A 115,343-nucleotide genomic window follows, 5' to 3' on the forward strand; every position below is an offset into this window, starting at 1 on the left:
CACCTACGGGCTCAACGAGCAGGTCGGCATCGAGGCGATCGCGGCCGCGATCTCCGACGGCTACCGCCTGCTCGACACCGCGTACAACTACGGCAACGAAGACGTCGTGGGCGAGGCGATCCGCCGGTCCGGCGTCGACCGCAGCGACCTCTTCGTCGCCACCAAGCTGCCGGGCCGTCACCACGGCTTCGACGAGACGCTCGCGAGCTTCGAGGAGTCGCGCGCGCGACTCGACCTCGACTGGCTCGACCTGTACCTCATCCACTGGCCCAACCCGAGCGTCGACAAGTACGTCGACAGCTGGAAGGCCATGATCCGCCTGCGCGAGAAGGGGCTGGTGCGCTCGATCGGCGTCTCGAACTTCACGTCGCCGATGCTCGAGCGGCTCGAGCGCGAGACGGGCGTCGTGCCCGTGGTCAACCAGGTCGAGCTGCACCCGTACTTCTCGCAGCAGGAGCTGCGCGGCTACCACGCCGAGCACGGCATCCGCACCGAGAGCTGGAGTCCGCTCGGGCGCAAGAGCGACCTGCTGAACGAGCCCGTGCTCGCCGAGATCGCGGCCCGACTCGGCCGGTCGGTGCCGCAGGTCGTGCTGCGCTGGCACGTGCAGCTCGGGGCGGTGCCCATTCCCAAGTCGTCGCAGGCCGAACGCCGACGCGCCAACCTCGACGTCTTCTCGTTCGAGCTCGGCGACGACGACATGGCCGCGATCGGCACTCTCGAGCGCGGCCGCATCTGGGGCGCGGACCCCGACACGCACGAGGAGCTCTGACCGGCGAACCCGAGACGCGGCCCCGGCATCGGCCGCGTGGCCCTCGACGTCGGCGGCACGACGTAGGCTCGATCGGGTGAGGCGATCAACGGGCGACGGGGCTGCGAACGACGAGATCGAGTCGAGCGAGGCGGAGTCGGCCGAGTATTCGCTGGCTCCTGCGGCTGAGGCGTACACCTCCGCCGAGGCATCCGCCCACGAGTCGGCCGTGCACGGTGGTCACGAGGCATCCGCCCATCGTGAGACGGATGCCGCGGCGCAGGCCGAGACCGGCACCGACCGGCTGCCCGACGCGAAGGGGCCGCTGTCGGCGCCGTACACCTGGCTCTCGATCGGCATGTTCGCGACGATCTTCCTCGCTGCATTCGAGGCGATGGCCGTGACCACGATCATGCCGCTCGTGGTGCGCGACCTCGACGGCGAGTCGATGTTCGCCCTCGCCTTCGCCGTGCCGCTCGCCGCCGGCATCATCGGCATGGTGCTCGCCGGCAACTGGACCGACCGGTCCGGCCCGTTGCCCTCGCTCATCACCGCGGCTGCCCTGTTCGTGGTCGGGCTCGTGATCGCCGGCACGGCGACCGACATGACGGTCTTCATCATCGGGCGGTTCGTGCACGGGCTGAGCGGTGCGGCGGTCATCGTGCCGCTCTACGTGATCGTCGCCCGCGCGTACCCCGAGGCGCTGCGAGCGCGGGTGTTCGCGGGGTTCGCGGCCGCGTGGGTGATCCCGTCGATCGTCGGCCCAGCGCTCGCCGGCCTCGTCGCCGAGGCCTTCAGCTGGCACTGGGTGTTCCTCGGCGTGATCGTGATCGTCGTGCCCGCTGCCGTCATGATGGTGCCGCCCATCCTGCGCGTGCGCGACCTCGTGCAGGGCGACGCCTCGGTGCCGTGGAGCCTCGGGCGGGTCGGGTGGGCGATCCTCACGGCCGTCGCCGCGCTCGCGGTGTCGCTCGCGAAGGAGCTCGACGATCCGTGGCGGTGGATCGCCGCCGGACTCGGCATCGCGGTCGCCGCCTTCGCTGCGCGCCCGCTGCTGCCGCCCGGAACCCTGCGCGCCGCACGCGGCATGCCGGCCACCGTCGCCGTGAAGTTCGTCGTGGCCGGCGCCTTCTTCGGCAGCGAGGTGTACCTGCCGTACCTCTTCATCGAGAACTACGAGATGTCGCCGAGCCTCGCCGGCGTCGTGCTCACCGGCGCGGGGCTCACCTGGGCCGCCGCTTCGTGGCTGCAGGGCCGGCTGACGCACCGCATCAGCGACACCCGGGCCGTCGAGATCGGCGCCCTCACGCTCGTCGTCGCACTCGTCGTCGTGCTCGCCGTCGCGGCCTTCACGCTGCCGCCCGTGATCGCGTTCGTCGCCTGGGCGCTCGCCGGCGCATCGATGGGCTTCATGTACCCGCGGTTCTCGGTCTCGGTGCTGGCGCAGTCCAAGCGCGACGAGCAGGGCTTCAACAGCGCGGCGCTCACGATCTCGGAGTCGCTCGGCGCGTCGATCGCGCTCGCGGTCACCGCACTCGTGTCGTCGGCGATCGGAGCCGGGGCCTTCACGGCCGACTTCGCGGTCACCGTCGCGGTCGCGATCGTCGGCCTCGTGATCGCCGGCCGGGTGCGGCCCCCGGGCGTGCCCCGCGGCTGATCGCGCGGCACGAGGGGCTGATTGCGCGGCACGAGGGGCGGATCGCGCTGCACGAGGGGCGCATCGAGCAGCCGCGATCGAACTGCCGCGGAGAGCCGAACGGACGGCCGACTCAGAAGGCCGGGCGACCCGACGACGACCGCACGATGAGCTCGGGCACGATGACCTCGCGGTGCTCGGGCGCCGAGGGGTCGATGTTGCCGAGCAGCAGGCCGACGCAGCGGCGGCCGAGCTCGGCGAAGTCCTGCCGCACGGTCGTGAGCGGCGGCCAGAAGTGCGCCGCCTCGGGGATGTCGTCGAACCCGACGATCGACACGTCGCGCGGGATCTCGAGCCCGGCATCGCGGATGGCGTGCATGAGGCCGAGCGCCATCTGGTCGTTCGACGAGAAGATCGCGGTGAAGTCGCGCACGGTCAGCAGCTCGCGACCGGCGTGGTAGCCGAAGTCCGCGGTCCAGTCGCCGAGGATGGGCGCCGTCGTGGGCACGTCGCTCGCGCTCATCTCCTCGAGGAAGCCGCGCATGCGGGCCTCGGCCTCGATCCAGTCCTGCGGGCCGGTGAGGTGGTAGATGTTGCGGTGCCCGAGCTCGATGAGGTGGCGGGTCGCGAGCCGTGCGCCGGCGATCTGGTCGACCGAGAGCGTGTGGTCGGTGTCCTGCCCGGTCGACTGCAGGCTCACGTGCGGCACGTCGATCGATCGCTGCGCCAGGGTGTCGAACACGCGCGCCTGGGGGGCGATGACGACGAGGCCCTCGATGCCCTGGGCGAGCAGGTGCGCCAGGCCGTCGGCGATCGAGCGCTCGTCGGAGGAGTCGATGTTCGCCGTGCTGACCCAGTAGCCGGCCTCGCGGGCGGCGGCCTCGATGGCCGTGATGCTCGACGCGGGCCCGTACTGGGTGCTCTGCGACGAGAGGATGCCGATGGTGTGCGACCGGCTGGTGACGAGCGCCCGGGCGGCACGGTTCGGCTGGTACTGCACCTGCTCCATGACATCGAGCACGCGCTGCTTGGTCTCCGGGCGGATGCTCGGGTGGTGGTTGAGCACGCGCGAGACGGTCTGATGCGAGACGCCGGCCAGTCGGGCGACGTCTCGAATGCTGGGCGCGCGGCCCTTCGGCGTCTCGTCTGCCACGGTCACATCCTCGTTCGTGTTCACGGGCATGCGCACGGTCACATGCCTGGTTGCCCCTCATTATGCACGTCAGGCCGGGAATGTGACCGTCACACATGTGACGGTCACATGAAATCCGCCACCCTGCGGCGGTCGGTCCGGGCGTGAATGGAAGGGATCCGAACGGACACCAGGCACACGTGCGTCGCCCGGCATGCGCGTCATTGCTGGCATTCAGCCGGGTCACAGGCGGAATTCGGGGTGATCCCCGCCCGCGGCGGAGCGCGCATCGGCTGTTACCGATCCGTGACCGATGTCGAGTTGACAGTTCGAGCCAACGTGGGGGTAACATCGGTGACGCCATGTGAACGGTCACATCGATCGGGCACATCGACACCGATCCAGAGACCGGGGCTGAAGGTCCCGCACCATCGACGAAGGAGTCTGCACGTGAACCACGGCGACCACCACCTCCTCGGAGCATTCCGGGCGGTTGCCGCATGAGCTCCTACGGCCCCCAGCTCGAGGTCGCGATCGCGCGTGTGCGTACCGAGGTGGCGAAGTTGCACGCGGAGTTGACGCGGTACGGCCTGGTGGTGTGGACGGGTGGCAACGTGTCGGGTCGGGTGCCGGGTGCGGAGCTGTTCGTGATCAAGCCGTCGGGTGTGAGCTATGACGATCTGGCTCCGGAGAACATGATCCTGTGCGATCTGGACGGCAACGTGATCGAGGGCACGCCGGGTGCTGATCGTTCGCCGTCGAGCGATACGGCGGCGCACGCGTACGTGTATCGGAACATGCCCGAGGTCGGGGGTGTGGTGCACACGCATTCGACGTATGCGGTGGCGTGGGCGGCGCGGAACGAGGAGATCCCGTGCGTGATCACGGCGATGGCCGATGAGTTCGGGGGTCCGATCCCGGTGGGTCCGTTCGCGATCATCGGGGATGACTCGATCGGTCGGGGCATCGTGGAGACCCTGTCGGGGCATCGCAGCCGTGCGGTGCTGATGGCGAACCATGGGCCGTTCACGATCGGGGCGAACGCGAAGGACGCGGTCAAGGCTGCGGTCATGGTCGAGGATGTCGCCCGCACGGTGCACCTGGCTCGTGAAGCCGGGCCGCTCGTTCCGATCCCGCAGGAAGCGATCGACCGGTTGTACGACCGGTACCAGAACGTCTACGGACAGGCCGCCGATGCGAGGCGGCCGGCCACGAGGGCCTGACCCGCGAGGGCCGGAACCCGCGCCGAAGGCGCACCACGCGACATCCGCAGGACTCAACTCAACAACACAAGCTTGCGACATCCGGTCACCTCGACGGATGCCGCGGGGGAGCGGCGTTCATGGACACCGCCGCTCCGACTGTCACCAAGACGATGACGTCCATGAATGACACAGTGAAAGGAAACACCGTGAAGAACACGAAGAAGGTGCTTCTCGCTACGATGGCGGCCGCTTCCATGCTCGCACTCGCGGCGTGCTCGGGCGGTTCGGGCGACAGCGGCAGCGGGGGCGGCGACGGCGGCCTCATCGGCGTCGCGATGCCCACCAAGAGCTCGGAGCGCTGGATCCAGGACGGCGACGCCGTCAAGGAGCAGCTCGAGGAGCAGGGCTTCACCGTCGACCTGCAGTACGCAGAGGACGACATCCCCACGCAGGTCTCGCAGATCGAGAACATGATCACCAAGGGTGCTGAGGCCCTGATCATCGCGTCGATCGACGGCACCACGCTCTCGCAGGTGCTCCAGGACGCGGCCGACGCCGACATCCCGGTCATCGCCTACGACCGCCTCATCCGCGACTCCGAGAACGTCGACTACTACGCGTCGTTCGACAACTACGTCGTCGGCGTGCAGCAGGCCACCTCGCTGCTCAACGGCCTCGGCCTGACCGACCTCGAGGGCGCTGCGGCCTCCGACGCACCCAAGGGTCCGTTCAACATCGAGCTGTTCGCCGGTTCGCCCGACGACAACAACGCCACGTTCTTCTGGAACGGCGCGATCGACACGCTGCAGCCGTACATCGACGAGGGCACCCTCGTCGTCAAGTCGGGCCAGACCGACTTCGAGCAGGCCGCAACCCTCCGCTGGGACGGCGAGGTCGCTCAGGAGCGCATGGAGAACATCCTCACCTCGACGTACTCCGACGGCTCGACGGTCAACGCGGTGCTCTCGCCCTACGACGGCCTCTCGCGCGGCATCATCTCGGCTCTGACCGACGCCGGCTACAAGGTCGGCGAGGGCTGGCCGATCATCTCGGGCCAGGACGCCGAGCTCGACTCGGTCAAGGCCATCAACTCGGGTGAGCAGTACGCGACCATCTTCAAGGACACCCGCAACCTCGCCAAGGTGGCCGTCGACATGGCGTCGGCGATCCTCAACGGCGAAGAGCCCGAGGTCAACAACACGACCGACTACGACAACGGCGTGAAGGTCGTTCCGTCGTACCTCCTCGAGTCGCAGATCGTCGTCAAGGACAACATCACCGAGGTCCTGGTCGACAGCGGCTACTGGACCGAAGAAGAGATCAACGGCTGATCGACCCGACCGGGTCGACCCGCTGATGGGATGACGCGGCCGGTGCCTGGGGCGGGGAGTATCCTCGCCTCAGGTCCGGCCGCGGCATCCGCGTCCGACAGGGCACCGGCGATGAAGCAGGAGCAGATATGACCACCAACATCCTCGAGATGCGCGGCATCACGAAGACCTTCCCCGGCGTGAAGGCACTCTCCAACGTGACCATCGAGGTCGAGCGAGGCGAGGTCCACGCCATCTGCGGCGAGAACGGCGCCGGCAAGTCGACGCTGATGAAGGTGCTGTCGGGCGTCTACCCCCACGGCACCTACGACGGCGACATCGTCTTCGAGAACGAGACGGTCGAGTTCAAGGACCTGACGGACAGCGAAGCCAAGGGCGTCGTGATCATCCACCAGGAACTCGCGCTCAGCCCGTACCTGTCGATCGCCGAGAACATCTTCCTCAACAACGAGTTGAAGGGCCCCGGCGGGCTCATCGACTGGAACAAGACGAACTTCGAGGCGCAGAAGCTCCTCGCCCGCGTCGGCCTGCGCGAGAACCCCACGACGAAGATCATGGACATCGGCGTCGGCAAGCAGCAGCTCGTCGAGATCGCGAAGGCGCTCTCGAAGGAGGTCAAGCTGCTCATCCTCGACGAGCCGACCGCCGCGCTGAACGACGAGGACTCCGACCACCTGCTCGACCTGATCCTGCACCTCAAGGGGCAGGGCATCACGTCGATCATCATCAGCCACAAGCTGAACGAGATCAAGAAGGTCGCCGACTCCGTCACGGTCATCCGCGACGGCAAGACGATCGAGACGATCGCCAAGCAGGAGGTGACCGAGGACCGCATCATCAAGGACATGGTCGGCCGCGACCTCGAGCACCGCTACCCCGACCACACCCCCAACCTCGGCGACGAACTGCTCCGCGTCGAGGACTGGACCGCGCATCACCCGCAGGACTCATCGCGCGTCGTCGTCGACAAGGTCAACCTGAACGTGCGCGCGGGCGAGATCGTCGGCATCGCCGGCCTCATGGGCGCCGGTCGCACCGAGTTCGCCATGAGCCTGTTCGGCCAGAGCTACGGCTCGCGCATCTCGGGCAAGGTGTTCCTCCGCGGCAAGGAGATCAAGACCCGCACGGTGTCGGAGGCCATCTCGCACGGCATCGCCTACGCCACCGAAGACCGAAAGACCTTCGGCCTCAACCTCATCGAGGACATCAAGCGCAACATCTCGATGGCGTCGCTCAAGAAGCTCGAGAAGTTCGGCCTCGTGCACGACAACGAGGAGTACAAGGTCGCCACCGAGTTCAAGCAGTCGATGAACATCAAGGCGCCGAACGTCCTGGTGAAGACCGGCAAGCTCTCGGGTGGCAACCAGCAGAAGGTCGTGCTGTCGAAGTGGATCTACTCCGACCCCGACGTGCTCATCCTCGATGAGCCGACGCGAGGCATCGACGTCGGTGCCAAGTACGAGATCTACACGATCATCAACCGGCTCGCCGCACAGGGCAAGGGCATCATCGTCATCTCGTCCGAGCTGCCCGAACTGCTCGGAATCTGCGACCGCGTGTACGCCCTCTCCGAGGGTCGCATCACCGGCGAACTCCCCATCGCCGAGGCCACGCCCGAGTCGATGCTCAAGCTCATGACCATGGAAAAGCCGCGCTGACGCCCCGGCGCGCGCGAATCACAGGAGACCCCATGTCCAACCCAACTCCGGTTCCCACCACCGAGTCGATCCAGGCCGGCGGCAACGTCAACCCGCCGAGCAACAAGTTCACCGACCGCCTGAGCCACGTGCTCGCCGACCTCGGCAAGAACGGCATCTTCATCGCGCTCATCGCGGTGGTCGTGCTGTTCGCGATCCTCACCGACGGCATCCTGCTGCGCCCGCAGAACATCTCCAACCTGGTGGTGCAGAACGGGTACATCCTCGTGCTCGCCATCGGCATGGTGATGGTCATCATCGCGGGCCACATCGACCTGTCGGTCGGTTCGGTCGCCGCGTTCGTCGGCGCCTGCTCGGGCGTCTTCGCCGTGCAGTGGGGCCTGCCCTGGTGGCTGTCGGTCATCCTCTCGCTCGGCATCGGCGCGCTCGTCGGCGTCTGGCAGGGATTCTGGATCGCGTTCGTCGGCATCCCGGCGTTCATCGTGACGCTGGCCGGCATGCTCATCTTCCGCGGCCTCGCGCTCGTCGTGCTCGGCAACGCGAACATCGGCTCGTTCCCGGCCGAGTACCGCGCGCTCGGCAACGGCTTCCTCACCGACCTGTTCGGCGAGTTCGAGATCGATCCGCTCACGCTCGGCGTCGGCGCCCTCGCGATCGTCATCCTCGTCGTGCAGCAGGTGCGCACGCGTCGCGGCCGTCAGAAGTACGGCCAGGACGTCGAGCCCATGGCATGGTTCGTCGTGAAGCTGGTGCTCATCTCGGCCGCGATCGCGTTCTTCGCGTACTCGCTCGCGTCGTACAAGGGCATCCCGATCACGCTGATCATCCTCGCCGTGCTGATCCTCGTCTACGGCATCGTGATGAACCGCACGGTCTTCGGCCGCCACATCTACGCGATCGGCGGCAACCGCCACGCGGCCGAGCTCTCGGGCATCAAGACGCGTCGCGTCGACTTCTGGCTGTTCGTCAACATGGGCACCCTGGCAGCGCTCGCGGGCCTCATCTTCACGGCCCGCCTGAACCTCGCCGGCCCGAAGGCCGGTGACGGCTTCGAGCTCGAGGCGATCTCGGCGGCCTTCATCGGCGGCGCGGCGGTGCAGGGCGGCGTCGGCACCATCGGCGGCGCGATCATCGGTGGTCTGATCATCGGCGTGCTGAACAACGGCATGTCGATCATGGGCATCGGCATCGAGTGGCAGCAGGTCGTCAAGGGCCTCGTGCTGCTGCTCGCGGTCGCCTTCGACGTGTACAACCGTCGTCGCAGCGGCGGTCGTTGAGCCGTCGCCGCGAGGCGTGAATCGAACGAAGGGGCGGGTGCTGCGGCATCCGCCCCTTCGGCGTTCGCGGGCGTCGCCCGTCAGGCGGGCGGATGCCGCGGGCGGGCGTCGCCGGTCAGGCGGGCGGCGCGGGGCGCGGCGCGGTGTCGCTGCGCCCGTAGAGGAACAGCAGGATCTCGGCCGACGTGCCCTGCAGCACCGGCCCGTGACCGAAGCTCCACTCGGCGTCGGTCGCGGCGAGCGTGCGGCCGCGGGTCACGGCCTTGATCTCGGTCGGCGCCTCGAGCGCCCGGCGCAGCGCCACGGCTCCGCAGGCGCGTTCGGGCACCGGGATCGGCACGCCGAGCGACGCCGAGACGTCGAGCGCGGCGATGACGGCCTCGGCGAGCGAGCCGATACCGGTCTGCAGGGTTTCACCGTTCGAGGCCGGGCTCGGGGCGCCGTGCGCGGTGACGTCGCCCGCGCTCCCGGCACCCGCGCCCCCGGCAGCAGCGCCGCCGGCGGCCGATGCCGCCGAGGCGCGCAGGCGCGCCAGCCGCGCGAGGAGCGCGGCCGGCGTGCCGTCGACAGAGGCCGCGGCACGGCGTCCGATCGCGAGCTCGGTGGCGGCGCCGCTGAAGCCCTGCTCGGCGAGCGTGCGCGCACTCGTGCGCCAGCGTTCGCCGCGCGCGGTCGAGAGGCGCCACACGAGGTGGGCGACCACGTCGTGCACGGTCCACTCGGGCCGACGGCTCGTGGTCGCCCACGCGCGCTCGGGCAGCGGGCCGAGCGCCGCGACGAGGGCGCCGAGCACCTCGGCGAGCTCGACCGTCCACGTGCTCGTCACGGCGGACTCGTCGCGCTTCGGCCGGTTCGAGAGCGGCAGGTAGCGCGAGAGGTCGGACATGCATGCAGCCTACGCGCGCGGGCGCGCCGCGGCATCCGCCCCCGGCGCTCGCAGGTGCTCGGCGTGCTAACCCTGCGCGGCCTGCGCCCCCTGCGACCACTCGGGCAGCTGCTGCAGGGTCCAGGTGTTGCCGTCGGGGTCCTTCACCGTGACGAAGCGGCCCCATGCCTGCTCGTCGACGCCCTCGCATTCGACCCCCTTGGCGCGCAGGTCGGCGAGCACGGCGTCGGCGTCGGCGATGACGACCTGGATGACGTCGAGCGAACCCGGCGCGAGCGTGGCCCCGAGGCCCTCGCCGATCGCGATCGAGCAGGCCGACCCGGGTGGGGTCAGCTGCACGAAGCGCACGTCGTCGCTGACACGCTGGTCGTGGTCGGCGTTGAACCCGAGCTTCTCGACGTAGAACTCCTTCGCGCGGTCGACGTCGCTGACGGGCACGTGGATGAGTTCGATCTTCCAGTCCATGGTGTGACTCCTCGGTAGGGGTTCGGACGATCCGTTCCATCGAATCGTGCGAGCCCAGTCTCCGCCAGCATGCGGCCAGTTCCTGGCCGGAATGCGCGCGGGTGCATGACGTTTCCGACGCTCCGGATGCCGCGGGCGACCGTGGTGGGAGGATGGGCGCATGGCACTGCACATCACCGGAGACCCCGCCGCCGACGAACTGCTGAGCGACGACGCGTTCGCGCTGCTCACGGGCATGCTGCTCGACCAGCAGGTCACCATGGAGTCCGCGTTCGCCGGGCCGGTGAAGATCCGCGACCGCGTCGGCTCGATCGATCCGGCCGTGATCGCCGGCGTCGCGCCCGACGCGTTCGTCGAGGCGTTCAAGCAGACGCCCGCCGTGCATCGGTTCCCGGGTTCGATGGCCGAGCGCGTGCAGACGCTCGCGGCCGCGGTGCGCGACGACTGGGGCGGCGACGCCACGCAGATCTGGACCCGCGGCGAGCCCACCGGCGCCGAGGTGCTGAAGCGCCTCAAGGCGCTGCCCGGGTTCGGCGACCAGAAGGCCCGCATCTTCCTCGCCCTGCTCGGCAAGCAGTGCGGGCTCGAGGCGCCGGGCTGGCGCGAAGCCGCGGGCGCCTACGGCGAGGCAGACGCCTACCGGTCGGTCGCCGACATCGTCGATCCCGAGTCGCTCGCCAAGGTTCGCGCCACGAAGCAGGCGGCCAAGGCCGCGGCGAAGGCCGCCAAGGGCTGAGCCGCCGCGCGGCCTCCGGGGAGGCCCACCCCGCGGCCGGGCTCGCCCCCATACCCGTGGGGGATGCCGCAACCGCACCGTGGAGGGATGTGCGCGCCCGTGCGTGCGTGCCAGAGTGACGGCATGGTCACCGCATCACGACCGGGTCCGCCCGTTCCACCTCCTCCGCCGACGCCCGCCGCCGTCGCCGCCGCGCGACCCGGGAGCGCCGACGGCACGTCGCCGTCGCGATCGGGCGTCGCGCGCGCGTTCGGATCGCGTGCCCTCGGCATGCGCGGGCCCGGCCCGCACGCATCGGCGACGTCGGGATCGGGCACTCCCGTCGCGGGTGTCGAGCCGGTCACCCTGACATGGGTGCTCGTCGCATTCGTCGCGGTCGTGATGTACGCCGTGACGGTGCCGATCGACGCCGCGGTCTACCACGTGCACGTCGCAGCGGCCTTCGGCATCGCGCTCGTGCAGGTCGGATCGCTGCTGCTCGCCATGTGGAACGGGTGGGCGGCTGCCGCGGCGTTCCTCGCAGGCCAGGCCGCGTTCGGCCTGCTCGCGTCGGCCGACGCCGGAATGCCGTGGCCGGTCACCGTCACGCAGCTGATCCTGCTCTGCGCGTTGCTCCCGCTCCTCGTGCTGCGCGGCTCGACGAAGGCGGCTGGCGCGCTGTGGCTCGGCGCGATCGTGCTGCCCCTCGGCATCGCCTTCGTGCCCGACCATGGCGCGACGCCCGACGGCGTGGTGGCGAACCTCGTGACGAGCGGGGCGGTGAGCGCGCTCGTGCTCTCGGCGGCGCTCGGGGTGACGGCGTGGCGGGCTCGGCTGGGCGCGGCGCTCGACGACGAGCGGCGGGTGAGCGCGGCCGAGCACGAGCGTCGGCTGATCGCCGAGGAGCGCACGCGCATCGCACGGGAGATGCACGACGTCATCGCCCACGGCATGTCGATCATCCAGGTGCAGGCGTCGAGCGCGCCCTACCGGCTCACGGGGCTCGACGAGGCGGCGACGGCCGAGTTCGCCGAGATCGCGGCATCCGCCCGGTCTGCGATGGCCGAGATGCGCGCGCTGCTCGGGGTGCTGCGCGATCCGGCGGGCGAGCCGGAGACGGCACCGCAGCCGGGGCTCGCACAGCTGCCGGAGCTCGTCGCGAGCGTCGAGGGCGCCGGGGTGCCGGTCTCGCTCGAGGTCGCGCCCGGCCTGCTAGACGGCGGCCCGACCGCCCGTGCCGCGTACCGCATCGTGCAGGAGTCGCTGAGCAACGTGCTGCGCCATGCGCCGGGCGCGGCCACCCTCGTGCAGGTCGAGCGGGCGTCCGGCCCGCGGGCGGGTCTCGACCTCGTCATCCGCAACGCCCCGGTGACGGATGCCGCGGGCGGGCCGTCGGCCGCACGGCCCGAGCCAGGCGCGGGCCACGGCCTCGTCGGCATGCGCGAGCGCGTGCGGATGCTGGGTGGCAGGATCGAGAGCGGCGAAACCGTCGACGGCGGTTTCGAGGTGCGCGCGACGCTGCCGCTCGCGGCCGACGGCTTCTCGGAGGACGACTCGTGACGATCTCGGTGCTCATCGCCGACGACCAGGCGATGGTGCGCGCCGGGTTCGCCGCCGTGCTCGACGCCCACGAGGGCATCAGCGTCGTCGGGCAGGCCGCCGACGGCGCCGAGGCGGTGGCGCTCGCGCACGAACTGCGCCCCGACGTCGTCGTCATGGACGTGCGCATGCCCGGCATGAACGGCATCGAGGCGACGCGCGCACTCCAGACGCCGCCCCGTTCGAGCGATTACGTGCCGCGCGTGCTCATGCTCACGACGTTCGACATCGACGAGTACGTGTACTCAGCGCTGCGGGCCGGCGCGAGCGGATTCCTGCTGAAGGACGCCCTGCCCGCCGACGTCGTGCAGGCGGTGCGGGTCATCGCCGACGGCGAGGCCCTGCTCGCGCCGAGCGTCACGCGCCGCCTCATCGAGGAGGTCGCGCGCACGGCGCCGGCTCCGCGCGTCGACGACCACCTGCTGTCGTCGCTCACCGCGCGGGAGCGCGAGGTGCTCGAGCTCATCGCCAGGGGCCGCTCGAACCACGAGATCGCCGCCGAGCTGTTCATCGCCGAGCAGACCGTGAAGACGCACGTCGGCAAGATCCTCGCCAAGCTCGCGCTGCGCGATCGCGTGCACGCCGTGGTCTTCGCCTACGACGTCGGCCTGGTGCAGCCCGGCCGCTGACGCCGGCGAGCGGATGCCGCTGGCCGGCGCTCCCACGGCGGCCCGCGGCATCCGTTCGCCCGTGAGTCGGGCGTGCGCCCCTGCGGGGTCGTACGACGCCGGGTTCCCTCCGGTGCGTGAACGCAACTCAGGGTGAGGACTCATCCATCCCGGTCGTCGGCCACGTGCGCAACTCAGGATGGAGACGACGACACGCCGCGCGACAGCAGCTACCGGCGGCGCGGCGCGCACAGCGTCCTGAGTTGTGCACGCGTGGCGGGAACGCCGGCGAGCGGATGCCGCTGGCCGGCGCTCCCACGGCGGCCCGCGGCATCCGTCGCCCGTACCGGGGTAGGGTGCGGAACCGCACCGGCGGGTGATGCCCACGACCCCACCGCGTTCGTAGCCTGCCCGCACGGGCGGAGGTGCCGCCCCGGGAGGAGCGTCATCGTGACGCTGAACGCAGAGCGCATCACCGTGATCCGGCCCGAGCCGGCCCGACCGCGGCGGGACGCCGCGATCGACGCAGCACGGGCCGGCTGCCTGGTCGTGGTGTTCGCGCTGCACGCCATGATGGTCGGCGTCAGCGTGGGGGCCGGGGGACCGGTGCTCGAGAACGCCCTCGAGCACTGGGACGGCTTCGCGGCCGCCACCTGGTTCGTGCAGATCATGCCCCTCTTCTTCGTGATCGGCGGGTACTCGGCCTGGTCGCAGTGGCGGCGCATGCAGGAGAAGGGTGCGGATGCCGCGGCCTACGTGCGCGGACGGCTCGCTCGCCTCGTGCGACCCGCGATCGCGCTCGTCGCCGTCGTGGGCGTCGCGCTCGCCGCGCTCACGGCGAGCGGCATGCCGGCCGAGATCGTCGCGACCGCGGGATTCCGCATCGGACAGCCGCTCTGGTTCCTGGCCGTGTACCTCGCGTGCACCTCGCTCGTGCCGCTCATGGCGCACGTGCACTCGCGGCATCCGTTCGTCGCCGTCGGAGCGCTGCTCGCGGTCGTGGTCGCGATCGACGCCGTGCGCATCGCGACCGGCATCGAGGCCGTCGGGTTCGCCAACCTGCTCGCGGTATGGCTCCTCGTGCAGCAGGGCGGGTTCTTCCTCGCCGACGGCTCCGTCGATCGGATGCCGCGTGCCCGGCGCCTCGTCGTCGCGCTCGCCGCACTGGGCGTGCTCGCCGCGATCACCCTCGCCGGACCGTACTCGCCCGACCTGCTCATGAACCTCAACCCGCCGACCGTCTGCCTCGTGGTGCTCGGCGTCGTGCAGCTCGCGCTGTTCTCGCTCGTGCGCCCGGCGCTGCGACGCTGGGCGGAGCGCCCGCGGCCCGCCCGAGCGATTGCGGCCTTCGGTGAGTGGGGCATGACGCTCTACCTCTGGCACATGCCCGCGTTCGTGCTGCTCGCCGGCGTGCTGCTGTGGCTGCACGGGCTCGTCGGGCTCGCGCTGCCCGTTCCGCTGACGCCCGAGTGGTGGGCGACTCGGCCGATCTGGCTCGTCGCGGCGGCGTGCGTCACCGCGCTGCTCGTGCTTGCGTTCGCGCGGTGGGAGCGCGGCGGGCGCGCGAACAGGGGGAGCGGGGTGCGCGGGGTGCACGTAGTGCGCGGGGTGCGCGTGCCGATTCGGGTGCCCGTCGGGGTCGCGGTCGTCAGCGGCATCCTGGGCGTCGGACTGGTGCTCGTGCTGGGCTTCGGTGCGGGCGTCGCGCTGCCCGCACTGGCGCTGCTCGCCCTCGCCCTGCGGGGTTCGCGGAGCGGCTCGCGGAGCAGCTCGCGCGACACGCGCTCGGCGCCCGCGGCGATGTCGGTGGGTGGTGGCAGCATGGAGTCACAACACCATATGTAGGGGTCGCAGCATCCTGAACCCCCTAGGTGTCGGTTCGCGCGACACGCCCGGGGCTCAATCCACATACGTGGAATCGCGGCGTTTTCCACCTGTGGATAACCTCGACGGCCCCTGCGGGAATCCGCGGATCACCGGGGCATCCGATTGGGGATGGACTGTGGATGAAGCGGTGGAAAACTACAGGAATGTAATTACTGCATGTTGTGGCGGGTGAGTTCGCCAGACACTAGATGTAGTATTGAACTCGCGAAGAAACACCACGGGGGCGGGCTCCTCCGGAGCCTGAGAAGACAGGGGAGAACATGACGGTCACGGTCTACACCAAGCCATCCTGCGTGCAGTGCAACGCCACGTACCGGGCGCTCGACAGCAAGGGAATCGAGTACGAAGTGCTCGACGTCTCGACCGACGAGGGCGCGCTCGCGCACGTCAAGGAGCTGGGCTACCTGCAGGCCCCCGTCGTCATCACCGACGAAGACCACTGGTCGGGCTTCCGTCCCGACAAGATCGCCGAGCTCGCCTCGCGCCTCGCCTGACCGGTCGGTCTCGAGACGGCCGCAGGCGGCCAGTTCGACCACCGCAGCCAGGGAGGACGCATGACGAACCTCGTCTACTTCTCGAGCGTGTCGGGCAACACCGCACGGTTCATCGAGAAGCTCGGACGCCCGGCCGACCGCATCCCGCTGCATGCGAAAGACGCGCCGCTCGTGGCATCCGAACCGTATGTGCTCGTCCTCCCCACCTATGGCGGGGGAGACGGCAACGGCGCCGTGCCCAAGCAGGTCATCCGGTTCCTCAACGACGAGCGAAACCGGAGCCTGATCCGCGGGGTCATCGGCGCCGGCAACACGAATTTCGGCACGGGCTACTGCCTGGCCGCAGACATCATCGCGGCGAAGTGCCATGTGCCTCCGCTGTATCGCTTCGAAGTATTCGGAACACCTGACGACGTGAACGCCGTCAACGAGGGATTGGACGCATTTTGGTCAACGCAGCAGCTTCTGACAGCGGTGTAGCCGTGATCGACGCGCCGCGCGTGGGTATGGACTACCACTCGCTCAACGCGATGCTGAACCTCTACGGCGAAGACGGACAGATCCAGTTCGACAAAGACCGCGAGGCCGCGCGCGAGTACTTCCTGCAGCACGTCAACCAGAACACGGTCTTCTTCCACTCGCTGAAGGAGCGCCTCGACTACCTCGTCGAGAAGGAGTACTACGAGCAGGCCGTGCTCGACCAGTACTCGTTCGAGTTCATCACCAAGCTCAACGACCTGGCGTACTCGAAGAAGTTCCGCTTCGAGACGTTCCTCGGCGCGTTCAAGTACTACACGAGCTACACGCTCAAGACGTTCGACGGCAAGCGCTACCTCGAGCGCTTCGAAGATCGAGTGGTCATGACCGCGCTCGGCCTCGCGCAGGGCGACGAGCAGCTCGCCGTCAACCTGGTGGAAGAGATCATCGGCGGCCGCTTCCAGCCGGCCACCCCGACGTTCCTCAACACGGGCAAGGCGCAGCGCGGCGAGCTCGTCTCGTGCTTCCTGCTGCGCATCGAAGACAACATGGAGTCGATCTCGCGCGGCATCAACTCCGCCCTGCAGCTCTCCAAGCGCGGCGGCGGCGTGGCGCTCTCGCTCTCGAACATCCGCGAGGCCGGCGCCCCGATCAAGCAGATCGAGAACCAGTCGAGCGGCATCATCCCCGTGATGAAGCTCCTCGAAGACAGCTTCAGCTACGCCAACCAGCTCGGCGCTCGTCAGGGCGCGGGCGCGGTGTACCTCAGCGCGCACCACCCCGACATCATGAAGTTCCTCGACACCAAGCGCGAGAACGCCGACGAGAAGATCCGCATCAAGACGCTGTCGCTCGGCGTCGTCGTGCCCGACATCACGTTCGAGCTCGCGAAGAACGGTGAGGACATGTACCTCTTCTCGCCGTACGACGTCGAGAAGGTCTACGGCAAGCCGTTCGGCGACATCTCGGTCACCGAGAAGTACCGCGAGATGGTCGACAACCCCCGCATCAAGAAGACCAAGATCAACGCGCGCGAGTTCTTCCAGACCCTCGCCGAGATCCAGTTCGAGTCGGGCTACCCCTACATCGTCTTCGAAGACACGGTGAACAAGGCGAACCCGATCAAGGGCCGCATCAACATGTCGAACCTCTGCAGCGAGATCCTGCAGGTGAACACGCCGACCACGTACAACGAAGACCTCTCGTACAACGAGATCGGCAAGGACATCAGCTGCAACCTCGGTTCGCTGAACATCGCCCTCACCATGGACTCGCCCGACTTCGGCAAGACCATCGAGACGGCCATCCGCGGACTCACCGCGGTGTCGAACATGAGCCACATCACGTCGGTGCGCTCCATCGAAGACGGCAACGACAAGTCGCACGCCATCGGCCTCGGCCAGATGAACCTGCACGGCTACCTCGCCCGCGAGCGCGTCTTCTACGGCAGCGAAGAGGGCATCGACTTCACGAACATCTACTTCTACACGGTGCTGTTCCACGCCCTGCGCGCGTCGAACACCATCGCCAAGGAGCGGGGCGAGACCTTCGTCGGCTTCGAAGACAGCAAGTACGCGTCGGGCGAGTTCTTCGACAAGTACACCGACACCGCATGGGTGCCCGCGACCGCCAAGGTCACGCAGCTCTTCGCCGACTCGAACGTGCACATCCCGACGCAGGCCGACTGGCTCGAGCTGAAGGCCTCCATCCAGGAGCACGGCATCTACAACCAGAACCTGCAGGCGGTGCCGCCCACCGGCTCGATCTCGTACATCAACAACTCGACCTCGTCGATCCACCCGATCGCGGCGAAGATCGAGATCCGCAAGGAAGGCAAGCTCGGTCGCGTCTACTACCCGGCTGCGTTCATGACGAACGACAACCTCGAGTATTACCAGGACGCCTACGAGATCGGCTACGAGAAGGTCATCGACACCTACGCCGCGGCGACGCAGCACGTCGACCAGGGGCTGTCGCTCACGCTGTTCTTCAAGGACACTGCGACCACGCGCGACATCAACAAGGCCCAGATCTACGCATGGCGCAAGGGCATCAAGACGATCTACTACATCCGCCTGCGGCAGATGGCGCTCGAGGGCACGGACATGTCCGAGTGCGTCTCGTGCATGCTCTAATCGGCTCTGATCAGCAATTCAAGAACAGGACATAGTCGGATGACCCCTCCCGAGAAGCTCAAGCTCGTCGACCACGTGCAGGCGATCAACTGGAACAAGATCCAGGACGACAAGGACCTCGAGGTCTGGAACCGCCTGGTGAACAACTTCTGGCTGCCCGAGAAGGTGCCGCTGTCGAACGACATCCAGTCGTGGAACACGCTGACCTCCGAAGAGCAGACGCTCACCATGCGCGTCTTCACGGGCCTGACGCTGCTCGACACGATCCAGGGCACGGTGGGCGCCGTCTCGCTCATCCCCGACGCGATCACGCCGCACGAGGAGGCTGTCTACACGAACATCGCGTTCATGGAGTCGGTGCACGCGAAGAGCTACTCGTCGATCTTCTCGACGCTCTGCTCCACCAAGGAGATCGACGAGGCGTTCCGCTGGAGCGTCGAGAACGAGAACCTGCAGAAGAAGGCCTCCATCGTCATGGAGTACTACCAGGGCGACTCGCCGCTCAAGCGCAAGGTCGCCTCGACGCTGCTCGAGAGCTTCCTGTTCTACTCGGGCTTCTACCTGCCCATGTATTGGTCATCGCGGGCGAAGCTCACCAACACGGCAGACCTCATTCGCCTCATCATCCGCGACGAGGCCGTGCACGGGTACTACATCGGCTACAAGTTCCAGAAGGGCCTCGAGCGGGTCACCGAGGCCGAGCGCGAGGAGCTGAAGGACTACACGTTCTCGCTGCTCTACGAGCTCTACGACAACGAGGTGCAGTACACCCAAGACCTCTACGACGGCGTCGGCCTGACCGAAGACGTCAAGAAGTTCCTGCACTACAACGCCAACAAGGCCCTCATGAACCTCGGCTACGAGGCCATGTTCCCGAAGACCGTCACCGACGTGAACCCGGCGATCCTGTCTGCCCTCTCGCCGAACGCCGACGAGAACCACGACTTCTTCTCTGGCTCGGGCTCCTCGTACGTGATCGGCAAGGCCGTCTCGACCGAAGACGAGGACTGGGACTTCTAGGGTCGATCCAGACCGAGCGAGGAGTGGGGCGGATGCTGCGGCATCCGCCCCCTTCTGCGTCGTACCCGGCGAACCTGCCGCACCGGAGGTTGCCCGAAGCGGCTCAGCCGAGGAGGCCGGCCGAACCCATCACGTGACCCGGTTCGATGCGGATGACGACGCGGCGCGGATTCACGCGGGGCTGGCGGTAGCGCTGCGCGTACAGCGCGACCGCGTGGGCCACCGCATCGGGGTCGCGCTCGATGGTGGCCTCGCCCGCGATGCTGAGCCACTGCGGACCCGACACCTGCGCCACCGAGGCGCGCGCGTCGCGCTCGATGTTGCGCACCTTCTGAGTGCCGTCACTCGTGATGATGCGCACGACTCCCGCGTCGACCGTGTAGCCGACCGCGACGACGTGGAGGCCGCCGTCGGGCCCGATCGTCGAGAGCGTGGCGAGGTGCGAGTCGGCGACGAACCGTCGCCCGTCGTCGGTGAGGGTGTCGAGCGAGGCCATGGCTCCATCCTGCACTGCGTACGCAATACGTGAGGTGCCGCCGAAGACGTGTGGGAATCACGGATGCCGCGACCGGAGGCCCTCGTTAGCGTGGCCGGGTCCTCGATGTCGGGGATCGAACAGGAGCACTCGTGAGAACCTCGTCCACACCTCGTCAACGATCGCGATTCGCCGCCATCGCAGCACTGGCCGCCGGGGCCGCGCTCGTCGCGGGATCGCTCGCCGCTGCCGTTCCCGCGTCGGCGGCGCCCGCACCGCAGGCTCCCGTCGCGGCGGCTGCAGCCCAGCCCGCGCAGTGGCTCACGGGCTACTGGCACAACTTCGACAACGGATCCGTGACGATGCGCCTCGGCGAGGTGCCGCAGGCGTACAACCTGGTCGCGATCGCGTTCGCCGACAACCTGGCCGGTTCGCCCGGCGGCATCACCTTCAACCTGGCGAGCGCCGAGCTCGGCGGCTACACCACCGCGCAGTTCAAGGCGGATGTCGCGGCGATCCGCGCGCAGGGGCGCAAGGTCGTGCTCTCGGTCGGCGGTGAGCGCGGCAACGTCATCGTCTCGAACGCGACCGAGGCGAAGAACTTCGCCGACAGCGCCTACGCCGTGATGCAGGAGTACGGCTTCGACGGCATCGACATCGACCTCGAGCACGGCATCAACGCCACGTACATGAGCGACGCGCTGCACCAGTTGCGGGCCAAGGCCGGGTCGGGCTTCATCCTGACCATGGCACCGCAGACGATCGACTACCAGGCGACGACCATGCCCTACTACCAACTCACGTTGGCGGTGAAGGACATCCTCACCATCACGAACACCCAGTTCTACAACTCGGGTTCGATGATGGGCGCCGACCAGAAGGTCTACAGCCAGGGAACCGTCGACTTCCTCACCGCCCTCACGGCGATCGAGCTCGGCATGGGGCTGCGCCCCGACCAGGTCGGCATCGGCGTGCCGGCCGTGCCACGAGCTGCCGGCGGCGGGTACCAGCCCATGGCGAACGTCGTGAAGGCCGTCGACTGCCTCGAGGTCGGCACGGGCTGCGGCTCGTTCAAGCCGGCGTCGCCGTACGGACGCATCGGCGGCGTGATGACCTGGTCGATCAACTGGGACAAGACGAACGGGTACGACGTGGCGAAGGTCATCGGCGCCCGGCTCGCGAGCGGTCCGACGGACCCCACGGACCCGACCGACCCGACTGACCCTACGGATCCGACCGACCCCGGCACGTGCGCGGCCCCCGCCTGGGCGGCGTCGAGCGTCTATACGGGCGGTGCGAAGGTGAGCCATCAGGGCAAGGAGTACACCGCGAAGTGGTGGACCCAGGGCGAGACACCTGGCACTGCGGCGGTCTGGAACCTCGTCGGCGCGTGCGCCGACCCGACGGACCCGACGGACCCGACCGACCCCACGGACCCGACCGACCCCACCGACCCGACCGACCCGAGTGGCTGTGCGGCCGCGTGGAGCGTGGGCACCGCCTACGTGGGCGGCTCGGTCGTGAGCTTCGGTGGATCCGAGTTCCGCGCCAAGTGGTGGACCCAAGGGGAGCAGCCCGGCTCCCAGACCTGGGGCGCGTGGGAGAGGATCGGCGCCTGCAGCTGACTCGATGAGTCGACGATGACGGATGCCCCGGGGCGATGCCTCGGGGCATCCGCACGTCGAGCCAGGATCGGCGCGAGGGTGTTGCCCCATCGTTAAGAATTCGGGTTTCTTCACGCCTTCTGGCAGGAGGAATTGCGATTCAGCACGGGAACATTGCAGCATGACGCATGCTGTCCCGGTGACTCGAGGCCCCGATGGAGAGACCGCTCCGGCCGCACGCGTCGCGTACTTCGTGTCGGACAGCACCGGCATCACCGCCGAGACGCTCGGCAGCGCGCTGCTCGCGAACTTCCCGGGCATCACGTTCCGCCGAGTCACGATCCCATTCGTCGACACGGTCGCCGGAGCCGCCGACGTCGTGCGAGACATCCGTGCCGGCGTCGACGACGGCGTGGAGCCGATCGTGTTCACCACGATCAAGTCGCCCCAGATCATGCGGCAGATCGAGGCATCCGGTGCCTCCGTCATCGACCTGCTGAGCGGTCACCTCCGCGACCTCGAATCGGCGCTGGACAGCACCGCCTCGGAGCAGCTCGGGCAGTACCACGGAGTCGGCGACATCGAGAAGTACTTCGCCCGCATGCGGGCCGTCGAGTACGCGATCGAGCACGACGATGCGCAGAGCGTGCGGGCGCTCGACCTCGCCGACGTCATTTTGATCGCGCCCTCGCGATGCGGCAAGACGCCGACGACCATGTACCTGGCGCTCCACTACGGGCTCCTCGTGGCGAACTACCCGCTCACCGACGAGGACTTCCCGTCGGACGGGCTGCCCCGCGCGGTCGCGCGATACGCGGGTCGCTGCTTCGGCCTGACGACGACGCCGCTGCGCCTCAGCCAGGTGCGGCACGAACGCCGACCCGACTCGACGTACTCGAGCCTCGCGCAGTGCACCCTCGAGCTGCGCCGGGCCGAAGACCTCTACCGCCGCAACCGCGTGCCGTTCCTCAACTCCTCGACCAAGTCGGTCGAGGAGATGTCGGCGGTGATCATGCAGTCGATGCGGCTGCGCTCCTGACTTCCCCGCGGCACTCCTCGCACGCGCTCACCGGACTCTCCTCGCACCTGCTCACCACAGAACGGACACGACAATGACGAACATCCTCTGGTTCCGCGACCTCGGCATGGCCGACCTGGCCCGCGTCGGCGGCAAGAACGCCTCATTGGGCGAGATGGTCTCGCATCTCGCGGGAGCCGGGGTCAGCGTGCCCGGGGGATTCGCGACCACGGCCGACGCGTATCGCGAGTTCCTCGCGGGCAACGGCCTGTACGACCGCATCCGGTCGGCCGTCGAGTCGCTCGACGTCAGCGACGTCGCCGAGCTCGCCCGCGTCGGCGCCGAGGTGCGCGAGTGGATCGAGCACCAGCCTTTCCCGGCCGCGTTCGAGGCCGACATCCGTGCGGCCCACGCCGAGCTGGTGTCTGCCGAGGAGCACCCCGACCGGGTCTCGTGGGCCGTGCGGTCGAGTGCGACGGCGGAGGACCTGCCCGATGCGTCGTTCGCGGGCCAGCAGGAGACCTTCCTGAACATCGACGGCATCGAGAACATCCTCGCGGCCGTCAGGAGCGTGTTCGCGTCGCTCTACAACGACCGCGCGATCGCCTACCGCGTGCACCACGGCTTCGACCACCACGACGTCGCCCTCTCCGCGGGCATCCAGCGCATGGTGCGCTCCGACGTCGGCGCATCCGGGGTCATGTTCACCGTCGACACCGAATCGGGCTTCGACCGCGCGATCTTCATCACGAGTTCCTACGGGCTGGGCGAGGCCGTCGTGCAGGGCGCCGTGAACCCCGACGAGTTCTACGTGCACAAGCCGGCGCTCGGTGCGGGCCGCCCGGCGATCCTGAAACGCTCGGTCGGCGAGAAGGCCGTCAAGATGGTCTACGCCGACGACACGCAGGTCGGCGCGAGCACGGTCTTCACCGACGTTCCGCTCGAGGACCGGTCGCAATTCAGCCTGACGGATGCCGAGGTCGAGGAGCTCGGCCGACAGGCCCTCGTCATCGAAGCGCACTACGGATGCCCCATGGACATCGAGTGGGGCAAGGACGGCGTCGACGGGCGGCTCTACATCCTGCAGGCCAGGCCCGAGACGGTCGTCTCGCGCATCGACGGCAACGTGACGCGACGCTTCGTGCTCGAGGAGGAGGGCACGGTCATCACGTCGGGTCGCGCCGTCGGCCAGAAGATCGGCGCAGGCAAGGTGCGTGTCATGACCTCGCTCGAGCAGATGGGGGAGTTCCGTGCGGGAGACGTGCTCGTGGCCGACATGACCGACCCCGACTGGGAGCCGATCATGAAGCTGGCCTCGGCGATCGTCACCAATCGCGGCGGGCGCACCTGCCACGCCGCGATCATCGCCCGCGAACTCGGCATCCCGGCCGTCGTCGGCACCGGCGACGCCACCGCCGTGCTGCACGAGGGCCAGGAGGTCACGGTCTCGTGCGCCGACGGCGACGACGGCTTCGTCTACCGCGGCATCCTGCAGTTCGACGAGGTCGTCACGCGCCTCGACGACATGCCGGAGATCCCGACCAAGATCATGCTCAACGTCGGCACGCCCGACCAGGCGTTCGCGTTCTCGAAGCTGCCGAACCGCGGAGTCGGGCTGGCCCGGCTCGAGTTCGTCATCAACCGGCAGATCGGCATCCACCCTCGCGCCCTGCTCGACTTCGACACGCTCGAGCCCGGGCTGCAGCAGACGATCGCCGAACGGATCGCGGCGTACCCGTCGCCCCGCGAGTACTTCGTGCGACGCGTCGCCGAGGGCATCTCGATGCTGGCGGCCGCGTTCGCCCCCGAGAAGGTCATCGTGCGCCTCAGCGACTTCAAGTCGAACGAGTACGCCAACCTCATCGGCGGCGAGCTCTACGAACCGCACGAGGAGAACCCGATGATCGGGTACCGAGGTGCGTCGAGGTACATCTCGCCGGAATTCCGGGAGTGCTTCGACATGGAGTGCGAGGCGGTGAAGTTCGTCCGCGATGAGATGGGCCTGGCCAACGTCGAGATCATGGTGCCGTTCGTCCGGACCCTCGACGAGGCCCGCGCGGTCATCGACCTGCTCGCCGAGAACGGCCTGGTGCGCGGCGAGAACGGACTCCGCGTGATCATGATGTGCGAGCTCCCGTCGAACGCGGTGCTCGCCGACGAGTTCCTCGAGCACTTCGACGGCTTCTCGATCGGCTCGAACGACATGACCCAGCTGACGCTCGGCCTCGACCGGGACTCGGGCCTCGTCGCGGCGACGTTCGACGAACGCGATCCCGCGGTGCTCAAGATGCTCTCGCTGGCGATCGCGGCGTGCCGTCGGGCGGGCAAGTACGTCGGCATCTGCGGACAGGGTCCGAGCGACCACCCCGAGCTCGCCGAATGGCTCGTCGACCAGGGCATCGAGTCGGTCTCGCTCAACCCCGACACCGTCGTGGAGACATGGCTTCGGCTGGCCGTACGGCAGAGCGCCGCCGTCGCATCCGTCGCCTGAGCCGAGTCCTGTCGCTTGCCAGGCGCACCTCCGCGGATGCGCGGGCCACGGCCGGCGCCGCGCACGGGCAACGGTCAGACGCGAGGCGTTTGATGAAGGGTGCGCCGCCTCGCGTTCGGCGGCGCAGAGGGAGCGGAAGATGGAGCAGACGACGATGCGAGCACTCGTCCACGACGAGTTCGGAGATCCGGCCGAGGTGCTGACGGTGCGGGAGGTCCCGGTTCCGGAGCCCGGGCCGGGGCAGGTGCGCGTGCGGCTGGTGCTCTCGCCGATCCACAACCACGACCTCTGGACGGTGCGCGGCACGTACGGCTACAAGCCGACCCTGCCGGCGGTCGGCGGCACCGAGGCGCTCGGGGTGGTCGACGCGCTCGGCGAGGGCGTCGAGCACCTGTCGATCGGTCAGCGGGTGGTGACGGGCGGAACGCCCGGCGTCTGGTCGGAGTTCTTCGTCGCGTCGGCGGCCGGGCTCATCCCGCTGCCCGACGGCGTGCCCGACGAGGTGGCCGCGCAGGTCGTGGCGATGCCGTTCAGCGCGGTGAGCCTGCTCGACTCGCTCGGCCTCGAGCCACGCGACTGGCTGGTGCAGAACGCGGCGAACGGGGCCGTCGGCCGCTTGCTCGCCCAGCTCGCCCCGGCCCGCGGCATCAACGTCGTCGGGCTCGTGCGCCGGGGCGCGGGCGTCGACGAGCTCGCCGGGCAGGGCATCGGCAACGTGGTCGCGACCGACGAGGAGGGCTGGCGCGACCGCGTCGCCGAGATCACGGGCGGCGCCCCGATCATCGCCGGCGTCGACGCGGTCGGCGGCACGGCCAGCGGCGACGTGATGTCGGTCATCGCCGAGAACGGCACGCTCGTCGTCTTCGGCGCCATGGCGTCGCCGATCATGCAGATCCCGTCGGGCGACGTCATCTTCAAGCAGGCCGCGGTCAAGGGCTTCTGGGGCAGCCGCGTCAGCGCGACCATGGCGCCCGACGAGCGGGCGCGCCTCATGGGCGAGGTGTTCACCCGCCTGCGCGAGGGCGTCATCACGCTGCCCGTCGAGGCGACCTACTCGTTCGACGAGATCGCGGCGGCGAGTCGCGCGAACTTCGACGCCGGCCGCATCGGCAAGGTCGTGCTGCGGCCCTGAGACGCCTGCGCGCGGCATCCGGAACCGAGCGTCGCGGATGTCGCGCGCAGCCGTGCGTGCGCCGAGTCGCCCGTCGGTCGCGGCGGGCCACGCTCAGCGGTTGTCGTCGCCCGTGTCGCCGAGCCCGCTGCCGCCCGAGCCGCTCCAGCTCCAGCCGGTGACCTCGGGGTCGTCTTCGCCGTGCGCGCGGGTGTATGCGCGGGCGCGCAGCCGGGCATCCTGCATCTCCTGACGGAGCGGCCCTTCGCGCTCGGCGAGGCCGGGCACGCGGTCGATGACGTCGATCACGAGCTGGAACCGGTCGAGCTGGTTGAGCATGACCATGTCGAACGGCGTGGTGGTCGTTCCCTCCTCCTTATAGCCGCGCACGTGGAGCTGGCCGTGGCCGTGCCGCTTGTAGGTCAGGCGATGGATGAGCCACGGGTACCCGTGGTAGGCGAACACGATCGGCCGGTCGGCCGTGAAGATCGCGTCGAAGTCGCGGTCGTTCAGCCCGTGCGGGTGCTCGGTGTCGTTCTGCAGGCGCATGAGGTCGACGACGTTCACCACGCGCACGGCGAGCGAGGGCACGCGGTCGCGCAGGATGCTCGCGGCGGCGAGCACCTCGAGCGTCGGCACGTCGCCGGCCGCGGCGAGCACGACGTCGGGCTGCTCGCCCGGCTGCTCGGTGCCGGCCCAGTCGAGCAGGCCGATGCCGCGCGTGCAGTGCGCGATCGCCTCGTCCATGGTGAGCCAGTTCGGCGCGGGCTGCTTGCCGGCGACGACGACGTTCACGTAGTCGACCGTGCGCAGGCAGTGGTCGTAGGTCGACAGGAGGGTGTTCGCGTCGAACGGGAGGTACACCCGCACGACCTCGGCCTTCTTGTTCACGACGTGGTCGATGAAGCCGGGGTCCTGGTGCGAGAGGCCGTTGTGGTCCTGCCGCCAGACGTGCGAGCTCAGCAGATAGTTGAGGGAGCTGACGGGGCGGCGCCACGGGATCTTCTTCGAGGTGTTCAGCCACTTCGCGTGCTGGTTGAACATCGAGTCGACGATGTGGATGAAGGCCTCGTAGGAGTTCAGCAGGCCGTGACGGCCGGTCAGCAGGTAGCCCTCGAGCCAGCCCTCGCACTGGTGCTCGCTCAGCATCTCCATCACGCGGCCGGCCCGCGCGAGGTGGTTGTCGGCGGCGTCGATCGGCCAGAGCTCGGCGTTCCACTGCTTGTCGGTGACCTCGAACACGGCTTGGAGCCGGTTCGACGCGGTCTCGTCGGGGCCGAAGATGCGGAAGTTCGTCGGGTTGGCCTCGATCACGTCGCGGAGCCACCCGCCGAGCACCGCGGTCGCCTCGCTCACGGTCTCGCCCGGTGACGGCACGTCGACCGCGTACTCGCGGAAGTCGGGCAGCCGGAGGTCGGTGCGCAGCAGGCCGCCGTTGGCCACCGGGTTCGCGCTCATGCGGAGCTCGCCCTCGGGAGCCAGGGCCGTCGCGAGCGGCACCGGGGCGCCGGACTCGTCGAACAGCTCCTCGGGGCGATACGACTGCAGCCAGCCCTCGAGCAGGCGCAGGTGCTCCTCGGTGTCGCGGGCGTTCGCGAGCGGCACCTGGTGCGACCGCCAGTTGTCCTCCGCGGGATGCCCGTCGATCTCCTTCGGGCACGTCCAGCCCTTGGGGGTGCGGAGGATTATCATCGGCCAGGCCGGTCGGCCCTCGAGGGTGCCGGCCGCGGCATCCGCCTTGAACTGCGCGATCTGGTCGAGCACGGCGTCGAGGGTGTCGGCGAAGCGGCGGTGGACTTCGATCGGGTCTTCACCGTCGAACCCGCCCGAGACGACGTACGGCGTGTGGCCGTAGCCGCGCATGAGGTCGAGGAGCTCGGACTCGGGGATGCGCGCGAGCACCGTGGGGTTCGCGATCTTGTAGCCGTTCAGGTGCAGGATCGGCAGCACGACCCCGTCTTGCGCCGGGTCGAGGAACTTGTTGGAGTGCCACGCGGTCGCGAGCGGACCGGTCTCGGCCTCGCCGTCGCCGACCACGGCCGCGACCAGAAGGTCGGGGTTGTCGAACGCCGCCCCGTACGCGTGCGAGAGCGAGTACCCGAGTTCGCCGCCCTCATGGATCGACCCCGGCGTCTCTGGCGCCGCGTGGCTCGGGATGCCGCCGGGGAACGAGAACTGCCGGAACAGCGCCTTCAGCCCGTCGACCGACTGGTCGATGTCGCCGTAGAGCTCGCTGTAGGTGCCGTCGAGGTAGGTGTTCGCGACCATGCCCGGCCCGCCGTGGCCGGGGCCTGCGATGTAGATGGTGCTGAGGCTGCGCTCCTGGATCACGCGGTTCAGGTGCGCGTAGACGAAGTTCAGCCCCGGCGTCGTGCCCCAGTGGCCGAGCAGGCGCGGCTTGACGTCGTCGCGGGTGAGCGGGCGGCGCAGCAACGGATTGTCGAGCAGGTAGATCTGCCCGATCGAGAGGAAGTTCGCCGCCCGCCACCACGTGTCGAGCCGTTGCAGCGTCTCGTCGGTGAGCGGTTCGCCGCTGCCCTCGACCCAGTTCTTCGTCGTCGCGTTCGTTGCCATGAAGCCGCCCCCCGGATGCCTCGTCGACCTGCTCGTCGTCTGGTACCCGTCCAGCGTCGCAGGTCGACTCGGAGTGCACAACGGACGGTGACAGCCGACGTCCATCGTTCAACCGCGGACTCGCAGCGGGCTCGCATACACTCGGAAGCCGCCGACGCCCACGTCCGAGACTTCGCAGACGTCGGCGGAGCGCACCCGAGGAGAGAGCATGCCGACGACCAGACTCGAAGTGACCGCGACCTCGTGGGTCACCCCGGCGCTCCGCCGCATCAGCCTGCGTTCCGACGACCTGTCGGCGTTCCTCGGCAGCGAGTTCACCGACCGCTACGTCAAGCTCGTGTTCCCGAAGCCGGGGGTCGCCTACCCGGCAGAGCTCGACATCCGCGAGCTCCGCGGCACGATGGCCCCCGAAGACCTGCCCGTCGTGCGCACCTACACGGCGCTGCATCCGGATGTCGCGGCAGGCACGCTCGACATCGACTTCGTCGTGCACGGCGACGAGGGGGTCGCGGGGCCGTGGGCGGCGGCCGCGCAGCCCGGCGACGTGCTGCTCGCGAACGGGCCGGGCGGCGCCTACCGGCCCGACCCCGATGCCGACTGGCACCTGCTCGTCGGAGACGAGTCGGCGCTGCCCGCCCTCACCGCGGCGCTCGAGGTGCTGTCGGCCGATGCTGTGGCGCGAGTCGTCGTGCTCGTCGAGTCGGCCGAGTACGAGCCCGCGCTGCCGCTGCCGAGCGGGGCGACGGTCGAGTTCGTGCACCGCGATGGCGGCACGGGCGCCGGCCTGCTGACCGAGGCGGTGCGACGCCTCGACTGGCCGAGCGGGAGCGTGCACGCGTTCGTGCACGGCGAGGCCGAGGAGGTCATGCGCGGGGTGCGACCGTACCTGCGCACCGAGCGAGGGCTCGACCGGAGTCGGCTCTCGGTCTCGGGCTACTGGCGCCGGGGGCGCAGCGAAGACGGCTTCCGGCAGTGGAAGGCCGAGTTCGCGCGCACCGAGGGCGACTGACCGCAGGGTTCGGGCCGGAGGGCCCGCGGCCGCGACGTCGACGCACGCCGTCCACAGGATCGTGTCGGCGCAGGCCCTTCGGCATCGGCGTGGCCTAGGGTCTCCTTCATGGGTTCAACGGCGACCGCCTATCTCACAGGCTTCGGCTCGTACCTTCCGGGCGACCCGGTCGACAACGACGGCATCGTCGCGCGGCTCGGGGGCGCCGACCCGGTGACCGAGCGCATCCGCCGGCGCATCCTCGCCGACAACGGCATCCGCACGCGGCACTACGCGCTCGACGAGCACGGCGAGCCGACCGAGCTCAACGAGCAGCTCGCCGTCAAGGCGCTGCAGGCGGCGCTCGACGACCGCGGCATCCGGGCCGAAGACCTGCGCATGCTCGCGTGCGCGACCACCATGGGCGACGTGCTCGTGCCGGGCTTCGCGTCGATGGTGCACGGGCGCCTCGGCGGTGGGCCGATGCAGCTGCTCACCGCGTCGGGGGTCTGCGCGTCGAGCCTGTCGGCGCTCGATGCCGCCGTGAGCAAGATCCGCCTCGGCGACCACCCGCGCGCGGCCGTCGTCGGCTCCGAGCTCCCGAGCCGCAGCCTGCGCGAGCGCCGCTTCGACGGCATCCGCGCGGGCATGGACTCGCACTTCCTGCGTTGGATGCTCTCCGACGGCGCCGGGGCCGCGATCGTCGAGTTCCAGCCGCACCCGACCAAGCCGTCGCTGCGCGTCGACTGGGTGCGCCAGGTGTCGCTCGCGCACGAGCACGACGTCTGCATGCGCGCGGGCATGACCGGCACCGATCCGGTCGTCGGCGCCACCTGGCAGGACGTCGCGATCGCCGAGGCCGAGGCATCGGGCATGTTCCTGCTGCGCCAAGACGTGAGCGTGCTCGACGACCTCGCCGATGCCGGGCTGCGGCAGTTCGAGCAGCTCGTCGACATCGGCCTGGTCGACGTGCGCCACCTCGACCACGTCGTGTGCCATTACAGCACGAACATCTTCCGAGATCTCGCGTTCGAGGGCCTGCGGCGGCGCGTGCCGACGCTCGACACCGACCGCTGGTACTCGAACCTCGAGACGCGCGGCAACACCGGCTCGGCGAGCATCTTCATCGCCCTCGAAGAGGCATGGCGCACCGGCCGGTTCAAGCCGGGCGAAACGGTGCTGCTGGCCGTGCCCGAGTCCGCCCGCTTCTCGTTCGCGTTCGCCCACCTCACCGTGGTCGCCCCGCCGAGCGCGTCCCGACCCGACCAAGCTGCGACATCCGACCAGCCCGCGACATCCGACCAGCCCGCGACACCCGACCGGCAAGGAGCCCCAGCATGACGACCGACACGATCAGCACGACGGATGCCGCGGCATCCGTCGCCGACAGCCTCGCCGACCGACTGGCCGACGTCTGGGTCGAGCTCGAGGAGCGCCTCGACCGCGTGCCCGTGCTGCAGCGCCTCGCCGACGGCACGGTGACCCTGCACGACTACGAGCGGCTGCTCTTCAACCTGCGGCAGCAGGTCGTCGACGGCTCGCCGTGGATCTCGCGCGCCGCCTCGAACTTCGACATCGAGCACTTCGAGCTGCGGTCGGCGGCGATCCGCCACGCTGAAGAGGAGCACCGCGACTACCTCATGATCGAGCGCGACTACGTGGCGATCGGCGGCTCCCTCGACGACCTGCGCGCCGGTCGCAAGAACCTCGGCTCCGAGGCGCTGTCGGGGTACATGTTCACCTACGCCGACCGCCCGAACCCCGTCGGACTGCTCGGCGCGATGTTCATCATCGAGGGCCTCGGGGCCAAGCGCGCCGCCGGCTGGGCCGACCGTTTTCAAGAGGTGCTGGGCCTCGCCGACAACCAGGTGCACTTCATGCAGTACCACCAGGAGGCCGACAGCCAGCACACCGGCGCACTCGAGGCGATCCTCACCTCGGGCATCGTCGACGCGGCCGGCGCCGACGAGGTCGTGCGCTGCGCCCAGGTCGTCGCCCGCCTGTACGCGCTGCAACTGGAAGAGCTGGACAGCTGAGATGAGCGGGCCGGCGCGATCCGATCCGAGCATGTGGGCGGCGGTGGCCGTCGACCCCGCCGTGCCCATCGATCGCGCGGTCGTGCGCAAGATCGTCGACGACCAGCGGCGGATGTCGCGGCGCTGGCTCCAACCGCTCGCCCGGCCGTTCTCGCGGGTCGTCGTCGCGCTCATCTCGGCAGTGAAGCGCGTGCTGCCGTTCCGCTGGATGCCGCTGGCCACCATGGATCGCCTCTGCATCTGGTACCTGCGCCGGTTCGTCTCGCCCGACGCCGTCGAGCTGCTCATCAGGCACTTCGTGATCGAGACGAACCTCGTGAACTTCGTGCTGCGCAATACGGATGCCCCGATCCCGCCGGTGACGCTCCGACCCGTGAGCCTCGCCGAACTCGGCGACCACGCGGTCGTCGAGCACGACGTCAACGTCTACGACGTGCTCATCGCGCTCGACGGCGTGCCGCTCGCGCCCGTCGCAGCCTCGGAGCTCGATTTCGCGCAGCTCGACATCCCGCCCATCGATGCGGAACGGCGACGGGCGCGCCTGCTGCGCCTCGACATCCAGACCGCCCTCTGCTTCATGAACATCCCGTTCTCGATGGCGCTCACGATGGAGGAGTACCGCCGCGCGGTGCACTCGATGCGGTTCGACGACTCGTTCCTCGAGATCCTCGCGGTGCTCTGCGACGACGACACGTTCCGCTACTGGAAGACCGGCGAGCTGAGCCTCTGGATGGACTCCAACGTCGACGTTCCGCGCATGGTCTACCGGCACGCGCTCATCTGCGAGTACGCGCACGCGCACCTGGTGAAGCTCGCGGGGGCTGCGGCTGGGGCTGGGGGCGTAGCCGGGGCTGAGGCTGGGGCTGCGGCGGAGGGCGTAGCCGGGGCCGGCGCCGCGACGGCGGCGGATCCGGCCTAAGCCGAAGCCGTGGCCGCCTGCGCGGCCCAGCGCAGTCGCGGGTCGGGGTCATCGGCCCAGCGGGCGAGCACCGAGAGGGCCCGCGTGCGGGCCGGGCCCACGAGCGACCCGACCAGGGGTCGAACGACGTCGTCGATGAGCGGGCTCGCCAACGCCTCGACGGAGGCCTCGCGCAGGAACCCCTCGATGCGGGTCAGGTCGGCGTTGCCCAACCGACGCACGTGCGTCTGGAGCAGCACGATCGCCGCGAGGCGCCGTTCGAAGACGGGCGCCGACCAGAGTTCGGAGCTGAGTGCGGTGATCGCGTCGTGGTCGAGGTCGCGATACCGGTTGCCGACATCGCGGATCGTGCCGCGCACCGCGCCGACCGACGCACCGTAGGAGTCGAGACCGCCGCCGAGGCGCTCGCGCACGTCGTCGGCCCGGTACTCGTCGCCCTCGTACCGCAGGGCGGAGTCCACGAAGTCACCCGCTGCACTCACCTCTCCATTCTCCGGCCGCGCGGCCGGCAGGTCGGCACGGTGGCCGGTCGGGCACGGTGGCCGGTCGGTATGCGGGCGTGTCGGCACGGTGGCCTAGGGTCGGAGTTGGAGCGCGAACACGGGAGGCGGGGCGATGTCGGACACCGAAGAGGGAATCCAGGCCGAGGCCGCCGCGGTGGTTCCGGAGCCGAAGCCCCAGGGCCTCTACGCGAGCATCGCGATGACCCTGACCGTGCTCGCCGTCGGGTTCGCGGTCTTCGGGTTCGGCCCAGGGGCGCTGGTTTCACTGTACGCGGGCATGGTCGCGACGTACGTCGCGGTGCCGTACACCGTGCTGGCGATCATCGTGCGCGAGGTCGTCGCCCATCGCACGTGGCGTGGAGACGACGACGAGCCCCGCAACGCCGAGGCGATCCGCTTCGGGCTGTTCCGGCAGCGGGCCTCCTTCGTCACTGCGGTCACGATGCTCGCCGCGTTCGCAGTCCTGGTGGTCGTGGTGGTCGTGGTGATGGGCCCCGTCGACCGCCTCGGCGGGTTCAGCGGCCTGGCCGTGTTCGGATCGTTCGCCGTCGTCGCGGGCGGGTTCGCGATCGTGGTGAACGTGCCGTTGATCTACACCGGGTCGGTCGTGCGGTCGGAACGGTACGCGGTTCGCGAGCGCATCGGGGCCTGGCGGCTGATCCGCGCGACCACGATCCTCACCACGGCGTCATGGATCGCCTACTGCGCGTTCGGCGTGTTCTTCATCACGCAGTCGATGTGGTTCTGAGACTCCGAGCCCTTCCGGCTTGACGAGGGGCTATCGACCGCGCATTCGGAGCGCGCGCGGGGGCGTGGTGCGAGGATGGGCGCATGGCCGAGGACGCGCTCGCCGAGATCGCCGACGAGCTGTACGGGCTGCCGCCCGAGCAGTTCACCGCTGCCCGCAACGCCCGGGCGAAACGGGTGCGGGCCGACGACCGCGCCCTGGCCGACGCGGTCGCCGAGCTCCGCAAGCCCTCGGCGCCGGCCTGGCTCGTGAACCAGCTCGTGCGGCACCGTTCGCACGAGCTCGAGCAGCTGTTCGAGCTCGGTGCGCAGCTCAGGGCCGCCCAGGCGGAGATCGATGCATCCGCGATCACCGCGCTCGCGCGCGAGCGACGCAAGGTCGTCGGTGCGGTGGCGAGCGACGCCGGCGCGCTCGCCGAGGAGCTCGGGCATCCGGTGCGCGGCCCGGCGCTCGACGACGTCGCGTCGACGCTGCAGGCGGCGATGACGGATGCCACGGCCACCGACGCCGTGCGCAGCGGACGGCTCGTGCGCAGTCTCGAGGCGATCGGCACCGAGGTGGATCTCTCCGATGCGACGGCCGCGTGGACGCCGGGCGACACGGCACGTTCGGCGGCGCCCGCGCCTCGTGATGAGGTCGGCGACCGCCGCGCCATGAAGCAGCGCCAAGCCGACGAGGCGGCGGCACGCGCCGCCGAGGCCGCCGTCGAGGCCGCAGCCGAGGCCGAGGAGGAGGCCGCCGCGGCCGAGCGCGCCGTCGAGGCCGCGTCGGGCCCGCGCGAGGCAGCGCGCACCGCGCTCCGTGAGGCCGAGGCCGCCCGAGACGAACTCCTCGCCGCGCAGCGCGATCTCGAACGCCGGCTCGCGCGCGCCGAGCGCGAGTTCGCGGCCGCCGAACACCTCGTCGACGAGCGCGAGCGCGACTACGACCGCGCCTCCGAAGCAGCGGCCGCGGCCCGCGTGACGGCGGACGACCTGCGCGCTGCCCTCGACTGAGGCGCGAACGCCGCTCGACGTCGTGCGCAGGACCGCCCGACGGCCCACCTACTCGACGAGCTTGCCCGCCACCGAGACCTCCTCGCGCATGAGCGCCGCGATCTCGTCGGGGATCGGCGGGATCGACTCGCGCGTGATGCCGGACGACGGCGACCAGACGAGGTTCGCCTGCAGCGCGGCATCCGACTCGGGGAAGTCGCTGCGGTTGTGGCATCCGCGGGTCTCGCGCCGTTCGAGCGCGGCCTCGAGCGTGGCGCGGGCGGCCAGCGCGGCCGACTTGAGGTCGAAGGCGTGCGCGAGGTCCTGGTAGCCGGCGATGTCGGGGTGCACGCCGATGTCGGACATGCGCGCCTCGATCGCGTCGAGCTCGGCGAGACCGGCGAGGAGGCCCTGCTCGTCGCGCACCACGCCGGCGTGCTCGGTCATGGTGTTGCGGATGGCCCGCTGCAGGGCGCGCACGTTCTCGGTGCCGTCGGAGGCGAGCAGCGCGGCGATCTCGTCGCGGGCGGTCTGCACGGCGGCCGCCGAACGCCGCTGGGCCGGGAGCGAGCGCGAGTAGTCGATCGCGGCCTGCCCGACGATGCGGCCGAACACGAGCAGCTCGATGAGGGAGTTGCCGCCGAGCCGGTTGGCTCCGTGCAGTCCCGAGGACGCCTCGCCGATGGCATAGAGGCCCGGCACGTCGGTTCCATGGTCGTCGGGCCGCACCCAGACGCCGCCCATCGAGTAGTGCGCGGTGGGCGCGATCTCGATCGGCTCCTTCGTGATGTCGAGCATCTGGAGCTCGAGCATGGTCTGGTACACGCGCGGCAGGCGCTGCATGATCGTCTCGCGGGGCAGGTGCGAGACATCCAGCCAGACACCGCCGTTGGGGGTTCCGCGGCCCTCCTTGATCTCGGTGTAGCAGGCGAGTGCGACGCGGTCGCGCGTCGAGAGCTCGAGCCGCTCGGGGTCGTACCTGTGCATGAAGCGCTCGCCGAGGCCGTTGGTGAGGATGCCGCCCTCGCCGCGGGCCGCCTCGCTGATGAGGGTGCCGGCCGCGTTCTCGGGCTCGATGATGCCCGACGGGTGGAACTGCACGAGCTCGGGGTCGCGCACCCGACCGCCCGCCTCGACGGCCAAGCGCCACGAGTCGCCCGTGTTCTCGTCGCGCCGCGAGGAGGTGCGCCGCCAGATGCGGTTGTGCCCGCCGGCGGCGAGGATGACGGCGTCGGCGTGGATGAGGTATCGCGTGCCGTCTTCGACGTCGAACCCGTAGGCGCCGAAGACCGCGCCGTCGTCGTTCACCAGGATGCGGGTGACGTAGACCGTGTCGAGGATCGGCACGCGCAACTGCGCTGCCCGGTTGATGAGCGTGCGCTGGATCTCGAGCCCGGTGTAGTCGCCCGCGAAGGCCGTGCGGCGGTAGGTGTGGGCGCCGAAGAAGCGCTGCGAGATGCGCCCGTCGGCTTCGCGCGCGAACGGCATGCCGAAGCGCTCGAGGTCGTCGATGCCGCGGGCGGCGCCCTTCGTCACCGTCTCGACGGTGCGCGGGTCGGCGAGCAGGTAACTCTCCTTGAGCGTGTCGGCCGCGTGCTGCTGCCAGCTGTCGTCGGCGTCCATCGTGGCCAGCGCGGCGTTGATGCCGCCGGCCGCGAGCGACGTGTGGGCGTCGGACTTCGGGCGCTTGCCGAGCGCGAGCACGTCGACGCCCGCCTCGGCGAGCTCGATGGCCGCCCGCAGGCCCGATCCGCCGGTGCCGATCACGAGCACGGTTGTGGAGAGCTGCCGTTCGGCGGCGGGGGCGGGGGCGTCGGCGGGGCCGCCGGTGGTGGTGCTGGAGGTCGTGCCGGAGGTGGTCATGTGCTCCACGCTAGATTCGACGGTTCGATTACTCCAATGCATCTATCTCATGAGAATCATGCGCGTAGGCTATCGATATGAACCTCGAACAGCTGCGCAGCTTCGTCGAGGTGGCCCGGTTCGGCACCTTCACCCGCGCAGCTGAGGAGCTCTACCTCGCCCAGCCCTCGCTGAGCCGCCAGATCGCCTCCCTCGAGCACGAACTCGGCGCCGAGCTGTTCCACCGCGCTCGCGGCGGCAGCACCCTGACCGTCGCGGGCGAGTCGCTGCTGCCCTTGGCCCGTCGCATGCTCGCCGATGCCGAGTCGGTGCGCCGCGAACTCGCCGAGCTCGCCGGCCTCGAGCGCGGCCGGGTGCGCCTGGGCGCGACGCCGACGCTCTGCATCAGCCTGGTCGCCGAGGTGCTGAGCACGTTCCACGCCGAGCATCCGGCGATCGAGCTGCGCCTGTCGGAGCACGGGTCGCGTCGTCTGCTCGACGAGCTCGCCGGCGGCGAGCTCGACCTCGCACTGATCACGACCTCCGGTGCGTCGGCGGCCGAGCGCTTCACCGTGACGCCGTTGCTCATCGAAGAACTCGTCGTCATCTCGTCGACCGCAGCGCCACCGGTCGCTCCGGGCGACACCATCGGGCTCGATGCGGTCGCCGCGCTCCCGCAGATCCTGTTCAGTTCGAGCTACGACCTGCGCAGCACGACGGATGCCGCGTTCCGCGCGTCGGGGCTCACCCCGGAGGTCGTGCTCGAGGGCGCCGAGATGGACGCCGTGCTGCGATTCGTCGAGCGTGGTCTCGGCGTCGCGATCGTGCCCGCGATGGTGCTGATCGACCGCCCCGGACTGCGGTCGGTACGGCTTGAAGGGCCGAAGTCCGACGCCTCGGGCGACGGCGGAGCGCCGCTCACGCGCACCATCAGCGTCGCCAGACCTGCGGATGTCGCGCCGACCGCGGCGGTCGAGGTGATGGGCCGCGCGATCACCGCGGGCGCGACCTCGTTCGCGGCCAGGGCGGGCGCGACCATGCGGCTTGCCCGCCCTGCCGGCTGAGCGCGCTCGGAGTCGAAGCCGCCCGCCCGCGGCAGGCTCAGGCAGAAGCGGTGACGGCCTGCTCCCGCGGTGGGTTGAACATGAACTCGAAGCGGATGCCGTTGTCGTCTTCGACGAACGACGCGTAGTAGCGGTCGTTGAACCTCGGGAAGAGCTTCGGCTCGCGCACCGTGGTCCAGCCCGCCTCGACCGCGATCGCGTGCAGGCGATCGACCTCGTCGCGGGAGTCGACGGCGAAGGCGAGGTGCTGCCAACCGACGCGACCGTGCCGGTGCGGTCCGCTGCCGGGCTCGCGCGTCGGGAAGAGGATCAGCTCCTCCTCGCCGAGCGACCACGACACTCCGTTGTCGGCGTCGTTGCGGGTGCAGCCGAGCGCGGTCATCACGGGGTCGAACTGGGCGATCGAGCGGGGCAGGTCCTCGACCGAGAGGCCGAGGTGATCGAAGAGGGACATCCGGACATCCTATGAGGGGGGCGGCCGAATGGGGTCGACGGCGAACGGGCCGGATGCCGCGGCATCCGGCCCGTTCACGGGACTCGCGTTCAGCGCGCGGCGACGACCGCGAACTCGACGAGGAAGTCGGGCGTCGCCAGCTTCGCCTCGACCGTCGCGCGGGCGGGCGGGTTGGCGCCGTCGACCCAGGTGTCCCACACGGAGTTCATCTCGGCGAACGACGCGATGTCGGCGAGGTAGATCGTGACGTTCAGCAGCTTCGACCTGTCGCTGCCGACGCTCGCGAGCAGGGCGTCGACCTGCGCCAGCGCGGCGCGGCTCTGCTCGGCGACCGAGGCGCCCTCGGCGACCTGGCCGGCGAGGTACACGGTGTCGCCGTGCACGACGGCCTGGCTCATGCGGGCTCCGGGCTGGACGCGCTGAATGGTCACGGGATCTCCTCTGGGTTCGGGGGAGCCTTCAGGTTACCGACCCCGTCGGGCGCGTGACGCGGGCACGGGTCGCGCCGCGTCATCCGCAGGTCCGAGCGGCGTAGGCGACTGAAACGGCATCGGTGTCGGCAGGGTTCGCCCCGGCCGCGGTCACGGTCGCCTCACCCGCGGGCAGGGTCGCGAGGCGGCTCGAGAACGACGCGCTCGTCGAGGCGCCGGCGGCCAGGGAGGCGACCTGCTTCGTGCCGTACGGCGTCTCGATGTCGACCGCGACGGGCTCGTCGGAGTCGTTCGTCGCGGTGACCGCGAGCACGACCTTGCCTGCGACGCATCGGGTGGAGGCGGCCGCCGAGACCTCGACCTGCCCGGCGATCGGGTGCGGCGCGACGCTCGTGAGCGTCGGCTGCACCGTCTGGAACAGCCCGTCGGCACCGATCGTGAGCTTGTCGATCGTCGTCTCGCGGTGCGTGCCGTCGCCGTTCGGCATGGCGAAGCGGTGGTACGCGATGACCCAGTCGTCGGTGCCGGGCACGTTGATGATCGAGCTGTGACCCGTGCCCTTGATGCCGAGCGAGAGGTCCTTCTGCAGGATCACGCCGCGGTACGTCCACGGGCCGGTCGCACTCGTCGACGTGGCGTAGCCGACCCGGTAGTTCTCCGAGCCGGTGTCGTCGATCGCGTAGGTCAGGTGGTAGACGCCGTCGCGGTAGTTCATGAACGAACCCTCGCGGTACGACGTGAGTCCGCTCATCGCCGAGATCGTGCCCGGCTTCAGCGACGTCATGGTGTCGCTCAGCTCGGCCATGACCGGGCTGCCGTTGCCCCAGTAGAGGTAGTACTTGCCCGTCGCCGGGTCGTGGAAGGCGGCCGGGTCGATGGCCTGGCCCGACGTGACGGCCTCGTTGTTGAGGATCATCGCGGTCGGCTGCGCGGTGAACGGCCCCTCGGGGCTGTCGGCCACGGCGACGCCGATCGTCTTGCGGTTGAGCGCCGCGTTGTGACCGCTGAAGTAGAAGAAGTACCTGCCGTCGCACTCGATGATCGTGGGCGCCCACGCGTTGCCGGTCGCCCACGGCACGTTGCCGTTCGCGCCGTCGAGGGTGAGGAACGGCTGGGCGGAACGGGTCCAGTTCACGAGGTCGGCCGACTTCCACACGTAGAAGTCCTTGCCGCCCCAGCCCGGGGTGCCGTCGGTCGTGGCGTAGAGGTAGTAGGTGTCGCCGAAGACGGCGATGTTCGGGTCGGCGTACAGTCCCGGAAGCACCGGGCTGTTCACGGACTGCGCGGTCAGCGTCCACGTCGAGGTCGAGCCGCCGGGCGCGGTCAGCGTGTAGGTCACGGGGGAGCGGAGGTCGACGGTCGTGCCCGAGGCGGGCGAGACGGTGACGCCCGCGGCGGCGACGAACGTCGGGGCGAGCGCCGAGACATCCGTGCCCGGCTTCACCGGGAGGATCGCCGTGCGGGTCGTGCCGTTCACGATCGGCGAGAGCTTCAGCGCGGTCGTGTCGGCCAGCGAGACATCCGTCAACTGGTCGGTCGCGCCCGCGTTCGTCAGCACCTCGGATGCCGTGAGCGCCCGGTCGAAGACCTGCACGTCGTCGAACGAACCCTGGAAGAACCCGTCGGCGGCGTAGAGCGACTTGCCGAGGTAGCCGAAGAGGTTCGAGCCGAGGTCGGCGACCGTCGTGTTCAGCGCGGCGTTCTCGCCGAGCTTCGCGCCGTCGGCGTAGACGGTCATCTTCGCGCCGTCGAACACGAGGTCGTAGTGGTGCCAGGCGCCGCTCGTGACGGTGCCCGTGACGGCCGACTCGTTCTGCCACGACGTCTGGGTGATCGCATTGCGGATCTCGCCGCCGCGCACGCGGAAGAAGGAGTACGTGTTCGAGTCCGCGCCGAAGGCGAACGTGAAGAAGTTGCCGCTCGTCTTCTCGCTCTTGACGTCCATCGAGACGGTCATGCTCGTGCGGCCGTCGAAGAAGCCGCGCGGGAACGCGGCGAAGCCGTTCGTCGAGCCGTCGAGGCGCAGCACCTTGCCGCGTTCGGCGTCGGTCACGACGGCCGCGGTGCCCGAGCCCGTCAGATCGGCAGCGCCGACGGCGTCCTGCAGCGTGCCGTCGTCGAACGGGTACGACGCGATCGGCTGGGGCGGAGCCGGGTCGGCGGCCATCGCGGGCGGTCCGGCGAGCATGGTCGACGCCACGACGGCCCCTGCGACGACGGATGCCGCGGCGGCCCGTCGCAGGGTCGCGCCGCGTGGTCTCGGCGCGCCCCCCGGTGCGCGGCTGGGGTCTCGGAATACGGAAGAGAGCATCATCGGTCCTCGATTCGTTCGGTGGTGCGGGTGGTGCGGGTCTGGCGGGTGGTGCGGGTCTGGCGAGTCGTGCGGGCCGGTCGGGCCGGCCCCACCACGAGGGCGCCGCCGCCGGATCGGCGACGGCGCCCTCGTCGGTGCATGGGGTGCGGTTGCCTCAGCAGCCCGTCGCCGGGTACGTCGCCGTGGTGCTGAGCGAGCGGCCCGGTGCGGCAGGGTCTGCGGCCGCGATGGTCACGGTGCCCGCGGCGATCGCCTTCGCGCGGGTCGAGAACGACGCGCTCGCCGTCTCGTCGGCGTCGAGCGCGAACGACTTTGCGCCGAAGCCGCTCGTCGCGGTGACGTCGAGCGCGACCTCGTCGGCGTTGCGCACCGTGGTCACGACGACGGCCTTGCCCGCGACGCACCGCGTGGCAGCCGAGACCTCGACCGCTGCCGGAGCGACCGGGTCGGCCGCGACGGAGGCGACGCGATAGCGCTGGCAGTCGTTGTTCAGCACGCTGTACTGGTGCACCCGGGTGCCGTCGGCGGCCGCGCAGAACGACAGGTCGAGCGCCTTGAGGCTCGTGCCGTTGCGGAACTCCACAACACCGTCGTTGCCGACGAGCACGCGCCACGTGCTGCCGGCGATGCCGCAGGCACCCTGCGTGACGGTCGCGGAGTCCGCGGTCGACCCGCCCGTGACGGAGAGGCACTTCGCCGGCGCCGAGCCGAGGTGGATCTCCGACTCCCCATTGGCGGCGGCCGTGAAGGTCACGCCCTGGCACGCGGCGCCGGCGTACTCGCGCTGCTGCAGGATCGCGCCGTCGGCGGTCGTGCAGCCCGGCACCTCGAGGGCCTTGCCCGAGGCGATCGACGTCACGACGACCGAGCCGGCGGGGCGCAGCGCCCAGTCCTGGGCGGCCGACGCGTTCGCGGTCGACTGCACGACGGCGGACACAGCCGAACCCGCCGCAGCGCCGGCGGCGTCGAGCACCTTGCCGCTCGTGCGGTTCGCGAGCCTCGACCATCCGCCCGTCGTCTGGGCGACGGTCCACTGCTGGCAGCCGGTCGTGACGAACGGCGCCTGCTCGACCCAGGTGCCCTGCGCCGTGGCGCAGTCGTCGGGCCCGAGCGCGAGGCCGCTCGCGGCGTTCACCACGCGCAGGTACCCGTCACCGGTGGTGTCGAGCACGAAGCGCGAACGCGACGAGGCGCAGTCCCCCTGCACGAGCGCGGCGCCACTCTCTTGCGAGGGCACCGTGGCGCATAGCCCGGTGCTGCGGCTCACGAGGTTCCAGCGAGCGCCCTCGACCTGCGCGGTGATCGGCGCGTTCTCGCCGCTCGGCACCACGACCGCCGTCGAGGTCGCCTGCGGCACGCCGAAGTCCGGCTCACCGGCATCCGTCCACTCGACGAGCTGGGCCCGCGCCGAGCGCTCGCGCCCGCATCCGCCGTCGGCCCGCGCATTCGCGTGGTAGAGGTTCCAGGTCTCGGTGCCGTCGGGCGAGGTGAAGAAGTCGTTGTGGCCGCTGCCGTAGACCCCGTTCGCCTTCGAGAAGACCGGGCCGTCGCTCTTCTGCCACGACGCCTGGAGCACCGGGTCGCCGCCCGTGTACTCGAGCGTGCCGAGCTGGTAGTCCTCGGTGCCGCAGAAGCTCGCCGAGTAGACGACCCAGGTGCGGCCGTCCTGCTGCAGCGGGATCGGGCCCTCGTTCACCGGCTGGCCGATGACCTCCCAGCTCTCGGTCGGCTGCGACAGGATGTTGAGCGGCCCCGTCGCGGTCCACGGGTTCGTCATGCGCGCGATGTAGTTGCTCTGCAGCCCGTCGGGCGCGAACGCCGACCAGGTCACGAACAGCTCGCCGTTCAACTGCAGGTACGCGCCGTCGATGTTCCAGGCGTCGGTCGGGATCGGTCGCCCCTTGTAGGTGTAGGGGCCCATCGGGTCGTCGGCCGCGCTCTCGATCACCTGCAGGTGCTGGGTGCCGAAGTCGCCCGAGACGCCCATCGTGTACATCAGGTACCAGCGCCAGCCGTTCGGGCCCTCGAGGCGCTGGAGTTCGGGCGCCCACATGTTGCCGTTGCGGCCGGTGTTGGTGTCGGAGTACACGGTCACGGGCTTCGTGGTGCCGAGCCCCGCGAGGGTCGGCGCCTTGCGCATGACGACCCGGTTGTCCCATGTCGTCGACACCATGTAGTAGTTGCCGTCGTGGAACTCGATGGTCGGGTCGGCCGTGTCGGGCGCGAGCGGGTTGGTGAACGTGTCGTCGCCGATCGCCGAGGCGGCCGGGGCCTGCGCGGCGTCGAGCGCCGCGAGGCCCGTGAGACCGCCGATCGCGAGTGCGGCGACCAGCGCGGCGTGCATCAGGTTCCGGATGCCGCGGGGCGCGCGACTCAGCACGAGCGGCCCTCGTAGGCGCCGACCGCGGCCACGCCGTCGACCGTCGCGGTGACCTGCCCGGCGGGCACGGTCGCGAGGCGGCTCGAGAACGTGACGGACTGCGTCGCACCGGCCGCGAGCGAGACGGCGCGCTCGCCGTAGGTCGACGAGACGGCGACGTTCACGGCCTGCGATCCGCGGTTCACGGCCTTGGCGACGAGCGTCACCTTGCCTGCGACGCAGCGGGTCTCGGCGACCACCTCGACGCCCGGCGTGACGGTCACGGTGGCCGTGACCGGCATCCGGGAGTCGTCTTGCGCGACGCCCCGCACGGTGAAGGTGCCCGGTGCCGCGTAGTCGGAGGCGGGCACGTCGGCCCACACGACGTCGGCCTGCTTCGTCGTGCCGGCGGCGGTCGTGAGCGACGCCTTCGGCAGCACGGGTGCGACACCGGCTCGGGTGGTCACTTCGATCGCGTCGACCTCGGCCACGGCGACCGCGGGCGCGTAGGCCTCGAGCACCTGCTGGTACTCGGCGCGCGTCACCGGGATGACGGTGCCGTGCCGGGGCTTGCCGCCGTCGCTGTTCTGCGGCAGGTTCGCGCGCAGCGTCGTGCCGAGCGGCTGCCACGAGTTGCCGTCGGTGATGTCGCCGGAGCCGAAGGGGATGTAGTAGTTCGGGCCGCCGTGGTACGAGGGCTGGTCGATGAACAGGTACCAGTCGAAGCCGTTCACGTCGCCCGGGTTCGACGGGAAGATGCTCGGCCCTTCACCGCTCGAGTAGGTGCCGCCGGGCTCGCCGTTGGGCAGGCCGGTCGCGACCTTCTCCTTCACGAGGGTCCACTGGTCGGCCGCGCCCGTCGTGCCGGGCAGGGTGCCGGTGATGGTCGCGAGCAGGTTCGTCGACTTCTCCTCGCGGATGGTCATCGACGCCTCGTCCTTCGTGAAGCGGTAGAAGATGCCGTCCTGCTCGGCGACGGTCGAGTCGATCAGGCCGAGGCCCGTGCCGCGCTTGACGTCCGACCAGATCTGCGGCTCCGAGAAGGTGACGAAGTCGTCGGTCGTGGCGTACATCATGCGGTTGTACGTGACGGCCGTGCGCGATGCCGCGTTGGTGCCGGGGTAGAGGTTCGACGCCCAGAACACGACGTAGCGGCCGAGCTCGTCGTCCCAGTACGCCTCGGGCGCCCACGTGTTGCCCGCGTACGGCGTCGACACCTGGATGTGGCGCTGGTTCGACCAGTTCACGAGGTCGTTCGACTCCCACACCTCGATCGCGAGCGATCCCGACAGCTGGGCGGTGGTGAACCCGCCGGCGAGGCCCGCGACCTTCAGGTCGGTGGCGAGCATGTAGAACTTGTCGCCCTCGTGCGAGCGGATGATGAACGGGTCGCGGAGGCCGGTCGTGCCCTGCGTCGAGGTGAAGATCGGCTCGCCGCCGTTCAGCGTGTTCCAGCGCAGTGCGTCGTTGCCCTTCGAGGCGGCGAGGCTGACGCGCTCGGCGCCGGCGCCCTCGCCCGTGAAGAACGCCCAGACGTACGCCTCGGGGTCGTCTGCGGTCGCGGGCTTCGCGGGCACGGTCAGCGCGAAGGTGCGGGTTGCCGTGGCGGACCCGCTCGTCGCGGTCGCGGTCAGCGCGACCTGGGCGGCGTCGGCGGGGCGCGTGATCGCGATCGTCGTCGTGCCGGTCTTGACCCCGGAGCGTACGGCGGCGACCGCGCCGCCGTCGGTGACGGTCCATGCGATGGCGGAGCCGTTCGCGCCGACGGTCGGCACCGAGAAGCTCGTGCGCACGTCTTCGGCGTCGACCGGGAGCGCGATGGCCGCGACGTCGCCGTCGACCTTCGCCTGGTCGGAGAGCTGCGCGGGCACGGTCACGGCGAAGGTGCGGGTCGCGGTCTTGCCGCCCGCGGTGAACGTCGCCGTCAGGGTGACGGCGGCGTCGGCCGAGCCGCCCGCGGGTCGGGTCACGGTCGCGGATCCGCCGCTCACGGCGATCGCCGACGAGTCGGATGCCCACGAGACGGTCGCACCGTGGCTCGAGGTCGGCAGGGTGAAGTTCGAGGTCGCCGTCGGGGCGACGGTGACGGCTGCGGTCGCGCCGGCCAGCGCCTGGTCGGCGAAGAGCTGCTGCACCGTGGCCGTGTCGAGCGCGGAACCGTACACGGCGTAGTCGCCGACCGATCCGGCCCAGCCGTTGTCGGCGTAGGTCGAGCGGCCGAGGTACGACACGAGGCTCGAGCCGAACGACGACACGTTGCGCGCGATCGCGACCTGGCTGATCTGCGCGCCGTTGACGTAGGTGGTGAGCTTGCCGGCGACCCCGTCGATGACGCTCGTGTAGAGCGCCATGCCCGACGGCGTGAGCGCTCCGGTGGTCGCTGCGTTCGTCGCCCCTGCGCCGACCTCGGTGCCCCACGGCGCGGTGGCGCTCGCCGTGTTCGTGACGACCGACTTCACGTAGCCGCTCGGGTTGGTCGGGTTCAGCAGCCAGTAGGCGCTGGAGTACGAGGCGCCGGATGCCACGGGCGCACCGATGAAGGCGGCCGCGACGTTCGCCGGACCGGTGCGGTTCTCGAGCCAGGTCGAGACCGTGAGCTGGGTCTTGCCGACCAGGCCCGCAGACGGGATCTCGAGGTAGCCGGCACTCGCACGCGCGCCGCCGGGCAGCGACAGCGCACCGCCGGCGACCGTCGCACCGGTCTGCTTGATGACCCCGTCGTAGCCGTTGCCCGAGGCGTCGGCGACGACCCCCGATGCGGCTGCGTCGAACGTGTAGTGGATCAGGGGGGCCGGCGCCTCGGCGGCGTCGGCGGACTGCGGGGCGATGGCCCCGACGGCGGCGAAGGCGGCGGCGGCCGCCACGACGGCGGCCCCCGTCCGCAGCTTCCGCACGAAGGTGTCGCGCATGTCACTCCAATGTGTGTGGTGGTGCGGGTGCGGCGGTGCCGCCGGAGGGTGGTGGTGCTCGTCGGTGGGAGGGTTCCGGATGCCGCGACGCGCCGCCGCGGCATCCGGAACCGCCTGATGGGTCAGCCGCAGTTGGCTGCGGGCGTGGGGAATGCCCCCTCGAAGGTCGAGCCGTCGGCCGCGCTGCCCGTGAGGGTGAGCGTGCCGGCCGGGATCGACGCGGCGCGCGTGGCGAAGGCCGACGAGATCGAGGCGCCGGCGGCGAGGGCGACCGTCTTGTCGCCGTACGCCGTGCGGATCGTGACGTCGGCGCGCTGGTCGTCGGCGTTCTTCGCCGTGACGACGAGCGACACCTTGCCGGCGACGCAGCGGGTCGCCGCGGTCGCCTCGAGCTCGAGGTCGCCCGTCACCTCGACGGCCGCCGAGGTCGACGTCGCCACGAGGCCGTCGGTGTAGCCGTCGTACGTCGCGGTGACCGAGGCGACCCCGGCCGGCACGTCGACCGAGGCCGAGCCATCGTGGAGCGCCACGGTCTCGCTCCAGTCGCCGCCCGAGAAGGTGACCGTGCCCACGACGTCGCCGCCGTCGGCCGCGGTGACCTCGGCCGTGACCTCGCGTCCGTCCGCCGCCAGCTCGGTGGTCGACTCGACCGCGGTGATGCCGGTCCAGTCGTGCATGGCCGTGAGCACCGTCTGCGGCACGCTCACGAAGGCGCCGTGGCGCGGGCTCGACGGCAGGCCGCCGACCGGGCGCACGTTCCAGTTCGCGCGCTGCGAGAGGCGGTCGGCCTGCGAGCTCGAGGCGATCTCGCTGCCGGTCGTGACGAACGCGCGGTAGCCGCCGGCGCTGTAGTTGTCGACGAGGAACACGTAGCCGTCGCCGCCCGCATTGTTCGGGTCGCCCTCGTTGAGCTTCACGATCTCGGGCCCCTCGCCGGACTGGCCGGTCTCGAGGCTCGTCATGCGCGTGTCGGTGAGCTGCCAGGTCTGACTCGGGTCGGCCGTCCAGCTCGAGGCCGTCGTCGGCGCGGTGAGCACCTTCGAGCGCTCGAGGAAGATGTCCTTGCCGGCCTCGAGGGTGCCCGCGGCGCCGCTCTCCTCGTTCTTCGTGAAGCGGTAGTAGTAGTCGCCGATCTTCGTCACGGTCGAGTCGATGCGCGCGTAGCCGGTGTCCTGCCAGCTGGCCGGCGGCGACGTGAACGTCTTGAAGTCGCGCGTCAGCACCGAGAACATGCGCGCGTACAGCTTGTCGCTGTTCGTGTGCGAGGCGTCGGAGTAGAGGCGCGAGGCGAAGAACACCACGTAGGACTGCAGTTCGTCGTCCCAGTACGCCTCGGGCGCCCAGGTCATGCCCGCGGCGGGTTGGTTGACCGTGATGCCGCTGTCGATGCCGTTCGTGCGCGCCCAGTGCACGAGGTCGACCGACTCCCAGACCTCGATCTTGAGGCTGCCGGCCGACTGGGCCGGGCCCCAGCCCGTGCCGCAGCTGATGCACAGGTCGGTGGCGACCATGTAGTACTTGTCGCCGTCGTGCGAGCGGAGGATGTACGGGTCGCGGAGGCCCTTCGTGTCGGTCGTCGAGGTGATCACCGCGGCGCCGCCGTTCACGGGGGAGAAGGTGAAGAAGTCGTTGCCGGAGGTGGCCGCCTGGTAGATCTTCTCGTCGCCGTCGGACTTGAAGTACGCGGCCGCGTAGCCCGCGTCTGGGGCCGAGCGGCCGTGCTCGGCCACCTTCACGGTGAAGGTCTTCTCGACGGTCGCCGAGCCGAGCACGGCGTGCGCGGTGAGCGTGACCGTGCGGTCGCCCTCGCCGTAGGCCGGGCGCTCGACGAGGCCGCCGCCCGCGAAGGGGTCGGCCGAGCCGACCGCGGGTGCGACGTAGTCGGAGTCGGTCGGGGTGACGAGCTCGGGGTCGGACGAGGTCCAAGTGATGGCCGAGCCGTTGACCGCGCCCGTGGTGACGAGCGGCAGGTTCTCGGTCGTGCGGGCCGCGAGCGAGATCGCCTCGAGGTCGGCCGAGGGCGACGCGGCGAGCACCGTGAACGCGAAGGTGATGACCGTGCCGGAGGCCGTCGTCGCCGCGACCGTCACCGGGGTGTCGGCGGTGACGGTGCGCGAGACGACGCCCGTGTTCGAGATCACTGCAGCGTTCTGCGAGGCCCAGGTCAGGGCGACGCCGTTCGACGACGACGGGAAGCTCAGGTTGCGCGTGACCTGGTCGGCCGAGGGGTTCGCGCCGAGCACGGTCGGCAGCAGGTCGGCCCGCAGCAGCGCCTCGTTCGCGGCCGACTTGGCCGCGGCGGTCGGCATGCTCGCGGCGACCTCGGCCTGCGTGAGCGCGACATCCCAGAACTTGACGTCGGTGACGTCGGCCTGCACGAGCGCGTCGCCCGAGTAGAGCGACCGGCCGAGGTAGCCGAGGGTCGTGCCCGACGGGATGATCGAGCTCATGGCGTAGGTGTGCGTGTTCGTCGAGATCTGCACGCCGTCGCGGTAGAGCGTGAGCGCGTTGCCGCTGCCGACGAGGGTCAGGGTCGTGAAGCCGGCGTTCAGGCCGCCGCCGTTCGGCAGGCGCACCTCGCCGTTGGCGGTGCCCGTCTTCACGCGGATGCCCGAGAGCACCGCGTTGCTGTAGGCCGATTCGCCCGAGCGCGGGTTCACGAAGACGTGGTTGCCGAGCGTAGTGGTGTTCCACGCGCCGACGCCGTCGCCGATGACCCAGCCGAACTGGTTGGCCGCGGTCTGCGTGGCCACGGTGTACTCGACGGTGAAGGCGTTGTCGCTCGCGGTCACGAGGCCCTTCGGCAGGGCCGCGTAGCCGTCCTTCTTGAACCGGAGCACGGCGTCGCCGCCCGCGTCGGCGAACGACGCGTCGGTGAAGCCCGTGAGCGTGGCGTTGCGGCCGTTGCCCGAGATGTCGAGCAGCTGGTTGCCCGCGTGCGTCATGTCGTAGTGGGCGGTGACGGCCGGCGGTTCGGCGGCCGAGGCGGAGAGCGGCACGGCGAGGCAGAGGCCGCCGACCAGTGCGCCGGTGAGGGCCGCAGCGAGCGTTCGCCGTGGTCGAGAAGGTGGGAGGAGGGCGGACGGTCGCATGGTGCTCCTTGCAGTCGCCATTGACGGAAATGCCCACAGGGGGCGAGGATCGCTCGAATGTTACCGGACACATTACGAGATCGCCAAGGGTCCGAAGCGGAGGAAACCTGCCGAACGAAATCTCTGGCGCGGCTTCTCGGGTCTGTGCTACCGTCGGCGCGTTACCGGTAACAAGACCGTTCTCCCACCGGATCCAGCCCGCCAACGAAGCCGAAGGCCCAGGAGCTCTCAATGTCGAAGCACGCTGCCGTCACCCGCGCCATCAGAGCCCTCGGGCTCACGCTCGGCACCGCCGTCCTGGTCGCCGCGACCGCGGCCGCCCCGCTCGCAGGCGCGCTCGCGCCCGCCGCCCCGGCGGCTGCCGCGACCGCCTCCGCGCCGCGCACCGGCCTGCTGGCCGAGTACCTGTTCACGCAGACGGCGGGCAGCAGCGTGCCCAACACCGCCGGCGGTTCGTCGACGGTCGGCGCGGCATCCGTCGTCAACGGAACCGACGCCCTCTGGACCGGCTCGTCGCTGAAGTTCACCGGCGGCGCCAAGACCAGCACCACCGCCGACTGGGTGCGGCTGCCCGACGGCCTGCTCGCGGGCAAGCAGTCCGCGACGATCACCGTCGAGACCAAGTTCGACGCCTCCATGCTCACGACGTTCAACTTCCTCTGGAACGTCGGCAGCGACAGCACGACCTCGTACTTCTTCGCCTCGATGCGCGACAAGGCCCGCACTGCGATCACCACCGCGAGCAACGGCGGCGAGGCGAACGCGAGGGCCACCGCCTCGCTCGCCGCCGATCGCTGGTACAGCGTCACGACCGTGCTCGACGGTGCGGCCGACACGCTGGCGTTCTTTATCGACGGCGTCAAGGTCGGCCAGACCGCGACGACGCTCGAGCCCTCGTCGATCGCGACCCAGACGGTGAACGCGATCGGCCGGTCGCCGTGGCCCGACCCGTTCTACAAGGGCGAGGTCTCGACCTTCCGCGCGTACGACCGTGCGCTCACCGCCGCCGAGGTGGCCGCCGTGTCGGATGCCGACGCAGGCATGCACGCCTCGACGTTCGCCTCGAGCGCCCAGGCCGCGCTCGACGCGATCCAGCCCATCTCGATGACCGACTCGTCGATCACGCTGCCGACCACGGCCGCCGCCGGACTCAGCTGGTCGGCGCCCTCGGCGGGCCTCGCGCTCGGTGCGAGCGGCACCACGCTCCAGGCCGTGCAGCCGGCCCCCGGGTCGCCGGCGGCGAGCGGCACCGTGACCGCGACCGCGAACGTGCGCGGCGTGACCGCCTCGAAGCAGATCCCGGTGAGCGTCGCCCCGGCGGCCGAGCCGGGCGACGACTACGGCTACCTGATGGTGCACTTCATCGAGGACTCCGCCGGGTACGCCGAGAAGATCTACCTCGACGTCTCGCGCGGCGACGACCCCGAGCAGTGGGACCCCCTGAACGACGGCAAGCCGATCCTGGCGTCGCAGCTCGGCACGACCGGCATCCGCGACCCGTACCTGACCGTCAACCCCGAGACCGGCACCTACTACATCATCGCGACCGACCTGCGGGTGTTCGGCGGCGACGGCGGCTCTGGTTCGTGCACGAGCTGGTGCTACTGGACCAAGAGCGCGAGCACGAAGCTGCTCGTGTGGGAGTCGACCGACCTCGTGAGTTGGGGCGAGCCGCGCAGCATCGACGTCTCGCTCGACGCGACCGGCACCGAGGTCGTCGAGCTCGGCATGGCCTGGGCGCCCGAGGCGACCTGGGTCGACGACTACACCCCCGACGGGCGCGGCGCGTTCATCGTGTACTGGGCGTCGAACGTCTACCAGAACCCCGAGCACACCGGCACGAGCTACAACCGCGTGCTCTGGGGCGCCACGACCGACTTCACGCAGGGCACCTTCGCGTACGGCGGCCCGTTCGTCGACCCCGGCGCGAACGCGATCGACACCACGATGATCCAGGACGGCGGCACGACCTACCGCATCACGAAGGACAACGGCCTCGGCAAGGGCATCTACATGGAGTCGACCACGGCTGCCCGCTGGTGGGAGCCCGGCACCTCGTGGACCCAGCTGCAGACGAAGATCGGCGCGGCCTGGGCCGGCGGCAACGCGGGCGGCGTCGAGGGCCCCGCGGTCTTCAAGAGCCACAGCGAGGACCGCTGGTACCTCTACGTCGACGTCATCCCGTCGACCGGGTACCGCCCCATGACCACCACCGACCTCGACGCCGGCTGGACCCAGCTGACCGACCCCGGGTTCTTCATGGCCCCGAGCACCAAGCACGGCGGCGTCATCTCGCTCACCAAGGCGCAGTACGACGAGGTCAGGGCGGCGGATGCCTCGACGGCCGTCACGACCGACCTCGGGTCCGTCGAGGTCGCCGAGGGCAGCGACGCCGAGGCCCTCGCCGACGCCCTGCCCGCGACCGCGGAGGTGACGCTCGCCTACGACCGCGGAACGGCGCCGCGGGCCGTGACGTGGGACGCGGCATCCGTCGACCTCGACACCCCCGGAACGTACGAGGTCACCGGCGTCGTCGGCACCTACAGCGCGAACCTCGACACGTGGACGGGCGCCGGCGGGTCGACGGCCTGGAACGCGCCCGACCGGGTGCTGGCGAGCAGCCGGGCCGTCGCCGTGCACGCGAACGTCGTCGTGACGGCCGCGCAGGGCCCGTCGTTCGCCGTGCAGGCCGAGACGCGCTGCGTCGCGGGCAAGGCCGTGCTCGTGACGCAGGTGTCGAACACCGCGGATGCGGCCGCCGAGATCTCGGTCACCACCCCCTACGGCTCGAAGACCGTGCAGGTCGCCGCCGGCAAGACGGTGAGCCAGACCTTCAGCACGCGACTCGCCTCGGTTCCGGCCGGTGAGGTCGTCGCGACATCCCACTCCGGGTCGGAGACCGCGGCCTTCGCGGCCCGAGCCTGCAACTGACACCCGACCGCAGCTTCCTGATCACTCCGAAAGGACTCCCATGTCGAAACTGGCACGCACCGTCGCGTTCGCCGCGGTCGGCGCGCTCCTCGGCGGGCTCGTCACCGCATCGGCCGCACCCGCCGCGCTCGCCGCGACCGACGACCTCAGCATCGAGTCGTCGAAGGTGCTCGAGCTGAAGTTCGACGGCACCCTCGCCGACACCAGCGCGAACGCCGCGGCCGTGGGCCTGCAGCGAGGCACCGCCGCGTACGCGACCGGTCTCAGCGGTCAGGCGTTCTCGTTCGACGGCGCGACCGCGCTGAAGCTCGGCACGGCCGCGAACCTCCAGCCGCAGGACCTCACGGTCTCGTTCTGGGTCAACCCCAGCGGCGCGATGACCGCGGAGCAGGTGTTCGCCTGGAGCAAGACGGTCTACAACTCCGACGGCTGGTACCTCACGTCGGAGAGCGCCACGACGCCCCTCGCGCTCTCGATCGGCCCCTCCACCGGGCAGCCCTACAAGGTCGCGGTCGACGCCGACCGGGCCGCCTTCTTCCCCGCGGGGCAGTGGACCCACATCGTCGCGACGTACGACCACACCACGAAGGCCGTCGCGTTCTACCGCAACGGCGTGCAGCAGGCGACGACCGTGAAGACGCCGGTGAGTGCGACGGCCTCGGGCGTGCTCGGCTCCGAGGGCACGAGCACCAAGACCCTCGGCTACAACGGCCCGAACTACAACGGCTCGTACCTGAAGGGCCTCCTCGACGACTACGCGCTCTACGACGGCGTCGCGACCGTCGCCGACGTCGTGGCCCTGACGAAGCGCAACAACCCCGCGTTCGACCCGAAGACCGTCGCGCAGGCCGACCTCGACGCGATCTCGCTCCCGGCGACCACCACCGTCGACTTCGGGCTGCCGGCCACCGGCGCGAATGGGAGCGCCATCGCGTGGACCTCGTCCGACGACGCGGTCATCACGATCGAGGGCGGCTCGGCGCACGTCACGCGTCCGGAGGGCGCCGCGGCCGAGGTGCACCTCACCGCCACCGCGAGCTACGGCGGCAGCGACCCCGTCTCGCGCGAGTTCGAGGTCGTCGTGCAGCCGGCCGGTGAGGCCGTCTCGCAGTACCTCGAAGACGCCGGACTCGAGCACGTCACGATCACCGACGACTACCTGGTGAACGCGAACGAGAAGACCATCGACTACCTGCTGAGCCTCGACCCCGAGAAGTTCCTCTACTCCTGGTACGTGCAGGCCGGCCTCACCCCGACGACGACGAGCGGCTACGGCGGGTGGGAGCGCGCGAGCGGCACCCGGTTCCAGGGCCACATGTTCGGCCACTACGTCTCCGCGCTCTCGCAGGCCTACGCCACCACGACGGATGCCGCGGTCAAGGCGCAGCTGCTGGCCAAGCTCACGGCCGCGGTCGACGGGCTCAAGCGGTGCCAGGACGCGTGGGCCGCGGCGAACCCGTCGAGCGCCGGGTACGTCGCGCCGTTCGCCCTGAACGCGCTGCCGAGCGGCCGTGACGGACTCCTCGTGCCGTTCTACAACCTGCACAAGGTGCTCGCCGGACTGCTCGACGCCCACGCGTACGCCCCGAGCGCGGTGTCGGACAAGGCCCTGTCCGTGGCATCCGGATTCGGAACCTGGGTGCGGAACTACGCGGCGTCGCTGCCGAACCCGTCGACCATCCTGAACACCGAGTACGGCGGCATGAACGAGGCCCTGTACGAGCTCTACAGCATCACGAAGAACCCGACGCACAAGCGCGCGGCCGAGTACTTCGACGAGGTGACGCTGTTCCAGCAGCTCGCGAACGGGCAGGACGTGCTGAACGGCAAGCACGCCAACACCACGATCCCGAAGCTCGTCGGTGCACTCAAGCGCTACACGGTCTTCATGGACGACCCCGAGCTGTACGCCACGCTGACGCAGGCCGAGAAGGACGCGCTGCCGATGTACCGCACCGCGGCCGAGAGGTTCTGGCAGATCGTCGTCGACGACCACACGTACGCGAACGGTGCGAACAGCCAGTCCGAGCACTTCCACGGCGCCGACACGCTCTACCAGTTCGCCACCAACGGCGTCACCACCGGCTACGGCGAGAACTCCACCGCCGAGGGCTGCAACGAGTACAACATGCTGAAGCTCAGCCACGCGCTGTTCGCGGTGACCGAAGACGTGAAGTACGCCGACTTCTTCGAGTCGACGTTCATCAACACGATCCTCGCCTCGCAGAACCCCGAGACGGGCATGGTCACCTACTTCCAGCCCCAGACGGCCGGGTACGCCAAGGTCTTCGGCACCCCGCTCGACCAGTTCTGGTGCGACCACGGCACTGGCATCGAGAGCTTCACGAAGCTCGGCGACTCGATCTACTTCACCGACGCGACCACGGTGCACGTGAACCAGTTCCGCAGTTCGGAGCTGCGGAACGAGGCGCTGAACCTGCGGCTCGTGCAGACGGCCGACGTGCCCGCGAGCCCCGACTTGGCGTTCGAGGTGAGCGCGCTCGACGGCGGCGAGATCGCCGACGGCACGACGCTGAAGCTGCGCGTGCCGAGCTGGGTCGCCTCGACCCCGACGCTGATGGTCGACGGCGAGGCTCAGGATGTCGCGGCGCTCACGGTCGACGGCGTCATCGAGGTGCCGGTCGCTGCAGGCGACGAGATCTCGTACACCCTCCCGGCCGAGGTGACCGTCGACGACGACACCGAGAACCCGAATTGGGTGGCCTTCAAGTACGGCCCCGTGCTGCTGTCGACCGAGCTCAGCCGCACCAACGTGACCGCCAGCTACACGGCGGGCGTGCTCGTGCAGATGGGCGTCGCCGACAAGTCGCTGAGCTCGAACGTCATCGTGGCCGACGCCGACGCGTGGAAGGCCGCCGCGGCGACCAACATCGAGCGCATCGCCGACGGCGAGAACGCGAACGGCCTGACCACCATGCGGTTCAAGCTGCACGGCGTCGACCAGGCGACGGCCGCGCTCACGTTCGAGCCGTACTACAGCCTCTACGACGCCAGGTACGCCACCTACATGACCCTGGTCGAGCCCGACTCCGCCGAGGCGCAGGCCCTGATCCTCAAGGGCAAGCAGCAGCTGCGGGTCGCCGAGACGACGATCGACTCGCTCACCTCGTTCGACGACAACAACAGCGAGGCCGACAAGAACTACCGGTTCTCCAACTCGACCGTCGGCGTCTTCAACGGGCAGGCGTTCCGTCACGCGCCCGCCGCGGCCGGTGCGTACTTCCAGTACGACATGATCGTCGACCCCGGCCTGCCGAAGAACTACCTCGGCGTGCGCTACTACGGCGGCGACAACGGCCGCACGTTCGACGTCTACGTCAACGACGTGCTCCTGAAGCACGAGGCGATCACGAACGCCGGCGGTGCGACGAGCTGGTACATCCGGTACGACGAGATCCCGAAGGCGATCCTCGACGGCATCGCGGCGAAGGACAGCTACAAGCGCGACCAGAACGGCGGGTACGTGCTCGACGAGCACGGGGCGAAGATCCCGGTCGTGACCGTGCGCTTCCAGAGCAACGGCACGAGCTTCGTCGGCGGCGTCTTCGGCGTGTACACCTCGTCGTCGAACAGCTACGGCACGACGGCCGAGCTCAGCGGGCTCGACGTCGACGGCGGCACGCTCTCGCCGGCGCTCGCCGCGGGCACGCGCGACTACACGGTCACCGTGCCGCTCGGCGCCGCGAGCGTGAAGCTCGACTTCGACCCGGCCGTGCCGAGCGGCTTGGTGCACGTCGACGGCGTGCTCATCGACGACACCGAGCCGCGCACCGTGCCGGTCGTGGCCGGGGCCGAGCCGAAGGTGCTCACCGTGAAGGCGTTCGCCCAGGACCACACCACGAGCACGACGTACACGATCCGGATCGTGCGCGCCGAGCCCGAGCCCGAGCTCGCCGTGACCGCCGAGGCGTCAGCGCGCTGCGTGGCGGGCAAGGCCGTGATCGTCGTGAAGGCCGCGAACGGCGACGACGTGCCGGTGGAGCTGGCCGAGACCTCGGCGTACGGCACGGCGGGCGCCTCGCTCGCACCGGGCAAGACGGTCTCGAAGACCTTCTCGACCCGGGTCGCCACGATCGCCGCCGGATCGGTCGCCGTGACCGCGACCGCGTCGCTCGACGGCCGCACGGTCTCCACCGACCTCGAGGCCGCCTACCCCGCCCTCAGCTGCGGCTGACCAGACCCGGCGGCCGTCATCGTGCACTCGGTGGCGGTCGCCGAACCACCTCCCCATCGCGAGCACCACGAGGAGTGCGACGAACCATGAGACGAACCAGACTGCTCGGGGCGGCCGCCGCGGCCGTGCTCTGCGCCGGCATCCTGACCCCGGCGACGGCCGTCGCGGCCGGCGCCGACGACGCGCTGCTGGCCGACTTCACCTTCGAGTCCGGCACCACCTCGTTCGACGGGGGCGCAGCCCTCGCCACCACGCAGGGCACCGCGACGCTCGTCGACGGTCCGACCGGCAAGGCGGCCAGGATCGGCAGCGGCTTCTGGCTCAGCGTCGCGAAGCAGGGCGGCGCCCCGCTGCTGGCGGGGCTCGACGACGTGACCATCTCGTACGACAGCAAGCCCGACGCATCGGGCAAGGCCGGGTGGTCGGTGTTCGCCGGCCGCAGCACCGCGACGCAGACCTACCAGAACGAGCACTACCTCGGAGTGCTCGACAAGACCACGGGCATCACCGTCGAGCGCTACGACAACGCGGGCACGCGCATCACCACGGGCAACCTGGTCACCACGACGGCGAACACCGCCTGGAAGCACGTCGACCTCGTGATCTCGGGCGCCACCGCGCGACTGTTCGTGAACCAGAAGCTCGTCGCGACCAACACCTCGGGCAAGACCCTCTCGACGATCCTCGGCACGACGGGCGGCGCGCTGCAGCTCGGCAAGGCGAACTGGGGGAGCGGCGAGTACTTCTCCGGCCTGCTCGACAACCTGCGCGTGCACGGCCGCGCGCTCACGCCGGCCGAGCTCGGCGTGGCGAGCGTGCCGAGCGACCCGGCCGCGGCGCTCTCGATCCCCGCGCGCATCACGGGCGACCTGCCGACGAGCGTGTTGGGTCGCGCCGTCACGTGGGCGGCCTCCGGCGACGGGGCATCCCTCGTCGGTGCGGACGGCACGATCGCGCGCCCGGCCTCCGGCGCGGTCGGCGTGACGCTGACGGCGACCATCGAGGGGGTCGCGACGCCCGTCACGGGCACCGCGCAGATCCTCGATGCGGGAGGCGACGTGGCGACCTACGTGAAGAAGGTCACGACCGTGAACGGCGTGAAGGACGACCCGCTCGCCTACGACGACGACCGGCGGAGCGATGCCCTGTTCGTCTCGGCGCGCCCGGCCGGCGCCGCGGCATGGGAGCCGCTGAACCGTTCGCAGGCGATCCTCTCGGTCGCCTGGGACGGCACGCAGTCGGCGAAGCCCAACGCGCAGATCGGATCGCCATCGCTGCTGCGGTTCGCCGACGGCACGCTCGGTGCGGTCGCCTCGCAGAACAACGCCACCGACTCGGTGTACGTGTGGGACGCGGTCGACGGCGCGACCTTCCGCAACCAGCGCACGGTGAAGGTGTCGGCCGACGGATCGATCGTGACCGACCCGCGCATCGTCGCCGACGCCGCGACCGGCACGTACAAGGCCTACTGGACCGATTCGCTCACGGGCGAGGGCCGCGTCGCGCGCCTCGACGCCCTCACGGCGGCGGCCGTTCCGAGTGCCGCGACCAAGGCCGACGCCGTGTCGCTCGGCGTGGCCGGCGCCGGGCTCCCCGGGTTCGCGGCGCAGCCGCAGGCGAGCTCGTTCGCCATGTCGAAGGCCGAGTTCGAGACCTTCTTCGAGAACTACGTCGACCTGCGCAACACGGGCGTGCGGGCGATCGACGACGTCGCGGCCGAGTACGGCAGCACCGTCGACGCCGACGACCTGCCGGCGACGACCACCATGGAGTACACCGACGGATCGACGAAGGACCTCCCCGTCGTCTGGGACGCGGACCAGCTCGAGGCGCTCGACACGTCCGTGCCCGGAACGCACGAGATCACGGGCACGGTGCAGCAGACCGCCGAGGAGATGGTCAACGACGCCCGCGCCGACCCCGACCTCTTCTTCAACGACGACGACGGCTACTGGTACCTCACCGGCTCGCACTACTCGATCCCGTCGAACGCGCCGAACGCGCAGCTCATCGATGCGAACGCCTATCGCAAGATCGGCCTCAAGCGCGCGAAGACGATCGCCGGGCTGAAGGACGCACCCGAGCAGATCGTGATCGACCCCGACGCGGGCACCCCGGGGCGCCAGGCGGAGTACCCCAACACCTTCTACGGCTGGGGCGGCTACATCTGGGCCCAGGAGTTCCACAAGATCAACGGGCGGTGGTGGATCGTCGCCGGCATGAACCGCGGGTACGCGCCGACCGGCGGATGGTGCGACAACACCGTGCTGATCCCGTACACGGGAACCGAGGCCTCACTGCGCGCCGGCGGCCTCGTCGACCAGTCGAACTGGGGCGAGCCGACCGTGCTCGAGGGGGCCGCCTTCGACGTGTCGTACCTCGAACGCGACGAGAACGGCACGACGCAGGGCTACTGGGTCATGCCGAGCGGTGCGAAGCTCTTCGTCGCCAAGGCGAGGATGGGCGAGCAGGGCACCGTTCCGCTCATCGACGGCGCGCTGAGCCAGATCTCCGCGATCAGCCAGCCGTGGGAGTACGGCAAGCAGGCGCCGACGCCGTCGGACACGAACGAGGGCGCCGATCAGGGCATCGTCGAGGCGCCGTTCATGATCGAGTACGGCGACTACATCTACCTGACCTACTCGGGCGGCACGGTCGACAAGTACTACGACCTCGGACTCCTGCGCGCCGCGAAGGACGCCGACCTGAGGAACGCGGCGAGCTGGACCCAGGTGCCGTTCCCGGTGCTCGACACGAACGACACCGCGAGCGGTCGCATCGGCGGCGCCGGGCAGGGTGGTACCGGTCACAATTCTTTCGCCGTCGACGAGGCGGGCAACCTCGTGCTGGCCTACCACGCCCGCCCCTACCCCGAGCCGCACACCGGCTCCGCGGCCGGCGGCCTGTTCGACCCCGACCGGAACACCTGGTTCAAGGCCGTGAACGTGCGTGCGAACGGCATGCTCGACCTCTCCATGGGGAGCGAACAGGAGGTGGCGCCGGGCAACCGCACGGTCACCGTGCGGGTCGTCGTCGGCGACCCGCCGACGACGGTGCGAGCCTCGGCGACGACGAGGTGTACGGCGGGCAAGGCCGTGCTGGTCGTCTCGGTCGCCAACGACGGCCCTGCGCCGGTGACGGTGCGCGTGGCGACGCCGGTGGGGGAGCGGACGACCGAGGTCGGCGCGGCGACGGCCGTGTCGCTCGCGATCTCGACCCGCGCGAAGTCGCTCGCGGCCGGCACGGTCGCGGTGTCGGCGACGGGCGCCGCCGCGGGCTCGACGGAGGCCGCCGCGGCGGCCTCCGCGGCGACTTCCCCGACGCCGATCGAGGCCGCCTACGCAGCCGTCGACTGCGGGTGAGGCGGCACCGATGCGCGGATTCCGACCACGTCTTGACGACCCTCGGGTGCTTGCCTATCCTGTAAATGTTCCCGGGAACATTCCGGGAACGATCGCGGTCCCCCGAAGGACCGCCACCGGCAAGGGCGCCGACCTCGGTCGCCTCCCGAGCCACGCAAACGAACGTGTCAGCCCCTGTACTGCACGACGATTCGGCTCGGCGCACGCCGACCGAGAAACTGGAGGAATCATGATCAGCAAAGGTGCTGCAGCGCGTTGCGCGGCGGGAGTTCTCGGCGGGCTCATGCTCGTCGGCGTCGGGACCGCGGCATTCGCGGCCTACCCCGACCCCGAGGGCAGCTCGGGTGTCGACGTCAAGGTCGACATCGCCGCGGTCGAGAACGGCGCACTCAGCCTGACGGTCGAGAACACCGAGACGACCCTGACCGAGACCGGCTCGACCGCCCAGTACCGTCAGTTCACCGGTGCCCTGCCCGACGTGACCGTCACCGACACCCGCGACCAGGTGCCCGCCGGCGTCTTCTGGTATGTCACCGGCCAGGCCGGCGACTTCGTCGGCGAGACCGGACAGCCCGCCATCGGGGCCGAACACCTCGGCTGGACCCCGGCGATGGTGACCACCGGCAACGGCGAGGTCGCCGCAGGCGACCAGGTGGGCACCACGCTCGACACCGCCCCGAACAACGTGGGCCTCACCGGCGAGGAGCTGCTCGCGCTCTCGCTCGACTCGCAGGAGGCGACCGCCGCCTCCGGGCAGTGGACGGCGAACGCCGACCTCGTGCTGAAGACCCCGGTCGACGTCGCACCCGGCAGCTACTCGTCGCTCCTGACGCTGTCGCTCTTCGAAGACCAGTACTGACCCATCCGACCCGTGGTCGGGCCGGTGCGACACCGCCGGCCCGACCGCGAACACCTCGACCACGACCGCACCGACCAGGACGCACCATGATCCGAGACCTCCTCCGCCCCGCCGCCGTCGCCGTCGCGCTCGCCGCCGGCCTCGTCGCCGTGACAGCCGCTCCGGCCGCCGCGGAGGAGGGGACCCCGGTGTCCTGGTCGGTCACCCCGGCCGATGCGACCGGCCCCGACGGCCGCGTGTCCGTCGACCACGACATCGACCCCGGCGCCGAGACGCAGGATCACTTCGCGGTGCGCAACCTCGGCTCCGAAGAGGTCACCTTCCGCCTGTCGGCTGCCGACGGCTACTACAACGACAACGGGCGCTTCGACATGCTCCCGTCCGACCAGGAGTCCGTCGACGCGGGCACCTGGATCGACCTCCCCGAGAGCGTCACGGTGCCCCCGAGCGGCACGGTCGTCGTGCCGTTCACCGTCTCGGTGCCCGAGAACGCCGAACCGGGCGACCACGCCGCGGGCATCGCCGCCTCGGTGCTCTCGCTCAAGCAGGGCGACGGCGCCGGCGTCGGCGTCGAGAGTCGCGTGGGATTCCGGGTGATGACCCGGGTCACCGGCGAACTCGCGCCCGCCTACGCCGTCACCGGCGTCGAGACCGGGTACACCACCTCGTGGAACCCGCTCCGGCCGGGCAGCATCGACGTCTCGTTCGACGTCGTCAACGAGGGCAACACCCGCCTCGCCGTGGCCGGCGTGCTCGAGATCGCGGGCCGCAGCATCGCCTTCCCGGGGGCGAACGAGCGCCCTCAGGAGATCCTCCCGGGGGAGCGCAGGTCGTTCTCGCTGGCGGTCGACCAGGTCTGGCCGCTGCTCGCGTTCCCCGGCGAGATCGAGCTCGCGCCGACCGTGACGACGGCCGGCGGTGAGGCGACCGCGGTCGCCCCCTCGTCGACGGGCGTGTTCGTGTGGGCCGTGCCGTGGCCGCAACTGCTGGTCGTGGTCGGCGCCGCGCTGCTCGTGGCCGCCCTCGTGTGGCGGCGCGGCAGGTCGAAGCGCCGACTCGACGCCATGCTCGAGCAGGCGCGCGAAGAGGGCCGTCGCGAGCCGGTGCTCGAGGGTCGAGGGTGATCGCCCGATGGTCCGCGCACCTGGAAGGACTGCCCGACGTCGGCGCGAACGCGTCCGACGGCGTGCCGCTCGGCAGCCTGCTCCTCCGGGTCGACATCGCCCCGCTTCACTGCGATCGGCTCTGCGGCCCGGGCACGCTGCCCTCCACGGGCATCGCCGATGACGTGATCGCCTGGGCCGGCGCCCTGCTGGCCGGCGGAGCCGTGCTGGTCGCGGCTTCGCTCCTCACCCGGTATCCGATCGGACGCCCGCGCCGCTGAAGGAGGCGCACTGCTCCACCTCGCGGGATCGAACGCCCGCGCGGCTCCATCCGTCGTGCCCGGAATCGGGCGCGCGCATCGTTCAAGGAGGATCTGATGGTACGAGAAGGACTGCCGGGCGCTGGTCGCGCACGGCGATGGATCGCGGGCGCGACGAGCGCCCTCGTGGCTGCCGGAAGCCTGGCGCTGCTCGGGCCGGCCGGCGCGTGGGCCGCCGACCCGGCGTCGCTGCTGGTGTCGTACGACTTCTCGGAGGTCGGGGGCACGGTCGTGCACGACCAGTCGGGCGGAGGCCGCGACGGCACGGTCGTCGGCGGCGAGGCCTGGCGCGGCGGGTTCATGCAGTTCACCGGCTCGAACCACGTGAAGCTGCCCGACGGGCTGCTGGCCGGCCGCTCCGCGGCGACCGTCGTGATCGAGACGAGCCCGACGGCGCTCTCGGGCGCGAAGTTCCTCTGGAACATCGGCGGCTCGTCCACGTCGTCGTCCGGAACCGGGCAGTTCTTCATCCAGCCCGTCGCCCCGCGCGTGGCGATCACGAAGACCAACTGGTCGGGTGAGCAGTCGGTGACCTCGCCGACGACGCTCGCCCAGGGCAAGTGGCAGTCGGTCGCGGCGACGATCGCGAAGAACGCCGACGGCACGACCTCGACCCTGCGCCTCTTCATCGACGGCGTGCAGGTGGCCGAGAAGGCCAATTCGACGGTCAACCTGAGCGACCTGACGACGCACACCATGAACCTGATCGGCAAGAGCGCCTATGCGGCCGACACGCTCTACCAGGGCGGTGTCTCGGCGTTCCGGGTCTACTCCGAGGCGCTGACCGCGGCCGACCTGACGACGATCGCAGCGACGGATGCCGCGGCATCCGCGAGCGAGACGGTCGCCGCGCTCGACCTCGCGGCAGTCAACGAGCAGGACCTCTCGAAGGTCGAGACCGACCTCGTGCTGCCGACCGCCGGCGGGGTCACGTGGACGTCGTCGCCCGCCGGCATCGTGGGCGCCGACGGCACGGTCACCCAGCCGGCATCCGACACCGGGGTCGTGCTGACGGCGACCTCGACCGTGCGCGGCGAGACCGCGTCGAAGGACTTCGCGGTGACGGTGCTGCGCGCGCCCACCGCCGACGAGGCGGCGCAGCGCGACGTCGACGCGATCGTGCTCGCGCACGCCGACGACGTGCGCTCGGCCCTCGCGCTGCCGTCGACGGGTTCGCGCTTCGGGTCCGAGCTGACCTGGAGCTCCTCGGCCCCCGCCGTCGTCGACGTCGAGGGCACCGCCACGGTGGCACCCGGTGCCGTGACGCGACCCGCCGCCGGCGACGCCCGCGTCGTGCTCACCGTCACGGCGACGAAGAACGGCGTCACGGCGACCCGCGACATCCCGCTCACGGTGCGCAAGGCCGTCGAGCTCGCCGAGACGACCGACTACCTGTTCGCGCACTTCACCGGCACCGAGGGCGCCGCGAGCGACGAGCAGATCTACTTCGCCACGAGCCGGGACGCGGCCACCTTCACCGACACCCGTGCCGCGGGCAACCCGGTGCTCTCGCTCGCCAAGACGCAGGGCGACGGCGGCGTGCGCGACCCGTTCGTGGTGCGCTCGCCCGAGGGGGACCGCTTCTACCTGATCGCGACCGACCTCAGCATCTACTACCGCGGCGGCTGGGGCTCGGCCAACGCCACCGTCACCGGGTCGAAGGACCTCGTGATCTGGGAGTCGACCGACCTCGTGAACTGGACCGAGCCGCGCTTCGCCGATGTCGCGAGCGGCATCCCGAACGCCGGCATGGCCTGGGCTCCCGAAGCCGTCTGGGACGACGAGACGCAGCAGTACTACGTCTTCTGGGCGACGCGCGCCGACGGCAACACCGAGCTGGGCGACAGCGTCGACATGTACCTGTCGACCACGCGCGACTTCCGCACCTTCTCGACCCCGGTGAAGTGGATCGACCGTCAGGGCTCGATCATCGACACCACCGTCATCAAGGTCGGCGACTGGTTCTACCGGGCGTCGGGCGACGGGCAGATCACGATCGAGCGTTCGAAGAAGCTCGACGCGGTCACGACGTCGGCGACCGCCAAGACCACGGGCACCGACCAGGAGTGGGTGCTCGTCGGCACCCTGCAGTCGATCCTGAACGGCAGCGGCACCTGCGCGGGCGGCAGCAACTACACCGGTGCCTGCCTCGAGGGGCCCGAGTTCTTCGCCTACAACGACGACGACCGCGGCGCTGCGGCAGAGCTCTACGGCCTGCTCGCCGACCAGTACGGCACGGGCCGCGGATACCTCCCGTTCCGCACCACCGATCTCAACTCGACCTCGGCGTCGGTGTGGTCGAAGGCGACGAACGTGAACCTCGGCACGCTGAAGAAGCGCCACGGCGGCATTATGCCGATCACCGCGCAGGAGTACCAGCGCGTCATGTTCCACTACGCCGGCGTCGGCACGAACCCCGACCTCTCGGTCGAAGCCGCCGCCACGACGAAGTGCGTGGCCGGCAAGGTCGCGCTGGTCGCCTCGGTGAAGAACGCCGACACCAGGGCGGCGGATGTCACGGTGCAGACCGGGTACGGCACGAAGACGTTCACCGCGGTGCAGCCGGGAAAGACGGTCTCGCAGGCCTTCTCGACGCGACTCGCGTCGATCGACGCCGGATTCGTCGGCGTCTCGGCGGCCGGCACCGGGGCGACCTTCACCGGCAGCACCGAGTACGAGGCACGGGCATGCTGAGGCGGCGGGTGCGCGGGCGCACGCTCGCCGGCCTCCTGTGCGCCGCGGTGGTCGGCGGCCTCGCGGTCGCCGGGCCGACGGCGGCGTGGAGTGCGGAGCCCGCGTCGCTGCTGGCGTCGTACGACTTCTCGGAGGCCTCGGGCACGGTCGTGCACGACCTGTCGGGCGGCGGGCGCGACGGAAGCGTCGTCGGTGCGGCCGCCTGGCGCGGCGGATCCATGCAGTTCACCGGGTCGAACCACGTGAAGCTGCCCGACGGGCTGCTGGCGGGTCGGTCGGCGGCGACGATCGTGCTCGAGACGAGTCCGACGGCGCTCACGGGCGCGAAGTTCCTCTGGAACATCGGCGGTTCGGGGGACTCGTCGACGGGGCAGTTCTTCATCCAGCCCGTCGCACCCAGGCTCGCGATCTCGAAGACGAACTACTCGGCCGAGCAGACCGTGACCTCCGCGACCAAGCTCGTGCCGGGCAAGTGGCAGTCCGTCGCGGCGACGATCGCGAAGAACGCCGACGGAACGACGTCGACCATGCGACTCTTCATCGACGGCGTGCAGGTCGCCGAGAAGACGAACTCGACGACGAACCTCAGCGACCTCACGACCCACACGATGAACTTCATCGGCAAGAGCGCGTACAACGGCGACTCCCTCTACCAGGGCGGCGTCTCGTCGTTCCGGGTGTACTCCGAGGCGCTGACCGCGGCCGACCTCGCCGCCGTCGCCGCCACGGACGCCGGGGCCGTCGCCGCGGAGGTCGCGGCGGGCATCGACCTGGCGGCGGCCAACGTGCAGGACCTGTCGGCGGTCGAGTCCGACCTCGTGCTGCCGACGACCGGCGGCGTGACATGGACCTCGTCGCCCGCGGGCGTCGTCGGCGCCGACGGCAAGGTCACGCGACCCTCGTCCGACACCGCGGTCACGCTCACCGCGACCGCCGCCGTGCGCGGCAGCACCGCCGTGAAGGACTTCGCGGCCACCGTGCTCGCCGCGCCGACCGCGGCCGAGGCGGCGCAGCGCGCGGCCGACGCGCTGCTGCTGCCGTCGGTGCTCGAGCCGGGCTACGCGCTGCCGATGACCGCCCTCGGGCTGCCCGTGGCCTGGTCGCACGTCTCCGGCGCCGGATCCGTCGTCGGCGGCGCCATCGCCGACGCACCCGAGCACGGCCTCGAACCGGCGACGCTCGAAGCGGTCGTGGGCATCGGGGAGGATGCCGCGACGACCCGGTTCGACGTGCGCATCGCCGAGGCATCCGCCCACCGGATCGCCGCGTACACGACTTCGAAGAACACGCGCGGCGGCGACGACCCCGAGGTCACCCGCACCGCGCACCTCGCCCTGAGCGAGGACGGCACCGCGTGGACGGCGCTGAACTCGGGCACGGGCGTGGTGTTCCCGAAGGTCACCGGCATGACCGAGACGGCCAACGGCACCAAGCGCTACCTCGCGAACCCGTACGTGTTCCGCCTGCAGGGCGACGAGGGCTTCGGCCTCATCGCCCGGAGGACGGACGGGGCCGGCGCGGCCGAGGCATCCGGCGCGCTCGTCTTCACCTCGCCCGACCTCGTGGACTGGACCGAACTCGAGTACCTCGCCCTGCCCGGCCAGGCCGCGACAGGCGCGGTCTCGGCCGAGTGGGACTCGAGGATCGACGCGTACCGCGTGGCTTGGACCGGCCCGGCCGGTTCGACGCTCACGGGCAGCACCGCCGACTTCGCGGCCGTCGAGTACCTCGGCGCGGGCCAGCAGCCCACGGGTCGCAGCGGCGGCATCGGCGTGACCTCGTCGGAGACGGCGTCGATCATCCCGCTGACCGCAGCCGAGGCCCGGTCGGCGGAGCAACGGCTCGGCCGCGTGCACAACACCGGGCTGCAGTCGCCCGAGCCCGTGACGGTCGAGGCCGGCGCGCAGCCCGAGCTGCCCGCGAAGGTCACGGCCGAGTACTCCGACGGGGGAACCCACGAGTTCCGGGTCGACTGGAACACGACCGGCCTCGACACGTCGACCCCCGGCGAGTACCCGGTCACCGGAACCCTGCAGCGCACCGACGCGATCTTCCCGCTCATCGCCAGGCGAGCCGACCCGCACATGCTGCGGTACACGCTGCCGAACGGCGAGAAGACGTGGCTGTTCATCGCGACCGACGACAACGGACAGGACGAGTTCTTCATCCGCCAGGCCGACACGATCGCGGGCATCGCGACCGCGCCCGACAACAAGATCCTCGGGCTCGGCCTCTCGGGCACCGGGCAGGTCGGGTCCCAGCTCTGGGCGCCCGAGCTGCACGTCGTCGACGGCGAGCTGTACATCCTGTTCGCCGCCAACCCGAATAACGTCAACGGGTGGAACGGCGTGCAGTCCTACACGATGCACCTGAAGTCGGGCGGCGACCCGCTCGTGCGCGCCGACTGGGACGCGCCGCAACGCGTCGTCGATGCAGCGGGGCAACCGCTCACGACGTACGGCGCGGGCATCACGCTCGACATGACGCACTTCGAGGACGCCGGCACCGACTACGTCGTGTGGTCGGAGCGGGCCATCACGCCCGTGACCGGGCCCGCCGTGCTGAAGATCGCGAAGGTCGCCCCGTCGGCGACCGGCTCGTGGCAGCTGGTCGGCGAGCGCCGCACGATCGCGTTCCCCGATCGGGGCTGGTCCGACAACACCACCGAGGTGGTCGAGGGCCCGTTCGTCATCCAGCGCGACGGCAAGGTCATGATCACCTTCTCGGGATCGGGCGTTGACTGGACCTACGCGGTCGGCCTGGCGACCGCGGAGTCGGGGGACGACCTGCTCGATGCCGCGTCGTGGAACGTGCGCAACTCGCCGATCTGGACCTACGAGGGAGCGAACACGAACAACTGGGGCCCCGGTCACAACTCGTACACCTACGACGACGACGGCAACCTGCTGAACGTGTTCCACGCGAAGGCCACGCAGAACGGCACGCGCGACGCCGGCGTGCGCATGGTCTACTTCCGCCAGGACGGCACTCCGATCCTCGACATGACCGACACGGAGTGGCTCGCGACCGCCAACCGCACGGTGACCGCGACGGTCGTCGTCGAGGCCCCGGCCCAGCCGGCCCTCTCGGTGACCGCGCAGACCCGTTGCGCAGCGGGCAAGGCGACGGTGCTCGCGACGCTCGCCAACACCGGCAGCGGGGCGCTCGGCGTGCAGGTCGTGTCGGCGTTCGCCTCCAAGCAGGTCGACCTCGCCGCCGGCCAGACGACGACGGTCTCGTTCGCGACCCGGACGGCCCGACTCGATGCCGGGCAGCTCACGGCGGAGGCGACCGTGGGAGGCGTCGTGAAGACGTTCACGGCCGCCTACCCGAAGCGCACCTGCTGACCGTCCGCGGCGCCCCGCGCGAGCCTTCTCGCGCGGGGCGCCACGGCCGCACGGACGCGTGATCCGGGCGCCCCGAACGCATATGCTGTTCCCCGTCGACCGGTCGTGGAGCGGTCGAGGTCGGCGTCCGGCATCAGGGTGCGCACCTGAGCGGCGACGACTCTGCGAGACAGGAGACCGGTGGTGAGTGACGTCGAGAGCGGGGATCGCCCCGAGAAGCTCGGCATCCGCGAGGTCGCCGTGCTCGCCGGCGTCTCGCACATGACCGTCTCGCGCGTGCTCAACGGCCACCCCAACATCAGGCCGGCCACGCGCCAGCGCGTGATGGACGTCATCGAGCAACTCGATTTCAAGCCCAACAGCGCCGCGCGCGCCCTCGCGACGCAGCGCACCCAGCGCATCGGCGTGATCGTCGACAGCTCGGTCGAGTTCGGGCCGACCAGCACGCTCAGGGGGCTCGAGTTCGCCGCCCGCTCGAGCGGCTACTCGGTGACCTCGGTGGCGATGCAGGACGACGCGAGCCTCACCCCCGAGAGCGCCGTCGGCCACCTCATCGCCGAGGGCGTCGACGCGCTGTGCATCGTGGCGCCCCGCTCGTCGTCGGTGTCGGCGCTGCGCCGCATCTCGATCGACGTGCCGGTGCTCGTCGTCAAGGCCGCGAAGGACCCCAACTTCCTCACCGTCAGCGTCGACCAGCAGCTCGGCACCACGCTCGCCGTCGACCATCTCGTCGCACTCGGGCACCGCGACATCCTGCACCTCGCCGGCCCGCTCGACTGGCTCGACGCCCGCGGGCGCGAGCGGGCCTTCCACGCACGGATCGAGCAGTGGGGCCTCAAGGCACGGCCGATCGTCGTCGGCGACTGGACGGCGGACTTCGGCTACGACTACGCCGTCGGGCTCAAGGGCGTGCCCGAGTACACCGCGATGTTCGTCGCGAACGACGAGATGGCGTTCGGCGTCGTGCACGGCTTCCACGACCGCGGCATCCGGGTGCCCGAGGACGTCAGCGTGATCGGTTTCGACGACCTGCCGCTCTCGCGCCACTTCATCCCGCCGCTCACGACGGTCACGCAGGACTTCCACGCGCTCGGGGTCAAGGCCATGGAGGTGCTGCGCGCAGCCCTCGAGGGCCGCGAGATCCCGCAGCGCTCGAAGATCCCGAGCGAGCTCGTCGTGCGCGCCTCGACCGCCCCGCCGAGGGCGTCATGACCGCGACGGATGCCACGGCACGGCCGGCCGAGGAGAACGCACCGGTCGTCGAGATGACGGGCATCACCGTCGACATCGACGGCACGACCGTGCTGCACGGCGTCGACCTGCGACTGTTCGCCGGCGAGGTGCACGCGCTCATGGGCGGCAACGGCGCCGGCAAGTCCTCGCTCGTGAAGGCGTTGAGCGGGGCCTACCGCATCGACCGCGGCGAGGTGCGCATCGACGGCGAACCCGTCACGCTCTCGGGCCCGGCCGAGGCCGAGGCGGCCGGCGTGGCCGCAGCGTTCCAGGACGTCGACCTCTGCGGCAACCTGTCGATCGCCGAGAACGTCATGATCGGGCACGAGGAGCGCCGCTGGTACGGCATCTCGTGGCCCGCGACCCGCAGACGGGCCATGGCCGTGCTCGACGAGCTGGGCATCGGCGACCTCGACCCGCGCAGGGCGGTGTCGACGCTGCCGCCCGCGATCCAGCAGCTCGTCGCCATCGCGCGCGCGATGGTCACCCATCCCAAGGTGCTCGTGCTCGACGAGCCCACGTCGAGCCTCGACGCCGACGAGGTCGCGACGCTGTTCCGGGCGATCAAGCGGCTGCGCGAGCAGGGCGTGGCGATCCTGTTCGTCTCGCACTTCCTCGAGCAGGTGTACGCGATCAGCGACCGGATCACGGTGCTTCGCGACGGGTTCGGGCAGGGGGAGTACGCCACGCGCGAGCTCGACCGGGCCGTGCTCATCTCGAAGATGATCGGCAAGGACCTCACCGAGCTGCGCCGCATCGGCTCCGAACGACGGGCGCACCGCGCCGAGCCGACGGGCGAGCCGGTGTTCCGGGCCGTCGGCGTCGGCAGGCGCGGCGAGTTCGAGGCGACCGACTTCGAGGTGCACCGCGGCGAGGTCGTCGGACTCGGCGGCCTGCGCGGCTCCGGGCGCAGCGAGTTCGGCCAGCTGCTCGCCGGGGTCGAGCGGGCCGACACCGGTTCGTTCGTCATGGACGGGCGCTCGGTCGGCCTGCCCAACCCGGCGACGGCGCTGCGGCGGCGCATCGCGTTCGCGAGTGAAGACCGCCGTGACGGCGGCATCATCGAGGAGCTCAGCGTGCGCGAGAACATCGTGCTCGCGCTGCAGGCGATCCGCGGCTGGGCCAGGCCCATCTCGCACGCCGAGCGCGACGCGCTCGTCGAGCGCTTTGTCGAGTCGTTCGGCATCGTGGCGCCCGGCCTCGACGCGCCGGCCAAGCAGCTCTCGGGCGGCAACCAGCAGAAGGTGCTGCTCGCACGGTGGCTCGCGACCCGCCCCCACCTGCTCGTGCTCGACGAGCCGACCCGCGGCATCGACATCGCGGCCAAGGTCGAGATCCAGGCCGCCGTCGCCGAACTCGCCCGCGACGGCATGGCCGTCGTCTTCATCTCCTCCGAGCTCGACGAGGTGGTGCGCCTCAGCGACCGCATCGCGATCCTCAAGGACCGCCGCAAGATCGGCGAGGTCAGCAACGGACCCGGCCTCAGCGTCGACACGATCATCGAGATGATCGCCGCCGACGACGAAGACGACGCCTGACCCTGCGGCATCCTCGGGCGATCTCCTTCGAGATGCCCGTTCTCGTCGTCACTGCGGGCGCTGACCCGACGACTGCGGTCATCTCGACGGCGACGATCACCACGCTTCGGTGTCGGGGGTCGGCGCGTCCACGTCGAGCCGGGCCCGATGAGCTGCGGATGCCGCCGGCGGGCGCCCACTCGGGGTGCGGCCGTCGCCCCGGGGCGAGCGGGTGGCCGTGACATCCGCGGTTCGGGTCGGCACCAAGCGCCGAGCATACGGAGGAGCGGGTGGCTGCGACATCCGCGGGTTCGGGTCGGCACCAAGCCGCCGAGCATGTGGAGGAGTGGACGCGAGCTGCGACATCCGCTCGACCGCCTGAACCGCCGCTCGAGCGCCGCCCGATCGGTCTATCGCGCCGTGTTTCCGGAATGTTATGTTTCCGGGAACAATTCTGCTTGTGCTCCAGAGTTTGTTCCCGGTAACATCCTGAACGTGGGACGCGCCAAGCGTCGCCGCAATCACACGGAATCCGCGCAGCGGAAAACACCGGCGCCGTGGTGCCGGGTCTCAAGGAGGAGATCACATGTCAGTTCAGAGGCGTTTCACGAAGTTCCTCGGCCTGGCGGCCGTCGGTGCTCTGACCGTCGGCCTCGCCGCGTGCTCGAGCGGCGGAGACAGCGGCGACAGCGCCGGTGCAGACGAGCTCACGACCGTCGGCTTCGTCGCGGTCGGCCCCGAGGGTGCGTGGCGCGAGGCCAACGAGAAGAACGTCCAGGAGACGTTCACGGAGGACGCCGGCTTCGAGCTGAAGTACGCGCCCGCCACCAACCTCGACCAGAAGTCGCAGATCGACGCGTTCACGTCGTTCGTCGACGAGGGCGTCGACGTGATCCTGCTGTCGGCCACCGAGGCCTCCGGCTGGGAGGACTCGCTCGAGCGTGCGCAGGAGGCGGAGATCCCCGTGATCCTCCTCGACCGCGGCATCGACCCCGACGACCCCAGCCTGTACATCACCCGCATCGCGCCCGACAACGTCGAGGTCGCGAAGGAGGTCGGCGCCTGGGCCGTCGAGCAGTTCCCCGACGGCGGCAACTACATCACGCTCGAGGGCCCCGCTGGCGTCGGCGTCGTGAACGAGCGCAACGAGGGCTGGGACGCCTCGGTCGACGGCTCCGACCTGGTCGAGGTCGCCGCGCAGACCGCGAACTGGTCGGCCGAAGAGGGCAAGTCGGTCACCGAGACGCTGCTCAAGGCGAACAACAACAACATCCAGCTCATCTTCGCGCAGAACGACGAGATGGGCCTCGGCGCAGCCCAGGCCGTCGAAGAGGCCGGCCTGAAGCCGGGCGTCGACGTCAAGATCGCGACGATCGACGGCACCCTCGCCGCCATGGAGGCCCTCGCCGGCGGCCAGCTCAGCTACGTGCACGAGTACAACCCGCTGTTCGGCGAGACCGCCCTCGACGTGGTGAACAAGACGCTCGCCGGCGAGTCGGTCGAGTCGTACATCATCGTGCCGAGCGAGGCGTTCGACTCGGCAGAGGCCGCTCAGGCCGTGCTCGCCGACCGCAAGTACTGATCGGCCGACCACGTCGCCCAGCGCGGCGTGCGACGCACCCGGTGCGGGGTCAGCTCCTCGAGCTGCCCCGCACCGCTCCATTGAACTGCCGGCCCGCGCGGTCGAAGCACACAGGATGCGAATGCCATGAGTGAAGCACTGCCCATCGTGGAGATGCGCGACATCTCCATCGAGTTCCCGGGCGTCAAGGCACTGGACGGGGTGGACTTCCGCCTCTTCCAGGGCGAGGTCCACGCGCTGATGGGCGAGAACGGCGCCGGCAAGTCGACGCTGATCAAGGCCCTCACCGGGGTCTACAAGATCGACGGCGGCTCGATCGTCGTCGCCGGCCAGGAACGGCAGTTCCACGGCACCCGCGATGCGCAGAGCGCCGGCGTCTCGACCGTGTACCAGGAGGTCAACCTGGTCACGAACCTCTCGATCGGCGAGAACGTCATGCTCGGCCATGAGGTCCGCGGCCCGTTCGGCGTCAACTGGCGCGCGACCCACGCGGCCGCCACCGAGGCGCTCGCCCGGCTCGGGCTCGAGCACCTCGACACCCACAAGCCCCTCTCGACGCTGTCGATCGCCATGCAGCAGCTCGTCGCGATCAGCCGGGCGATGGCGATCCAGGCGAAGGTGCTCATCCTCGACGAGCCGACCTCGAGCCTCGACGCCGCCGAGGTCGAGGGCCTGTTCCGCGTGATGCGCACGCTGCGCGACCAGGGCGTCGCCATCCTCTTCGTCTCGCACTTCCTCGACCAGATCTACGCGATCAGCGACCGCCTGACGATCCTGCGCAACGGCCGCTACGAGGGCGAGTACCTCACTCGCGACCTCGACCGCCACGCGCTCATCTCGAAGATGATCGGCAAGGACCTCGGGGCGCTCTCGTCGCTCGGCGGAAACCGCCGGGTCGACGACCGCGACTACGCGGCCGAGGAGCCGCTGCTGGCGGCGAAGGGCCTCGGCCGTCGCGGCTCGATCGAGCCAACCGACCTCGACATCCACCGCGGCGAGGTGGTCGGCTTCGCCGGCCTGCTCGGCTCGGGGCGCACCGAGCTCGCGCGGTTGCTCTACGGCGCCGACCGCGCCGACGCCGGCGAGGTCGTGCTGCACGGCAAGCGCGTTGACGTCAGGACCCCCGCAGACGGACTCGGCAAGCGCATCGCGTTCTCGACCGAGAACCGCCGCGACGAGGGCATCATCGCCGACCTCACGGTGCGCGAGAACATGATCCTCGCCGTGCAGGCCGAGCGCGGCTGGGCCAGGCCCATCCCGCGCAAGGAGCAGGACGAGCTGGTCGAGAAGTACATCGCCGCGCTGAACGTGCGACCCGCAGACCCGAACCGGCTCATCAAGAACCTCTCCGGCGGCAACCAGCAGAAGGTGCTGCTCGGCCGCTGGCTCGCGACGAACCCCGAACTGCTCATCCTCGACGAGCCGACCCGCGGCATCGACGTCGGTGCGAAGGCCGAGATCCAGGAGGCCGTGGCCGAGCTCGCCGAGCAGGGCGTCTCGGTGGTCTTCATCTCGTCGGAGCTCGAGGAGGTCGTCCGGCTCAGCGAGCGCATCGTCGTGCTGAAGGACCACCAGAAGATCGGCGAGCTCGTGAACGGGCCCGAGATCACCGCCCAGCAGATCGTCGACGTGATCGCGGCGCACGGTGTCGAGGCGGCCGCCGAGAGTGGCATCATCGATGCCGAGACCCAGCACACGACCGAACGATCGCACCCGAGCGAGCCCCCGCACGCGAACGCCCACGCGTACGCTGCGACGGAGGAGGAATCATGAGCAACGCTGCTCGCACGACCTGGCTGCGCGAGCTCATCCGCAAGCCGTTCTTCTGGGGAGTGATCGCGATCTTCGCGCTCCTCGCCCTCAACGTCCTCAAGGACCCGAACTACCTCGCGATCTCGGTCAATCCGGCCAACGGCAACCTCGTCGGCAACCTGGTCGACATCCTCAGGGCGTCCGCGCCGATCCTCATGATCGCGGTCGGCATGTCGCTCGTGATAGCCACCGGCGGCATCGACCTCTCGGTCGGCTCGGTCATGGCGGTCTCGGGCGCGGTGGCCATGGTCTTCATGAAGGACGCGGGGCAGTCCCGCTCGGTCCTCGTCGCGCTCGGCGCGATCGGGCTGGCCCTGCTCGTGAGCGCGATCCTCGGTGCGGTCAACGGCGTGCTGGTGGCCTACATCGGCCTGCAGCCGTTCATCAGCACGCTCATCATGATGCTCGCCGGTCGCGGCATCGCGAAGGTCATCACCGAGGGCCAGAACACGTCGGCCTCGAACGAGCCGTTCCGCTGGATCGCCAACGGATTCGTCATCGGCCTGCCGGTGGTGTTCCTCCTCGCGATCGCGATCGTGGTGGTCGTGGGCCTCGTGGTGCGCCGCAGCGCGCTCGGCCTGATGATCGAGGCGATCGGCATCAACCCGAAGGCCAGCCGCATGGCCGGCATCAAGCCGAGCGGGCTGCTGCTCACCGTGTACATCCTGAGCGCCGTGCTCGCGGGCATCGCGGGCATCATGTCGGTCGGCACGGTCATGACGGTCGACGTCTCGCGCACGGGCTACCAGATGGAGCTCGACGCGATCCTCGCGGTCGTCATCGGCGGCACGTCGCTCTCGGGCGGCAAGTTCTCGATCGGCGGAGCCGTCGTCGGCGCCCTGCTCATCGCGACGCTCGACAAGACCGTCGTCTTCCTCGGCATCTCGTCGTCGGCCACTCCGGCCTTCAAGGCGATCGTGATCGTCGTGCTCTGCCTGCTGCAGTCCGACCGGGTGCGCAGCTGGTTCGTCCAACGGCGTAAGCCGCCGCAGCTCCGACCCGAGTCGATCCCCGCCCAGCCGAAGCAGGAGGTTTCCGCATGACCATCGTGCAGACCCCCCAGGTCGACGCCCCTGCCCAGGAGTCCGGACTCGCCCGGCTCGTCGCCCGGGTGAAGCGGGTCGTCGCGTCCAACCCGTCGGTGCTGCCGACCGTCGCAGCCATCGTCATCTTCATCGGCATGGTGATCTACGGCGAGCTCGCGTACGGCCGCATCGTGCAGTACAACACGCTGTCGAACCTGCTCATCAACAACGCGCACCTGATCATCCTCGCGGTCGCGATGACCTTCGTGATCCTGACCGGCGGCATCGACCTCTCGGTCGGCTCGGTCATCGCGCTGTCGAGCGTCGCCGGGGTCATGCTCGCGAACGCCGGCTGGAACCCCTGGGTCGTGATCCTGCTCATGGTGCTGATCGGCACGGGGTTCGGGCTCGCGAGCGGCATCCTGATCCAGTACTTCAACGTGCAGCCGTTCATCGCGACGCTGGCCATGATGTTCCTCGGCCGCGGCCTGGCATCGCTGCTCAGCACGCAGCCCGAGCGCCTCGCCGAGGAGTCGCCCATCAGGTGGCTCGGCGAGCAGTTCAAGGTGATCGACGGCCCGAAGGTGAACGACGTCGTCATCACCCCCGGCGTGATCATCGCCCTGCTCGTCGTGCTCATCGCCTTCTTCGTGCTGCACCGCACCCGCACGGGTCGCACGGTGTACGCGATCGGAGGGTCCGAGAGCTCGTCGGCGCTCATGGGCCTCGCGGTCCCGCGCACCAAGGTGCTCGTGTACGTCATCAGCGGCACGCTCTCGGGCGTCGCGGCCGTGGTCTACACGTCGCGCCTCGGCATCGCGCAGAACATCACCGGCATCGGCTGGGAGCTCGACGCCATCGCGGCGACCGTCATCGGCGGCACCCTGCTGACAGGTGGCTACGGCTACGTGCTCGGGTCGGTGGTCGGCGCGCTCGTGCTCGGCCTGATGAACGTGCTCATCACGCGCGACGGCGGCATCCCGCCCGAGATGACGACCATCATCACCGGCGGCATCCTGCTCGTCTTCGTGCTGCTGCAGCGCGCGGTCACCTCGAAGCGGCATACCTAGAAAATCGCGCGGGGGCGCATGACGGGCGGATGTCGCGAGACATCCGCCCGTCGTCGTCTCGGGTCGCAGCGGGTCGCCGGGCGTCCCTCGACCATCGCGGAGCGGGTCGGGCCGGCGTAGTCTCGAGGCGTCATGAAGGGCGTCGTGCATGCGCGGATCGTGACGATCGCACTCGCGGCGACGGCCGTGGCGGCGCTCGCCGGGTGCACCGTCGGCTCCGCGCCCGACGACGCGACCGCGCCGGCCGCCGGCGAAGCTGTGCTCCCGACCGGCGACGCGCCCGTCGAGCTCGATCCGTCGCAGTTCAGCACCGTGATCGACAACCCGTACTGGCCCATGGAGCCGGGCACTCGCTGGACCTACCGCGAGACCGATGCCGACGGCGACCTCACGGTCGACGTCACCGTGACGAGCGCGACGCGGGAGATCGCGAACGGCATCGAGGCGCGCGTCGTGCGCGACACCGTGCGCCGCGGCGACGAGCTCGTCGAGGACACGTTCGACTGGTACGCGCAGGACGCCGCCGGAGCGATCTGGTACCTCGGCGAGGATACGGCCGAGCTCGAGGACGGCGCGATCGTCTCGCGCGAGGGCAGCTTCGAGGCCGGGGTCGACGGGGCGCTGCCCGGCATCGCGGTGCCCGCGGATCCCGTGCCCGGCATGGAGTACCGGCAGGAGTACCTGGCGGGGGAGGCCGAGGACCAGGGCGCCGTGCTCGGCGTCGAGGAGCTCGTCGAGGTGCCGTACGGCGCATTCTCTGGCGCCATGCTGACCCGGGACACGACGCCGCTGGAGCCCGCGGTGGAGGAGCTCAAGTTCTACGCCGCGGGCGTCGGCCCGGTGCTCACGGTCGCCGTCTCGGGCGGCGCGGGGCGGGAGGAGCTGATCTCGATCACGACGGTGCCCGACGGCACGGCGACCGGCCCGCTCGGATCGCCGGACTGACGCGGCGGCCGGAGCGGCCGCCGCGTCGGGCCCGGGCTGTTCTCGGGCTGGAGTTACTCGGCGGAGTCCAGGCGCTGCCGGTCCTTCGCGAGCAGGGCGTCCTCGCCCTCGCCGCCGGTGGAGATGACCTCGTCCTCGGCGAGCGACAGCCGCATCGGGCGGCGGAACAGCCGGGTCAGCACCAGGAGCAGCACGAACCCGACCCCCAGCCAGAGCAGGCCGTAGATCATCGCGTCGCTGCTGAGGTTCAGCCAGAGCACGATCGTGAGCACGACGCCGATTGCCGGCAGCACGATGTTGCGGACCACCTGGGTGAAGCCCTTCACCTCGCGTCGACGCACCGCGAAGTGCAGGATCACCGCGACGTTCACGACCGTGAACGCGATGAGCGCGCCGAAGTTGATGAGCGAGAACACGAAGTCGAGGTCGGCGAACGCCGCGCCGAGCGACACGACGCCGACGAGCACGATCGCGACCGCGGGCGTCTGGAACTTCGGGTGCACGTACGACAGGCTGCGCGCGATGGGGCCCGTGCCGTTGCGGCCCATGGCGTAGATCATGCGCGAGACGCTCGCGTGCGAGGCGAGGCTCGACGCGGCGACCGCGGCGACGGCCGCGGCGATGAAGAGGATCATGAAGAGCTGGCCGCCCACCGCGAGGGCGAGCTCGGGCAGCGCCGTGCCCTCGGTCATGCCCTCCACGCTCGGGAAGAGCGACTGGGTGAACCAGGCGGCGACGAAGAACAGCGCGCCGCCGATGACGAGCGAGAGCACGATCGCCTTCGGCACGGTGTTCGCGTCCTTCGCCTCCTCGGTGTACATCGTGATCGCGTCGAAGCCGATGAACGAGAAGCACACGATGGTCGCGGCGCTGATGACCGTCGCGATCTGCGTGTTCGCGTGGTAGAGCGGCTCGATGCTGAACGGCGTGCCGTTGCCCTGGCCCTGCGCGAGCGCGCCCCAGGCGAGGCCGACGAACACGACGATGAGCACGATCTGGAAGATCAGCAGCGTGCCGTTCACGCGCGAGGTCGAGGTGATGCTCCAGAGGTTCAGCAGCGTGATGAGCGCGACGTAGGCGCCGACCCAGACCCAGCCCGAGATCTCGGGGAAGAAGGCCTCGAAGTACTGGCGCAGCAGCAGCGCGTTCACGAGCGGCAGGAGCAGGTAGTCGAGCAGCGCGGTCCAGCCCACGAGGAACCCGAAGTTCGGGTGGATCGTCTCGGACGCGTACGTGTACGCGGAGCCCGCCGACGGGTAGATGCGGGTCATGCGCCCGTAGCTGATCGCCGTGAAGAGCATCACGACCAGCGCGAACAGGTAGGCGAGCGGCACCACGCCGCCGCTCTCGTCGGACACGTAGCCGAACGTGTCGAACACCGTCATGGGCGTCATGTAGCCGAGGCCGAGGCCGACGATCGCCCAGAGCCCGAGCGAACGCCGGAGCTTCACGGGGTGTGCGGTGGGTGCGGTGGTGGTCATGGTGGTTCCTGTCGTCGCCATCGATCGAGCGGGGCGACGCTACGCTACTCGCGCCCCGCCCGATATCGCCACTCGGGCGCATCCGGCGCCTCGGACCCGCCGCGGCGTCCCTTGCGGCGCGGGCCGCCGGGCGTCGCGGATCCGCACGGCGGGGCGTCGCGGCATCCGTCACGGGTAGAATCGACGGTCCGCCGCAAGAGGAGCACCGCCATCACCAGCAGCACTTCCACCACGCCCGTCGCCGAGGAGCAGACCGCGCTCGACCGCATCCGCGAGGTCGTCACGGGTCTCGTCGCCGAGGAGGCCGAGTACCTGCGCACGATGCTCGCGCGCCCGAGCGACGAGCTGAACCTCACCGAGCGCGACGCGCTGGTGGCGCACCACGCCCAGCGCCTGCAGGGCCTGCGCACCGCGCAGTACGGCCTGCTGCTCGGCGGCGTCGAGACCGACGAGGGCGAGCGCTACCGCATCGGGCGCATCGGCCTGAGCGACCCCGACGACGGCGAACGCCTGCTCATCGACTGGCGTGCGCCCGTCGCCCGCCCCTTCTACACGGCGACGCCGCTGCACCGCGAGGGCGTGCGCACGCGCCGTCGCATCACCTCGACCGATCGCACCGTGACCGCGGTCTACGACGAGTCGCTGCTGCTCGACGAGCTCGACGAACTCGGCACCGGCGAGGCCGAGACGGTGCAGGATGCCGCGCTGCTGGCCGCACTCGATCGGCCCCGCACGGCGCACATGAGCGACATCGTCGGCACGATCCAGCGCGAACAGGATGCGATCATCCGCGGTCCGCTCGCGGGCACGCTCGTCGTGCAGGGCGGCCCCGGCACGGGCAAGACCGCCGTCGCGCTCCAGCGCGCCGCGTACCTGCTGTACGAGCACCGCAACCGCCTCGCGAAGTCGGTCGTGCTCATCGTCGGCCCGAACCAGCGGTTCCTCGACTACATCTCGCAGGTGCTGCCGTCGCTCGGCGAGGACTCCGCCGTGCTCGTGACGCCCGCCACGCTGCTGCCGGGCGTCACGGCGACCGCGACCGAGTCGCCGCTCGCCGCGGAGTTCAAGGGCCGCCTCGACATCGTGGGCGCGCTGAAGCAGGCCGTGCGCGCGTTCGAGGTGCCGGGCGGCACCCGCGTGCTCCGCCCCGCGGGCCTCAAGCCCATGACGCTCGACGGCCGCACGCTGCACGGCGTGCGCACCCGCGGACGCTCGGGCGGCACGCCGCACAACGCGGCCAGGCCGAAGTTCGAGAAGGCCCTGCTGACCGAGATCCTGCGGGTCGAGGACGCCGAGCACGGCACCTCGGCGATGGAGGACTGGGAGCGCCGCGCCGACTGGGCGCAGGACCCGGCGGTGCAGGAGCTCTTCGACGAGCTCTGGCCGCTGCTCGACCCCGTCGAGGTCGTGCGCGACCTGTTCAGCGATCCCGCGCGGCTCGACGAGGCGTTCCCGAACCTCGACCCCGCGCTGCGGGCCGCGCTCCTGCGCCCCCGCGACCACGGGCTGACGCCGGCCGACATCCCGCTCGTCGACGAGATCGCCGAGCTCCTCGGCGAAGACCCTCGGCCGGCCACGGCGGCCGCCGCGCAGGCGCGCATCGACCGCGCGACCGACCTGCAGTACGCGCAGAGCGTGCTCGACATGGTCGAGGACGCCGACGCCGACGAAGACCACCTCGCGGCCCCGGTGTCGATCGTGACCGCCGCGACCCTCGCCGACCGGCAGGCGACAGGCGACGGGCGCACGCCCGCCGAGCGCGCGATGGCCGACCGCGAGTGGGTCTACGGCCACGTGATCGTCGACGAGGCGCAGGAGACGAGCCCGATGCTGCTGCGCGCCCTGATCCGCCGTTGCCCGACCCGGTCGATGACCCTCGTGGGCGACGCCAACCAGTACACCGCCACCGACGCGCCCTTCACCTGGCAGGGCCTGCTCGACCCGCAGGTGCCGCGGTGGAGCCGCACCGACCTCACGGTCAACTACCGCACGCCCGGCCGCATCATGCGCCTCGCGACCGGCGTGCTGCGCCGCATGGACCCGAACGCGGTCGAGGCCGCCTCGGCGCGGGCCGGCGAGCACGAGCCGGTCGTCGTGCGCGTCGCGGCGCCCGAGCTCGGGGTCGCGACCGCACGGGCGGCGGCCGAGGCGCTCGCCCAGAGCGAGGGCACGGTCGGCGTCATCGCCCCGCTCGGCGTGCTCGGCGTGCTCGGCGAGGTGCAGGAGGCCGACCGGCGCGACGCCGCCGAGCACGGCATCGCGCCGCGCCTCTGGATCGGCACCCCTGACGACGCCAAGGGCCTCGAGTTCGACGCCGCGGTCGTCGCGGTTCCGCCCATGCCGGCGCCGGAGGCCGTGTCGACGGCCACGTGGAAGCGCCTCTACGTGGCGCTCACCCGCCCGACGCAGCGGCTCGCGGTCGTCGAGGCCGGCGACGTGATCGGCTGAGGTCCGCCGCTCCCTGGGCCGCGAGGTCGATCGTGCGCAGGGTTCGCGCGTAGTCTTCCTTGAGTACCGCCAGGTGGAACCACGACTCCGTGTGCCGCACGCCCGGCAGCGCGCGGATGCGCTCGAGGCTCGCGTAGAGCGCGCTCGCCGACGGCTCGACGAGCGTGAGGATGAGGTCGAACCGTCCGAGCGAACGCGCGGCGAAGTCGACGCCCCGCGACGAGCGGATCGCGTCGATCACGGCGTCGTCGTCGCCCGCGAGGCTGAGGCCGACGCCGAGCGCGAGCTGTCGCTGCGTGAGCCCGCGCGCCTCGACGGCGCTGATCTTGATGACGCCGCCGTCAATGAGCCGCTCGACGCGGGTCGCGACCGCCGATGGCGAGAGGCGCACCTGCTCGCCGAGTTCGCGGAAGCTCGCACGCCCGTCGGCCTGCAGCAGCTCGATGAGCGCGGCATCCGTCGCATCGATGCGGATGCCGCCCCGGTACTCCGAGACGAAGAAGCCCTTGATCACGGTCGAGTAGATGAGCGTGCTGATCTCGTCGACCCCGGGGAGCGAGCGGATGTCGGCGAGCAGGCCGTGCAGGGCCGGCATGGAGCCGACGCGGATCTCGGTGACGAGGTCGTCGTGGCCGCCGATCGCCGAGACGAACACGGTCTCGTCGAGGTCGCGGAGGTGCGCGGCGACGTGGTCGGTCGTGCCGGCGGTGCGCACCGACACGTGCGCGAGCACGTGCTGGCCGAGGAAGGCGGGGTCGACCGCCGCGACGACGCGCACGGTGCCGTCGGCGCGCATCGCGCGGAGCCTCGACGAGACGGCCGCGCGCGGCTGCCCGACGGCGGCGGCGAGGTCGTGGATGCTCGTGCGCCCGTCGTCCTGCAGCGCACGGATCAGGTCGGCGTCGAAGTTCGCCATGTCGGCCTCGAATCGGTCAGAATCCTCGGAACGTACGGCGGAGTCGCCGTTTCGCCAGTCTACGGCGGCGTTCGGGTGACGGAAAGCGAGCGGATGCGGCATCCGTCGTACATATCGACAGTCAGGAGTCCTGATCGCTGGAGTTCCGCGCTTGCGGCACCCGTCGGGCGCTCGTAGCATCCAACGGTCGCCACACCCCAGCCGGACCATCCCGGCCCCGATCATCCCCGCAAAGGAGCGGCCATGACCTCCACGCACAGCCGGGCCCGCAAGGCCGGCATCGCGGCGTTCGTCGGCACCACCATCGAGTGGTACGACTTCTACGTCTACGCGACCGCCGCGGCGCTCGTCTTCGGACCCCTGTTCTTCCCGAGCGAGGACCCGCTCGCCGAGACGGCCGCCGCCTTCGCGACGTTCGCCATCGCGTTCCTCGTGCGCCCGATCGGCGGCATCGTTTTCGGCCACATCGGCGACAAGCTCGGCCGCCGCGTGTCGCTCGTCATCACGCTGCTGCTCATGGGCGTCGCCACCGTGCTCGTCGGCTGCCTGCCCACGTACGAGACCATCGGCATCGCCGCGCCCATCATGCTGATCCTGCTGCGCGCCCTGCAGGGCCTCGCGGTCGGCGGCGAATGGGGCGGCGCCGTGCTCATGAGCGTCGAGCACGCCCCCGAGAAGTCCAAGACCTTCTACGGCGGGTTCACCCAGCTCGGCAACCCGGCCGGCGCACTGCTCGCCTCGGGCATCTTCGCGATCATGTCGCGCGCCGGCGACGACTTCATCATGAACGGCGGATGGCGCATTCCCTTCCTGCTCTCAATCGTGCTCGTCGGCGTCGGCCTCTGGGTGCGATACCGCGTCGAGGAGTCGCCCGTCTTCGAGGCGAAGATCGAGGGCCGCAAGCAGTCGATGCCGCTCGCCTTCGCCCTGCGCACGAACTGGAGGCCGATCCTGCTCGGCATCGGCATCCTGCCGATCTCGACCGGCGGCTACTACCTGGCCACCACGTTCGCCACGGCGTACGCCACGGGCGAGCCGATCTCGATGAACGCCCAGCTCATCCTCGACGCCATGACGATCGCCTCGTTCATCGAATTCGTCGTCACGCTGCCCGTCGCCTGGCTCGGCGACAAGTGGGGCCGCAAGAACATCATGTACCTCGGTCTCGTGACCTCGGTGCTGACGTTCGTGCCCTTCATGCTGCTGCTGCCCGGCAAGGTCGAGCCGTTGATCTTCCTGTTCGCGTCGCTCGTGCGCATCGCGATGAGCGCGACCTACGCGCCCATCGCCGCGATCCTCGCCCAGATGTTCCGCCCGCAGGCTCGCTACACCTCGCTCGCGCTGTCGTACGGCGTCGGCGCTGCGATCTGGGCCGGCTTCTCGCCCTGGTTCGCGACCCAGCTCATCGCCTGGACGGGCAGCGTGTGGTCGGTCATCGCGATGTTCACCGGCATGGCCGTGATCGCCGCGATCTGCACCAGGCTCGCCCCGCAGCACTCCGACGAGGCGCCCGTCACGGCGTCGTTCACCGCCCGCACCGACACGACGGCGACGACCCTGCCGTGAGGAAGCTGACCGCCTTCGACCGGCCCGTGCAGACGGCGCCGCGCCTCCTGACCGCCCGCCGCATCCGCACCGTGGATGCCGCCGACTCCACCGCGACCGCGATGCTCGCCTACCGGGGACGCATCGTCGCCGTCGGCACGCTCGCCGAATGCGAGGCGGCCGCGGCCGCGGCCGGGCTCGCGCCCGAGCGCGTCGACCTCGGCGACGCGGTGATCGTGCCCGGCTTCGTCGACGCGCACGCGCACCCGCTCATGTACGGGCAGATGATGACGTGGGTCGACTGCGGGCCGGCGAAGGCGGGCAGCATCCCCGAGATCATCGCCCTGCTCCGAGCGGCGGCGGCCTCCCTGCCGGAGGGTCGGCCGGTTCGCGGCTACGGCTACGAGCAGCGCAACCTCGCCGAGAAACGGCATCCGACCAGGTTCGAGCTCGACGAGGTGTCGACCGACCGCGAGGTCTACCTCATGAACGCGTCGGGCCACGGCGGCGTCGTGAACTCGGTCACCCTCGAGCGGGCCGGCGTCGACCGCGACACCCCGAACCCCGACGGCGGCGAGTTCTTCCGCGACGCCGAAGGCGAGCTCACGGGCGAGCTGTCGGATGCCGCGTGCAACATCCTCACGGGCGTGCACGGGGTGAAGGTCGGCCACCACGGGCCGAACTTCCACCTCGCCGACGAGCCGGAGGAGCACCTGCGCCAGCTCGACCTCGCGACGCAGCGGTTCCTCGCCGGCGGCGTCACCGCGATCGGCGACGCCCAGGTCTCGCGCCGCGAGTTCGACATGTACCTGCGCCTGGCCGAGGCCGGCCGCCTCGACCTGCGCGTGTCGATGTACCTGCTCTCGCACCTGCTCGACGACGCCCTCGAGATGGGCCTCGTCGGACAGTTCGGCAATGCGCACCTGAGCTTCGCGGGCATCAAGTTCTACGCCGACGGCACGCTCGGCGGCTGGACCGCGTACTTCCCCGACGGGTACGTCGGCGAACCGTGCCGCACCGGGCAGCTCTACCACGAGCCCGCCGCCTACGCCGAGCTGATCCGCCGTGCGCACGAGGCCGGCCTGCAGACCGCGACGCACGCGCAGTCGCCGACCGCGATCGAGATGGTCGTCTCGGCCATCGAGGCCGCGCTCGCCGAGAACCCCGACGCCGACGCGCGCCACCGCATCGAGCACTGCGGGCTGCCGACGCCCGAGCAGATCGCCCGCATGGCCGCCGCCGGCATCCGCCCGGTCAACCAGCCCCAGCACTACTTCAACTGGGGCGAGGGCGTCGAGGAGGCCATCGGCACCCCGGGCGAGCGGTTCAACCCGCTCGGCGAGTTCGAGGCCGCGGGCGTGCCCGTGACGATCTCGTCCGACGCGCCGGTCGCCGACCCGATCCCGCTCGAGGCGATCCAGACCGCGGTGACGCGCGTGACCCGTCGGGGCCACAGGCTCGGACCCGACGACCTGCGCATCACGGCCGCGGCGGCGTTGCGGGCCCACACGTACGAGGGCGCGGTGTCGATCGGCCGCGAAGACGACCTCGGCTCGCTCGAGGCCGGCAAGCACGCCGACTTCGCCGTGCTCTCGGACGACCCGCTCGAGGTCGCGCCCGAGGCCATCACGCAGATCACCGTGCTCGAGACCTGGGTCGACGGCGAACGCCGCCACCGGGCCTGAGCGGAAGGAACACCCATGGACCAGCACGATCTCGATGCGCACGGCCTCGACGCGCAGATGGCGGAGCTCGCCGCGCCCTACGCCGACACGGCGGGGCGCGCCGTGCTCGAGACCATCCGCGCCTACGGCGTGGACACGGTGTTCGGCATCCCCGGCACCCACAACCTCGAGTTCTACAGGCCCCTCGCCGACCTCGGATTCCGCGCGGTGACCAACCGGCACGAGCAGGGCTCCGGGTACGGCGCCGACGGGTGGGCGCAGCAGACGGGCCTGCCCGGCGTGGTCATCACCACCTCGGGCCCGGGCCTGCAGAACGCGATGAGCGCCATCGGCACCGCGTTCTGCGAATCGCGCCCGCTCATCGTGCTCTCGCCGGGGGTCGCGCTGGGCGAGGAGTTCCGCGATGTCGGCACGCTGCACGAGACGAAGGACGCCTCGGCCATGGTCGCGGCCATCGCCGAGTGGTCGCGCCGCGTCACCACCGCGGCCGAGGCCGTCGAGGCCGTGCACGACGCGTTCGCGCTGTTCCGCACCGGGCGTCCGCGCCCCGTGCACATCGAGGTGCCGCTCGACGTGCTCGAGTCGGCGGCGGATGTCTCGGCCGACGCCCGCGCGGCACGGCCCGCACCGGCTCCGGCCCGTGCCGACGCGTCGCTCGTCGCCGAGGCGGCCGCGCTGCTGGCCGCCGCCGCGTCTCCCGTCATCGTGGCGGGCGGTGGCTCCACGCGCGCCGCGCGGCAGGTGACCGCGCTCGCCGAACGCCTCGGGGCGCCCGTCATCACGACCCTGAACGGCAAGGGCGTGCTCGACGAGCACCACCCGCTCTCGCTCGGCTCGAACCTGCGCCTCGCGGCGGCCCGCGAGGTCGCCGAGGCGGCCGACGTGCTCGTCGTGCTCGGCTCGAAGCTCGGCGAGGCCGAGCTGTGGGCGCCGTCGCTCGCGGCGCGCGGACGCGTCATCCGCGTCGACGTCTCGCCCGCGCAGGTCGACAAGAACCTCGCCGCGACCGTCGGGCTCGTCGGCCACTGCGCCGCCGTGGTCGACGACCTGCTCGCGGCGCTCGCCGCCGGCGGCCCGGCCGACGCCTCGGCGGGCCCGGTGGCCGGCGGCGCACCGGACCTCGCTGCCGCCCGCGCCGCGATCGCCGCCGAGATCGCCGCGACCGAGCCCGCGACCGTCGCGCTCGCCGAGCGCATCGCCGACGCCCTCCCGGCCGATGCGATCGTCGCCGGCGACTCGTCGCAGATCGTCTACCTCGCGCTCGCGAGCGTGCTGCGCCGCGACCGCCCGCACGGGCTGCTCTACACGCCGACCTACGCGACGCTCGGCTACGGCCTGCCCGCGGCCATCGGTGCGCGCGTCGCGCAGCCCGACCGCCCAGTGGTCGCTGTGCTCGGCGACGGCGCGCTCATGTTCGCCGTCAACGAGCTCGTCACCGCCGTCGAGCAGGGCCTCGACCTCACGGTCGTCTGCGTCGACAACGGCGGCTACGGCGAGATCCGCCAGAACGAGCTCGACCGCGGCATCCGCCCCGTCGGCGTCGAGCTCGTGCAGCCCGACTGGGCCGCGCTCGCGACCGCGTTCGGCGCGACCGGCCGCCGGGTCGACCAGGTCGCCGACCTCGGCGACGCCATCCGCGACGCGATCGCCGCCGGCGGCGTGCAGCTCGTGCACGTGCGGCAGCCGGGCGCATGACCACCGCCTCGCGGCCCAGCGACTCGAAGACTTCGGAAGGAACCACCATGACCCCCACGGATGACGCCGCCCAGGCGAACACCGCCAGACCGCAGCGCACCGCGCCCGGCTCCGAGCCCCGCGTCGGCGTGCCTGGCGGCCCGGTGGGCCCGATCGACGCGAGCCTCGTGCCCCGCTTCGCGGGCATCGCGACCTTCGCCCGCCTGCCCCGCCTCGACGAGGTCGAGCGCGCCGACGTGGCCGTGCTCGGCGTGCCCTTCGACAGCGGCGTGAGCTACCGCCCCGGCGCCCGCTTCGGTCCGGCGCACGTGCGCGAGGCCTCCCGCCTGCTGCGCCCCTACAACCCGGCGCAGGACGTGTCGCCGTTCGCCGTGCAGCAGGTCGCCGACGCCGGCGACCTCGCGGTGAACCCGTTCGACATCGACGAGGCCGTGGCCGACGTCGAGGCCGGCGCGCGTGCGCTCGGCGCCGTGGCCGACCGCCTCGTCGTCATCGGCGGCGACCACACGATCGCGCTGCCGCTGCTGCGTGCCGTGCACGCGACGCACGGCCCGGTCGCGGTGCTGCACTTCGACGCGCACCTCGACACGTGGGACACCTACTTCGGCGCCCCGGTCACGCACGGCACGCCGTTCCGACGCGCGTCGGAGGAGGGGCTCATCGACCTCACCGCGAGCATGCACGTCGGCACGCGCGGCCCGCTCTACGGCGTCGAGGACCTCGCCGACGACGAGCGCCTCGGCTTCGCGATGGTCACGAGCGAGCAGATCGAGGAGGACGGCGTCGCCACGGCGATCGAGCGCATCCGCACGCGCGTCGGCGATGCGCCGCTCTACATCTCGATCGACATCGACGTGCTCGACCCCGCCCACGCGCCCGGCACGGGCACGCCCGAGGCCGGCGGCCTCACGAGTCGGGAGCTGCTGCGCATCGTCCGTGCGCTCGCCGACAAGCGCATCGTCGGCGCCGACGTCGTCGAGGTCGCACCGGCCTACGACCACGCGCAGCTCACGGCCGTGGCGGCATCGCACGTCGCCTACGAGCTCATCAGCGCGATGGCGCCGCGCGACGCGCAGGGCTGACGCGCTCGGCCCGGTCGTTCGGCCGCCGGGCCGAGCGGCGCGGAACGGCGGATGCCGGTGCGCGGGCGCGGCGGCCACGGGGGACCGCCGCCCGCGATCGGCGTCCGCGACACGCGCCCCCGGAGCGGGGCGCGAGCGGCCGGGGTGCTGGGGAGGGCGCCCCGGCCGCTGCTACCCTCGGCTCACGCACCCGCGCCGCGGGGAGGTGCTGGATCCGACCGGGGTCCGACGCCGAGTGCAGCCGGCCCGTCGAGGAGGACCATGCCCGCGGATGCAGCCGAGCCAGGTCGTCGACCCGTGCAGGAGCGCGGACTCCGCACGCAGGCGGCCATCCTCGATGCGGCGGTGCAGGTGCTGGCCGAAGACGGCTACGCCGCGGCGACGACCGTGCGCGTGCAGGAGCGCGCCGAGGTGTCGCGCGGGCGGATGCTGCATCACTTCCCGTCGCGCGACGAGCTGTTCGTCGCGGCCGTGCACCACCTCGCGTCGACGCGGCTGGATGCGCAGCTCGTCGAGCTCGACCTGCCGGCGGAGGCGGGCGCCCGCATCGACGCGGCGGTCACCGCGATGTGGGCGTCGAACGGGCAGCCCGAGTTCCTCGCGTCGCTCGAACTCTGGACGGCGGCGCGCCACGACGACGGGCTGCGCGCGGCGCTGCTGCCGACGGAGCGGCGCATGGGCGCGATCCTCCGCGAGACGCAGCGCCGGCTCTTCGGTGACGAACTCGCGGCGCTGCCCGCGTTCGAGCCGCTCATGGAGCTGCTCGTCACGAGCATGCGCGGCACGGCGATGACCTACGCGATCACCGGGGCCGACCCTGCGAGCGAGCCGAATCTCGCGCTGTGGCGGCGGCTGGCACGGCAGCAGTTGCTGGGGGAGTGACGGTGGCCCGCGGCATCCGCTCGTCGATCGACGCTCGCCAGGCTGCCGCGTGGGCAATACAAGTCACGCTTGACTGTTTTCTCGTTCGCGGCGAGAATTGCCGCGTGCCGGTGACGATGCCGGTTCGATGCGAGGGAGCGATCAGCGCGTGAGTCCGATGACCCGAACGGCAGCCGACGGCCACGCGCGCGCGAACGGTGCGACCGCGTCGGCGGCACGGCCCGAGCATGCTCCGCCGGGCCCCGTCGCCCGAGGCCCGCTCGCCGGCATCCGCGTCGTCGAGTTCGCCGGCATCGGCCCCGCTCCGTTCGCCGCGATGCTGCTCGCCGACCTCGGCGCCGACGTCGTGCGCATCGACCGGCCCGGCCCGGGAGGCGCGCCCGCGATCGACCAGGCCGACACGACCCTCCGCACGCGCACCGTCGTGGCCGCCGACCTCAAGGACCAGGAGGCCCGCGATCGCGTGCGCGACCTCGTCGACCGGGCCGACGTGCTGGTCGAGGGCTTCCGACCGGGCGTCATGGAGCGTCTCGGCCTCGGCCCGGCCGACCTCTCGGCCCGCAACCCGCGGCTCGTCTACGCGCGCATGACCGGGTGGGGCCAGACCGGGCCGTGGGCCGAGCGCGTCGGCCACGACCTCAACTACCTCTCGATCACGGGCATGCTGCACGCCATCGGCCCCGCCGACCGCCCCGCCGTGCCGCTGAACCTCGTCGCCGACTACGGCGGCGGCGCGATGTTCCTCGTCACGGGGGTGCTCGCGGCCCTCGTCGAGCGCGGCGTCTCGGGGCGGGGCCAGGTCGTCGACACGGCCATGGTCGACGGCGTCGGGCAGCTGAGCCACGTGTTCCGGGCGATGCTCGCCGACGGCCGCTGGCACGACGAGCGGGCCGCGAACCTGCTCGACGGCGGCACGCCCTACTACGACGTCTACGCCTGCGCCGACGGCCGACACGTCGCGGTCGCGCCGCTCGAGGCGCCCTTCTACCGGGCGCTCATCGCCGGGCTCGGCGACGACCTCGACCCGGCCGTGGCCGCGTTCGACGACGCCGCCCGCCTCGACCCCGCCAACTGGCCGGCCATGCGCGCGGCCTTCACCGACGCGTTCGGACGGCGCTCGCGCGACGACTGGACGGCGGTCTTCGACGGCACCGACGCGTGCGTCACGCCCGTGCTCGCCATGGCCGAGGCCCCGCGGCATCCGCACCTCGACGCCCGCGGCTGGACCGGCGAATGGGGCGGGCACGAGGCCCCCGCGCCCGCACCCCGGCTCAGCCGTTCGGGCGCCGCACGCCCGGAGTTCCCGCCCCGCCTCGTCGGCTCGACCGCCGAGTTCGCCGAGCTCGTCGGCCGATGGGATGCCGCAGCCCCCTCCACCCGCTCAGCCCCTTCGACCCGCGCAACTGCCGTGACCCGCGAAGCCCCCTCCACCCCGAACGGAAGGACCAGAGCATGAAGATCGTGGTGCTCGCCAAGGAAGTGCCCGACACCTACGCCGACCGCAAGCTCGACCTCGAGACCGGCATCGCCGACCGCGACGCGAGCGATCGCGTGCCCGACGAGATCGGCGAACGCGCGCTCGAGGTCGCCCTCGCGCATGCCGACGCGAACCCCGGCACCGAGGTCGTCGTGCTCATGATGGCCGCCGAACCCGCCGCGCCGAGCGTGCGCAAGCTCCTCGCGATGGGCGCGACCCGGGCCGTGCAGGTCGTCGACGCACAGCTGCTCGGCGCCGACCTCGCGCTCACCGCCGAGGTGCTCGCGCGTGCGATCGAGCACGTCGGATTCGACCTCGTGATCGCGGGCAACCAGTCCACCGACGGTTCGGGCGGCGTCGTGCCGGCCATGATCGCCGAGCACCTCGATGTGCCCCATGCGACGAACCTCGCGTCGGTCGAGATCGCCGACGACCGCGTCGCCGGGTCGCGCGCCGTCGACGGAGGTTCTGCCCGCGTCACGGCGACCCTGCCCGCCGTGATCTCGATCACCGAACAGCTGCCCGATCCCCGCTTCGCGAACTTCAAGGGCATCATGGCCGCCAAGAAGAAGCCGCTCGACGTGCTCTCGCTCGCCGACCTCGGCGTCGACGCGGAGGCACCCGACGTCGCACGCTCGATCATGCTCGCCATCGCCGAGCGCCCGCCGCGCTCGGCCGGAACCAAGATCACCGACGAGGGCGACGCAGGCGAACGCCTCGCCGCCTACCTCGTCGAGAACCGGCTCGCGTGAAGGAGACGACCATGACCGACCGCGCAACCTCGCCCATCCTCGTGCTCCTCGAGCAGGCCCTCGACGGCACGCTCGCCAAGTCCGCCGCCGGGCTCCTCGGCGCCGCCGCACAGGTGGGTGCGCCCGTCGCGCTCATCGTCCCCGGGGCGGATGCCGCCGCCTTCGGCGACCCCGGTTCCTCGCCCTCCGGGGATGCGCTCGCCGAGGCCGCCGCCGCGCTCGGCGCGACGCGCGTGCTCGTGGCGTCCGGGCCGGCCGAGGCGCCGGCTTCCGCTTCCGGCGACCCCGCGGGAGCACCCCTCGTCGTGCCCCTCGTCGACGCGCTCGTCGCGGCGGCCGAGGCGGTGCACCCCGACGCGGTGCTCGTCGCGCACTCGGTGCAGGGCCGCGAGGCCGCCGCACGCTTCGCCGCACGCACCAAGTCGGCCATCGCCGTCGACGCCGTCGGCGTGGAGCGCGACGACGAGGGCGTGCTCGCCGTGCACTCGGTGTACGGCGGCGCCTACGACGTGCGCTCCACCGCGACGTTCGGCGCGCCCGTCATCACCGTGCGGCAGGGTGCCGTCGACGCGCGCGCCGAGGCCGCGCCCGTGCAGGTGGAGCCGCTGGCCGTGACCCCGAGCGGGCGCCGCGCCGCGGTGATCGAGTCCGTCGAGGCATCCGCCGCCGTCTCCGCGCGGCCCGAACTGCGCGGCGCGGCACGCATCGTCTCGGGCGGCCGCGGGCTCGGGTCGGAGGAGAAGTTCGAGCTCGTCGAACGCCTCGCCGACGCATTGGGAGCCGCCGTCGGCGCCTCGCGCGCGGCCGTCGACGCCGGATGGGTGCCGCAGTCGTACCAGGTCGGGCAGACCGGGGTCTCGGTGTCGCCCCAGCTCTACGTGGCGCTCGGCATCTCGGGCGCCATCCAGCACAAGGCCGGCATGCAGACCGCGAAGTCGATCATCGCGATCAACACCGACGCGGATGCCCCGATCTTCGACATCGCCGACTTCGGCGTCGTCGGCGACGTGTTCACGGTCGTGCCGCAGCTCATCGCCGCGCTCGAGGCGCGCAAGTGACGACGCCCACGGGCCAGCCGGCCCGACGCCTCCGGCGCGGGCTGCCCCGCACGCGGGGCGGCGAGCCGTGGCCGCCCGACGGGCTCGCTCCCGAGGGGCGAGTGCCCGTCGCGGCTGCGCCGGCGTCGGCCGGGCCCGCGCCGGAGGCCCCCATCGAGGCGCCGGTGCGAGGCGCAGGCGATTCCGCCGTCCGGGGTCGCCCGGCCCCACTCGCCCTGGATGCTCCTGCGGCCGTGAGCTCGGCGGCCGGCCAGGTCGCGCTCCGGCGCGGCCTGCCCCGTACCCGCGGCGGCGAGCCGTGGCCGCCTGCGGGGTTCGCGCTCGCGGGGCCCGCGGCGCTTGCGTCGGCAGCGGCTGCGTCCGCCGCAGTGGCGTCGGCCGACGCGGGGCGCGCGGAGGCGGCATCCGCCTCGGCGCTCGCAAGCGCAGGCGACTCCGCGGAAGAGGTCCGCTCGGCGACCCCAACCCCGGAAGCTCATGCAGACGCGGCCGCCGCCGCGCCGCCCGCGCCGACCGCGCAGGTCGCCGCGGGCGTGGACGCGGTCGCACTCCGGCGCGGCCTGCCCCGTACCCGCGGCGGCGAGCCCTGGCCGCCTGCGGGCCTCGCACCGCGCCCGGCGCCAGTGCCGGCGACAGCGGCATCGGTGGCCGCATCTGGAGCGGCAGCGCCCGCCCCCGCCGAGACGGCGGCACCGCCCACCCCCGTCGAAACGGCGGCACCGCCCGCCCCCATCGACGCCGAGCCGTCAGCACTGCCCGCGCCCGCGGCATCCGCTCGCCCCGAACCGACCGCAGCCGCACTCGCGCCCGCAGCCGCAACCGCGCCCGCACAGCCCACCCCGCACACCCCCGTCGGCGCCCCGGCGCCCGCGACCCCGGCCCTACTCTTCGTCGGCGCCGTGCTCGCCGTCGCCGCGGTCGTGGGCGTCGCGCAGTGGCTACTCGCGACGCCGTCGGTGCAGGACTTCGTCGAGCGCTATCCGGGGGAGTACCACCTGCCCGAGGGCGCGCCGGTGGGGTTCCCGGCGTGGCTCGCGTGGCAGCACTTCTTCAACGTGTTCCTGATGGTGCTGATCATCCGGTCGGGCCTGCAGGTGCGCACCGAGCGCAAGCCCGCGGCGTACTGGTCGCCGCGCTGGAACCCGCAGCGCAAGATCAGCCTCTCGCTGTGGTTCCACCAGTCGCTCGACCTGCTCTGGCTCGTGAACGGCGTGGTCTACGTGGTGCTGCTCTTCGCCAGCGGCCAGTGGATGCGCATCGTGCCGACGAGCTGGGAGGTGTTCCCGAACGCGCTGAGCGCTGCGCTGCAGTACGCGTCGCTCGACTGGCCGACCGAGAACGGCTGGGTGAACTACAACGGGCTGCAGCAGCTCGCCTACTTCGCGACGGTGTTCGTCGCGGCGCCGCTCGCGGTCGTCACGGGCGTGCGGATGTCTGGCCTCTGGCCCGCGAAGGCGAAGACGCTGAGCCGCATCTACCCCGTCGAGGTCGCCCGCGCGCTCCACTTCCCGGTGATGCTCTACTTCGTGCTGTTCCTCATCGTGCACGTGACGCTCGTGCTCGCGACGGGGGCGCTGCGCAACCTCAACCACATGTTCGGCGGCCAGGACGCCGTGAACTGGGTCGGCTTCGGCATCTTCGTGCTCTCGCTCGTCGTGATCGCCGCGGGGTGGATCGCCGCACGCCCGCTCGTGCTCGCACCCATCGCGGGCCGCTTCGGGAGGGTGAGCAACCGATGACCGGCACGGATGTCGCGGGCGCGCCCGCTGCGACCGGACACGCGGGCCCGACCCTGACGACCGACCCCGACGGTCGTGAGGTGGTCGCCGCCGCGGCGGAGGCATCCGTCCTGTCGTCGCCGCCGCTGCTGGTGCTCGAGGCCGTCGAGCGATTCTTCGACGAGGCAGGTATCGGCGAGGGCCCGATAGCGTGGGCCCGCGTCGGCGAGGGGCAGTCGAACGTGACGTTCCTGCTGCGGCGGGGCGACGCCGAGGTCGTGCTGCGCCGCGGCCCGCGGCCGCCGTTGCCGCGCTCGGCGCACGACATGCTGCGCGAGGCGCGGGTGCAGCGGCTGCTCGGCGACGAGGGGTTCCCGGTGCCCGGGATCCTCGCGGTCTGCGACGACGAGCAGGTGCTCGGGGTGCCGTTCTACGTCATGGAGTTCCTGCGGGGCGACGTGATCACCGACGGGCTGCCACGTCGGTTCGACGCACCTGCATCGCGGCTCGCGCTCGCCGAGGCCGCGGTCGACGCGCTCGCCCGGCTGCATTCGATCGACGTGTCGGCGGGCCCGCTCGCCGAGCTCGGACGGCCCGACGGCTACCTCGAGCGGCAGGTCGCGCGCTTCCGCGGGCTGTGGGGGCAGGTGTCGCGCCGCGACCTGCCCGGGGTCGAGCGCGTGGCCGAGCGGCTCGCGGCGACCGTGCCGGTCTCGCGGCGTGCGTCGGTCGTGCACGGCGACTTCCGGCTCGGCAACCTGATGTTCGCGGATGCCGCGGGGCCGGCGTCGGGCACCGGGCCGGGCGGGACGTCGGATCCCGAGCGTCCGCGCCTCGCGGCGGTGCTCGACTGGGAGATGGCGACGCTCGGCGATCCGCTCGCCGACCTCGGGTACTTCACCGCGACGTGGAGCGAGCCCGGCTCGCCCGGCACGACCATGGAGCTGTCTCCGGTGACGCGCCTGGCGGGGTTCCCGACGCGTCGCGGGCTCGCCGAGCGCTACGCCGCGCAGACGGGGGCCGACCTGTCGGAGCTGCGCTGGTACGAGGCCCTCGCGCTCTGGAAGTCGGCCGTGTTCAGCGAGGCCATCTACACGCGATGGCGTGCGGGGGAGCGGCCGGATGACACGGGCTTCGCCCCCGGGCTCGAGCGCGGAGTGCCGCAGCTGCTCGAAGTGGCCGAGGAGCTGGTCGCCGGGGCGTGAGCTCGCGCGGCGCGCAGCGTGGCCGGTCAGCCGGGCCGCGTCCACGCATCCTTGTCAGGCGGCTGCACACGCCCTAGAGTGAATCTACATTCACTTAGATTCCCTGTTCGTTCAATGAGGAAGGAACGGCCATGACGCTCATCGCGGATGACCACACGGATTCGCAGCTGGTCTCCACCGACCCCCGCGACGGCTCGCAGGTCGGCAGCTGGCCGGTCGACGGGCCCGCGCAGGTCGACGCCGCCGTCGGCGGCGCGCGCATCGCGGCGCAGTGGTGGCGGGAGCAGGGCCACGCCGGACGGCGGAAGCACCTGCAGGCCTGGAAGACCGAGATCGCCACGGGAGCCCGAGACCTGGCCGCGGTCATCTCGCGCGAGACCGGCAAGCCCGAGGGCGACGCGCTGCTCGAGGTCGTGCTGACGCTCACGCACCTCGACTGGGCCTCGAAGCATGCCGGCAAGGTGCTCTCGCGCAAGAAGGTGGCGTCGGGCATCGCGAGCTACAACCAGTCGGCCAGCGTCGGCTACGAGCCCTACGGCGTGGTCGGCGTCATCGGCCCGTGGAACTACCCGTTCTACACGCCCATGGGCTCGATCTCGTACGCGTTGTCAGCGGGCAACGCCATCGTGTTCAAGCCGAGCGAGCTGACCCCGGGCACGGCCAAGTGGATCGAGGAGGCCTGGAACCGCGCGGTGTCCGGCCACGCCGTGTTCACCGTCGTCGTCGGCGACGGCGCGACCACGGGCGAGGCGCTCATCGCGAGCGGCGTCGACAAGGTCGCGTTCACCGGATCGGCCCGAACGGCCAAGCGCGTCATGGCGGCCGCCGCCGAACGCCTCACGCCCGTCGTCATCGAGGGCGGCGGCAAGGACGCCATGATCGTCGCGAAGGACGCCGACCTCGACCACGCCGTCGGGTTCGCGGTCTTCGGCGGCATGGGCAACGCCGGCCAGACCTGCGCGGGCGTCGAGCGCGTCTACGTCGAGCGACCCGTGTTCGAGGAGTTCGTCTCGCGGCTCGTGAAGGCCGTGGCGAAGCTGCACCCGGGCCCCGAGGCATCCGACAGCTACGGCCCGATGACCCTGCCGCGGCAGTCGGCGATCATCTCGGCGCACATCGAGGAAGCGCTGGCGCGCGGCGCGACGGCCGTCGTCGGCGGCCCCGAGTCGGTCGCGAACGGCTACGTGCAGCCCGTCGTGCTGCGCGACGTGCCCGAGGACTGCGCGGTCGTGCGCGAGGAGACGTTCGGGCCCGTGCTCGTCGTGAACCCCGTGCAGGACCTCGACGAGGCCGTCGCACTCGCGAACGCGACCGACTACGGTCTCGCCGCGTCGATCTTCACGAAGGACCTCGGCAGGAGCCGCGCGCTCGCCGAGCGCCTGCGTGCCGGTGCCGTGACCGTGAACTCGGTGCTCGGCTTCGCCGGCATCCCGGGCCTGCCGTTCGGCGGCCGCGGCGAGTCGGGCTTCGGCCGCATCCACGGCGCCGACGGTCTCCGGGAGTTCAGCGTCGTGAAGTCGGTCGCGGTGCAGACCATGAAGCCCATGCTCGACCTGCTCACCATGGACCGCTCCGAGAAGGACATGCACCTGGCCGAGCGCATGCTGCACATGATGCACGGCGGGCGCGGCAAGCACTGACCGACGGGTGATCGGCCGGGCGGCGAGCGTCGCCCCGCCGATCGTTCGCCCCGCGCGCTACGAGACGCCGAGGGGCACCAGGCGCCGAGGGCTGCGAGACGCCGAGGCCTACGAGACGCCGAGCGCCGAGCGCACGAGCGCGGCGACGCGGCGACGATTCGACTCCGACGGATCCCAGTGCACGAGCCGGCCGATGTCGACGACCACGTTGAGGCCCGCGTGCACGCGGAAGCGCGCCTCGGCCGCCGAGAGATCGGCACGCACGGCGCGCAGCAGCGCGCTCCACTCGTCGACGTGGTTGCGCTGGAGCGTGCGCAGGCGCTCGAGCTCGACGGGCGGCAGCGCGCCGGCATCCGAGAAGTAGACGCTCATGAGCTCGTGGTGCGTGAAGCTGTGCGCGACGTAGGCGTCGACGAGGCGGTCGAGCCCCACGGCGGGGGAGTCGGCGCCGCCGAGCGCCTCGGCGGTCGTGGCGACCAGGCGTTCGCTCGCCCGCAGGCACGCCTCGAGGAGCAGGTCGGACTTGCTCGCGAAGTGTCGGTAGAAGCCCGAGGTCGTGAGGCCGACGGCCGCGCTCAGGTCTTCGATGCCCGTGTCGTGGTAGCCGCGCCGATGGAACAGCACGAGCGCCTCGCGGATGATGAGCTCGCGCTTGGACGCGCTCGCGAGCCCGCCGGTCTCGGCGGCCGCGGGTGCACCGACTGTCGGCAGCTCGGTCTCGGCGACGTCGTCGCAGGCCGCGACCAGCAGGTCGGCGAGCTGCCGGCGCGGCAGGTTCGTGTGGTGCGCCGTGATCGACGCGACGACGCTCAGCACGCCCGAGGCGAGCAGGAGCAGGTCGGAGTCGTCGACGGCGCGCCCCTCGGCCTCGCGGAGGCGCGAGAGCGGCCGGCCGACCCGGGCGGTCAGCTTCGAGAACGCGGCGCGGAGCTTCGCGCGGTCGTCGGGCTCGAGGTACCGGCCCTCCCATCGGTAGAGGCCGCCCGTGCGGCGGTTGTCGATGGTCGACTCGACGACGGCCGTCACGATCGCGTCGAAGGCGGCGCGTGCGGCGGCCTCGTCGGCCGGGGCCGGCTCGGCGCCAGAGGGTGCGGCCGCGGCATCCGATTCGACGCCGGATGCCTCGAAGGCGTCGGTCGCCTCGAGCAGGCCGTTCGCGAGGCGCTCGGCGGCGTCGACGAAGAGCGCGTACTTGTTGGGGAAGTGCCGGTAGAGCGCCGGTGCCGAGATGCCGACGGCCGCGGCGACGTCGCCCATGCTGACCTGGTGGTAGCCGCGCTCCGAGAAGGCCTCGGCGGCGGCCATCGCGATCTGCTGCCGACGATCCTTCGGCCGGGTGCGGGCGGGTGCCGCGGCTGGTGCGATGGCGCTCATCCGGTCAGCGTACTCCAGCGTGCCTGGCATCGTGTGAACCGCGGTTAACAAAATGCGTGACATCCGCGGCGCCGACGTGCATACTGGGCACACCTGAGCGCGGATCGAGGCCGCGCTGGTACAGCGAAGTACGAAGGGAATCCCGAATGAGCACCGAAGCCTCCGTCATCCCTCGGTCGGCCCGCCGCAACCACTGGATGAACCAGGTGGCCATCCACGCGTCGAACCAGCCCGACGCCCTCGCGTTCCGCTACCTCGGGCGCGACTGGAGCTGGTCGCAGGTGCACGACCGCGTCACGCACCTCGCCGCCGCCCTCCGTCGCCGCGGCGTCGCCGAGGGCGACCGCGTGCTGCTGCTCACCCTGAACAGCCCCGAGGTCGTCGAGACCGTCTTCGCCGTCAACACGCTCGGCGCGATCGCCGTGCCCATCAACATCCGACTCACGCCGCCCGAGATCGCCTACATCGTCGACGACGCCGATGCATCGGTCATCGTCGTCGACGCCCCGCTCGCGCCGCTCGTCGGCGTCGTCGGCCAGATCACCTCGCGCATCGAGCGCGTGATCGTGCTCGGGGAGCAGGCCGGCGACGGGCAGGAGGCACTCGAGGCCCTCATCGCCGAACCGCTCGACGGGTTCGAGGCGCCCGACGTCGCCGAAGACGCCACCGCGCTCATCATGTACACGTCGGGCACGACCGGCCGCCCGAAGGGCGCCATGCTCGACCACCTGAACCTCTACGCCCAGGCGATCACGTGCATCCGCGCCAACGGCGTCGTCGACGAGTCCGACATCTCGTTCATGACCGCGCCGCTCTTCCACATCGCCGGACTCGGGTCGATCGCGCCGAACTTCATCATCGGCATCCCCACGATCATCCATCCGCTGGGCGCCTTCGACCCGGCCGCGATCGTCGACGCCTGGGAGCGGGAGCGGGCCACCATCGTCTTCAACGTGCCGCAGCAGTGGCAGGCGATCTGCGCACTGCCCGGCATCGAGGATCGCGACCTGGCGCTCCGCATCATCAGCTGGGGCGCCGCGCCGGCATCCGACACGCTCCTCCGCCAGATGGAGGAGACCTTCCCGAACGCGCTCAACACGGCCGTCTTCGGCCAGACCGAGATGTCGCCCATCACGTGCGTGCTGCGCGGGCCCGACTCGCTGCGCAAGCTCGGGTCGGTCGGCAAGCCCATCCCGACCATCCAGTCGCGGGTGGTCGACGACGAGATGCACGACGTCGCTCCCGGCCAGGTGGGCGAGATCATCTACCGCGGCCCCACCATGATGAAGGGCTACTGGCGCAAGCCCGCCGAGACGGCCGAGGCGTTCGAGGGCGGCTGGTTCCACTCCGGCGACCTCGTGCGCCAAGACGAAGACGGCTTCGTCTGGGTCGTCGACCGCAAGAAGGACATGATCATCTCGGGCGGCGAGAACGTCTACTGCGCCGAGGTCGAGAACGTGCTCTTCTCGCACCCGCACATCATCGACGTCGCCGTGTACGGCCGGGCCGACGAGCGCTGGGGCGAGGTGCCCGTCGCCGCCGTCGTGCTGCACCCCGAGACCGAGCTGACCGTCGAGGCGCTCGCGGAGTTCCTCGGCGACAAGCTCGCGCGCTTCAAGCAGCCCAAGCACGTCGTGGTCGTCGAGGCGCTGCCGCGCAACGCCGGCGGCAAGGTCAACAAGAACGCGCTCCGCACCGCCGACCGCGAACTCACCCCGGCGTAGGCGACCATGACCGCGGCAGTGGCCGCGCTCGTCATGGAGCGCGGCGGATCCGTCACGCTCTCCGACGTGGAGCTGCGTGCGCCAGGGGCGACCGAGGTCGTCGTGCGCGTCATGGCCTCGGGCGTCTGCCCGACCGACATGTTCGGCATCGACGGCGGTGCGGGCGACCGGTTCCCTGCGGTGTTCGGCCACGAGGGCGCGGGCGTCGTCGAGGCCGTCGGGGCGGATGTCTCGGGCCTCCGCGTCGGCGATCGGGTCGCGCTCGGGTTCGCCTCGTGCGGCGCGTGCACGTCGTGCTCGGCCGGCCACCCCGCGTACTGCGAGCGCTTCGCCGAGCTGAACTACGCGGCCCGGTCGGATGCGGCGATGGCGGATGCCGCGCTGCCCGGCGGGACGGCGCCCGATGCCACGCTGCCCGGCGGGTCGGCGCCCGAAGCCACGCTGCCGGGCGCCCCCGTGACGACCGGCTGGATGGGCCAGTCCTCCTGGTCGACGCGCGTCGTCGTCGACCAGCGCAGCGCCGTGCTGCTCGGCGACGACGTGCCGTTCGCGGTGGCCGCGACGCTCGGCTGCGGCGTGCTCACGGGCGCCGGAGCCGTGCTCAACGTGCTGCGGCCCGGCCAGGACGACGCGCTGCTCGTGCTCGGCGCCGGCACCACGGGCCTCGCGGGTGTCATGGCCGCCCGTCACCGGGGCGTGCGCCGCATCGTCGTGAGCGACCCGGTCGCCGCCCGGCGGGAGCTCGCGCTCGAGCTCGGTGCGACCGAGGCGCACCATCCTGACGTGCTCGCCGTGGCGCTGAAGCGCCGGCCCGTGACCCACGCGCTCGACACGGTCGGCACGCAGGGCACGATCGATGCCGCGCTCGGCTGCCTCGCGGCCCGCGGGGTCTGCGCGACCGTGGCGCTGAAGGCCGGTGCGAACCAGGTTTCGGTCTCGCAGTCGCGGCTGCTCTGGGGGCGCACGCTCACAGGCGTCATCGAGGGCGATGCCGATGTCACCCGCGACCTCCGCGTGCTGGTGGCCATGTGGCGGGCCGGACGCCTGCCGGTCGAGCACCTCATCACGCGCTACGACTTCGCCGACGTCGACACCGCCGTCGCCGATGCCCGTGCTGGTCGCGCCATCAAGCCCGTGCTGCACATGGGCGGGGCGGATGCCGCGCCTGCGCGCCCCGACGGCGGCATCGCGGCCGTCAGTGCTGACGCCGGTGCGGGCGAAGCCCCTCCCCGCCCCACCGCGGAGCCGGCCCCGCGACGCTCCCCGTGCGACCTGCTCGTGCGCCTCGCCGCCGGACACGTGCCGGAGGCCGACCTGCCGTCGCTCTGGCGATCGCTGCCGGGCGTCGAACCCGGCGACCTGCGCGGACTCTGGCGGGGAACGGGCCTCAGCACGGGGCATCCGGCCCATCGCCTGCTCTCGAAGCACCGCTGGTTCGGCAAGCTCTTCCGCTCCGACGACGACGTCGCGCCCATCGTGTGCGAGGTCGACGGCGGCGGACTCGTCGTCGACGCGGCGCTCGCCCGCGGCGGTGCGAGCCTGCTGCGGGTCGTGCACGAGGGTGTCGAGACCGCGGCGATGTCGTACGACGGCCAGCCCATCGTCGACTGCTTCGTGCGGCTCGCCCACGACGCCGTGCTCGGCGTCATGACCGGGCGCGGCACGGTGCACGAGGGCCGCTCGTACTTCTTCCTGCTCGAACGGTCCGGCGACGCCGACCTCGACGCGATCGGCACGGCGCCCGCGGCGCAGGGCTGACGCTCGACCGGCCGCTCGGGTCGTCGTCGTACCCGGAGGCTCGATCTTCGATCTTCGACCTCGACGTCGGGGCGTGGGATCCGGCTTCTGACTCGGCGCTGCGGTGTCGCTCGACATCCGAATTCGAAATGCCAGTTCCGCCTCATCGATGAGGCGGAACTGGCATTTGCGAGGGCGAGCAGTGGTGTCGATCGCCCGGGGAGTCTTCGGGCCCAGCTACTCAGTCCCGCGCTCGTCAGCGTGGAAGAACCCATCCCGTGAATCCGCTTCCGCCGCCGTCGGCATCCACTGATCCGGGGTCGAGATCGTGTTCGTCACCGTCGCGGTGCTCGTTCGACGGTTCGATGTCCCGCGGCGCCTGACTTCGCGGCGGCAGGACGTTCCGTCTCCTGATGAATCAAGTGACCGGCCGGAGTAGCGCCAGGAGGTGATTCATCGTCGCTCAGCCTGTGGGCTGATGCCGATCCACGCCTTCCTGCAGAGCTCGAACGGGCGAGCTCGCCGCCTCAGGCGCCGCGGAGCCCGCCGCCTGCGCGGTGCACCGCGAGCACCGGTACGGCGGCGTTGCGCGAGAGACGCGTCAGCGAGGCCGCGAGCTCGGCGATGTCTTCGGCCCGGATCATGTCGGCCGGGTCGAGCACGTCGTGCTTCCAGCTCGCCATGTCGGTGTCGACGTAGCCCGGGCAGATCGCCGTGGCGCTCACGCCCGTCGCGGCCTCCTCGACGCAGATCGACTCGCAGAGCGAGACGACCGCGGCCTTCGTCGCGCTGTACGCGGCGAGGTTCGGCTCGGCCATGAGGCCGGCGAGCGAGGCCAGGGCGATGACGCGGGTGCCGTGAGGGTTCTCAAGCGCGGTGGTGCGCAGCAGGGGCAGTGCGGCCGCGACGGTCGCGAACGTGCCGCGCACGTTGAGCGCGTAGTGCTTGTCGACCCGGCGCAGCGGGGTTCGGTCGATGGGGCTGCCGAAGCCCATGCCGGCGTTCAGCACGAGCGCGTCGAGGCGCCCCCACTGCTCGGCGTGCCGCGCGACGAGGGCCTCGATCGCGACCTCGTCGGAGGCGTCCGCCTCGACCGTGATCACCCGTGCGCCGTCGGCTTCGAGTGATTCGGATGCCGCGGCGAGCGACTCGGGGGAGCGCGCCGCGATCGTGAGCGCGAACCCCTCGGCAGCGAGCCGCCTGGCGATCGCGAGGCCGATGCCCTTCGAGCCGCCGGTGATGAGTGCGGCGCGGGCGCGCGCGGTCCCGGACGCGGGCGCAGTGGCGGGCGAGGGGTCACTGGGCGAGGTCATGGCGAAGTCCCTTCCGGTGCTGGCGCACCGCGCGCTTGGCGATCGACCAGCGGTGCGTCTCGCTTGAGCCGTCGTAGATGCGGAACGGGCGCACCTCGCGCCAGTACCGCGAGAGCAGGAGCTCGTCGGAGACGCCCTGGCCGCCCGAGAGCTGCACGCTGCGGTCGACGATGCGGCCGACGGCCTCGGCGACGAACGTCTTCGCGACCGACGAGGCCGAGCCGGGGTCGGGCGCGCCGGCGTCGATGCCGGTCGGCGTGCCGGCCTCCGCAGCGTCGAGCACGCGGGCCGTCTCGCGGATGAGCGCGCGCGACGCGGCGAGGTCGATCTCGTTGTCGGCGAGGTGCTGCTGCGCGAGCCCGAGGTCGCCGATCGCGGAGCCGAACGCGCGGCGCTCGGCGACGTGCGCGAGCGCGAGGTCGTGGGCGCGCCCGGCGAGGCCGAGCCAGCGCATGCAGTGCGTGAGGCGGGCCGGGGCGAGGCGCACCTGCGCGGCCTCGAAGCCGTGGTCGACCTCGCCGAGCACGGCGTCGTCGGGCACGAGGCATCCGTCGAAGCGTACGAGGCTGTGGCCCGCGTAGAGGCCGGCGTCGAGGGTGTGCACGTCGCGCACGATCTCGATGCCGGGGCTCGCGCCGTCGACGAGGAACATCGTCGCACCGCCCGCGTCGCCCGGTTCGCCCGAGGTGCGCGCGAGCACGATCACGAGGCCCGCCTCTCGTGCGCCCGTGATGAACCACTTGTCGCCCGTGATGCGCCAGCCGCCGTCGACCCGCTCCGCGCGGGTCGTGAGCGCGCGCGGGTCGCTGCCCGCGCCGGGCGGCGGCTCGGTCATCGCGAAGGCCGAATGGATGTCTCCCGTCGCGAGCGGACGGAGCCACCGTTCGCGCTGCTCAGCGGAGGCCGCCTCGAGCAGGAGGTGCATGTTGCCCTCGTCGGGGGCGGCGATGTTGAGCGCGACGGCCCCGAACAGGGAGTACCCGGCGGCCTCGAAGACCGACGCCCGCCCGAGGTGGGTGAGGCCGTGGCCGCCCCAGGCGATCGGCAGGTGCGGGGCCAGCAGGCCCGCGTCGCGAGCGGCGTCCTGCAGGGCGAGGCGGAGCGCGCGCTCGCCGTCGTCGACGCGCCCGCCCGCGAGATCGTGCGCTGCGAGATCGGGCCGGTGCAGCACCCCGAGGTGCGCCTCCTCGATCGGGATGACGACCTCGCGCACGAAGTCGCGCACGCGGCCGACGAGTTCGGGGGTCGTGGTGGCGTCGTCGCCCATGCGCATCCTCGCGTCGTTCGGGTCGGACGCCGCGCCGCGGCATCCGCTCTGCTGGGTGATCGTCGAACGGATTCTTCATCGGGATTCGAAAACCGATCGCTTCGATTCTCCGAGTCCGCAGGGCGGCTGGCAAGAGGATGCCGAACATTTTCTAATCTGATGTAGAAAATGTGGACGAGCCGACCTAGACTCGTCGCAAGCCGGGGCACGCCCCCGATGGATCAAGGGAGATCGAGCACATGTCCCAGACATCACTCGCGACGGTGGACCGCGTCCGCACCGTCTACGAGGAGGAGCACGAGGCGTTCCGCGAACTCGTGCGCGACTTCGTCGAGCGCCATGCGCGGCCGAACGCCGACCGGTGGGACGCGGAGGGCAAGGTCGACCGCGAGCTCTTCGTCAAGGCCGCCGAGGCCGGCATCCTCGGCTTCACCGTGCCCGAGGAGTTCGGCGGCGGCGGCACCGACGACTTCCGCTTCAACGCCGTCATGGGCGAGGAGCTCGCCCGCAATCCGGTCTCGAACGGAATGGCCGGCATCGCGCTCTCGAACGACATCGTGATCCCGTACTTCCTCGAGCTCACGAACGACGAGCAGAAGCAGCGCTGGCTGCCCGGCATCGCCGCGGGCGAGCTCATCACCGCGGTCGCGATGACCGAGCCGGGCACGGGCAGCGACCTCGCCGGCATCCGCACGACCGCGGTGCGCGACGGCGACCACTACGTCGTGAACGGCTCGAAGATCTTCATCTCGAACGGGCAGAACGCCGACCTCGTCGTCACCGCGGTGCGCACGAGCGACGACCGCCACAAGGGCCTCAGCCTCATCGTCGTGCCGACCGACCTGCCGGGCTTCAGCCGCGGCCGCAACCTCGAGAAGATCGGCCTGCACGCGCAGGACACCTCCGAGCTCGTGTTCGAGAACGTGCGCGTGCCCGCCGAGAACCTGCTCGGCGCCGAGGGCCAGGGCTTCCTCGGCCTCATGCGCAACCTCCCGCAGGAGCGCCTCTCGATCGCGGCCGCCGCGGTCGCCGCGAGCGAGGGCGTCATCGACCGCACCATGACCTACGTCAAGGAGCGTCAGGCGTTCGGCAAGCCGGTCGCCTCGTTCCAGAACACCCGCTTCGAGCTCGCCGAGATGTTCACGGCGACGCAGGTGAGCCGCGCCTACATCGACCAGTGCATCGTGCGCCACACCGCGGGCGAGCTGAGCGCAGAGGATGCCGCGGCCGCCAAGTTCTGGACCACCGAGCAGCACGTGCAGATCGTGAACCGCTGCCTGCAGCTGCACGGCGGCTACGGCTACATGCGCGAGTACCGCATCGCGCGCGACTACGAGGACGCGCGCATCACGACCATCTACGGCGGCACGACCGAGATCATGAAGGAGATCGTCGGTCGGAGCCTGGGACTCTGAGGAAGGCCGGAATGACCGAGGCATACATCTACGACGCCGTGCGCACCCCGCGCGGCAGGAACCGCGGCGGATCGCTGCACGGCACCAAGCCGGTCGACCTCGTCGTCGGGCTGATCGACGCGCTCACGGAGCGCAACCCGACGCTCGACCCGGCCGCGATCGACGACATCGTGCTCGGCGTCGTCTCGCCGGTCGGCGAGCAGGGCGGCGACATCGCCCGCACGGCCGCGCTCGTCGCGGGCCTGCCCGAAACGGTCGCGGGCGTGCAGCTCAACCGCTTCTGCGCGTCGGGCCTCGAGGCCGTGAACACCGCGGCGCAGAAGGTCGCGTCGGGGTTCGAAGACCTGGTGCTCGCGGGCGGCGTCGAGTCGATGTCGCGCGTGCCCATCGGCTCCGACGGCGGCGCGTACGTGCAGGACCCGACCACGAACTACGACCTGTACTTCGTGCCGCAGGGCATCGGCGCCGACCTCATCGCGACGCTCGAGGGGTTCACCCGAGCGGATGTCGACGCGTACGCGGCCGAGTCGCAGCGTCGGGCCGACCAGGCGTGGAGCAACGGCTGGTTCGACCGGTCGATCGTGCCGGTGCGCGACCAGAACGGCGTCACGCTGCTCGCGACCGACGAGCACCGCCGCGCCGGTACGACCACCGCGACGCTCGCCGAACTGCCGGCCGCGTTCGCCCGACCAGGAGAGGCCGCCGGCTTCGACGCCGTCGCGCTGCAGAAGTACCACGCGGTCGAGCGCGTCGACCACGTGCACACGGCCGGCAACTCGTCGGGCATCGTCGACGGTGCCGCCCTCATGGTCATCGGGTCGAAGGAGATCGGCGAGCGCTACGGCCTCACCCCGCGCGCCCGCATCGTCGCGACGGCCGTCACCGGTTCCGAGCCGACGATCATGCTCACCGGCCCCACCCCGGCCACGCAGAAGGTGCTCGCCAAGGCGGGCCTCACCGTCGACGACATCGACCTCTTCGAGCTCAACGAGGCCTTCGCCGCCGTCGTCATGCGGTGGATGGGCGACCTCGACATCCCGCACGACAAGGTCAACGTCAACGGCGGCGCGATCGCACTCGGCCACCCGCTCGGGGCGACGGGCGCCATGATCCTCGGAACGCTGCTCGACGAGCTCGAGCGCCGCGACCTCAAGCGCGGACTCGCGACGCTCTGCGTCGGGGCCGGCATGGGCATCGCGACCGTCATCGAGCGCGTCTGAGCGCGCCGACCGACCGATCCGCCATCCAGATCCTCCCGACCCGCCCGACTCGAACTCCGCACGAACAGGAGCACACGACATGAGCAGCACCATCGAAGCGGTCCTCGCGACCGACACCTACGCGTGGCAGCGCGACGCCGACGGCATCGTCACGATCACCATCGACGACCCCGCCGCGAGCGTGAACACCATGAACGCGCACTTCACGAGCGCGTTGCGCGCCACCGTCGACCGGCTCGAGGCCGAGCGCGACGACCTCACGGGCGTCATCCTCGCCTCCGCGAAGCGCAGCTGGTTCGCCGGCGGCGACCTCAACCTGCTGCGCGCGGCCGACCCGTCGCGCGCGGCAGAGGAGACGGCGCACATCGACGCCGTGAAGCACGACCTGCGACGCCTCGAACTGCTCGGCAAGCCGGTCGTCGCCGCCCTCAACGGCACGGCGCTCGGCGGCGGCCTCGAGGTCGCGCTCGCCGCGCACCACCGTGTCGCGGCCGACGTGAAGGGCGCCCAGTTCGGCGTGCCGGAGGTCACCCTCGGCCTGCTGCCGGGCGGTGGCGGCATCACCCGGCTCGTGCGCATGCTCGGCCTGCAGCGCGCGCTCAGCGAGGTCATCCTGCCGGGCACGAAGTTCTCGGCCCGGGACGCACTCGCGATCGGCATCGTCGACGAGGTCGTCGCATCCACCGACGAGCTCGTGCCCGCGGCGAGGGCCTGGATCGCGGCGAACCCGGCACCGATGAAGCCGTGGGACGAGCAGGGCTTCAAGCTCCCAGGCGGCGCGCCGACCTCACCAGGCGTCGCGTCGATGCTGCCCGCGATGCCCGCCCTCCTGCGCAAGCAGCTCAAGGGCGCCCCGCTGCCCGCGCCGCGTGCGGCGATGGCCGCGGCCGTCGAAGGCGCGTACGTCGACTTCGACACCGCCTCGAAGGTCGAGACACGCTACCTCGTGTCCCTCACGCACACCCAGGTCGCGAAGAACATGATCAAGGCGTTCTTCTTCGACCTCCAGCACATCAACTCGGGCGGCAGCCGCCCGGTGGGTTTCCCGAAGTACACGGCCCGCAAGGTCGGCGTGATCGGCGCCGGCATGATGGGTGCGGCCATCGCGTACGTGTCGGCCAAGGCCGGCATCGAGGTCGTGCTGAAGGATGTCTCTACCGCCGCGGCCGAACAAGGCAAGGACTACTCGCGCAGCCTCGAGGAGCGCGCACTCGCGCGGGGCAAGACGACCCCCGAGCGGAGCGCCGAGCTGCTGGCCCGCATCACCCCGACGGGCGACCCGGCCGACTTCGCGGGCGTCGACTTCGTGATCGAGGCCGTGTTCGAGTCGGTGCCCGTGAAGCAGGGCGTGTTCCACGAGATCCAGCACGTCGTCGAGCCCGACGCCGTGCTCGGCTCGAACACGTCGACGCTGCCGATCACGCTCCTCGCCGAGGGCGTCGAGCGCACCCCCGACTTCATCGGCATCCACTTCTTCTCGCCCGTCGACAAGATGCCGCTGGTCGAGATCGTGCGCGGCGAGCGCACGAGCGACGAGGTGCTCGCGAAGACCTTCGACTTCGTGCAGCAGATCCGCAAGACGCCGATCGTCGTGAACGACGCCCGCGGGTTCTTCACGTCGCGCGTCATCGGCGAGTTCATCGCCGAGGCGGTCGCCGCCGTCGGCGAGGGAGTCGAGCCCGCGTCGATCGAGCAGGCCGCGCTCCAGGCGGGCTATCCGGCCGGCGCGCTGCAGCTGCTCGACGAGCTGACCCTGTCGCTCACGCAGAAGATCCGCCGGGAGACTCGGGCGGCCGTCGAGGCCGAGGGCGGCGGCTGGACGGAGCATCCGTCGCACGCGGTGGTCGACTGGATGGTCGACGAGCAGGGCCGCACGGGCCGAAAGGGCGGTCGCGGGTTCTACGACTACGACGAGAACGGCAAGCGGATCGGCCTCTGGCCGGGGCTCCGCGAACGGTTCGGGTCGGGCCGCACCGAACTGCCGCTCATCGACCTGCAGGAACGCATGCTCTTCGCCGAGTCGATCGACACCATCAGGTGCCTCGACGCGGGCGTGCTGACGAGCGTCGCCGACGCGAACATCGGGTCGATCTACGGCATCGGGTTCCCGGCCTGGACGGGCGGTGTGCTGCAGTACGTCAACCAGTACGAGGGCGGCCTGCAGGGCTTCGTCGACCGTGCCCGCGAACTCGCGGCGACCTACGGCGACCGGTTCCTGCCGCCGGCGTCGCTCGTCGCGCGGGCCGAGACCGGCGAGATCTACGAGTAAGGGGCGGCACATGCTCAGCACGCGTTTCACCGAGGCCGTCGGCATCGAGCACCCCGTGGTGCAGGGCGGCATGATGTGGGTCGGCCGCGCCGAACTCGCCGCGGCCGTCTCCGAGGCCGGCGGGCTCGGCATCATCACGGCGCTCACGCAGCCCACCCCCGCCGACCTCGTGAAGGAGATCGAGCGTGCCCGCACGCTCACCGACAAGCCGGTCGGCGTGAACCTCACGATCCTGCCGTCGATCAACCCGCCGCCCTACGACGAGTACCGTCGGGCGATCATCGACTCGGGCGTGACGATCGTCGAGACCGCGGGTTCGAACCCAGAGCCGCACGTCGAGGCGTTCGCGCCGCACGGCATCAAGGTCATCCACAAGTGCACGAGCGTGCGCCACGCCCTGAAGGCCGAGCGCATCGGGGTCACCGCCGTCTCGATCGACGGATTCGAGTGCGCGGGCCACCCGGGCGAAGACGACGTGCCCGGCCTGGTGCTCATCCCAGCGGCGGCCGACGCACTCACGATCCCGTTCATCGCCTCGGGCGGCATCGCCGACGGTCGAGGCCTCGCCGCCGCGCTCATGCTCGGCGCCGACGGCGTCAACATGGGGTCGCGGTTCATGTGCACGGTCGAGTCGCCGATCTCGCAGGTCGTGAAGGAGCGGATCGTCGAGGCGACCGAGCTCGACACGAACCTCATCTTCCGGAGCCTGCGCAACACGGCCCGCGTCGCGAAAAACGCCGTCAGCGACGAGGTCGTCGAGATCCTCGCCAATGGCGGAGAGTTCCCCGACGTGCAGCCGCTCGTGGCGGGTGCACGGGGCCGCAAGGTGTTCGAGGACGGCGACCTCGACGCGGGCATCTGGACCGTCGGGCTCGTGCAGGGCCTCATCCGCGACATCCCGACCGCAGGCGACGTCGTTCGGCGCACCGTCGCCGATGCCGAGGAGGTGCTGCGCAGCCGGATGGCGCTCTTCGCCCCGCAGGCCGTCGGCGCGTAGCCGTACCGAGGCGGGCGCGGACCCCGGTGTCCGCGCCGTCCTTCGGCGTGCGACCGGCCGTCAGCGCCCGGCGGGCGTCATGCCGTAGCGCACCATGTCCTGCGTCGACGAGACGAGGTCTTCGAGGGTGCGGTGCCGCGGGTTCCACCACTCCGCAGCCCAGTTCATGGCCCCGAGCAGCAGCAGCCGCGAGATCGAGATGTCGAGGTCGGGGCGCAGCTGCCCGGCGTCCATCGCGGCGGCGAACAGGTCGCGCCAGAGCTTGGCGTAGGCGGCCTCCTCGGCGGCGGCCTTCGCACGGAGCCCCTCCGGCACCTGGTTCGCGTTGCGGATCGACGCGGTCGTGTAGTCGGAGATGAGCAGTTCGTAGCGCAGGTGCGCCTCGACGGCCGTGAGGATGCGGTCGAGCGGCGACGTCTCGGCGGGCAGGGCTGCGAGCTCGTCGACGACGTGCGCGTGCACCCGCGCCGCACCGACCCACATGACCTCCTCGATGAGCTCGTCGCGCGACCCGAAGTGGTAGTAGATCGTGGGCGCCTGCAGGTTGGCGTGCGTCGCGACGTCGACGAGGCGGGTGCCCGCGTAGCCTTTGCGGCTCAGCACATGCGCGGCCGCGTCGAGGATGCGCTCCCGGGTGCGGGCCGACTTGCTCGTCGACGTTCCCGCTGCCGCGGCCGTGCCGGCCGTCGCGGCCGTTCCCGCCGTCGTCGGGGCGTTCGGCGCTGCGCCGTCGTCGATCTCCATGGTTTCGAATTCTAGTTAGATTCCGCTTCCCGATGGGGAGGACTTCCGACTCGCCGGTGCGGTGGGCGCGATGCGCGCGTAGGGTGAACGGACGGGCCGACGACGCCGGGCTCCCGCAGCCGGCGCGCACGGCCGGGCGGGCAGCCCTGAACCACCGCCCGCGGGGAGCGATCGACCGATGACCTGGGACGACGATTTCGACGCCGACGAGCTCGGCGGGCGTCGCCACGCCGACGGGCGTGCCGCGGGCACGCGGGTGCACGGCTGGCGGCTGGTCGGTCGCATCGGCGCCTACGCGGGCACCGTGCTCGGCGTCGTCGCGCTCGTGGTCGGCACGGTCGTCGCGGTCAACGTCATCGGGCAGGCCGCCAATCCCGGAGGGTTCGCGGCACCCTCGGCAGACGGCCCCCACGTGGCGCTGCCGCCCGTCGCCGCACCGCCCGACGGCACGGCATCCGACGAGCCGATCGACGACGGTTCGGTCGACGAGGGCGACCAGGGCGACGGTGAGGTCGCCGACGATCCGACCGACCTGTCGAGCTTCACGCCCGCGTCGATGCCGATGGTCGACGACGCGTGGCTCGTCGACGTCGCCGCCGCGACCGGCATCCCCGAGCGCGCGCTCTTCGCGTACGCGCTCGCGCACGTCATCGCGTCGGCCGAGCAGCCCGACTGCGGCGTCGACTGGGCCACGATCGCGGCCATCGGCTCGATCGAGTCGGGCCACGGCAGCCACGGCGACACGACGCTCGACGAGTCGGGCCACGCGCAACCGCCGATCATCGGTCGCGCGCTCGACGGCAACGGGGTCGCGAAGATCGGCGACACCGACGGGGGAGCCCTCGACGGCGACACCACCTGGGATCGAGCCGTCGGACCGATGCAGTTCATCCCGTCGACCTGGGCGAAGTGGGGCGCAGACGGCGACGGCGACGGCTCAGCCGACCCGAATCAGATCGACGACGCGGCACTGGCCACGGCGAACTACCTCTGCGCATCGGGTCCGATGACGAGCGCCGAGGGCTGGCGTGCGGCCGTGTACTCGTACAACCACGACAACGACTACGTCGACAAGGTCGCGAAGGCCGCCCAGAAGTACGCCGACGCTGCCGTGTAGAGCGAGCGGATGCCGCGCGCATCCGCTCTGCCGGATACCATCGCCCGACAGCGGCACCCGGCCGCCCAGACCGACCCCGCGCGGCGTCGCCCGGTGCGACCGCCGACCCGACGGCCCACGCCGGCAAGGAGAACCCCACCCATGAAGCTCGACGGCAACGTCTTCGTCGTCACCGGAGCCGGCAACGGCATCGCCCGCGAAGTCACCCTCCAGCTGCTCGCCCGCGGCGCATCGGTCGCCGGTGTCGACCTCAGCGAGCGCGGACTCGACGAGACCGCGCGCCTCGCCGACGCGGGCGACCGGTTCTCGCAGCACGTCGTCGACATCACCGACCGCGAGGCCGTCGGGGCGCTCCCGGCCGCGGTCGAGCTGGCGCACGGCAGGGTCGACGGCATCCTCAACATCGCGGGCGTGATCCAGAAGTTCGTGAAGGTGGCCGACCTGCCGTTCTCCGAGATCGACAAGGTCATGAACGTCAACTTCGGCGGCGTCATGAACATGTGCAAGGCGTTCCTGCCCGTGCTGCTGCAGCGGCCCGAGGCCGCGATCCTGAACGTCGCGAGCATGGGTGCGTACGCGCCCGTTCCCGGCCAGGCGGTCTACGGCGCCTCGAAGGCCGCCGTGAAGCTCGTGACCGAGGCGCTCTACGCCGAGCTCCTCGACACGAACGTGCAGGTGAGCGTCGTGTTCCCCGGTGCGATCGGCACCGACATCGCCGCGAACTCGGGGGTCGACCTGGCCGGCGGCCAGTCGAAGGAGGAGGCCGCGGCCTCCTCCTACAGGACGACCGAGCCCGCCGTCGCCGGCAGGGTCGTCGTCGACGCGCTCGCCAAGGGGCGGTTCCGCGCCACGATCGGCTCGGATGCCGCCGCCATGGACCGCATCTCGCGCATCAACCCCAAGTACGCGACCGAGCTCATCGCCAAGCAGATGGGCGGCCTGCTCGGCTGACGCCGGGCAGCACCGCCCTCGGTGCGACGCAGCGACGGGGTGGCGGCGCGAATAGCGCCGCCCCCCCCCCCCCTCCAACAGCCGTCGTGCTGCGTCAGCACGAGTGGGCGGGCAGCGCCGCTACGACGGATCGCGTCACCTCCTCGCCGTCGACCGTCGCCGTCAGTTCGACGGTCGCCTCACCGGCGGCGACGGAGGTCGCACGGGTCGTGAAGCCGTGGAACGCGTTCTTCCCGGGGGCGACCGCGGCGAACGCCTTGGTGCCGTACGGCGTGCCGATGACTGCATCCATCGCCACCTCGTCGTCGTTCCTGACGGTGACGGTGGCCACGACCTTGCCCGCCACGCACCGTGCGGCGGCCGTCGCGGTCGCCTCGAGCGTCGGTGCCGCCGGCGGGAACGCGAGCTCCTGCCAGCGCCCGACCTCCTGCGCGGTGAGCGCGCGACCGAAGATCGCGAGCCGGTCGACGCCACCCGACTGGCGTTCGCCGCCGTCGCGGTTCGCGCCGATGTGGAGGGTGCGCGACGTGCACGCGTTCGCCGCCTGGTACCCGCCGATCGTGGCCGTGGCCGCCTGGGTCCCGTCGACGTAGACCGTGATGAGGCCTGCCGTCGTGAACGTCACGGCGAGCGAGAACCAGCGTCCGGTCGGCACCACGGCCGTGGTCGTCGTGCCGACGCCCGCCGTGATGATCCGGACGTTGTTCGACGGCGTCAGGTCGATCAGGATCCCGTCGGAATCGCTGTTCGCGGCGCGATGGTCGAACAGTCGTCGGTGACCCGACTGCCCGGCATCGATCTTGAACTCGGCCGCGAACGTCGACTCCTCGAGGTAGCCGAGCGCGAACGGGTCGACGCTCGTGACGTAGCCGGCGCTGCCGAGCCGCTGCGCGGCCCCGGTCGGCCCCTCGGCGATGACGGGCAGCGAGCCCTGCACGCGCCAGTCGCGCCCGAACGGCGAGCTGTCGCCCTCGACATCGCCGCCGAGGTTCCAGGCGACGAGCGTGCTCTCGGGGTCGGGCACCGGGCACGGCGTCGGCGGCTTCACCGCCACGATCGTGGTGGTCGAGACCGTCGAGCCGTCGCGTTCGAGTGTGGCTGTGATGGGCGACTGCCGTGCTGCGTTGCCCGCGCCGACCGTGACCGTGACGGTGCGCTCCGCCGACGCTCCGGGGGCGATCGGGTCGAACGCCACCGTCGCCGGCATCGCCGACCAGGCGGGGAGCCCCGGGGCCGTGTCGGCGGGCACGCCGACCGACACGCTCGCGCCGGTGACGGGCTCCGATCCGATCGCGTCGACGCGGACCACGACCGGGATCTCGTCGCCGCTCACGGCCGTGGCCGGGGCGCTGATCGCGAGGGCGACCTCGGCCGTGATCGTGTAGACCTCGCCCGCCTCGCCGTCGAAGGTGGCGACGCCGTCGTCGAGCGTCGGCTCGACGGTGGTGCCGTCCGAGTCCTTCAGGGCGAAGAACCCGGGCTTCAGGATCTGGTTCGCGATCCGCAGTTCGCCGTCCGTGGCCGGGGCGATCGTGATCTCGCGCACGGATCCGTCCTCCCAGGTCGCGCCGACCTCGACGTCGCCGCGGGCCTTGAGCCCGGAGTACGAGCCGTCGGGCCAGGCCGACGGCAGCGCCGGCAGCACGTCGATGCGCCCGGCCTGGCTCTGCAGCAGCATCTCGGCGACCCCCGAGGTGGCGCCGAAGTTGCCGTCGATCTGGAAGGGCGGGTGGTCGTCCCACAGATTGTCGAGCGTCGACCCCTTGAGCTGCTCGCCGAGCAGCTTGTGGGCGCGGTCGCCGTCGAGCAGTCGCGCCCAGAAGTTGATCTTCCAGGCCTTCGACCAGCCGGTGCCGCCGTCGCCGCGACCCTCGAGCGAGGTGCGCGCCGCCTCGGCGAGCTCGGGCGTCTCGGCGGGCGAGACCGCCGAACCGGGGAAGAGCGCGTACAGGTGCGAGACGTGCCGGTGCTGGTTGCCGGGGTTGTCGAGCGCCTGCTCGACCTTCCACTCCTTGAGCTGACCCCACGAGCCGACCGCGAGGCCGGGGTAGACGTGGTCGAGCTTGTCGCCGAGCTGCGCGAGGTAGGCGTCGTCGTCCTCGCCGACGAGGTCGGCGGCGGCCGCGGTCGAGGTGAGCACCTCGGTCACGATCTGCTGCGAGATCGACGCGCCGACGGTGAAGTCGCCCTGCTCGGGGGAGTAGCTCGGCGTGACGACGTAACTGCCGTCGGCGTCCTCGACGAGGAAGTCGATCCAGAACTCGGAGACCGACTTCAGCATCGGATAGGCGCGTTCGCGGAGGAACTCCTCGTCCTGGGTGAACAGGTAGTGCTGCCAGAAGTGCTGCGCCAGCCACGCGGCGGCATCGGGCTGCCAGAACGAGTAGGCGTAGTTGTGCAGGCCGGTGAACCCGTAGGGGTTCGTCTCGTTGCCGACGACCCAGCCGTCGGCGC

Annotated in this window: 80 protein-coding genes (2 of these 80 running past the window's edge); 60 read left to right on the forward strand and 20 right to left on the reverse strand. The window is 71.1% G+C overall.

Annotation, left to right across the window (positions count from 1 at the left end; translation table 11 throughout):
* Positions 1 to 772, forward strand: partial view of an aldo/keto reductase gene (locus ACFVS8_RS09845; RefSeq protein ID WP_387060944.1) — the 3' portion only. It extends 59 nt beyond the left edge of the window; only the last 772 of its 831 coding nucleotides appear in the window; its start codon lies beyond the left edge, outside the window; the stop codon is at positions 770 to 772.
* A 76-nt stretch (positions 773 to 848) separates the two neighbouring features.
* Positions 849 to 2,408 (forward strand): MFS transporter, encoded by a 1,560-nt coding sequence (locus tag ACFVS8_RS09850; RefSeq protein ID WP_387060947.1) that lies wholly within the window; start codon positions 849 to 851, stop codon positions 2,406 to 2,408.
* A gap of 112 nt (positions 2,409 to 2,520) precedes the next feature.
* On the opposite strand, the gene ACFVS8_RS09855 is transcribed toward ACFVS8_RS09850, so the two are convergent.
* On the reverse strand, positions 2,521 to 3,570 hold the full coding sequence (locus ACFVS8_RS09855) for a LacI family DNA-binding transcriptional regulator (protein WP_387060949.1): 1,050 nt from the start codon (positions 3,568 to 3,570) through the stop codon (positions 2,521 to 2,523).
* Positions 3,571 to 4,019: 449 nt separating this feature from the next.
* Here ACFVS8_RS09855 and ACFVS8_RS09860 point away from each other — a divergent pair, with 449 nt between their 5' ends.
* From ACFVS8_RS09860 to mmsB, 4 genes are all read left to right on the forward strand, one after another.
* Positions 4,020 to 4,742 carry an L-ribulose-5-phosphate 4-epimerase gene (locus ACFVS8_RS09860; RefSeq protein ID WP_387060952.1) on the forward strand — a complete coding sequence of 241 codons (723 nt, stop codon included), beginning with the start codon at positions 4,020 to 4,022 and terminating at the stop codon, positions 4,740 to 4,742.
* A 221-nt stretch (positions 4,743 to 4,963) separates the two neighbouring features.
* Positions 4,964 to 6,055, forward strand: coding sequence for a multiple monosaccharide ABC transporter substrate-binding protein (gene chvE / locus ACFVS8_RS09865; RefSeq protein WP_387061210.1), 1,092 nt, complete (start codon positions 4,964 to 4,966; stop codon positions 6,053 to 6,055).
* Between the two features lie 128 nt (positions 6,056 to 6,183).
* Positions 6,184 to 7,713: a multiple monosaccharide ABC transporter ATP-binding protein gene (gene mmsA / locus ACFVS8_RS09870; protein WP_387060954.1), complete on the forward strand. Its 1,530-nt coding sequence runs from the start codon at positions 6,184 to 6,186 to the stop codon at positions 7,711 to 7,713.
* Between the two features lie 32 nt (positions 7,714 to 7,745).
* Positions 7,746 to 8,990: a multiple monosaccharide ABC transporter permease gene (gene mmsB, locus ACFVS8_RS09875; protein ID WP_387060957.1), complete on the forward strand. Its 1,245-nt coding sequence runs from the start codon at positions 7,746 to 7,748 to the stop codon at positions 8,988 to 8,990.
* Between the two features lie 115 nt (positions 8,991 to 9,105).
* Here the strand turns inward: mmsB and ACFVS8_RS09880 are convergent, their stop codons facing one another.
* Together ACFVS8_RS09880 and ACFVS8_RS09885 are read right to left on the reverse strand one after the other, a co-directional pair.
* Positions 9,106 to 9,876 (reverse strand): maleylpyruvate isomerase family mycothiol-dependent enzyme, encoded by a 771-nt coding sequence (locus ACFVS8_RS09880; protein ID WP_387060960.1) that lies wholly within the window; start codon positions 9,874 to 9,876, stop codon positions 9,106 to 9,108.
* A gap of 66 nt (positions 9,877 to 9,942) precedes the next feature.
* Positions 9,943 to 10,341 carry a glyoxalase superfamily protein gene (locus ACFVS8_RS09885; RefSeq protein WP_387060963.1) on the reverse strand — a complete coding sequence of 133 codons (399 nt, stop codon included), beginning with the start codon at positions 10,339 to 10,341 and terminating at the stop codon, positions 9,943 to 9,945.
* A gap of 160 nt (positions 10,342 to 10,501) precedes the next feature.
* On the opposite strand from ACFVS8_RS09885, the gene ACFVS8_RS09890 reads away from it, so the two are divergent.
* The 8 genes from ACFVS8_RS09890 (at position 10,502) to nrdF (ending at position 19,276) form a co-directional block, all read left to right on the forward strand.
* Complete coding sequence (locus tag ACFVS8_RS09890; protein ID WP_387060965.1) at positions 10,502 to 11,077, forward strand: HhH-GPD-type base excision DNA repair protein; 576 nt, start codon at positions 10,502 to 10,504, stop codon at positions 11,075 to 11,077.
* 123 nt (positions 11,078 to 11,200) lie between these two features.
* Positions 11,201 to 12,616 carry a sensor histidine kinase gene (locus ACFVS8_RS09895; RefSeq protein WP_387060968.1) on the forward strand — a complete coding sequence of 472 codons (1,416 nt, stop codon included), beginning with the start codon at positions 11,201 to 11,203 and terminating at the stop codon, positions 12,614 to 12,616.
* Positions 12,613 to 13,284 (forward strand): response regulator, encoded by a 672-nt coding sequence (locus ACFVS8_RS09900; protein WP_387060971.1) that lies wholly within the window; start codon positions 12,613 to 12,615, stop codon positions 13,282 to 13,284. The genes ACFVS8_RS09895 and ACFVS8_RS09900 overlap by 4 nt, the downstream gene beginning before the upstream one ends.
* 429 nt (positions 13,285 to 13,713) lie before the next feature.
* Positions 13,714 to 15,108: an acyltransferase gene (locus ACFVS8_RS09905; RefSeq protein WP_387060974.1), complete on the forward strand. Its 1,395-nt coding sequence runs from the start codon at positions 13,714 to 13,716 to the stop codon at positions 15,106 to 15,108.
* Positions 15,109 to 15,410: 302 nt separating this feature from the next.
* Positions 15,411 to 15,644, forward strand: coding sequence for a glutaredoxin-like protein NrdH (nrdH, locus tag ACFVS8_RS09910; RefSeq protein ID WP_067873141.1), 234 nt, complete (start codon positions 15,411 to 15,413; stop codon positions 15,642 to 15,644).
* A gap of 60 nt (positions 15,645 to 15,704) precedes the next feature.
* Positions 15,705 to 16,124: a class Ib ribonucleoside-diphosphate reductase assembly flavoprotein NrdI gene (gene nrdI, locus ACFVS8_RS09915; RefSeq protein ID WP_387060978.1), complete on the forward strand. Its 420-nt coding sequence runs from the start codon at positions 15,705 to 15,707 to the stop codon at positions 16,122 to 16,124.
* Positions 16,125 to 16,150: 26 nt separating this feature from the next.
* On the forward strand, positions 16,151 to 18,256 hold the full coding sequence (gene nrdE, locus ACFVS8_RS09920) for a class 1b ribonucleoside-diphosphate reductase subunit alpha (RefSeq protein WP_387061213.1): 2,106 nt from the start codon (positions 16,151 to 16,153) through the stop codon (positions 18,254 to 18,256).
* A gap of 39 nt (positions 18,257 to 18,295) precedes the next feature.
* Positions 18,296 to 19,276, forward strand: a complete 981-nt coding sequence (gene nrdF / locus ACFVS8_RS09925) for a class 1b ribonucleoside-diphosphate reductase subunit beta (protein WP_092964255.1) — start codon at positions 18,296 to 18,298, stop codon at positions 19,274 to 19,276.
* Positions 19,277 to 19,379: 103 nt separating this feature from the next.
* Here the strand turns inward: nrdF and ACFVS8_RS09930 are convergent, their stop codons facing one another.
* Positions 19,380 to 19,772 (reverse strand): PPOX class F420-dependent oxidoreductase, encoded by a 393-nt coding sequence (locus ACFVS8_RS09930; RefSeq protein WP_387060981.1) that lies wholly within the window; start codon positions 19,770 to 19,772, stop codon positions 19,380 to 19,382.
* 131 nt (positions 19,773 to 19,903) lie between these two features.
* On the opposite strand from ACFVS8_RS09930, the gene ACFVS8_RS09935 reads away from it, so the two are divergent.
* The 4 genes from ACFVS8_RS09935 to ACFVS8_RS09950 all read left to right on the forward strand — a co-directional run bounded on the left by ACFVS8_RS09935 (position 19,904) and on the right by ACFVS8_RS09950 (position 25,996).
* Complete coding sequence (locus ACFVS8_RS09935) at positions 19,904 to 21,376, forward strand: carbohydrate-binding protein (protein WP_387060984.1); 1,473 nt, start codon at positions 19,904 to 19,906, stop codon at positions 21,374 to 21,376.
* A 160-nt stretch (positions 21,377 to 21,536) separates the two neighbouring features.
* The gene (locus ACFVS8_RS09940; protein WP_387060987.1) at positions 21,537 to 22,394 is read left to right on the forward strand and encodes a pyruvate, water dikinase regulatory protein; all 858 of its coding nucleotides are present in this window, start codon (positions 21,537 to 21,539) and stop codon (positions 22,392 to 22,394) included.
* 73 nt (positions 22,395 to 22,467) lie between these two features.
* Positions 22,468 to 24,864: a phosphoenolpyruvate synthase gene (gene ppsA / locus ACFVS8_RS09945; RefSeq protein ID WP_387060991.1), complete on the forward strand. Its 2,397-nt coding sequence runs from the start codon at positions 22,468 to 22,470 to the stop codon at positions 24,862 to 24,864.
* Positions 24,865 to 25,018: 154 nt separating this feature from the next.
* Positions 25,019 to 25,996 carry a zinc-binding dehydrogenase gene (locus ACFVS8_RS09950; protein WP_387061216.1) on the forward strand — a complete coding sequence of 326 codons (978 nt, stop codon included), beginning with the start codon at positions 25,019 to 25,021 and terminating at the stop codon, positions 25,994 to 25,996.
* A 93-nt stretch (positions 25,997 to 26,089) separates the two neighbouring features.
* Here the strand turns inward: ACFVS8_RS09950 and ACFVS8_RS09955 are convergent, their stop codons facing one another.
* Positions 26,090 to 28,549 (reverse strand): phosphoketolase, encoded by a 2,460-nt coding sequence (locus ACFVS8_RS09955; RefSeq protein WP_387060994.1) that lies wholly within the window; start codon positions 28,547 to 28,549, stop codon positions 26,090 to 26,092.
* A 208-nt stretch (positions 28,550 to 28,757) separates the two neighbouring features.
* Here ACFVS8_RS09955 and ACFVS8_RS09960 point away from each other — a divergent pair, with 208 nt between their 5' ends.
* From ACFVS8_RS09960 to ACFVS8_RS09975, 4 genes are all read left to right on the forward strand, one after another.
* Positions 28,758 to 29,558 (forward strand): siderophore-interacting protein, encoded by an 801-nt coding sequence (locus ACFVS8_RS09960; protein WP_387060997.1) that lies wholly within the window; start codon positions 28,758 to 28,760, stop codon positions 29,556 to 29,558.
* 108 nt (positions 29,559 to 29,666) lie between these two features.
* The gene (locus ACFVS8_RS09965; RefSeq protein WP_387060999.1) at positions 29,667 to 30,878 is read left to right on the forward strand and encodes a 3-oxoacyl-[acyl-carrier-protein] synthase III C-terminal domain-containing protein; all 1,212 of its coding nucleotides are present in this window, start codon (positions 29,667 to 29,669) and stop codon (positions 30,876 to 30,878) included.
* Entirely contained in the window at positions 30,875 to 31,573 is a 699-nt protein-coding gene (locus ACFVS8_RS09970) for an iron-containing redox enzyme family protein (protein ID WP_387061002.1), read from the forward strand. Before ACFVS8_RS09965 ends, ACFVS8_RS09970 begins: the two co-directional genes overlap by 4 nt.
* 1 nt (position 31,574) lies before the next feature.
* On the forward strand, positions 31,575 to 32,492 hold the full coding sequence (locus ACFVS8_RS09975; protein ID WP_387061004.1) for a DUF6999 family protein: 918 nt from the start codon (positions 31,575 to 31,577) through the stop codon (positions 32,490 to 32,492).
* Here ACFVS8_RS09975 and ACFVS8_RS09980 read toward each other — a convergent pair.
* Positions 32,489 to 32,974, reverse strand: coding sequence for a DNA alkylation repair protein (locus ACFVS8_RS09980; protein ID WP_387061007.1), 486 nt, complete (start codon positions 32,972 to 32,974; stop codon positions 32,489 to 32,491). The two genes, ACFVS8_RS09975 and ACFVS8_RS09980, sit on opposite strands and share 4 nt — an antisense overlap.
* A gap of 133 nt (positions 32,975 to 33,107) precedes the next feature.
* On the opposite strand from ACFVS8_RS09980, the gene ACFVS8_RS09985 reads away from it, so the two are divergent.
* Positions 33,108 to 33,743: a hypothetical protein gene (locus tag ACFVS8_RS09985; protein ID WP_387061009.1), complete on the forward strand. Its 636-nt coding sequence runs from the start codon at positions 33,108 to 33,110 to the stop codon at positions 33,741 to 33,743.
* 83 nt (positions 33,744 to 33,826) lie between these two features.
* Positions 33,827 to 34,738: a transposase gene (locus ACFVS8_RS09990; RefSeq protein ID WP_387061011.1), complete on the forward strand. Its 912-nt coding sequence runs from the start codon at positions 33,827 to 33,829 to the stop codon at positions 34,736 to 34,738.
* A gap of 48 nt (positions 34,739 to 34,786) precedes the next feature.
* On the opposite strand, the gene ACFVS8_RS09995 is transcribed toward ACFVS8_RS09990, so the two are convergent.
* Complete coding sequence (locus tag ACFVS8_RS09995) at positions 34,787 to 36,580, reverse strand: L-aspartate oxidase (RefSeq protein WP_387061014.1); 1,794 nt, start codon at positions 36,578 to 36,580, stop codon at positions 34,787 to 34,789.
* 77 nt (positions 36,581 to 36,657) lie between these two features.
* Here ACFVS8_RS09995 and ACFVS8_RS10000 point away from each other — a divergent pair, with 77 nt between their 5' ends.
* Positions 36,658 to 37,623: a LysR family transcriptional regulator gene (locus ACFVS8_RS10000; RefSeq protein ID WP_387061017.1), complete on the forward strand. Its 966-nt coding sequence runs from the start codon at positions 36,658 to 36,660 to the stop codon at positions 37,621 to 37,623.
* A gap of 37 nt (positions 37,624 to 37,660) precedes the next feature.
* Here the strand turns inward: ACFVS8_RS10000 and ACFVS8_RS10005 are convergent, their stop codons facing one another.
* The 6 genes from ACFVS8_RS10005 to ACFVS8_RS10030 form a co-directional block, all read right to left on the reverse strand.
* Positions 37,661 to 38,077: a VOC family protein gene (locus ACFVS8_RS10005; protein ID WP_387061020.1), complete on the reverse strand. Its 417-nt coding sequence runs from the start codon at positions 38,075 to 38,077 to the stop codon at positions 37,661 to 37,663.
* An 89-nt stretch (positions 38,078 to 38,166) separates the two neighbouring features.
* On the reverse strand, positions 38,167 to 38,508 hold the full coding sequence (locus ACFVS8_RS10010; protein ID WP_387061022.1) for a RidA family protein: 342 nt from the start codon (positions 38,506 to 38,508) through the stop codon (positions 38,167 to 38,169).
* Between the two features lie 79 nt (positions 38,509 to 38,587).
* Entirely contained in the window at positions 38,588 to 40,819 is a 2,232-nt protein-coding gene (locus tag ACFVS8_RS10015) for a family 43 glycosylhydrolase (RefSeq protein ID WP_387061025.1), read from the reverse strand.
* Between the two features lie 157 nt (positions 40,820 to 40,976).
* On the reverse strand, positions 40,977 to 43,166 hold the full coding sequence (locus tag ACFVS8_RS10020; protein WP_387061028.1) for a family 43 glycosylhydrolase: 2,190 nt from the start codon (positions 43,164 to 43,166) through the stop codon (positions 40,977 to 40,979).
* A 29-nt stretch (positions 43,167 to 43,195) separates the two neighbouring features.
* Positions 43,196 to 46,090, reverse strand: coding sequence for an immunoglobulin-like domain-containing protein (locus ACFVS8_RS10025; RefSeq protein WP_387061031.1), 2,895 nt, complete (start codon positions 46,088 to 46,090; stop codon positions 43,196 to 43,198).
* A 122-nt stretch (positions 46,091 to 46,212) separates the two neighbouring features.
* The gene (locus ACFVS8_RS10030; RefSeq protein WP_387061034.1) at positions 46,213 to 49,182 is read right to left on the reverse strand and encodes an immunoglobulin-like domain-containing protein; all 2,970 of its coding nucleotides are present in this window, start codon (positions 49,180 to 49,182) and stop codon (positions 46,213 to 46,215) included.
* A 231-nt stretch (positions 49,183 to 49,413) separates the two neighbouring features.
* On the opposite strand from ACFVS8_RS10030, the gene ACFVS8_RS10035 reads away from it, so the two are divergent.
* The 15 genes from ACFVS8_RS10035 (at position 49,414) to ACFVS8_RS10105 (ending at position 77,177) form a co-directional block, all read left to right on the forward strand.
* Complete coding sequence (locus tag ACFVS8_RS10035; RefSeq protein WP_387061037.1) at positions 49,414 to 52,113, forward strand: LamG-like jellyroll fold domain-containing protein; 2,700 nt, start codon at positions 49,414 to 49,416, stop codon at positions 52,111 to 52,113.
* A gap of 40 nt (positions 52,114 to 52,153) precedes the next feature.
* Positions 52,154 to 56,308 (forward strand): beta-L-arabinofuranosidase domain-containing protein, encoded by a 4,155-nt coding sequence (locus tag ACFVS8_RS10040; RefSeq protein WP_387061040.1) that lies wholly within the window; start codon positions 52,154 to 52,156, stop codon positions 56,306 to 56,308.
* An 86-nt stretch (positions 56,309 to 56,394) separates the two neighbouring features.
* Positions 56,395 to 59,670 carry a family 43 glycosylhydrolase gene (locus ACFVS8_RS10045; protein WP_387061043.1) on the forward strand — a complete coding sequence of 1,092 codons (3,276 nt, stop codon included), beginning with the start codon at positions 56,395 to 56,397 and terminating at the stop codon, positions 59,668 to 59,670.
* Between the two features lie 229 nt (positions 59,671 to 59,899).
* Positions 59,900 to 60,529, forward strand: a complete 630-nt coding sequence (locus tag ACFVS8_RS10050; RefSeq protein WP_387061046.1) for a hypothetical protein — start codon at positions 59,900 to 59,902, stop codon at positions 60,527 to 60,529.
* 86 nt (positions 60,530 to 60,615) lie between these two features.
* Complete coding sequence (locus tag ACFVS8_RS10055; RefSeq protein WP_387061049.1) at positions 60,616 to 61,653, forward strand: WxL protein peptidoglycan domain-containing protein; 1,038 nt, start codon at positions 60,616 to 60,618, stop codon at positions 61,651 to 61,653.
* Positions 61,650 to 61,913 (forward strand): LPXTG cell wall anchor domain-containing protein, encoded by a 264-nt coding sequence (locus ACFVS8_RS10060; protein WP_387061052.1) that lies wholly within the window; start codon positions 61,650 to 61,652, stop codon positions 61,911 to 61,913. The genes ACFVS8_RS10055 and ACFVS8_RS10060 overlap by 4 nt, the downstream gene beginning before the upstream one ends.
* A 96-nt stretch (positions 61,914 to 62,009) precedes the next feature.
* The gene (locus tag ACFVS8_RS10065) at positions 62,010 to 64,646 is read left to right on the forward strand and encodes an immunoglobulin-like domain-containing protein (RefSeq protein ID WP_387061054.1); all 2,637 of its coding nucleotides are present in this window, start codon (positions 62,010 to 62,012) and stop codon (positions 64,644 to 64,646) included.
* Complete coding sequence (locus ACFVS8_RS10070; RefSeq protein WP_387061056.1) at positions 64,640 to 67,993, forward strand: family 43 glycosylhydrolase; 3,354 nt, start codon at positions 64,640 to 64,642, stop codon at positions 67,991 to 67,993. Before ACFVS8_RS10065 ends, ACFVS8_RS10070 begins: the two co-directional genes overlap by 7 nt.
* Before the next feature lie 183 nt (positions 67,994 to 68,176).
* Complete coding sequence (locus ACFVS8_RS10075; protein ID WP_387061059.1) at positions 68,177 to 69,205, forward strand: LacI family DNA-binding transcriptional regulator; 1,029 nt, start codon at positions 68,177 to 68,179, stop codon at positions 69,203 to 69,205.
* On the forward strand, positions 69,202 to 70,764 hold the full coding sequence (locus ACFVS8_RS10080; protein ID WP_387061062.1) for a sugar ABC transporter ATP-binding protein: 1,563 nt from the start codon (positions 69,202 to 69,204) through the stop codon (positions 70,762 to 70,764). The genes ACFVS8_RS10075 and ACFVS8_RS10080 overlap by 4 nt, the downstream gene beginning before the upstream one ends.
* A gap of 565 nt (positions 70,765 to 71,329) precedes the next feature.
* On the forward strand, positions 71,330 to 72,325 hold the full coding sequence (locus ACFVS8_RS10085; RefSeq protein WP_387061064.1) for an ABC transporter substrate-binding protein: 996 nt from the start codon (positions 71,330 to 71,332) through the stop codon (positions 72,323 to 72,325).
* Between the two features lie 126 nt (positions 72,326 to 72,451).
* Positions 72,452 to 74,098, forward strand: coding sequence for a sugar ABC transporter ATP-binding protein (locus tag ACFVS8_RS10090; protein WP_387061067.1), 1,647 nt, complete (start codon positions 72,452 to 72,454; stop codon positions 74,096 to 74,098).
* Positions 74,095 to 75,180, forward strand: a complete 1,086-nt coding sequence (locus tag ACFVS8_RS10095; protein ID WP_387061070.1) for an ABC transporter permease — start codon at positions 74,095 to 74,097, stop codon at positions 75,178 to 75,180. The genes ACFVS8_RS10090 and ACFVS8_RS10095 overlap by 4 nt, the downstream gene beginning before the upstream one ends.
* A complete protein-coding gene (locus tag ACFVS8_RS10100; RefSeq protein WP_387061072.1) occupies positions 75,177 to 76,232 on the forward strand; it encodes an ABC transporter permease in 1,056 nt (351 codons plus the stop codon). Before ACFVS8_RS10095 ends, ACFVS8_RS10100 begins: the two co-directional genes overlap by 4 nt.
* Positions 76,233 to 76,391: 159 nt before the next feature.
* Positions 76,392 to 77,177 carry a hypothetical protein gene (locus ACFVS8_RS10105; RefSeq protein ID WP_387061075.1) on the forward strand — a complete coding sequence of 262 codons (786 nt, stop codon included), beginning with the start codon at positions 76,392 to 76,394 and terminating at the stop codon, positions 77,175 to 77,177.
* A 53-nt stretch (positions 77,178 to 77,230) separates the two neighbouring features.
* On the opposite strand, the gene ACFVS8_RS10110 is transcribed toward ACFVS8_RS10105, so the two are convergent.
* Complete coding sequence (locus tag ACFVS8_RS10110) at positions 77,231 to 78,658, reverse strand: APC family permease (RefSeq protein WP_387061078.1); 1,428 nt, start codon at positions 78,656 to 78,658, stop codon at positions 77,231 to 77,233.
* A gap of 111 nt (positions 78,659 to 78,769) precedes the next feature.
* On the opposite strand from ACFVS8_RS10110, the gene ACFVS8_RS10115 reads away from it, so the two are divergent.
* A complete protein-coding gene (locus tag ACFVS8_RS10115) occupies positions 78,770 to 81,106 on the forward strand; it encodes a HelD family protein (RefSeq protein WP_387061081.1) in 2,337 nt (778 codons plus the stop codon).
* On the opposite strand, the gene ACFVS8_RS10120 is transcribed toward ACFVS8_RS10115, so the two are convergent.
* Positions 81,051 to 82,022 (reverse strand): Lrp/AsnC family transcriptional regulator, encoded by a 972-nt coding sequence (locus ACFVS8_RS10120; RefSeq protein WP_387061083.1) that lies wholly within the window; start codon positions 82,020 to 82,022, stop codon positions 81,051 to 81,053. The two genes, ACFVS8_RS10115 and ACFVS8_RS10120, sit on opposite strands and share 56 nt — an antisense overlap.
* 243 nt (positions 82,023 to 82,265) lie before the next feature.
* On the opposite strand from ACFVS8_RS10120, the gene ACFVS8_RS10125 reads away from it, so the two are divergent.
* The 11 genes from ACFVS8_RS10125 to ACFVS8_RS10175 all read left to right on the forward strand — a co-directional run bounded on the left by ACFVS8_RS10125 (position 82,266) and on the right by ACFVS8_RS10175 (position 96,761).
* Complete coding sequence (locus ACFVS8_RS10125; RefSeq protein ID WP_387061085.1) at positions 82,266 to 83,588, forward strand: MFS transporter; 1,323 nt, start codon at positions 82,266 to 82,268, stop codon at positions 83,586 to 83,588.
* On the forward strand, positions 83,585 to 85,252 hold the full coding sequence (locus ACFVS8_RS10130) for an amidohydrolase (RefSeq protein WP_387061087.1): 1,668 nt from the start codon (positions 83,585 to 83,587) through the stop codon (positions 85,250 to 85,252). The genes ACFVS8_RS10125 and ACFVS8_RS10130 overlap by 4 nt, the downstream gene beginning before the upstream one ends.
* 57 nt (positions 85,253 to 85,309) lie before the next feature.
* Positions 85,310 to 86,947: a thiamine pyrophosphate-binding protein gene (locus tag ACFVS8_RS10135; protein ID WP_387061219.1), complete on the forward strand. Its 1,638-nt coding sequence runs from the start codon at positions 85,310 to 85,312 to the stop codon at positions 86,945 to 86,947.
* A 47-nt stretch (positions 86,948 to 86,994) separates the two neighbouring features.
* Positions 86,995 to 88,029 (forward strand): agmatinase, encoded by a 1,035-nt coding sequence (speB, locus tag ACFVS8_RS10140; protein WP_387061090.1) that lies wholly within the window; start codon positions 86,995 to 86,997, stop codon positions 88,027 to 88,029.
* A 261-nt stretch (positions 88,030 to 88,290) separates the two neighbouring features.
* Positions 88,291 to 88,911, forward strand: a complete 621-nt coding sequence (locus tag ACFVS8_RS10145; protein WP_387061093.1) for a TetR/AcrR family transcriptional regulator — start codon at positions 88,291 to 88,293, stop codon at positions 88,909 to 88,911.
* Between the two features lie 157 nt (positions 88,912 to 89,068).
* The gene (locus ACFVS8_RS10150; protein ID WP_387061096.1) at positions 89,069 to 90,367 is read left to right on the forward strand and encodes a CaiB/BaiF CoA transferase family protein; all 1,299 of its coding nucleotides are present in this window, start codon (positions 89,069 to 89,071) and stop codon (positions 90,365 to 90,367) included.
* Positions 90,364 to 91,140, forward strand: a complete 777-nt coding sequence (locus ACFVS8_RS10155) for an electron transfer flavoprotein subunit beta/FixA family protein (RefSeq protein ID WP_387061099.1) — start codon at positions 90,364 to 90,366, stop codon at positions 91,138 to 91,140. The genes ACFVS8_RS10150 and ACFVS8_RS10155 overlap by 4 nt, the downstream gene beginning before the upstream one ends.
* A gap of 11 nt (positions 91,141 to 91,151) precedes the next feature.
* Positions 91,152 to 92,198, forward strand: a complete 1,047-nt coding sequence (locus ACFVS8_RS10160; RefSeq protein ID WP_387061102.1) for an electron transfer flavoprotein subunit alpha/FixB family protein — start codon at positions 91,152 to 91,154, stop codon at positions 92,196 to 92,198.
* Positions 92,199 to 92,842: 644 nt separating this feature from the next.
* On the forward strand, positions 92,843 to 93,937 hold the full coding sequence (locus ACFVS8_RS10165; protein WP_387061105.1) for a cytochrome b/b6 domain-containing protein: 1,095 nt from the start codon (positions 92,843 to 92,845) through the stop codon (positions 93,935 to 93,937).
* A complete protein-coding gene (locus ACFVS8_RS10170) occupies positions 93,934 to 95,121 on the forward strand; it encodes a phosphotransferase family protein (RefSeq protein ID WP_387061108.1) in 1,188 nt (395 codons plus the stop codon). Before ACFVS8_RS10165 ends, ACFVS8_RS10170 begins: the two co-directional genes overlap by 4 nt.
* 131 nt (positions 95,122 to 95,252) lie before the next feature.
* The gene (locus ACFVS8_RS10175; protein ID WP_387061110.1) at positions 95,253 to 96,761 is read left to right on the forward strand and encodes an aldehyde dehydrogenase family protein; all 1,509 of its coding nucleotides are present in this window, start codon (positions 95,253 to 95,255) and stop codon (positions 96,759 to 96,761) included.
* A 108-nt stretch (positions 96,762 to 96,869) separates the two neighbouring features.
* Here the strand turns inward: ACFVS8_RS10175 and ACFVS8_RS10180 are convergent, their stop codons facing one another.
* Positions 96,870 to 98,135 carry a TetR/AcrR family transcriptional regulator gene (locus tag ACFVS8_RS10180; protein ID WP_387061113.1) on the reverse strand — a complete coding sequence of 422 codons (1,266 nt, stop codon included), beginning with the start codon at positions 98,133 to 98,135 and terminating at the stop codon, positions 96,870 to 96,872.
* Positions 98,136 to 98,281: 146 nt separating this feature from the next.
* On the opposite strand from ACFVS8_RS10180, the gene ACFVS8_RS10185 reads away from it, so the two are divergent.
* Complete coding sequence (locus ACFVS8_RS10185; RefSeq protein ID WP_387061116.1) at positions 98,282 to 99,859, forward strand: long-chain-fatty-acid--CoA ligase; 1,578 nt, start codon at positions 98,282 to 98,284, stop codon at positions 99,857 to 99,859.
* A gap of 6 nt (positions 99,860 to 99,865) precedes the next feature.
* Positions 99,866 to 101,617, forward strand: coding sequence for an alcohol dehydrogenase catalytic domain-containing protein (locus ACFVS8_RS10190; RefSeq protein WP_387061119.1), 1,752 nt, complete (start codon positions 99,866 to 99,868; stop codon positions 101,615 to 101,617).
* Between the two features lie 506 nt (positions 101,618 to 102,123).
* Here the strand turns inward: ACFVS8_RS10190 and ACFVS8_RS10195 are convergent.
* Entirely contained in the window at positions 102,124 to 102,909 is a 786-nt protein-coding gene (locus tag ACFVS8_RS10195) for an SDR family oxidoreductase (protein ID WP_387061122.1), read from the reverse strand.
* Positions 102,893 to 104,176, reverse strand: a complete 1,284-nt coding sequence (locus ACFVS8_RS10200) for an acyl-CoA dehydrogenase family protein (RefSeq protein WP_387061125.1) — start codon at positions 104,174 to 104,176, stop codon at positions 102,893 to 102,895. The genes ACFVS8_RS10195 and ACFVS8_RS10200 overlap by 17 nt, the downstream gene beginning before the upstream one ends.
* A 239-nt stretch (positions 104,177 to 104,415) precedes the next feature.
* Here ACFVS8_RS10200 and ACFVS8_RS10205 point away from each other — a divergent pair, with 239 nt between their 5' ends.
* From ACFVS8_RS10205 to ACFVS8_RS10220, 4 genes are all read left to right on the forward strand, one after another.
* Positions 104,416 to 105,591, forward strand: a complete 1,176-nt coding sequence (locus tag ACFVS8_RS10205; RefSeq protein ID WP_387061127.1) for an acyl-CoA dehydrogenase family protein — start codon at positions 104,416 to 104,418, stop codon at positions 105,589 to 105,591.
* 11 nt (positions 105,592 to 105,602) lie between these two features.
* Positions 105,603 to 106,811: an acetyl-CoA C-acetyltransferase gene (locus ACFVS8_RS10210; RefSeq protein WP_387061130.1), complete on the forward strand. Its 1,209-nt coding sequence runs from the start codon at positions 105,603 to 105,605 to the stop codon at positions 106,809 to 106,811.
* A 79-nt stretch (positions 106,812 to 106,890) separates the two neighbouring features.
* Positions 106,891 to 109,080, forward strand: a complete 2,190-nt coding sequence (locus tag ACFVS8_RS10215) for a 3-hydroxyacyl-CoA dehydrogenase NAD-binding domain-containing protein (RefSeq protein ID WP_387061133.1) — start codon at positions 106,891 to 106,893, stop codon at positions 109,078 to 109,080.
* Positions 109,081 to 109,090: 10 nt separating this feature from the next.
* Positions 109,091 to 110,077 (forward strand): NAD(P)H-dependent flavin oxidoreductase, encoded by a 987-nt coding sequence (locus ACFVS8_RS10220; RefSeq protein WP_387061136.1) that lies wholly within the window; start codon positions 109,091 to 109,093, stop codon positions 110,075 to 110,077.
* Positions 110,078 to 110,137: 60 nt separating this feature from the next.
* Here ACFVS8_RS10220 and ACFVS8_RS10225 read toward each other — a convergent pair whose 3' ends face one another.
* Entirely contained in the window at positions 110,138 to 110,821 is a 684-nt protein-coding gene (locus ACFVS8_RS10225) for a TetR/AcrR family transcriptional regulator (RefSeq protein WP_387061138.1), read from the reverse strand.
* A 178-nt stretch (positions 110,822 to 110,999) separates the two neighbouring features.
* Here ACFVS8_RS10225 and ACFVS8_RS10230 point away from each other — a divergent pair, with 178 nt between their 5' ends.
* Both ACFVS8_RS10230 and ACFVS8_RS10235 read left to right on the forward strand, forming a co-directional pair.
* Positions 111,000 to 111,938, forward strand: coding sequence for a lytic transglycosylase domain-containing protein (locus ACFVS8_RS10230; RefSeq protein ID WP_387061140.1), 939 nt, complete (start codon positions 111,000 to 111,002; stop codon positions 111,936 to 111,938).
* Between the two features lie 141 nt (positions 111,939 to 112,079).
* Positions 112,080 to 112,889, forward strand: coding sequence for an SDR family NAD(P)-dependent oxidoreductase (locus ACFVS8_RS10235; RefSeq protein ID WP_387061142.1), 810 nt, complete (start codon positions 112,080 to 112,082; stop codon positions 112,887 to 112,889).
* A gap of 94 nt (positions 112,890 to 112,983) precedes the next feature.
* Here the strand turns inward: ACFVS8_RS10235 and ACFVS8_RS10240 are convergent, their stop codons facing one another.
* Positions 112,984 to 115,343, reverse strand: the 3' portion of a protein-coding gene (locus ACFVS8_RS10240) for a glycoside hydrolase N-terminal domain-containing protein (RefSeq protein WP_387061145.1). The gene runs 1,375 nt beyond the window's last position; the window shows 2,360 of its 3,735 coding nt (coding positions 1,376-3,735); the start codon falls outside the window, past its right edge — the gene reads right to left on this strand; it ends in the stop codon at positions 112,984 to 112,986.

This window comes from Agromyces sp. NPDC058110, from assembly GCF_042884735.1.
Taxonomy (GTDB): domain Bacteria; phylum Actinomycetota; class Actinomycetes; order Actinomycetales; family Microbacteriaceae; genus Agromyces.

Coding starts and splice junctions, on each gene's coding strand:
- ACFVS8_RS09965 (WP_387060999.1), top strand. CDS start 29,667: ATGGGTTCAACGGCGACCGCCTATCTCACAGGCTTCGGCTCGTACCTT.
- ACFVS8_RS10145 (WP_387061093.1), top strand. CDS start 88,291: ATGCCCGCGGATGCAGCCGAGCCAGGTCGTCGACCCGTGCAGGAGCGC.
- ACFVS8_RS10065 (WP_387061054.1), top strand. CDS start 62,010: ATGGTACGAGAAGGACTGCCGGGCGCTGGTCGCGCACGGCGATGGATC.
- ACFVS8_RS10220 (WP_387061136.1), top strand. CDS start 109,091: ATGCTCAGCACGCGTTTCACCGAGGCCGTCGGCATCGAGCACCCCGTG.
- nrdE (WP_387061213.1), top strand. CDS start 16,151: ATGGACTACCACTCGCTCAACGCGATGCTGAACCTCTACGGCGAAGAC.
- ACFVS8_RS10150 (WP_387061096.1), top strand. CDS start 89,069: ATGACCCGAACGGCAGCCGACGGCCACGCGCGCGCGAACGGTGCGACC.
- ACFVS8_RS10035 (WP_387061037.1), top strand. CDS start 49,414: ATGTCGAAGCACGCTGCCGTCACCCGCGCCATCAGAGCCCTCGGGCTC.
- nrdI (WP_387060978.1), top strand. CDS start 15,705: ATGACGAACCTCGTCTACTTCTCGAGCGTGTCGGGCAACACCGCACGG.
- ACFVS8_RS09930 (WP_387060981.1), bottom strand. CDS start 19,772: ATGGCCTCGCTCGACACCCTCACCGACGACGGGCGACGGTTCGTCGCC.
- ACFVS8_RS10090 (WP_387061067.1), top strand. CDS start 72,452: ATGAGTGAAGCACTGCCCATCGTGGAGATGCGCGACATCTCCATCGAG.
- ACFVS8_RS10205 (WP_387061127.1), top strand. CDS start 104,416: ATGTCCCAGACATCACTCGCGACGGTGGACCGCGTCCGCACCGTCTAC.
- ACFVS8_RS10180 (WP_387061113.1), bottom strand. CDS start 98,135: ATGAGCGCCATCGCACCAGCCGCGGCACCCGCCCGCACCCGGCCGAAG.
- ACFVS8_RS10230 (WP_387061140.1), top strand. CDS start 111,000: ATGACCTGGGACGACGATTTCGACGCCGACGAGCTCGGCGGGCGTCGC.
- ppsA (WP_387060991.1), top strand. CDS start 22,468: ATGACGAACATCCTCTGGTTCCGCGACCTCGGCATGGCCGACCTGGCC.
- ACFVS8_RS09970 (WP_387061002.1), top strand. CDS start 30,875: ATGACGACCGACACGATCAGCACGACGGATGCCGCGGCATCCGTCGCC.
- ACFVS8_RS10120 (WP_387061083.1), bottom strand. CDS start 82,022: ATGGCGAACTTCGACGCCGACCTGATCCGTGCGCTGCAGGACGACGGG.
- ACFVS8_RS10095 (WP_387061070.1), top strand. CDS start 74,095: ATGAGCAACGCTGCTCGCACGACCTGGCTGCGCGAGCTCATCCGCAAG.
- ACFVS8_RS10005 (WP_387061020.1), bottom strand. CDS start 38,077: ATGTCCCTCTTCGATCACCTCGGCCTCTCGGTCGAGGACCTGCCCCGC.
- nrdH (WP_067873141.1), top strand. CDS start 15,411: ATGACGGTCACGGTCTACACCAAGCCATCCTGCGTGCAGTGCAACGCC.
- ACFVS8_RS09950 (WP_387061216.1), top strand. CDS start 25,019: ATGCGAGCACTCGTCCACGACGAGTTCGGAGATCCGGCCGAGGTGCTG.
- ACFVS8_RS10110 (WP_387061078.1), bottom strand. CDS start 78,658: ATGACCACCACCGCACCCACCGCACACCCCGTGAAGCTCCGGCGTTCG.
- ACFVS8_RS09995 (WP_387061014.1), bottom strand. CDS start 36,580: ATGACCACCTCCGGCACGACCTCCAGCACCACCACCGGCGGCCCCGCC.
- chvE (WP_387061210.1), top strand. CDS start 4,964: ATGGCGGCCGCTTCCATGCTCGCACTCGCGGCGTGCTCGGGCGGTTCG.
- ACFVS8_RS10200 (WP_387061125.1), bottom strand. CDS start 104,176: ATGGGCGACGACGCCACCACGACCCCCGAACTCGTCGGCCGCGTGCGC.
- ACFVS8_RS09885 (WP_387060963.1), bottom strand. CDS start 10,341: ATGGACTGGAAGATCGAACTCATCCACGTGCCCGTCAGCGACGTCGAC.
- ACFVS8_RS09860 (WP_387060952.1), top strand. CDS start 4,020: ATGAGCTCCTACGGCCCCCAGCTCGAGGTCGCGATCGCGCGTGTGCGT.
- ACFVS8_RS09890 (WP_387060965.1), top strand. CDS start 10,502: ATGGCACTGCACATCACCGGAGACCCCGCCGCCGACGAACTGCTGAGC.
- ACFVS8_RS10170 (WP_387061108.1), top strand. CDS start 93,934: ATGACCGGCACGGATGTCGCGGGCGCGCCCGCTGCGACCGGACACGCG.
- speB (WP_387061090.1), top strand. CDS start 86,995: ATGACCCCCACGGATGACGCCGCCCAGGCGAACACCGCCAGACCGCAG.
- ACFVS8_RS10040 (WP_387061040.1), top strand. CDS start 52,154: ATGTCGAAACTGGCACGCACCGTCGCGTTCGCCGCGGTCGGCGCGCTC.
- ACFVS8_RS10175 (WP_387061110.1), top strand. CDS start 95,253: ATGACGCTCATCGCGGATGACCACACGGATTCGCAGCTGGTCTCCACC.
- ACFVS8_RS10155 (WP_387061099.1), top strand. CDS start 90,364: ATGAAGATCGTGGTGCTCGCCAAGGAAGTGCCCGACACCTACGCCGAC.
- ACFVS8_RS10000 (WP_387061017.1), top strand. CDS start 36,658: ATGAACCTCGAACAGCTGCGCAGCTTCGTCGAGGTGGCCCGGTTCGGC.
- ACFVS8_RS10070 (WP_387061056.1), top strand. CDS start 64,640: ATGCTGAGGCGGCGGGTGCGCGGGCGCACGCTCGCCGGCCTCCTGTGC.
- ACFVS8_RS09855 (WP_387060949.1), bottom strand. CDS start 3,570: ATGCCCGTGAACACGAACGAGGATGTGACCGTGGCAGACGAGACGCCG.
- ACFVS8_RS09960 (WP_387060997.1), top strand. CDS start 28,758: ATGCCGACGACCAGACTCGAAGTGACCGCGACCTCGTGGGTCACCCCG.
- ACFVS8_RS09895 (WP_387060968.1), top strand. CDS start 11,201: ATGGTCACCGCATCACGACCGGGTCCGCCCGTTCCACCTCCTCCGCCG.
- ACFVS8_RS10135 (WP_387061219.1), top strand. CDS start 85,310: ATGGCGGAGCTCGCCGCGCCCTACGCCGACACGGCGGGGCGCGCCGTG.
- mmsA (WP_387060954.1), top strand. CDS start 6,184: ATGACCACCAACATCCTCGAGATGCGCGGCATCACGAAGACCTTCCCC.
- ACFVS8_RS10185 (WP_387061116.1), top strand. CDS start 98,282: ATGAGCACCGAAGCCTCCGTCATCCCTCGGTCGGCCCGCCGCAACCAC.
- ACFVS8_RS09955 (WP_387060994.1), bottom strand. CDS start 28,549: ATGGCAACGAACGCGACGACGAAGAACTGGGTCGAGGGCAGCGGCGAA.
- ACFVS8_RS10195 (WP_387061122.1), bottom strand. CDS start 102,909: ATGACCTCGCCCAGTGACCCCTCGCCCGCCACTGCGCCCGCGTCCGGG.
- ACFVS8_RS10030 (WP_387061034.1), bottom strand. CDS start 49,182: ATGCGACCGTCCGCCCTCCTCCCACCTTCTCGACCACGGCGAACGCTC.
- ACFVS8_RS10100 (WP_387061072.1), top strand. CDS start 75,177: ATGACCATCGTGCAGACCCCCCAGGTCGACGCCCCTGCCCAGGAGTCC.
- ACFVS8_RS09990 (WP_387061011.1), top strand. CDS start 33,827: ATGGCCGAGGACGCGCTCGCCGAGATCGCCGACGAGCTGTACGGGCTG.
- ACFVS8_RS10015 (WP_387061025.1), bottom strand. CDS start 40,819: ATGCTCTCTTCCGTATTCCGAGACCCCAGCCGCGCACCGGGGGGCGCG.
- ACFVS8_RS09940 (WP_387060987.1), top strand. CDS start 21,537: ATGACGCATGCTGTCCCGGTGACTCGAGGCCCCGATGGAGAGACCGCT.
- ACFVS8_RS10190 (WP_387061119.1), top strand. CDS start 99,866: ATGACCGCGGCAGTGGCCGCGCTCGTCATGGAGCGCGGCGGATCCGTC.
- mmsB (WP_387060957.1), top strand. CDS start 7,746: ATGTCCAACCCAACTCCGGTTCCCACCACCGAGTCGATCCAGGCCGGC.
- ACFVS8_RS10215 (WP_387061133.1), top strand. CDS start 106,891: ATGAGCAGCACCATCGAAGCGGTCCTCGCGACCGACACCTACGCGTGG.
- ACFVS8_RS10025 (WP_387061031.1), bottom strand. CDS start 46,090: ATGCGCGACACCTTCGTGCGGAAGCTGCGGACGGGGGCCGCCGTCGTG.
- ACFVS8_RS09975 (WP_387061004.1), top strand. CDS start 31,575: ATGAGCGGGCCGGCGCGATCCGATCCGAGCATGTGGGCGGCGGTGGCC.
- ACFVS8_RS10160 (WP_387061102.1), top strand. CDS start 91,152: ATGACCGACCGCGCAACCTCGCCCATCCTCGTGCTCCTCGAGCAGGCC.
- ACFVS8_RS10210 (WP_387061130.1), top strand. CDS start 105,603: ATGACCGAGGCATACATCTACGACGCCGTGCGCACCCCGCGCGGCAGG.
- nrdF (WP_092964255.1), top strand. CDS start 18,296: ATGACCCCTCCCGAGAAGCTCAAGCTCGTCGACCACGTGCAGGCGATC.
- ACFVS8_RS10085 (WP_387061064.1), top strand. CDS start 71,330: ATGTCAGTTCAGAGGCGTTTCACGAAGTTCCTCGGCCTGGCGGCCGTC.
- ACFVS8_RS10055 (WP_387061049.1), top strand. CDS start 60,616: ATGATCCGAGACCTCCTCCGCCCCGCCGCCGTCGCCGTCGCGCTCGCC.
- ACFVS8_RS10080 (WP_387061062.1), top strand. CDS start 69,202: ATGACCGCGACGGATGCCACGGCACGGCCGGCCGAGGAGAACGCACCG.
- ACFVS8_RS10125 (WP_387061085.1), top strand. CDS start 82,266: ATGACCTCCACGCACAGCCGGGCCCGCAAGGCCGGCATCGCGGCGTTC.
- ACFVS8_RS10235 (WP_387061142.1), top strand. CDS start 112,080: ATGAAGCTCGACGGCAACGTCTTCGTCGTCACCGGAGCCGGCAACGGC.
- ACFVS8_RS10225 (WP_387061138.1), bottom strand. CDS start 110,821: ATGGAGATCGACGACGGCGCAGCGCCGAACGCCCCGACGACGGCGGGA.
- ACFVS8_RS10050 (WP_387061046.1), top strand. CDS start 59,900: ATGATCAGCAAAGGTGCTGCAGCGCGTTGCGCGGCGGGAGTTCTCGGC.
- ACFVS8_RS10020 (WP_387061028.1), bottom strand. CDS start 43,166: ATGCACGCCGCGCTGGTCGCCGCACTCGCGATCGGCGGTCTCACGGGC.
- ACFVS8_RS09985 (WP_387061009.1), top strand. CDS start 33,108: ATGTCGGACACCGAAGAGGGAATCCAGGCCGAGGCCGCCGCGGTGGTT.
- ACFVS8_RS09880 (WP_387060960.1), bottom strand. CDS start 9,876: ATGTCCGACCTCTCGCGCTACCTGCCGCTCTCGAACCGGCCGAAGCGC.
- ACFVS8_RS10045 (WP_387061043.1), top strand. CDS start 56,395: ATGAGACGAACCAGACTGCTCGGGGCGGCCGCCGCGGCCGTGCTCTGC.